Annotated in this window: 93 protein-coding genes and 3 pseudogenes (2 of these 96 running past the window's edge); 43 read left to right on the top strand and 53 right to left on the bottom strand. The window is 65.8% G+C overall.

What is annotated here, in order from left to right:
* Positions 1-512 carry the 5' portion of a proline--tRNA ligase gene (locus VZ068_RS17580; RefSeq protein ID WP_349656008.1) on the bottom strand. It extends 1,183 nt beyond the left edge of the window, so 512 of the gene's 1,695 nt are visible here — the first part of the coding sequence; the start codon lies at positions 510-512; its stop codon lies beyond the left edge, outside the window.
* A 273-nt stretch (positions 513-785) separates the two neighbouring features.
* Complete coding sequence (locus tag VZ068_RS17575; RefSeq protein ID WP_259156490.1) at positions 786-1,184, bottom strand: DUF4124 domain-containing protein; 399 nt, start codon at positions 1,182-1,184, stop codon at positions 786-788.
* 123 nt (positions 1,185-1,307) lie between these two features.
* Here VZ068_RS17575 and pssA point away from each other — a divergent pair, with 123 nt between their 5' ends.
* From pssA to VZ068_RS17550, 5 genes are all read left to right on the top strand, one after another.
* Positions 1,308-2,081 (top strand): CDP-diacylglycerol--serine O-phosphatidyltransferase, encoded by a 774-nt coding sequence (pssA, locus tag VZ068_RS17570; protein WP_259156489.1) that lies wholly within the window; start codon positions 1,308-1,310, stop codon positions 2,079-2,081.
* A 10-nt stretch (positions 2,082-2,091) separates the two neighbouring features.
* On the top strand, positions 2,092-2,556 hold the full coding sequence (locus tag VZ068_RS17565; RefSeq protein WP_349656007.1) for an alanine acetyltransferase: 465 nt from the start codon (positions 2,092-2,094) through the stop codon (positions 2,554-2,556).
* Positions 2,553-3,035 carry a ribosomal protein S18-alanine N-acetyltransferase gene (gene rimI, locus VZ068_RS17560; protein ID WP_349656006.1) on the top strand — a complete coding sequence of 161 codons (483 nt, stop codon included), beginning with the start codon at positions 2,553-2,555 and terminating at the stop codon, positions 3,033-3,035. Before VZ068_RS17565 ends, rimI begins: the two co-directional genes overlap by 4 nt.
* A gap of 822 nt (positions 3,036-3,857) precedes the next feature.
* On the top strand, positions 3,858-4,991 hold the full coding sequence (locus VZ068_RS17555) for a pectate lyase (protein ID WP_259156483.1): 1,134 nt from the start codon (positions 3,858-3,860) through the stop codon (positions 4,989-4,991).
* Between the two features lie 286 nt (positions 4,992-5,277).
* Positions 5,278-6,375, top strand: coding sequence for a pectate lyase (locus VZ068_RS17550; RefSeq protein ID WP_349657748.1), 1,098 nt, complete (start codon positions 5,278-5,280; stop codon positions 6,373-6,375).
* Between the two features lie 280 nt (positions 6,376-6,655).
* On the opposite strand, the gene VZ068_RS17545 is transcribed toward VZ068_RS17550, so the two are convergent.
* Positions 6,656-8,629: a transglycosylase SLT domain-containing protein gene (locus VZ068_RS17545; protein ID WP_349656005.1), complete on the bottom strand. Its 1,974-nt coding sequence runs from the start codon at positions 8,627-8,629 to the stop codon at positions 6,656-6,658.
* A gap of 272 nt (positions 8,630-8,901) precedes the next feature.
* On the opposite strand from VZ068_RS17545, the gene VZ068_RS17540 reads away from it, so the two are divergent.
* Positions 8,902-11,778: a TonB-dependent receptor gene (locus VZ068_RS17540; RefSeq protein WP_349656004.1), complete on the top strand. Its 2,877-nt coding sequence runs from the start codon at positions 8,902-8,904 to the stop codon at positions 11,776-11,778.
* A gap of 201 nt (positions 11,779-11,979) precedes the next feature.
* On the opposite strand, the gene VZ068_RS17535 is transcribed toward VZ068_RS17540, so the two are convergent.
* The 9 genes from VZ068_RS17535 to VZ068_RS17495 all read right to left on the bottom strand — a co-directional run bounded on the left by VZ068_RS17535 (position 11,980) and on the right by VZ068_RS17495 (position 22,566).
* The gene (locus VZ068_RS17535; RefSeq protein WP_349656003.1) at positions 11,980-13,182 is read right to left on the bottom strand and encodes an FAD-dependent monooxygenase; all 1,203 of its coding nucleotides are present in this window, start codon (positions 13,180-13,182) and stop codon (positions 11,980-11,982) included.
* Between the two features lie 58 nt (positions 13,183-13,240).
* The gene (locus VZ068_RS17530; RefSeq protein ID WP_259156479.1) at positions 13,241-13,693 is read right to left on the bottom strand and encodes a MarR family winged helix-turn-helix transcriptional regulator; all 453 of its coding nucleotides are present in this window, start codon (positions 13,691-13,693) and stop codon (positions 13,241-13,243) included.
* A gap of 192 nt (positions 13,694-13,885) precedes the next feature.
* Positions 13,886-15,556 (bottom strand): choline dehydrogenase, encoded by a 1,671-nt coding sequence (gene betA / locus VZ068_RS17525; protein ID WP_349656002.1) that lies wholly within the window; start codon positions 15,554-15,556, stop codon positions 13,886-13,888.
* A gap of 148 nt (positions 15,557-15,704) precedes the next feature.
* Complete coding sequence (betB, locus tag VZ068_RS17520; RefSeq protein ID WP_349656001.1) at positions 15,705-17,177, bottom strand: betaine-aldehyde dehydrogenase; 1,473 nt, start codon at positions 17,175-17,177, stop codon at positions 15,705-15,707.
* Between the two features lie 38 nt (positions 17,178-17,215).
* A complete protein-coding gene (gene betT, locus VZ068_RS17515; RefSeq protein WP_349656000.1) occupies positions 17,216-19,195 on the bottom strand; it encodes a choline BCCT transporter BetT in 1,980 nt (659 codons plus the stop codon).
* Positions 19,196-19,329: 134 nt separating this feature from the next.
* The gene (locus tag VZ068_RS17510; protein ID WP_046963281.1) at positions 19,330-20,067 is read right to left on the bottom strand and encodes an endonuclease/exonuclease/phosphatase family protein; all 738 of its coding nucleotides are present in this window, start codon (positions 20,065-20,067) and stop codon (positions 19,330-19,332) included.
* Between the two features lie 49 nt (positions 20,068-20,116).
* Positions 20,117-20,932, bottom strand: coding sequence for a thiol:disulfide interchange protein DsbA/DsbL (locus VZ068_RS17505; protein WP_259156473.1), 816 nt, complete (start codon positions 20,930-20,932; stop codon positions 20,117-20,119).
* A 90-nt stretch (positions 20,933-21,022) separates the two neighbouring features.
* A complete protein-coding gene (locus VZ068_RS17500) occupies positions 21,023-21,673 on the bottom strand; it encodes a thiol:disulfide interchange protein DsbA/DsbL (RefSeq protein ID WP_349655999.1) in 651 nt (216 codons plus the stop codon).
* Between the two features lie 95 nt (positions 21,674-21,768).
* Entirely contained in the window at positions 21,769-22,566 is a 798-nt protein-coding gene (locus VZ068_RS17495) for a c-type cytochrome (RefSeq protein WP_259156471.1), read from the bottom strand.
* 143 nt (positions 22,567-22,709) lie between these two features.
* Here VZ068_RS17495 and yihA point away from each other — a divergent pair, with 143 nt between their 5' ends.
* Positions 22,710-23,333 (top strand): ribosome biogenesis GTP-binding protein YihA/YsxC, encoded by a 624-nt coding sequence (gene yihA, locus VZ068_RS17490; protein ID WP_259156470.1) that lies wholly within the window; start codon positions 22,710-22,712, stop codon positions 23,331-23,333.
* A gap of 152 nt (positions 23,334-23,485) precedes the next feature.
* Here the strand turns inward: yihA and VZ068_RS17485 are convergent, their stop codons facing one another.
* Positions 23,486-24,181: a VIT family protein gene (locus VZ068_RS17485; protein WP_349655998.1), complete on the bottom strand. Its 696-nt coding sequence runs from the start codon at positions 24,179-24,181 to the stop codon at positions 23,486-23,488.
* Between the two features lie 215 nt (positions 24,182-24,396).
* Here VZ068_RS17485 and VZ068_RS17480 point away from each other — a divergent pair, with 215 nt between their 5' ends.
* Entirely contained in the window at positions 24,397-25,761 is a 1,365-nt protein-coding gene (locus VZ068_RS17480; protein ID WP_349655997.1) for a glutamate--cysteine ligase, read from the top strand.
* 284 nt (positions 25,762-26,045) lie between these two features.
* On the opposite strand, the gene VZ068_RS17475 is transcribed toward VZ068_RS17480, so the two are convergent.
* Entirely contained in the window at positions 26,046-27,530 is a 1,485-nt protein-coding gene (locus tag VZ068_RS17475) for an ATP-binding protein (RefSeq protein WP_349655996.1), read from the bottom strand.
* A complete protein-coding gene (locus tag VZ068_RS17470) occupies positions 27,527-28,246 on the bottom strand; it encodes a response regulator transcription factor (RefSeq protein ID WP_349657747.1) in 720 nt (239 codons plus the stop codon). The genes VZ068_RS17475 and VZ068_RS17470 overlap by 4 nt, the downstream gene beginning before the upstream one ends.
* Positions 28,247-28,383: 137 nt before the next feature.
* On the opposite strand from VZ068_RS17470, the gene VZ068_RS17465 reads away from it, so the two are divergent.
* Positions 28,384-29,484, top strand: a complete 1,101-nt coding sequence (locus VZ068_RS17465) for a glycosyltransferase (protein WP_349655995.1) — start codon at positions 28,384-28,386, stop codon at positions 29,482-29,484.
* Between the two features lie 302 nt (positions 29,485-29,786).
* Here the strand turns inward: VZ068_RS17465 and VZ068_RS17460 are convergent, their stop codons facing one another.
* Complete coding sequence (locus VZ068_RS17460; protein WP_349655994.1) at positions 29,787-30,959, bottom strand: TDT family transporter; 1,173 nt, start codon at positions 30,957-30,959, stop codon at positions 29,787-29,789.
* Positions 30,960-31,066: 107 nt separating this feature from the next.
* On the opposite strand from VZ068_RS17460, the gene VZ068_RS17455 reads away from it, so the two are divergent.
* The 9 genes from VZ068_RS17455 to VZ068_RS17415 all read left to right on the top strand — a co-directional run bounded on the left by VZ068_RS17455 (position 31,067) and on the right by VZ068_RS17415 (position 37,572).
* Positions 31,067-31,981, top strand: coding sequence for a LysR family transcriptional regulator (locus VZ068_RS17455; RefSeq protein ID WP_349655993.1), 915 nt, complete (start codon positions 31,067-31,069; stop codon positions 31,979-31,981).
* 219 nt (positions 31,982-32,200) lie between these two features.
* On the top strand, positions 32,201-32,476 hold the full coding sequence (locus VZ068_RS17450) for a metal/formaldehyde-sensitive transcriptional repressor (protein ID WP_046963271.1): 276 nt from the start codon (positions 32,201-32,203) through the stop codon (positions 32,474-32,476).
* A 64-nt stretch (positions 32,477-32,540) separates the two neighbouring features.
* Positions 32,541-33,650 (top strand): S-(hydroxymethyl)glutathione dehydrogenase/class III alcohol dehydrogenase, encoded by a 1,110-nt coding sequence (locus VZ068_RS17445; RefSeq protein ID WP_259156462.1) that lies wholly within the window; start codon positions 32,541-32,543, stop codon positions 33,648-33,650.
* Positions 33,651-33,717: 67 nt separating this feature from the next.
* Positions 33,718-34,293, top strand: a complete 576-nt coding sequence (gene gfa / locus VZ068_RS17440; RefSeq protein WP_259163034.1) for an S-(hydroxymethyl)glutathione synthase — start codon at positions 33,718-33,720, stop codon at positions 34,291-34,293.
* Positions 34,294-34,352: 59 nt separating this feature from the next.
* Entirely contained in the window at positions 34,353-35,183 is an 831-nt protein-coding gene (gene fghA / locus VZ068_RS17435; RefSeq protein WP_349655992.1) for an S-formylglutathione hydrolase, read from the top strand.
* A 597-nt stretch (positions 35,184-35,780) separates the two neighbouring features.
* Positions 35,781-36,140 (top strand): helix-turn-helix domain-containing protein, encoded by a 360-nt coding sequence (locus VZ068_RS17430; RefSeq protein ID WP_259163016.1) that lies wholly within the window; start codon positions 35,781-35,783, stop codon positions 36,138-36,140.
* A 9-nt stretch (positions 36,141-36,149) separates the two neighbouring features.
* Positions 36,150-36,365, top strand: a complete 216-nt coding sequence (locus VZ068_RS17425; protein WP_046963268.1) for a hypothetical protein — start codon at positions 36,150-36,152, stop codon at positions 36,363-36,365.
* Positions 36,362-36,811 (top strand): hypothetical protein, encoded by a 450-nt coding sequence (locus VZ068_RS17420; protein ID WP_259163014.1) that lies wholly within the window; start codon positions 36,362-36,364, stop codon positions 36,809-36,811. The genes VZ068_RS17425 and VZ068_RS17420 overlap by 4 nt, the downstream gene beginning before the upstream one ends.
* Before the next feature lie 44 nt (positions 36,812-36,855).
* Positions 36,856-37,572 (top strand): DUF4386 domain-containing protein, encoded by a 717-nt coding sequence (locus VZ068_RS17415; RefSeq protein ID WP_349655991.1) that lies wholly within the window; start codon positions 36,856-36,858, stop codon positions 37,570-37,572.
* Positions 37,573-37,851: 279 nt separating this feature from the next.
* Here VZ068_RS17415 and VZ068_RS17410 read toward each other — a convergent pair whose 3' ends face one another.
* The gene (locus tag VZ068_RS17410) at positions 37,852-39,261 is read right to left on the bottom strand and encodes a PLP-dependent aminotransferase family protein (protein ID WP_349655990.1); all 1,410 of its coding nucleotides are present in this window, start codon (positions 39,259-39,261) and stop codon (positions 37,852-37,854) included.
* 284 nt (positions 39,262-39,545) lie between these two features.
* Here VZ068_RS17410 and VZ068_RS17405 point away from each other — a divergent pair, with 284 nt between their 5' ends.
* Positions 39,546-40,466 (top strand): DMT family transporter, encoded by a 921-nt coding sequence (locus VZ068_RS17405; RefSeq protein ID WP_349655989.1) that lies wholly within the window; start codon positions 39,546-39,548, stop codon positions 40,464-40,466.
* Between the two features lie 39 nt (positions 40,467-40,505).
* Here the strand turns inward: VZ068_RS17405 and VZ068_RS17400 are convergent, their stop codons facing one another.
* Positions 40,506-40,844 (bottom strand): hypothetical protein, encoded by a 339-nt coding sequence (locus VZ068_RS17400; RefSeq protein WP_259156458.1) that lies wholly within the window; start codon positions 40,842-40,844, stop codon positions 40,506-40,508.
* Between the two features lie 86 nt (positions 40,845-40,930).
* Positions 40,931-41,875, bottom strand: a complete 945-nt coding sequence (locus tag VZ068_RS17395) for a DegV family protein (RefSeq protein WP_259163006.1) — start codon at positions 41,873-41,875, stop codon at positions 40,931-40,933.
* 472 nt (positions 41,876-42,347) lie between these two features.
* On the opposite strand from VZ068_RS17395, the gene VZ068_RS17390 reads away from it, so the two are divergent.
* Entirely contained in the window at positions 42,348-43,163 is an 816-nt protein-coding gene (locus tag VZ068_RS17390; protein WP_349655988.1) for a cellulase, read from the top strand.
* 406 nt (positions 43,164-43,569) lie between these two features.
* The gene (locus tag VZ068_RS17385) at positions 43,570-44,316 is read left to right on the top strand and encodes a cellulase (RefSeq protein WP_349657746.1); all 747 of its coding nucleotides are present in this window, start codon (positions 43,570-43,572) and stop codon (positions 44,314-44,316) included.
* A gap of 186 nt (positions 44,317-44,502) precedes the next feature.
* On the opposite strand, the gene VZ068_RS17380 is transcribed toward VZ068_RS17385, so the two are convergent.
* From VZ068_RS17380 to VZ068_RS17350, 7 genes are all read right to left on the bottom strand, one after another.
* A complete protein-coding gene (locus tag VZ068_RS17380; protein ID WP_349655987.1) occupies positions 44,503-46,104 on the bottom strand; it encodes a rhamnogalacturonan lyase B N-terminal domain-containing protein in 1,602 nt (533 codons plus the stop codon).
* Between the two features lie 211 nt (positions 46,105-46,315).
* Positions 46,316-46,657: a hypothetical protein gene (locus VZ068_RS17375; RefSeq protein ID WP_259164068.1), complete on the bottom strand. Its 342-nt coding sequence runs from the start codon at positions 46,655-46,657 to the stop codon at positions 46,316-46,318.
* 22 nt (positions 46,658-46,679) lie between these two features.
* Positions 46,680-47,435: a hypothetical protein gene (locus VZ068_RS17370; protein WP_259156454.1), complete on the bottom strand. Its 756-nt coding sequence runs from the start codon at positions 47,433-47,435 to the stop codon at positions 46,680-46,682.
* 21 nt (positions 47,436-47,456) lie between these two features.
* A complete protein-coding gene (locus tag VZ068_RS17365; RefSeq protein WP_349655986.1) occupies positions 47,457-47,876 on the bottom strand; it encodes a DUF2809 domain-containing protein in 420 nt (139 codons plus the stop codon).
* Positions 47,873-48,454 (bottom strand): hypothetical protein, encoded by a 582-nt coding sequence (locus VZ068_RS17360; RefSeq protein WP_259156452.1) that lies wholly within the window; start codon positions 48,452-48,454, stop codon positions 47,873-47,875. The genes VZ068_RS17365 and VZ068_RS17360 overlap by 4 nt, the downstream gene beginning before the upstream one ends.
* A 260-nt stretch (positions 48,455-48,714) precedes the next feature.
* Positions 48,715-49,995 carry an amidohydrolase family protein gene (locus tag VZ068_RS17355; protein WP_349655985.1) on the bottom strand — a complete coding sequence of 427 codons (1,281 nt, stop codon included), beginning with the start codon at positions 49,993-49,995 and terminating at the stop codon, positions 48,715-48,717.
* Positions 49,992-51,392 (bottom strand): amidohydrolase, encoded by a 1,401-nt coding sequence (locus VZ068_RS17350; RefSeq protein WP_259156450.1) that lies wholly within the window; start codon positions 51,390-51,392, stop codon positions 49,992-49,994. The genes VZ068_RS17355 and VZ068_RS17350 overlap by 4 nt, the downstream gene beginning before the upstream one ends.
* 140 nt (positions 51,393-51,532) lie before the next feature.
* Here VZ068_RS17350 and VZ068_RS17345 point away from each other — a divergent pair, with 140 nt between their 5' ends.
* On the top strand, positions 51,533-52,093 hold the full coding sequence (locus tag VZ068_RS17345; RefSeq protein WP_349655984.1) for a DUF924 family protein: 561 nt from the start codon (positions 51,533-51,535) through the stop codon (positions 52,091-52,093).
* 94 nt (positions 52,094-52,187) lie between these two features.
* Here VZ068_RS17345 and VZ068_RS17340 read toward each other — a convergent pair whose 3' ends face one another.
* Together VZ068_RS17340 and grxD are read right to left on the bottom strand one after the other, a co-directional pair.
* Positions 52,188-53,057: a hypothetical protein gene (locus VZ068_RS17340; protein WP_349655983.1), complete on the bottom strand. Its 870-nt coding sequence runs from the start codon at positions 53,055-53,057 to the stop codon at positions 52,188-52,190.
* 97 nt (positions 53,058-53,154) lie between these two features.
* On the bottom strand, positions 53,155-54,081 hold the full coding sequence (gene grxD, locus VZ068_RS17335; protein WP_259156447.1) for a Grx4 family monothiol glutaredoxin: 927 nt from the start codon (positions 54,079-54,081) through the stop codon (positions 53,155-53,157).
* Positions 54,082-54,126: 45 nt separating this feature from the next.
* Here grxD and VZ068_RS17330 point away from each other — a divergent pair, with 45 nt between their 5' ends.
* The 3 genes from VZ068_RS17330 to VZ068_RS17320 all read left to right on the top strand — a co-directional run bounded on the left by VZ068_RS17330 (position 54,127) and on the right by VZ068_RS17320 (position 57,734).
* Positions 54,127-54,924 (top strand): polysaccharide deacetylase family protein, encoded by a 798-nt coding sequence (locus VZ068_RS17330; RefSeq protein ID WP_349655982.1) that lies wholly within the window; start codon positions 54,127-54,129, stop codon positions 54,922-54,924.
* A gap of 483 nt (positions 54,925-55,407) precedes the next feature.
* A complete protein-coding gene (locus VZ068_RS17325; protein WP_349655981.1) occupies positions 55,408-57,525 on the top strand; it encodes a TonB-dependent siderophore receptor in 2,118 nt (705 codons plus the stop codon).
* 2 nt (positions 57,526-57,527) lie between these two features.
* Positions 57,528-57,734 (top strand): hypothetical protein, encoded by a 207-nt coding sequence (locus VZ068_RS17320; protein WP_349655980.1) that lies wholly within the window; start codon positions 57,528-57,530, stop codon positions 57,732-57,734.
* Positions 57,735-58,245: 511 nt separating this feature from the next.
* On the opposite strand, the gene VZ068_RS17315 is transcribed toward VZ068_RS17320, so the two are convergent.
* From VZ068_RS17315 to VZ068_RS17305, 3 genes are read right to left on the bottom strand one after another with little or no spacing between them, the layout of a single operon-like run.
* Positions 58,246-58,917, bottom strand: coding sequence for a class I SAM-dependent methyltransferase (locus VZ068_RS17315; protein WP_259156974.1), 672 nt, complete (start codon positions 58,915-58,917; stop codon positions 58,246-58,248).
* A 57-nt stretch (positions 58,918-58,974) separates the two neighbouring features.
* Positions 58,975-59,598, bottom strand: coding sequence for an SGNH/GDSL hydrolase family protein (locus tag VZ068_RS17310; protein WP_259162982.1), 624 nt, complete (start codon positions 59,596-59,598; stop codon positions 58,975-58,977).
* Positions 59,598-60,869 (bottom strand): pyridoxal phosphate-dependent aminotransferase, encoded by a 1,272-nt coding sequence (locus VZ068_RS17305; RefSeq protein ID WP_349655979.1) that lies wholly within the window; start codon positions 60,867-60,869, stop codon positions 59,598-59,600. The genes VZ068_RS17310 and VZ068_RS17305 overlap by 1 nt, the downstream gene beginning before the upstream one ends.
* Positions 60,870-61,022: 153 nt before the next feature.
* On the opposite strand from VZ068_RS17305, the gene rsgA reads away from it, so the two are divergent.
* From rsgA to VZ068_RS17290, 3 genes are all read left to right on the top strand, one after another.
* Positions 61,023-62,114, top strand: coding sequence for a ribosome small subunit-dependent GTPase A (rsgA, locus tag VZ068_RS17300; protein ID WP_259162978.1), 1,092 nt, complete (start codon positions 61,023-61,025; stop codon positions 62,112-62,114).
* A complete protein-coding gene (locus tag VZ068_RS17295) occupies positions 62,114-63,376 on the top strand; it encodes a flavohemoglobin expression-modulating QEGLA motif protein (RefSeq protein ID WP_349655978.1) in 1,263 nt (420 codons plus the stop codon). The genes rsgA and VZ068_RS17295 overlap by 1 nt, the downstream gene beginning before the upstream one ends.
* Positions 63,377-63,535: 159 nt before the next feature.
* Positions 63,536-64,216, top strand: coding sequence for a type 1 glutamine amidotransferase domain-containing protein (locus VZ068_RS17290; protein ID WP_259156436.1), 681 nt, complete (start codon positions 63,536-63,538; stop codon positions 64,214-64,216).
* A gap of 581 nt (positions 64,217-64,797) precedes the next feature.
* Here the strand turns inward: VZ068_RS17290 and VZ068_RS17285 are convergent.
* Both VZ068_RS17285 and VZ068_RS17280 read right to left on the bottom strand, forming a co-directional pair.
* A complete protein-coding gene (locus VZ068_RS17285) occupies positions 64,798-66,717 on the bottom strand; it encodes an alpha-amylase family protein (protein WP_349655977.1) in 1,920 nt (639 codons plus the stop codon).
* A 35-nt stretch (positions 66,718-66,752) separates the two neighbouring features.
* Positions 66,753-69,206 (bottom strand): TonB-dependent receptor, encoded by a 2,454-nt coding sequence (locus VZ068_RS17280; RefSeq protein WP_349655976.1) that lies wholly within the window; start codon positions 69,204-69,206, stop codon positions 66,753-66,755.
* Positions 69,207-69,473: 267 nt separating this feature from the next.
* On the opposite strand from VZ068_RS17280, the gene VZ068_RS17275 reads away from it, so the two are divergent.
* Complete coding sequence (locus VZ068_RS17275; protein WP_349655975.1) at positions 69,474-70,799, top strand: MFS transporter; 1,326 nt, start codon at positions 69,474-69,476, stop codon at positions 70,797-70,799.
* A gap of 209 nt (positions 70,800-71,008) precedes the next feature.
* On the opposite strand, the gene VZ068_RS17270 is transcribed toward VZ068_RS17275, so the two are convergent.
* The 4 genes from VZ068_RS17270 to VZ068_RS17255 form a co-directional block, all read right to left on the bottom strand.
* The gene (locus VZ068_RS17270; protein ID WP_259162951.1) at positions 71,009-72,040 is read right to left on the bottom strand and encodes a LacI family DNA-binding transcriptional regulator; all 1,032 of its coding nucleotides are present in this window, start codon (positions 72,038-72,040) and stop codon (positions 71,009-71,011) included.
* A gap of 378 nt (positions 72,041-72,418) precedes the next feature.
* Entirely contained in the window at positions 72,419-73,159 is a 741-nt protein-coding gene (gene phbB, locus VZ068_RS17265; RefSeq protein ID WP_046963242.1) for an acetoacetyl-CoA reductase, read from the bottom strand.
* Positions 73,160-73,327: 168 nt separating this feature from the next.
* Positions 73,328-74,656 carry a CitMHS family transporter gene (locus VZ068_RS17260; protein WP_349655974.1) on the bottom strand — a complete coding sequence of 443 codons (1,329 nt, stop codon included), beginning with the start codon at positions 74,654-74,656 and terminating at the stop codon, positions 73,328-73,330.
* A 216-nt stretch (positions 74,657-74,872) separates the two neighbouring features.
* Entirely contained in the window at positions 74,873-76,066 is a 1,194-nt protein-coding gene (locus tag VZ068_RS17255; RefSeq protein ID WP_259156428.1) for an OprO/OprP family phosphate-selective porin, read from the bottom strand.
* Positions 76,067-76,319: 253 nt separating this feature from the next.
* Between VZ068_RS17255 and VZ068_RS17250 the strand changes: the two genes are divergently transcribed.
* From VZ068_RS17250 to VZ068_RS17235, 4 genes are read left to right on the top strand one after another with little or no spacing between them, the layout of a single operon-like run.
* The gene (locus VZ068_RS17250; protein WP_349655973.1) at positions 76,320-77,021 is read left to right on the top strand and encodes a response regulator transcription factor; all 702 of its coding nucleotides are present in this window, start codon (positions 76,320-76,322) and stop codon (positions 77,019-77,021) included.
* On the top strand, positions 77,014-78,399 hold the full coding sequence (locus tag VZ068_RS17245; protein ID WP_349655972.1) for a sensor histidine kinase N-terminal domain-containing protein: 1,386 nt from the start codon (positions 77,014-77,016) through the stop codon (positions 78,397-78,399). The genes VZ068_RS17250 and VZ068_RS17245 overlap by 8 nt, the downstream gene beginning before the upstream one ends.
* A complete protein-coding gene (locus tag VZ068_RS17240) occupies positions 78,399-79,448 on the top strand; it encodes an ABC transporter substrate-binding protein (protein WP_349655971.1) in 1,050 nt (349 codons plus the stop codon). The genes VZ068_RS17245 and VZ068_RS17240 overlap by 1 nt, the downstream gene beginning before the upstream one ends.
* A 40-nt stretch (positions 79,449-79,488) precedes the next feature.
* Positions 79,489-80,127 carry a response regulator transcription factor gene (locus tag VZ068_RS17235; protein WP_259156419.1) on the top strand — a complete coding sequence of 213 codons (639 nt, stop codon included), beginning with the start codon at positions 79,489-79,491 and terminating at the stop codon, positions 80,125-80,127.
* 177 nt (positions 80,128-80,304) lie between these two features.
* Here the strand turns inward: VZ068_RS17235 and VZ068_RS17230 are convergent, their stop codons facing one another.
* The 9 genes and pseudogenes from VZ068_RS17230 to VZ068_RS17190 form a co-directional block, all read right to left on the bottom strand.
* Complete coding sequence (locus VZ068_RS17230) at positions 80,305-80,784, bottom strand: hypothetical protein (protein WP_349655970.1); 480 nt, start codon at positions 80,782-80,784, stop codon at positions 80,305-80,307.
* A gap of 64 nt (positions 80,785-80,848) precedes the next feature.
* Positions 80,849-81,154 (bottom strand): annotated as a pseudogene (locus VZ068_RS17225) (SDR family NAD(P)-dependent oxidoreductase); the annotation flags it as partial.
* Positions 81,155-81,359: 205 nt separating this feature from the next.
* A complete protein-coding gene (locus VZ068_RS17220; protein ID WP_349657745.1) occupies positions 81,360-81,731 on the bottom strand; it encodes an Atu4866 domain-containing protein in 372 nt (123 codons plus the stop codon).
* Positions 81,732-81,742: 11 nt separating this feature from the next.
* Positions 81,743-82,283 (bottom strand): annotated as a pseudogene (locus VZ068_RS17215) (nuclear transport factor 2 family protein).
* A 16-nt stretch (positions 82,284-82,299) separates the two neighbouring features.
* On the bottom strand, positions 82,300-83,370 hold the full coding sequence (locus VZ068_RS17210; protein WP_349655969.1) for an aldo/keto reductase: 1,071 nt from the start codon (positions 83,368-83,370) through the stop codon (positions 82,300-82,302).
* 780 nt (positions 83,371-84,150) lie between these two features.
* Positions 84,151-86,271, bottom strand: a complete 2,121-nt coding sequence (locus VZ068_RS17205) for a TonB-dependent receptor (protein ID WP_349655968.1) — start codon at positions 86,269-86,271, stop codon at positions 84,151-84,153.
* 343 nt (positions 86,272-86,614) lie between these two features.
* Positions 86,615-87,451: a DUF1460 domain-containing protein gene (locus VZ068_RS17200; protein ID WP_349655967.1), complete on the bottom strand. Its 837-nt coding sequence runs from the start codon at positions 87,449-87,451 to the stop codon at positions 86,615-86,617.
* A 291-nt stretch (positions 87,452-87,742) separates the two neighbouring features.
* Positions 87,743-90,388 carry a PAS-domain containing protein gene (locus VZ068_RS17195; protein ID WP_349657744.1) on the bottom strand — a complete coding sequence of 882 codons (2,646 nt, stop codon included), beginning with the start codon at positions 90,386-90,388 and terminating at the stop codon, positions 87,743-87,745.
* 320 nt (positions 90,389-90,708) lie between these two features.
* Positions 90,709-91,881 carry an OprO/OprP family phosphate-selective porin gene (locus VZ068_RS17190; protein WP_259156410.1) on the bottom strand — a complete coding sequence of 391 codons (1,173 nt, stop codon included), beginning with the start codon at positions 91,879-91,881 and terminating at the stop codon, positions 90,709-90,711.
* A 284-nt stretch (positions 91,882-92,165) separates the two neighbouring features.
* On the opposite strand from VZ068_RS17190, the gene VZ068_RS17185 reads away from it, so the two are divergent.
* Together VZ068_RS17185 and VZ068_RS17180 are read left to right on the top strand one after the other, a co-directional pair.
* Positions 92,166-93,512, top strand: coding sequence for a dicarboxylate/amino acid:cation symporter (locus VZ068_RS17185; RefSeq protein WP_259156409.1), 1,347 nt, complete (start codon positions 92,166-92,168; stop codon positions 93,510-93,512).
* Between the two features lie 199 nt (positions 93,513-93,711).
* Positions 93,712-96,021 (top strand): NADP-dependent malic enzyme, encoded by a 2,310-nt coding sequence (locus VZ068_RS17180; protein WP_259162926.1) that lies wholly within the window; start codon positions 93,712-93,714, stop codon positions 96,019-96,021.
* A 331-nt stretch (positions 96,022-96,352) separates the two neighbouring features.
* On the opposite strand, the pseudogene VZ068_RS17175 reads toward VZ068_RS17180, so the two are convergent.
* Positions 96,353-99,613 (bottom strand): annotated as a pseudogene (locus VZ068_RS17175) (GH92 family glycosyl hydrolase); the annotation flags it as partial.
* A gap of 451 nt (positions 99,614-100,064) precedes the next feature.
* Between VZ068_RS17175 and VZ068_RS17170 the strand changes: the two are divergent.
* The 4 genes from VZ068_RS17170 to VZ068_RS17155 all read left to right on the top strand — a co-directional run bounded on the left by VZ068_RS17170 (position 100,065) and on the right by VZ068_RS17155 (position 103,059).
* Complete coding sequence (locus VZ068_RS17170; protein WP_259162910.1) at positions 100,065-100,319, top strand: hypothetical protein; 255 nt, start codon at positions 100,065-100,067, stop codon at positions 100,317-100,319.
* Positions 100,320-100,423: 104 nt separating this feature from the next.
* Positions 100,424-100,621, top strand: a complete 198-nt coding sequence (locus VZ068_RS17165) for a zinc-finger domain-containing protein (RefSeq protein ID WP_259162906.1) — start codon at positions 100,424-100,426, stop codon at positions 100,619-100,621.
* A 10-nt stretch (positions 100,622-100,631) separates the two neighbouring features.
* On the top strand, positions 100,632-101,744 hold the full coding sequence (locus VZ068_RS17160) for a glycosyltransferase (RefSeq protein WP_349655966.1): 1,113 nt from the start codon (positions 100,632-100,634) through the stop codon (positions 101,742-101,744).
* The gene (locus VZ068_RS17155) at positions 101,725-103,059 is read left to right on the top strand and encodes an O-antigen ligase (RefSeq protein WP_349655965.1); all 1,335 of its coding nucleotides are present in this window, start codon (positions 101,725-101,727) and stop codon (positions 103,057-103,059) included. The genes VZ068_RS17160 and VZ068_RS17155 overlap by 20 nt, the downstream gene beginning before the upstream one ends.
* A gap of 73 nt (positions 103,060-103,132) precedes the next feature.
* Here the strand turns inward: VZ068_RS17155 and VZ068_RS17150 are convergent, their stop codons facing one another.
* A complete protein-coding gene (locus VZ068_RS17150) occupies positions 103,133-104,053 on the bottom strand; it encodes an LpxL/LpxP family Kdo(2)-lipid IV(A) lauroyl/palmitoleoyl acyltransferase (protein WP_259156401.1) in 921 nt (306 codons plus the stop codon).
* 76 nt (positions 104,054-104,129) lie between these two features.
* On the opposite strand from VZ068_RS17150, the gene waaA reads away from it, so the two are divergent.
* Positions 104,130-105,446: a lipid IV(A) 3-deoxy-D-manno-octulosonic acid transferase gene (gene waaA / locus VZ068_RS17145; protein ID WP_259162900.1), complete on the top strand. Its 1,317-nt coding sequence runs from the start codon at positions 104,130-104,132 to the stop codon at positions 105,444-105,446.
* Between the two features lie 285 nt (positions 105,447-105,731).
* Here the strand turns inward: waaA and VZ068_RS17140 are convergent, their stop codons facing one another.
* The 4 genes from VZ068_RS17140 to VZ068_RS17125 all read right to left on the bottom strand — a co-directional run bounded on the left by VZ068_RS17140 (position 105,732) and on the right by VZ068_RS17125 (position 109,200).
* Positions 105,732-106,094 (bottom strand): hypothetical protein, encoded by a 363-nt coding sequence (locus VZ068_RS17140; RefSeq protein WP_259162894.1) that lies wholly within the window; start codon positions 106,092-106,094, stop codon positions 105,732-105,734.
* Positions 106,095-106,358: 264 nt separating this feature from the next.
* A complete protein-coding gene (locus tag VZ068_RS17135; RefSeq protein WP_349655964.1) occupies positions 106,359-107,741 on the bottom strand; it encodes a TolC family outer membrane protein in 1,383 nt (460 codons plus the stop codon).
* 20 nt (positions 107,742-107,761) lie between these two features.
* Positions 107,762-108,418, bottom strand: a complete 657-nt coding sequence (locus tag VZ068_RS17130) for a protein-L-isoaspartate O-methyltransferase (RefSeq protein WP_259156395.1) — start codon at positions 108,416-108,418, stop codon at positions 107,762-107,764.
* 128 nt (positions 108,419-108,546) lie between these two features.
* Positions 108,547-109,200, bottom strand: a complete 654-nt coding sequence (locus tag VZ068_RS17125) for a TetR/AcrR family transcriptional regulator (RefSeq protein ID WP_259156393.1) — start codon at positions 109,198-109,200, stop codon at positions 108,547-108,549.
* Between the two features lie 330 nt (positions 109,201-109,530).
* Here VZ068_RS17125 and VZ068_RS17120 point away from each other — a divergent pair, with 330 nt between their 5' ends.
* Complete coding sequence (locus tag VZ068_RS17120; protein ID WP_349655963.1) at positions 109,531-112,533, top strand: two-component regulator propeller domain-containing protein; 3,003 nt, start codon at positions 109,531-109,533, stop codon at positions 112,531-112,533.
* A 101-nt stretch (positions 112,534-112,634) separates the two neighbouring features.
* The gene (locus VZ068_RS17115; protein WP_259162874.1) at positions 112,635-112,916 is read left to right on the top strand and encodes a hypothetical protein; all 282 of its coding nucleotides are present in this window, start codon (positions 112,635-112,637) and stop codon (positions 112,914-112,916) included.
* Between the two features lie 193 nt (positions 112,917-113,109).
* Here VZ068_RS17115 and VZ068_RS17110 read toward each other — a convergent pair whose 3' ends face one another.
* On the bottom strand, positions 113,110-113,988 hold the full coding sequence (locus tag VZ068_RS17110) for a LysR family transcriptional regulator (protein ID WP_259156387.1): 879 nt from the start codon (positions 113,986-113,988) through the stop codon (positions 113,110-113,112).
* Between the two features lie 118 nt (positions 113,989-114,106).
* On the opposite strand from VZ068_RS17110, the gene leuC reads away from it, so the two are divergent.
* On the top strand, positions 114,107-115,343 hold the 5' portion of the coding sequence (leuC, locus tag VZ068_RS17105; protein WP_349655962.1) for a 3-isopropylmalate dehydratase large subunit. Its footprint extends 203 nt past the window's final position; only the first 1,237 of its 1,440 coding nucleotides appear in the window; it begins with the start codon at positions 114,107-114,109; the stop codon falls past the right edge of the window.

The raw sequence follows: 115,343 nt of genomic DNA, 5'->3' as shown, positions 1-115,343 counted from the left end.
GCCATGTCCGCATCGGTGAGATGGAAGGAGTAGGCGTCCTTCATCAGGAACTCGCGCGCGCGCATCACCCCGAAGCGCGGGCGGATCTCATCGCGGAACTTGGTCTGGATCTGGTAGAAGTTCAGCGGCAGCTGCTTGTAGCTGTTGATCTCCTGGCGCGCGAAGTCGGCCGCGGCCTCTTCGGCGGTGGGGCTGTAGCAGAACTCCTGCTGCTTGCGGTCGCTGATCTTGAGCAGCTGCCCGCCGAACTTTTCCCAACGCCCGGTGGCATCCCAGAGCTCGCGCGGCTGGATGGTGGGGAACAGCACTTCCACCGCCCCGGCGCGGTTCATCTCCTCGCGCACGATCGCCTCGACCTTGCGCAGCACGCGCAAGCCCAGCGGCGACCAGGTGTACAGCCCGGAGGCCAGCTTGCGGATCATGCCCGCGCGCAGCATCAGACGGTGGCTGACCAGCTCGGCGTCGGCCGGGGTTTCCTTGGTGGTGTGCAGGTGAAACTGGGAAAGACGCATCGGGCTTCGCTTGGGCGGAAAGCCCATAGTTTGCCAGTGTCGCGCCCTGCCGGTCATCGGCCAGTGGCTGCGTGGCGCTGCGCAGCGGCAGTGGCAGGCTTCCGGCTGGCCTGGTCAGGCGGCGGTGACGCCGGAGCGTCGGCCTGCCGTGTGAGCCCGGCCGCAGTGCCGGGGCTGTGGATGCGTCGCCTTCGATATGCCACGCGCCGATGGTGCGGTGCGTTGTCTCACTCTCGAATATCCCGACAGCCGCGCACGCTGCGCTAGCTGGATTCAGTTCGCCGGGCCGCCGGTCGTTGCCGGCTTGCAATAGGCCTTGGCGGCGGCTTCGGCCAGGTTGCGCTGCGCGGCGCGGGCATCCGGGTCCAGCGGGGTGCCGGGCTTGCCGTCGCCGGCGCCCATGGTCACCTCGCCCTTGCCGCTGAGCAGTTCCAGGTTGCGACGTGCGGTGAGGCAGTCCGCCGATTCCGGGGTGGCAGCCTCTGGCGCGGCGATGGCCGCAGTGCCGCTGCGGGCGTCGATCCGACGCGATTCGTAGCGCTGGCCGGTCGGCGGCGGGGTTTCGGTGTAATGGGTCACGCCCTTGGCGTCCTTCCATTTATACAGATCGGTGGCGCCTGCAGTGGCGCTGAGCAGCAGCAACAGGGCGCAAAGCCCGGACGACAGGTGCATGTGGCTTCCCCTGGATGATTCCCCCCGCGATTGCAGCATCCGCGGCCCGCGCTGGCAAGTGATCGCGCGGCGGCGGGGCGGGCGCGCTACCGCCGGACGGACCTCAGGCCCTACACTTGCCGGATGGATGAAATGAGACCGCCCCCGCGCTCGCGCACGATTTACCTGCTGCCGAACCTGTTCACCACCGCCGGGCTGTTTTCCGGTTTCTACGCCATCATCGCCGCCGCCAATGGTCAGTTCGTCCAGGCGGCGATGGCGGTGTTCGTGGCGGCGGTGATGGACGGGCTGGACGGCCGGGTCGCGCGCCTGACCAACACCAGCAGCGAATTCGGCGTGCAGTACGACTCGCTGGCCGATCTGGTCAGCTTCGGCATGGCCCCGGCGCTGGTGATGTACCACTGGTCGCTGTCGGCGCTGAAATACGACAGCAACGTGATGGGCCGGGTCGGCTGGTCGGCCGCCTTCTTGTATGCCGCTTGCGCGGCGCTGCGGCTGGCGCGCTTCAACACCCAGGTCGGCGTGGTCGACAAGCGCTGGTTCATCGGTCTGGCCAGTCCGGCCGCGGCCGGCTTGATGATGTCCTTCGTGTGGGCGTTCGCCGACGACAGCCTGGGCTTCGACGGCGAGCAGCTGCGCTACGTGGCGCTGGCGGTCACGGTGGTATCGGCGCTGTTGATGGTCAGCCGGATCCGCTTCTGGAGCTTCAAGGGCGGCGCGCGTGGCCCGCGTGCCGACCGTGTACCGTTCCTGGCATTGGCGGTCGCCACGGTGGTGATCGCGTTGCTGGTGATCGACCTGGCGCGGTCGCTGCTGGTGATCGGGGTGCTGTACGCGTTGTCCGGCCCGGCGATGTGGCTGTGGCGGCGCTGGCGGCGCGTGCCCGAGCTGCCATGAGCCTGCACCCATGAGCGAGTCTGCGCACGAGCCGGTGTGGTCGGACCTGCAGGTGTCGTGCCTGCAGGCGATGGGGCACACCGTGTATCTGGATCGCGACACCGCCGATGCGCCGCCTGCGCCGGTTGACCTCGCAGAGCACGCGCCGGCGCCTGCACCCGTGCGTGAGCCACGTCTCGCGCCGGCGGCTCCGGCAGCTGCACCGCCGGCACGTCGTACTGCGCCCGCCGCGCCGGCGCAGTCGCATGCGCCCGGCACAGGTTCGGCGGCTGCACCGCAACGACGCAGCCGCGTTGGTCTGCCCGACCGCTTGCAGATGGCGTTGCTGCGCGCGTCCGGTTGCGACCCGGGCGACCCGTCGACGCAAGCCTTGATGGCCTCCTGGCCACTGGCCGAGTTGCGTGGCAACCCGGCCGCCAAGCGCGCGCTGTGGCCGCAGCTGCGCGCGCTGCGTCGCCGGCAGGACCCGGCGTGAGCGCAATGAACGCCCCGCTGCCCACGGCGCTGCGTGCCATGCGCGAAAGCGATCTGGACGTGGTGATGGAGATCGAGCAACGTGCCTATCCGTTTCCGTGGACGCGCAGCATCTTTCGCGATTGCCTGCAGGCGGGCTACCCGGGTTGGGTGATGGAGCAGGGCGGCCAGGTCATCGGCTACGGCATCATCAGCGTTGCCGCCGACGAGGCGCATGTCCTCAACGTCTGCATCGCGCCGGAAGCGCAGTCGCAAGGACATGGCCGCGTGTTGTTGCGTGCGCTGATCAAGGGCGCCTGCGACCGCGGCGCGCGGCGCGCATTTCTGGAGGTGCGTCCGTCCAATCCTTCGGCGATTGCGCTGTATCACTCCGAAGGCTTCAACGAGATCGGCCGTCGCCCGCGCTACTACCCTTCCCACACCGGACGCGAAGATGCGCTGGTGATGGCGATCGAGTTGTTCTTCGAAGGGTTTTCCTGAGCGACGCAGCAGCCCCGCCTACGCGGGTTGCCCATCATCGAATCGATTGCAGGCGCCGACCGCACGCATGACGTGTGCGCATACCGACGGCCGTGCGCATGAAACGTGCGCGCCGGCCTGAGGGCGCTTTGGCTTGGGCCGCTGCAGTCAGTCGCTTACGGGTCCGGGGCGCGCATTGGGTGTTGCATGCGAAAGCGACGCCGGCTGGCATGTTCTGCCGAGTGCATGCAACGCGGCAGCGATGTTGGTCGGCGCGATGTGGTCGATCCCATTGTCTTGACGGCAGCTTGTAGCAGGCAGCGCGCGTGTGCCATGCGCTTCATCCGGTCAGCAGCATCACAGCGGTTTTGCGTGTGCCGGTTACTCGCATGGCGCGTCGCGGTTGCCATACTTGCCTCGACCAGATGCAGTGCGTTCGCGTCGAACGCCTCAAGCGTGCGCGCAATGCGCACGCGCGTGTCATCGGCACGTTGCAATCGATGCTTTTGCCTGGAAAAAGCGCGCAGACGTGATCGCGGCAACACGCTGGCTCGGATGCATGTCCAGCTGCAATGCGACACGCATCATGCTGCGCTGCAGTGTCCCTGGCGCTGTCTCCGCATGTCTTGATTACAACGTTTTGTCTTCTCTGTGGTGTCTCGCAACCGTTTGCGTGACTGCGCGTGCACATCGATGCATTGCCTAGATACAAGCGATTGCGATGCTCCTAGTATCCGTTTCGCGGAACTGAACATTACAGAGATGAAAAGTACGTTCCGCAGTCGCTAGACGAGGGATGCGCCGCCGCGCGGCGTATCGAACCCATTCGAGGGAGACATCAAGATGAAGCCGAAATTTTCGACGGCGGCCGCCGCGTCGCTGTTTGTCGGGTCGTTGCTGCTCACCGGCATTGCAAGCGCCGATCCAGCGCTGGAAGTGGCAACCACTGGGTGGGCGACACAGAACGGCGGCACCAAGGGCGGCTCCAAGGCCGCCGCTGCCAACATCTATACCGTCAAGAATGCCGCCGAGCTGAAGGCCGCGCTGAAGGCCAGCGTGGGCAGCAACGGGCGCATCATCAAGATCAGCGGCATCATTGATGTCAGCGAAGGCAAGCCGTACACCAAGACCTCGGACATGAAGACGCGTGCGCGTCTGGATATCCCGACCAAGACCACCTTGATCGGCATCACCAGCAACGCCGAGATCCGCGAAGGCTACATGTACGTCAAGGCCAACGACGTCATCATCCGCAACCTCACCATCGAAAATCCGTGGGATCCGGAGCCGGTCTGGGATCCGGATGACGGCAGCGCCGGCAACTGGAATTCCGAGTACGACGGCCTGACCGTGGAAGGCGCCACCAACGTCTGGGTGGACCACGTGACCTTTACCGATGGTCGCCGCACCGACGATCAGAACGGCACCGCCAACGGCCGACCGAAGCAGCACCACGATGGCGCGATGGACGTCAAGAAGGGCGCCAATTTCGTCACCATTTCCTACTCCGCGTTCAAGTCGCACGAGAAGAACGACCTGATCGGTTCCAGCGACAGCGCCTCCAGCACCGATAGCGGCAAGCTCAAGGTGACCATCCACAACACCTTGTTCGAGAACATCTCCGCACGTGCACCGCGGGTGCGTTTCGGCCAGGTGCATCTGTACAACAACTACCACGTGGGCAGTACCAGCAATAAGGTCTACCCGTTCTCGCACGCGCATGGCGTGGGCAAGGAATCAAAGATCTTTTCCGAGCGCAACGTGTTCGACATCAGCGGCGTGAGCAGCTGCGACAAGATCGCCGCCGACTACGGTGGCAGCGTGTATCGCGACCAGGGCTCGCTGCTCAATGGCAAGGCCTTGAGCTGCTCCTGGAACAGCAACATCGGCTGGACGCCGCCTTACACCTACAGCCTGCTGTCGGCCGACAAGGTGGCTGCGGACGTCAAGGCAAAAGCAGGCGCCGGCAAGCTGTAAGCGATCCCACTTGCTGAAAACGTTGCCACGCGCAGTGCACGACAACGTGCGCTGCGCGTGGCGCGTAGCCATTCCAGAAACGCAGGTGCAACATGTTGAAAATGTACTTTTAAATAATGTACAGAAGCATTAGCATCGGCCGGGTTCGCTAGGGGACTGGCCTGTTGGCCTGGGCGAACGCACGGGGAGCACGCCGCGCAGCGGCGTGTCACGCATCACTCAATCAAGAGACTTCATCACCATGTCGAACGCATCGACTGTTGTGGGACGTACCGTTGTGGGCGTTATGTTGAGCGCCGCGTTGTTGTCGACCACCGCCTATGCAGCAGACCCTGCGCTGGAAGTTGCCACCACCGGCTGGGCCACCCAGAACGGCGGCACAAAGGGCGGTTCCAAAGCCTCTGCAGCGGACATCTATACCGTCACCAATGCAGCGCAATTGAAGGCTGCGCTGAAGGCCGGCGCGGGCAGTAACGGGCGCATCATCAAGGTCAAGGGTGTCATCGACATCAGCGAAGGCAAGGCCTACACCAAGACCTCGGACATGAAGACGCGCGCGCGTCTGGATATCCCGACCAAGACCACGCTGATCGGCGTCGGCACCAATGCAGAAATCCGCGAAGGCTATTTCTACGTCAAGGCCAACGACGTCATCGTGCGCAACCTCACCATCGAAAATCCGTGGGATCCGGAACCGAAGTGGGATGCCGACGATGGCGACAAAGGCAACTGGAATTCCGAGTACGACGGCCTGACCGTGGAAGGTGCCACCAATGTCTGGGTGGACCACGTGACCTTTACCGATGGTCGTCGCACCGACGATCAGAACGGCACCGCCAATGGCCGACCCAAGCAGCATCACGATGGCGCGATGGACGTCAAGAAGGGCGCCAACTTCGTGACCATCTCGTACTCGGCATTCAAGTCGCACGAGAAGAACAGCCTGATCGGTTCCAGCGACAGCGCGTCCAGCACCGACAGCGGCAAGCTCAAGGTGACCATCCACAACACCTTGTTCGAAAACATTTCCGCACGTGCACCGCGGGTGCGTTTCGGTCAGGTGCATCTGTACAACAACTACCACGTGGGCAGCACCAGCAATAAGGTCTACCCGTTCTCGCACGCGCATGGCGTAGGCAAGGAATCGAAGATCTTCTCCGAGAATAATGCCTTTGATATCAGCGGCGTGAGCAGCTGCGACAAGATCGCTGCCGATTACAAGGGCAGCGTGTACCGCGACCAGGGCTCGCTGCTCAATGGCAAGGCCTTGAGCTGCTCCTGGAACAGCAACATCGGCTGGAAACCGCCTTACACCTACAACCTGCTGTCTGCCAACAAGGTGGCTGCAGACGTCAAGGCCAAGGCCGGCGCCGGCAAGCTGTAACGCGCGATGCAGCGCTGCGATGGTTGCAGCGCTGCAGGCCATCACACAACGCCCGCAGCGATGCGGGCGTTGTGCGTTTGCCCGGTTACCGTGGATGCCCGCTTGAGAACAGTCGACGAGGCCAGCACGCAACGCCAGTGCGCTTCAAACGATGCAATCGCCACGTGTCCTGCAAGCGGCGCGGTATCGCACGTCGATGAAGCAAAGTTCGCGTCGAACAACGCACTGGCACAAACGCGACCGTTGGGCCGCGCGGCCATGCCCGTCGGCGCAAGTGCGCTCAGTCCTGCGCTGCGTTGCTCGCGCTCTGGCCAGGCGTGCACACCGGTTTCTGGCGCTTGTCCACCAGCTTGCCCATCAGCCGGTCGCTCAGCGGCAGCATGTCGCCGTTGAGGCGCCAGTCGTAGATCACGCTGAAAGCCAGCACACGCGCAACGTACTCGCGGGTTTCCTTGTAGCTGATGGTCTCGATCCAGAAGTCCGGATCGAAGCCCGGCCGTTGCGATTGCCAGCGGCCGGTCGGGCCGGGGCCGGCGTTGTAGGCGGCGATGGTGAGATAGGGCAGGCCGTAGGTGTTGAGCAGCTGGCGCAGGTACGCGGTGCCGATGGCGATGTTGGTGTCCGGCTCGTACAGGCTGGCGGCACCTGCGTAGCCGGGCAGGGCGATGCCCTTGGCGACCGCCGCGCCGGTGCCGGGCAATACCTGCATCAAGCCCATGGCGTTGGCAGGCGACCGTGCACGCGGATTGAAGATGCTTTCGGCACGAATCTCTGCGGCAACCCATGCCGGGTCGATGGCGTTCTTGGCGGCTTCGCGGCGAATGCTGTCATCGTGATGCAACGGAAAACGCAACGAATACAGTCGTTGTTCGTCCGGCTGTTTGCCGAGCGCAAACACCGCGCGGTCGAACCAGCCGTTGTCGCTGGCCACTTCCACTGCCAGGCGGCGCTGGGTGTCGTCGAAGCGGCTGGCGGCATCGTTCCATTCGGCCACGGCCCAACCGGGGCGATCGATCTGGAACAACGCAATCGCACGGGTCAATGCCGGGTCGCGCGCCACTGCGGCCTTTGCCTGCGGGCTGTCCTTGGGCTCCCACGGGCATAGCCGATACGGCTGCTGCAGGCGGTCGGCGGCCAGGAAGCCGTGGAAGGTCGGCGACTGCGCAGCGGCGCGATACAGCGGTTGTGCGGCGGCCGCCGAACCGGTCTTTTCGGTGAGGCGCGCTTCGAAATACTGCCAGCGCGAATCGGCGCGCTGGCTGGCAGGCATCCTGCGGATGGCGGCCAATGCCGCAGGCCAATCGCCGCGCGACATCGCCTCGCGCGCGCGCCATTCGTGCAGGCGCTCGTCGTAGGCTGCCTCGGGCACCGCGTTGAGCCGGCGGGCCGAATCCGGCAGGTAGGACGCCACCGTCCACAACGCGATCTGATACAGCACCTGCCCGCGTTGCGCCTCGCTCAAGCCCAGCGCGCTGGCGAACTGCGGCAGCTGTTGCTCGGCGGCGTCCGGATCGGTCTTGGCCAGCTTGGCCAGGCCATCGACGGCGATGCGGCGGCTGCGCTCGGTCTTGGGCCAACCCAATGCACGCGGGTGGACCTTGTCGAGAAAGGAGGCGTAATCGGTGGCCAGTGCCAGATCGGCCGCCGGCAAGCCGCGTGCCGCCGTACGCATCACCGCAGGCAGCTGCGCATCGGCAGCGGCTTCCACCCGCTCCCAGCGTAGTGCCGGGGTCAGTTCGCCGCGCGACTCCAGCCCCGCCACCACCGGTTCGCAGGCATCGGGCAGGGCCTTGCCGTTACGCCACAACGTCAACGCATCGCGGCTCCACTGTGCGTCCAGCCTGCCGGTCGCCTGGCGCGCGGTCAGCTGTGCGCAGCGCAGGCCCAGGTTGTCGGTGGCCTTCCAGTTGGCCAGCAAGGTACTCCAGTCCTGGCGGCGCGCGACCGCCGGCAACCAGGCGCTGCGGAAGCTTTCGGCCACCGGCTGGCCGGCGTAACGCTGCAAAAATCCCTGCGCCTGCGCGTTGGAGACATTGTCGATGTTGCGCTTGAGCGTGGCGAATTCCAGCCAGCCATACAGCGGATGGCGGCTCAATGCAGAGAGCTGGGCGGGATCGGACTGGCCGCGTTCTGCGGCAGCGATCGCATCGCGCATGGCAGTCAATTGCGGATCCAGGCTTTGCGCATGCAGCGCAGTGCTGCCAAGGCACAACAGGCCGACGAAAACAGTGGCAAGACGGGGAAAATAAGTCATCGCGCGACTATACCGAAGCACGCCTGAGCGCTTGAGTGAACACGCATCGCACCCGGCAGCGTGCGGCACATCGACGCCACCCGGCGACGACCGTCTGGACGATGCGCTTATGCTCCGGGTGTCGGCATCAGCGCAGACACCACGCACTGCGACGCACATCGCAGTGCTGCATCGCCAGATTGCGACGCGTTAAGGTTTCGTTTACAACTCGGGATGGACCGCAGGGCACGGGGGCGTGCGGACACTCAAAGATCCTTCTGGAGAGAGAAAGGATGAAGCGTCTGATTGCCCCGTCTCGGTCATGCCTGGCCGTGCAGCTGTCGTTGTGTCTGATCCCCACACTGGCCTGGGCGCAACAGCCCGACGCCCCCGGCACGCGTACGCTCGATAGCGTGCAAGTCACCGGCACCCGCATCAAGACCGCGGAGCTGCAAGGTCAGGTGCCGATCCAGACGCTCAACCGCGCAGATATCGAACGTACCGGCCTGACCTCGATCGGCGAAGTGCTGCAGGAGCTCACCGCGTCCGGTTCGGCGCTCAATGCCAAGTTCAATTCGTCCGGCAATTTCGGCTTTCCGCCCGACGGCAGCGGCGTGGGGGCGGGTTCGGCGCAGGTGGATCTGCGCCACCTGGGCTCCAAGCGCGTGCTGGTGCTGGTCGATGGCATCCGCTGGGTCAACGAGTCGTCCGCCTCGGGCGTGGGCTCGTCGACCGACCTCAACACCATCCCGCTGGCGATCGTCGAACGCATCGAAGTGCTCGAAGACGGCGCTTCGTCGTTATACGGCTCCGATGCGATTGCCGGCGTGGTCAACATCATCACCCGGCGCAGCTTCGACGGCGCGCAGGTCACGCTCAACTATGGCCAATACGGCAAGGGCGATGGCGCCAACCAGGGCGTGGACCTGGCCTGGGGCACCAGCGGCGAGGATTTCAGCCTGTTTCTGGGCGCCAGCTACGTCAAGCAGGACCCGATCTATGCGCGCGACCGTGCGCAGGCGCGCTTTCCGATCCCGGGCACCGGGCTGACCTTCGGCAGCTCGGCCACGCCGGATGGGCGCTTTCAGTTCGTCGACCCGAACACCGGCGCGCGCCAGAACCTCACGCCCAATGCAGGCGTGGGCACGCCGCAATACGACGGCAGCGCTGGGTGCACACGCGGCGACGACTATCACTGCTTCGGCACCGCAGACCGCTACAACTTCGCCGAGCAGAACCTGTTGCTGACACCGTCCGAGCGCAAGGGCGTGTTTGCGCAGTTCCGCTATTACTTCAACGACGACGTGCAGTGGTACGTCAAGGCATTGGGCAATCGCCGCGAGTCGACCAACCAGGCCGCGCCGGAGCCGATCTTTCTCGGCCCCGATGCCGGTACCGGCAATCCGCTCGCCGACAACATCGTGATTTCCGGCTTGAATCCGTTCAATCCGTTCGGCTTCGATCTGAACTCGGCCACCAACCTGATCCAGATCGGCCGGCGTCCGGTGGAAGGCGGGCCGCGTCGCTACGAACAGCAGGTGGATACGCAGTACGTCGGCACCGGGCTGGTAGGGACGTTCGAAGCGGCCGCGCGCACCTGGTATTGGGATGTCAACGGCATGTACAGCAAAAACAAGGCCGAGCAGACCAACTACGGCAGCTACAACCTGTTCAACATCAATCTGGCCTTGGGCGACCCGGCCGCGTGCGCGGCGGTGGCCGGTTGCGTGCCGCTGGATATCTTCAGCGGTGCCGGCAGCATCACTCCGGAGATGTTGCGCTGGATCCAGCCGGTGGTGCGCGATCGCAGCCAGAACGAGTTGAGCCTGTTCACCGCCAACCTCAGCAGCGAATTGTTCCAGCTGCCGGGCGGCGCGGTATCGTTTGCCGGCGGCTACGAATACCGCAAGTACGAAGGCTCGTATCAGCCCGATCCGCTCACCGTGGCCGGCCGCTACAACGGCGTGCCGTCGTTGCCGACCTCCGGTAGCTACGACGTCAACGAGGCGTATCTCGAGCTGAACATCCCGATCTTCGCCAACTCGTCGTTGGGCGACAAGCTCGATCTGAACATCGCCGGCCGCTACTCGGATTACTCCACCTTCGGCGGTGAATTCACGCCCAAGTACGGCCTGCGCTGGCAGGTCACCGATGAGCTGGTGTTGCGGACCAGCTACGCCGAAGGTTTCCGTGCGCCGACCATCGGCGAACTGTTCGGTTCGGCTGCGCGCGCCGACCTGCAATTGTCCGATCCCTGCTCGATCGGCCTGGGCGGTACCGCGCCGCGCGGCAGTGCGGCCAACTGCGCGGCACTGGGCGTGCCGGGCGGTTACCAGCAGGCCAACCAGCAGATTTCGGTCACCACCGGTGGCAACGAGCAACTGGATCCGGAGCGCTCGCGCAGCTTTAGCGCCGGCTTTGTGTTCAGTCCGGGCTTTGCCAGCAACGCCAGCTGGTCCGACCGGCTGGACATGGAGGTGACGTTCTATCGCCATCACGTCGATGGCGCGATCCAGGCCATCAACGCGCAGACGCAGCTGGATCTGTGCGTCGATACACTGGATGCGCTGTATTGCGACGGCATCGGGCGCGCGTCCACCGGCGGCATCAACGCCTTCAACAACCGGCTGACCAACCTGGGCTCGATCAAGACCGATGGTTGGGACGTGGACCTGTTCTGGACGCTGCCGGAAAGCGCATTCGGCCGCTTCAAGCTGTCATGGCAGAACACGTTCGTGGGCCGTTACGAAGCACTGGGCGCAGCCGGGCAGCGGCAGCCACAGGGGCCGGGGATCGAAGTGGTCGACAGTGCGATTCCCGAGTGGACCAGCAATGCCGTCCTTGATTGGTCGCTGGGCAACTGGACCGCATCGTGGACGGCGCGCTACATCTCCAAGCTCACCGAGCAGTGCGGCGATGCGGTGGAGTTTGCGGTGTGCTCGGATCCGTCGGTCGGCACAAATCGGCTGGATGCGATCACCTATCACGATGCGCAGGTGGGATACCGCTTCGACTGGCTCAAGGGACTGCAACTCAACGCCGGCTTGAACAATGTCTTCGACAAGGATCCCCCGATCTGCCTGTCGTGCTCACTCAATGGCTACGACGCCTCCACTTACGACGTCCCCGGCGGGCGTTTCTGGTATGTGCGTGCGGATCTGAAGTTCTAGAGGCGCCGGGCGCTGCGTGGTTCTTCAGCAAGAACCACGCAGGCCGATCGGGTAACTGCGGCGCTGCGGAGGTGTCGTTGTCGCATCAGGCAGGGTCGTGGCAAGGGATGCGCCGCCGGTTGTCTGCGTATCGCAGCGGTGCGCTTTAGCGCGGGCGCATTGTCGTGCCGTCGTTGTCGTCGATCGGCGACAACGACCGTTTCAGCGCGGCTGCACCGGCCGATAGTCTGGCAAGGCGATGCTGTTGGAATCGCGCGCGAAGCTGTTGTTGATCACGCGTCGGACAAACGGGGTGCCTGCCAGGCGCATCGCGCCGCGCAGCAGCCTCAGCCCGACAGCGGAGTGCGGCCAGAGCAGGCGCGGGACGATCTTGGGGACGTTCTGCCCCTCTTTGACGAACGGGCGCATGATCCGTTCGTAGTGCGTAAACGCCTGCGTCGGCGCGCTGGCCTGCGCAAGTTCGCCCGCCAGTACATAGCTGCCGACCATCGCCAGCGTCGTGCCGATACCCGACAGCGATGTGGGGCACCATGCGGCATCGCCGGTCAACACCACCCGGCCGGCGGACCATCGCGGCATGCGCACCTGCCGTAGCACGTCGAAGTAGAAATCGTCGACATCCTTCATTACGTCGAGAATGCGCGGAAATTCCCAGCCGTCGTTGGCAAATTGCGCTTGCATGTAGCGCCGTTGCCGCTCCGGGCTCCACGCGTTCTCGCCCTCGGGCCGCTTCTGCAGGCCGAGATAGGCGCCCAGCTTGCCGTCCAGCGCGGGTTTCAACGTCGCGCCGCGTCCGCCCACCGTGTTGTATTGCCTGGCATACGCACTGTCGTGCGGGAGTTGGGGGATGCTGAAGTACGCGATGGTCATGTCCATCCAGTACGGCACGTTCTCTCCGGGAAACACCAGCTCACGCGTCTGCGCGCCAACGCCTTCGGCGACCACGACAGCGTCATAGCGTGCGGATCGGCCGCTGTGGAAGGTGACGTCCACGCCGTCCTGGTCCTGGGCAACCTCGCGAATGCTGTCGCCGAAGCGATAGGGAACGCGCTCGCGGGTGGCGTCGTACAGGATGCGCGCAAGGTCGCCGCGACGGATTTCCAGGTCGGCGGTAGGCCCGCTGTCGGTGTCGGACTCGTCTGCCTTGAAGCGCGCAATGACGCGATTGTTTTCGCTCACCCAATCGGTGCCGAGCTCCTTGGTGCTGCGTTCGAATGCGCGTGCTTCCAGTCCCATGCGGCGCAGCACCTCGCGGGCACTGCCGCGCACGTCGACGTTCTGGCCGCCGTCACGAAACGCCGGAGCGCGTTCGACGACCTCGGCTTCGACTCCGTAGGCGTCAAGCCACCATGCTGCAGTGGTCCCGGCGACGCTTGCGCCACTGATGAGAATCCGGGGGGACATGATGCCGCTCCTGCAGTGAATGTATATCACGCATGATACTTAAATATCATGCGTGATGCTATTCGCCTGCGGCGGATTCCAGGTTGGCGATCAGCCGGCCAAGCAGGACCGTCAGCAGCCCGGCTTCTTCGCTGGAAAATCCCGAGACGCCGACTGCATTGAAGTGGAGCAGCGCAGTGCGCCCGGCGGCGGCTGCGTCTTTGCCGGCATCAGTCAACCGCACGGTGGCGGCGCGTTTGTCGTTGGACGTCGCCTCGCGCGCAATCAGCGCCATCGCTTCGAGCTTGTCCAGCAGCGCGGCCATGGCAGGCTGTTTCACTGCGGAGTGGCGCACCAGATCCCGCTGCAGCATCGGGCCTTTCCACGACAGCAGCAGCAACGGCGCAATCAGCGCAAGGGTCAGCCCGTGTTCGCGCAGGCGGGCGTCGACACTGCGATTGAAGACGCGCGCGGCATGGTTGGCCAGATAGCCGGGCGCGATGGCGGCTTCCGGGTGGATGTCCGAGTTCATGCGCAAAGCATATCCCACGCGTGCGGGCGACGGTGCCGCGCGGCAGGGGCTGTCGTGCGGCGGGGCAGTGCGGCTGGCACGTAACGGCAAGGCGCATCTTTCGACGAAGGCGCAGCGCCTTGCGATGGGCTGCGACGGATGCGCGACGGGTTAGTGCGTCGCGCATCCACGGGCCTCACTCGTTGCCGATCGTTACCGGCGCACGGGTGCATGGCCGGCGATGTAGTAATCGGCAGTGCTGCGCGGCAACGGTGTCCGTCCCCGCATACGGTCGGCGATCTTCTCGGCAATCATGATGGTGGTGGCATTGAGGTTGCCGGTGATGATGCGCGGCATGATCGAGGCGTCGATGACGCGCAGGCCTTCCATGCCGTGCACGCGGCCCTGGCCATCCACCACGGCCATGTCGTCGGTGCCCATCGCACACGAGCACGACGGGTGATACGCCGTCTCCGCCCGCGCACGCACGAAGGCGTCCAGCTCGGCGTCGGTCTTGCAGTCTGCGCTCGGGCTGATCTCGCGTCCGCGATACGCATCGAGTGCGGGCTGGGCGATGATCTCGCGGGTGATGCGGATCGCATCGCGGAATTCCTGCCAGTCCTGATCGGTGGACTGGTAGTTGAAGAGGATGGACGGATGCTGGTGCGGGTCGCGCGAGGTGGCATGCACGCGCCCGCGGCTGGGCGTGCGCATCGAGCCCACATGCGCCTGAAACCCGTGTTCCTTCACCGCATTGCTACCGTTGTAATTAATTGCCACCGGCAGGAAGTGGTACTGGATGTTGGGCCAGTCGAACTCGTCGCGCGTGCGGATGAAACCGCCGGCTTCGAACTGGTTGCTGGCACCGGTGCCGGTGCCGGCGAACAGCCACTCGGCGCCAATCGCAGGCTGGTTCCACCACTGCAGCGCGGGGTACAACGAGACCGGCTTGGTGCACGCGTACTGGATGTAGACCTCCAGATGATCCTGCAGGTTCTGGCCGACGCCGGGCAGGTCGTGGACCAGTTGGACATCGAGTGCACGCAGCAGATCGGGCGCGCCGACACCGGAGCGCTGCAACAGCTGCGGTGAGGCGATGGCGCCCGCACATACCAGCACTTCGCGGCGCGCGTGCGCATCGATGCCTTCGCTGCTGTTGCCGACCAGGTAATGCACGCCGATCGCGCGCTTGCCGGCAAACAGGATGCGGTCCGTGGTTGCATGGGTGACGATATGCAGGCCATCGCGCGGCTTGGCCATGTCGAGATAGCCGCGCGCGGTACTGGCGCGGCGTCCGCGTGGGGTCACGGTGCGGTCCATCGGCCCGAAACCTTCCTGCTGGTAGCCGTTGAGATCGTCGGTGCGCGGGTAGCCAGCCTGCACGCCGGCATCGACCATGGCATGGAACAGCACGTTGTTGTCGTTCTTCGGCGTGGCAACGCTGACCGGGCCTTCGCCGCCGTGGTAATCGTTGGCGCCGATGTCGCGCGTTTCGGCCTTGCGAAAGTACGGCAGCACATCGCGGTAGCTCCAGTCCTCCAACCCCGGGCGTTTGGCCCAGTGATCGAAATCGAGCGCGTTGCCGCGGATGTAGCACATGCCGTTGATCAGCGACGAACCACCCAGGCCCTTGCCGCGCCCGCACTCCATGCGCCGGTTGTCCATATGCGGCTCCGGTTCGGTTTCATAGGCCCAGTTGTAGCGGCGGCCCTGCAGCGGAAACGCCAGCGCGGCCGGCATCTGGGTGCGGAAGTCCAGCCGGTAGTCCGGCCCGCCCGCTTCGAGCAGGAGCACCGTCACGCCCGGGTCTTCGGTCAGACGTGCGGCCAGCACGTTGCCTGCCGAACCGGCGCCGATGATGATGTAGTCGTATTCGCGTTGCATGGTGGTCTCCTGATGCGTGTGCGGTGCAGCGGCAGTCAAGGCACTGGGTCGTCGCTGTTCTGGGCGCGGCAATGTGGTGGTGCGCGCAGCGCGTGTGTTGTGCGCAACGCACGCATCCAGCGATGGCGTGCGTTGCAGCGTCGGCCGCTCAAAACACCGATGCGTAGCGTTCCAGCTCGACCTGGACCGACTTGGTGCGCGTATACGCCTGCAGGGTGGCCAGGCCATTCTCGCGACCCACGCCGGACTGCTTGTAACCACCCACCGGCATCGGTGCGGGCGATTCGCCCCAGGTGTTGATCCAGCAGATGCCCGCTTCCAGGCGATGGATCAGCCGGTGCGCACGCGCCAGATCGGGCGTGACCACACCGGCCGCCAACCCGTAGGTGGTGGCATTGGCGCGCGTCACCGCTTCGTCTTCGTCGTCGTAGGGGAGCAGGCTCAGCACCGGCCCGAAGATCTCCTCGCGCACGATCGTCATCACGTCGCTGCAATCGCTGAAGATCGTCGGCGCCACGTAGCAACCTTGCGCCAAGGCGCCGTCGCGCAGGCGCTCGCCGCCGCACAGCAGGCGCGCGCCCTCGGCCTTGCCTTGTTCGATGTAGTCCAGCACGCGCTGCATGTGCGCGGCGCTGACCATCGGGCCGAAGGTGGTGCGTTCGTCGAGCGGGTCGCCGATGTGGATGCGTTGCACGCGTGCCAGCAGCCGCGCTTCGAAGGCGGTGCGCAACGCACGCGGCACGAACACCCGGGTGCCATTGGTGCACACCTGGCCGGAGCTGTAGAAGTTGGCCATCATCGCGATGTCGGCAGCCAGATCCAGATCGGCATCGGCGCAGACGATCAGCGGGGATTTGCCGCCCAGCTCCATGGTCACGTCTTTCAACGACGAACTCGATGCGCTGGCCATCACCTTGCGCCCGGTCGCGGTGCCGCCGGTAAAGCTGATCTTTTCGATCTGCGGGTGCTCGGTCAGCGCGGTGCCCACGCTGGCGCCATCGCCTGGCAGTACGTTGAATACGCCATCGGGCAGGCCGGCTTCGGTGAACAGCTCCGCCAGCTTGAGTGCAGTGAGCGGAGTGACTTCGCTGGGCTTGAAGATCATCGCGTTGCCGGCGGCCAGTGCCGGTGCGGCCTTCCACAATGCGATCTGGATCGGGTAATTCCACGCGCCGATGGCGCCGACCACGCCCAGCGGCTCGTGCCGCGTGTAGAAAAAGCTTCCCTCGCGCAATGGCACCTGTACGCCTTGCAATGCCTGCGACACGCCGGCGTAGTACTCCAGCACGTCGGCACCGGTGACGATGTCCACACTGCGGGTTTCGCTCAGCGGCTTGCCGGTGTTGAGCGTCTCCAGCTCGGCCAGCGCATCGTTGCGCTCGCGCAGCAGCGCCACCGCGCGCAGCAGGATACGCGAGCGCTCCACCGTCGTGAGCGCGGCCCATACGCGTTGGCCGGCCTTGGCGCTATCGACCGCAGCGTCCAGATCGTCGGCACCAGCGTTGTGCACGTTGGCCAGCACCTCGCCGGTCGCGGGATTGACGACTTCGAATGTGTGGCCGCCGCGGGCGGGAACATAACGGCCGCCGATGTACAGCAGCTGGTCGGGGAAACGTGGCATGACAAACCTCCTTGGGACGGTCGCCGCAGCGACGCAGCTCAGCGCGTGAGGTGCAGAAACTGCAGGTGACGCTCGTATTGATCGATGATGTCGTTGATGATCTGTTCGCGGCTGTAGCCAACCAGGTCGTAGTCCTGGCTGCCCTCGTACAGATAGACTTCGGCGCGGTAGTAACGTTGGTTGCGGAAGCGTTGTGCCACGAACGACGGGGTGAGGTACCCGCGCATCACCACCTGGTAGCGGAAGCCTTGCTGTTCGCCGTGGTCGACGCTGATTTCCATGTCGCCGTCGTCGATCCGGCTGCTGACCTTCCAGCCTTCTTCCTGCAGCTGCGCGGTCACCGCTTCGATCGCCGGACGCACCTGGTCGTACATGAAGCGGTAGACCTCGTCGCGCGCCGGGAAGTGCATCGCCTGGCCCAGCCGCTGGCGCCAGCCGCCATGATGACGCGACTGCCCGATCAACGGACTGGGGCTATGGAGCTGTGCGCGCTTGCGCTGCGATTCCTCGCTCAGCGCGCGCGACAGGCCCCATGCCATCAGCAGCAACACCGCGGAGAACGGCAGCGATGCCAGCACCACCGCCGATTTCAGCGCGTCCATGCTACCGGCCAGCAATAGACCTGCAGTGACCACGGCAGTGAGTACGCCCCAGAACACGCGCAGCCAGCGCGGACCGTCGTCGTGCGGCTCGCCGCCGTGCGAGGACAGCGTGGACAGCACCACGGTGCCGGAATCGGCCGAGGTGACAAAGAACACGAAGCTGATCGCCACCGTCACCGTGATCACCGTGCGGCTCCACGGATAGCTTTGCAGCAGCGAGTACAGCACCGTCTGTGGCGCATCGATGGCCTGTTGCGCCAGTGCGCCCTGGCCATGATGCAGCAACTGATCCAGCGCGCTGTTGCCGAAGATCGACAGCCACGCCAGGGTGAATCCCAGTGGGATCAACAACACGCCCAGCACGAATTCGCGAATGGTGCGCCCGCGCGAGATGCGCGCAATGAACAGGCCGACGAACGGCGCCCAGCCGATCCACCAGGCCCAGTAGAACACCGTCCAGTTGCCCAGCCAGTCCGCGCGTCCGCCATAGGCGTAGACGTCGAAACTCTTGCCGACCACGCTGCCCAGGTAGTCGCCCAGGTTCTGCATCAAGGCATTGAGCAGGTATTGCGTCGGGCCGGCAAACAGCATGAACAGCAGCAGCGCGATCGCCAGCAGCATGTTGATGTCCGACATCCAGCGCACGCCTTTTTCCACGCCCGATACCGCCACCACGATGGCTGCGCCCATCATCGCCACGATCAACGCGACCTGCACCCAGTGCGTATGCGGCACATCGAACAAGGTGCTCAGCCCGGCATTGAGATGCAGCACGCCAAAGCCCATGTCCGCACCGATGCCGAACACCGTCGCCACGATGCCCAGCGCATCCACGGTGTAACCGATCGGCCCGTTGATGCGCTTGCCGATCAGTGGATACAGCGCCGAGCGCAATGCCAGCGGCAGGTTATGACGGAAGGCGAAATACGCCAGCGCCATCGCCGCCAACGCGAACACGCCCCAGCCATGCAGGCCCCAGTGCAGAAACAGCAACTGCATGGCCTGCCGTGCCGATGCTTCGCCGCTGCCGGTGCCGCCTTGTGGCGGCTGCAGATAATGGGTGAGCGGTTCGGAGACGCAGAAGAAGAACAGCGTGATGCTGATGCCGGCGGCGAACAGCATGCCGGCCCAGGAGAGATAGCTGAATTCCGGTTCGTCGTGATCGGCGCCGAGCTTGATGTTGCCATAGCTGGACAACGCCACGCCGAGTACGAACACCAGATACACCGTCATTGCCAGCAGGTAGTACCAACCGACGTTGCGCGAGGCCCAGGTCTGCGCATCCAGCAACACGCTGCCGGCGTCCAGCGGAAACAGCGCAACCAGCAAGGCGAATGTGCACACCACCGTCGCGGCCAGCACGAACACCGGCCGCAAGGTGCGCACCGGCAACGGCTGCGGCTCGACTGCACTCATACCGACGCGCTCATACGATGCGTATCACGTGACGTGCTCCCAACGAAAAACCGCCTGCGTTATCGCACAGGCGGTGTTTAGGGGGTGTCGTCGGTCGAGTTCGCCAGTGCGAACCCGTGGGCACTTTGCGTGCGCTAGCGCAGCAACTGCAGCGGAACGCGGATATCCATGCCCACTGCCAGGTGATCGGAGAACGCGGCAGGAATCGCTTCGGTGTGCTCGATCGCCAGGCTGTCGCTGACCAGGATATGGTCGATCGCCCGGTCCGGGCGCCAGCTCGGGAAGGTATGCACCACGCAGCTCGGCGGCTGCAATCGCGTATGCCGATACAAGGCCTGCATTTCCGGTCGGTCGGCCACGCAGTTGAAGTCGCCCATCAGCATCGCATTGGGATGCTCGGAGAGCAGCTCGGCGATGAAGGCCAGCTGGGACATGCGCGAATTGGCGCCCAGCGACAGATGCGCCACCGCCACCGCCAGCCCATCGCGACCCTGCCCGAACTTGGCAAGCAGGATGCCGCGTCCGCCGATGCGGCCGGGCAGGGCGTGGTCCTGGACTTCCAGCGGTTCCAGCTTGCTCAGCAAGCCGTTGGCGCTGGAGGCCACCCCGCCCATGCGGCGGTTGGGTTGGTGGCTCCAGTAGTGGAAACCGGCACGTTCGGCCAGATAGTGGGTCTGGTTGGTGAAGCCCGAGCGCAGGCTGCCCGGGTCGGCTTCCTGCAGGCCGACGATGTCGCGGTCGCCGGCCAGCTTGGCGATGCTGTCCAGGCTGGTGCGCTTTGCGCCTAGCGGCAACGCATGCGACCAGCTGCGGGTCACGTAATCGCTGTAACGGCGGGTGCTGGAGCCGGCCTGGATATTGGCGGTCAGCACCCGCAGGGTGCGCGAGTCCGAAGCGTTCACGATGCGGCGGTCGCCCGGCTCACTTGGCCAGGGTGGCGCGTTCGCGCGCGATCAGGTGATCGGCGATGCGCAGCATGTCCGGGAAGCTCTTGCCCTTGACCAGGTACTTGCCGTTGACGATCAGCGACGGCGTGCCGGTGATTTGGCTACGGGTGGCGAACTGCTTGGCGCGGTTGGTCTTGGCCGACACACCGAAGCTGCTCATGGTGTCGATGAAGGTCTTGGAGTCAACGCCGTACTTGGCGTAGAACGCGGCGATGTCCTGCACCGAGTCCTTGCCGCGCTCGCCCTTGAGGGTCTGGTCGACGTGGATGGCCTTGTACAGCGCCTCGTGGGTCTTTTCCTGCACGCCCAGGGTCTCGGCGGCATAGAAGGCACGCGCATAGTCATCCCAGGGGCCACCGAACATCGCCGGCACGTAGACGAAATGCACGTCCGACGGCAGGCCGGCCTTCCATGGACCGACCAGCGGCTGGAACGCGTTGCAGGCGGGGCAGACATAGCCAAAGATCTCGGCCACTTCGATCTTGCCGGCGGCCTGCTGGTACGGCTGGCCTGCCGGGATGTCCACATAGTCGGTACCGGCGATCGGCTCGGGGCCGTTCGGTGCGCGCGGAGCGGCGCTGGGGGCGGCAGCGGGCGGGGTGCTGGCGCTCTCGCCAACCGCAGGCGGTGCGGCGGGGTCGGCGGCCGGAGTGGTAGCAGCCGGCGCAGGCGCCGCTTCGGCAGCCGGCGTGGTGGCGGCAGGTGCGGTGTCGGACGAACCGTCCTGGGCCTTGCAGGCGACCAGGATCGGCAGCAGCGCCATCAGCGTCAGGGCGAAGCGGGTCTTCATCGGATTGGATCTCCAGCGTGGGGCGAGGAAAGGGCCGGACGGCCGCGGGGCGCATGATGCCACGGCGGCCGTCGGTGGCGGTTACGCGGTTCAGCGCTTGGCAGGGCCGGCGTGTTCGCGGGCGATGAGGTAGTCGGCCACGCGCAGCATGTCCGGGTAATTGCGCGCGCCGATCAGGTAGCGCCCGTTGACGATGATGGCCGGGGTGCCGGGCAGCTTGCTGCGCTGTGCGAACTCGCGCGCGGCCTTGAGTTTGGCGTCCACCGCCGCGCTCTTGAAGGTGTCGACGAAGCGCTGCTGCGGCACGCCGTAGTCGGCATAGAACGCAGCCAGTTCTTCCGGCGCCACGTTCTGGGTCGGCACGCTCTGCTTTTCGTGGATGGCATCGAACATGGCGCGGTGGCTGCGCTTGGCCACGCCGAGGATGTCGGCGGCGAAGTAGGCGCGCGCAAACGCATCCCAGAACCCGCCGAAGGCTGCCGGCACCGGGGTGAAACGCACGTAGGACGGCTGCTTGGCCGCCCAGGCTTCCAGCGTCGGCTCGAAGTGCGCGCAATGCGGGCAGGTGTAGCCGAACACTTCCACCACTTCGACCTTGCCGGCCAGCGGCGCGTACGGCTGGCCCCCGTCGATCAGGGTGTAGTCCTCGCCTTCGACCGGCGGCGCCGTCTTGTCGGCGGCGCAGGCCGAAAGTGGCACCAGGATCAACAACAGCAGGGACAGGCGGGAAAGCAGATTCATGCAGGCTCCGTGGGGGATGAGAGAGGAGGCGGGAAACGACGACGCCGGTCGCGGGACCGGCGTCGTGACGCGGTGTGGCAGGTGGGCACCTCAGCTCATGAGCGCGCCGGTGTCCCGACAGGCGTCTGTGCAGCGGCGGCATCGTCGGCACGGTCGTGCAGACCTTGCAGATAGCTGGACAGCGCCTGGATCTCCTGCTCGCTCAGCGGGCGTGCCACCTGCGCCATGATATTGAACAGCGCCGGATTGCGCTCCTGGGTGGTGCCGGCCTGGTATTCCTTCAGGCGCCGCGCTACGTAGTCGGCATGCTGGCCGCCCAGGCGCGGATATGCCGGTCCGGGATTGCCGCCACCGGACGGGCCGTGGCACGCCATGCAGGCCGGCACGCCACGTGCGATGTCGCCCCCGCGGTAGAGCTTTTCGCCGACCTCGTAGAACTTCATGCCTTGATATGGGCCTTCGGCGATCACGGCATCGTCGGCGACCCCGGCGGACGCCTTCTGGGTAGCGAAGTAGGCGCCCAGATCGCGCATGTCCTGCGCAGTGAGGTCCTTGACGAAAGGCACCATCACCGCCGACATCCCGGTATTGCGCTCGCCGCTGGCGATCAAGGCCACCTGATGCGCAACGTAGCGCTCGGTTTGCCCGGCGATGCGCGGGTACATGGCCACCGCCGGATTGCCGTCCGGGCCGTGGCAGGCCGCGCAGGCGGCCGCCTTGGCCTGCCCGGCCTTGGCATCGCCCCAGGTGGTCTTGGCCAGATCCACCTCCAGCGGCGCAACCCGCACGGGCGGTGGATCGGGGATCGGCGTGACCGCCGACTGCGCAAACGCCACGGCGGCAACGACCGGCACGGCGAGGGCGGCGAGGACTAGCACACGAGCATGGCGCATCAGCTAAAGCTCCGTATGGACCCGGCCCGCGCGCGTTGGGTGCTGGCAGTGGCAGGCGTGCTTCGATTATCGACACGCCTTTGCGCCAGGGTCAACGAACAGTGCAGCAAAACCCTCGGCCCCGAACGTGCGATCCTAGCGGGATGTCGCTCCTTATCGAACAAGCCCGCTACCACCTGTCCGCCCATAACGCCCGGCAATTGCCCGACGATGGCGGCTACGAGGTGGCCTTCGCCGGCCGCTCCAACGCCGGAAAATCCAGCGCGCTCAATGCGCTGACCCGCCAGAATTCGCTTGCCCGCGTGTCCAAGACCCCTGGCCGCACCCAGCAGCTGGTGTTCTTCCAGATCCAGCCCGAGCGCTATCTGGTGGATCTGCCCGGTTACGGCTACGCCAAGGTGCCGCAGGACCTGCAGGCGCACTGGCAGGCCTTCATCGACCGCTATTTCCGCACCCGCGAGGCCTTGCGCGGCCTGGTGGTGGTGATGGACATCCGCCATCCGCTCAAGGATTACGACCTGCAGATGCTTGGCTATGCCGCCGAACGCGGCCTGCCTGCGCATGGCTTGCTGACCAAGGCCGACAAGCTCGGCCGTGGCCAGCAGATGCAGACCCTGCAGAAGGTCAAGAAGGAAGTGACCTCGCGCTTCGGCGACAGCGTGACCGTGCAGACCTACTCCGGCGAATCGCGCCAGGGCGTGGACGAACTGCGCGGCATCGTCGGCGGCTGGCTGGGTCTGGAGACGGAGCCGTCCGCGCAGGCGTGATCGAGGCCGGTCTGCATCGGGCGGTCGCGGTCAGCGCTGCCCGGCGCAGGCTGGGGGTTCGGGGCAGATCCTGGTGCGGCGCGACGATCGGTCCACTTGCCGGGCGCCGTCGAGGTGCCGGCCGCCGCGGACTCACCCCACGGCCCATCACGCTAGACCTGCACGCCGAACAAGCTGCCGACCAGACCGGTGGCAAGCATGGCGGCCGCACCCCAGAACACCACCCGTAGCGCGCCGCGCCACAGTCTGGCGCCACCGGCGCGCGCCGCCAGTGCGCCGGTGACTGTCAGTCCGGCCAGCGTCGCTGCGCCCGTCGCCCAGATCTGCCCGCCGGCCGGTGCAAGCAGGGCGGCAACCACCGGCAGGACCGCGCCGGCAATGAATGCTGCCGCCGACGTTGCTGCGGCCTGCAGCGGGCGGGCGCGCGCTGTTTCAGTGATGCCCAGCTCGTCGCGTGCGTGGGCTTGCAGGGCGTCGTGAGCGGTGAGCTGTTCTGCGACACGGCGTGCCAGCGTGGGGTCGAGGCCGCGCCGGCAATAAATGGCAGCCAGCTCGTCCAGTTCGCTTTCGGGAAAGTCCTTCAGTTCGCGGCGCTCGGTCTCCAGGTCCGCATGTTCTGTGTCGACCTGCGACTGCACCGAGACATACTCGCCCGCCGCCATCGACATCGCGCCGGCCACGGTTCCGGCAACGCCGGTCGCGAGGACCACCGAGGCGGAAGCGCCTGCGCTGGCCACCCCGACCACCAGCCCGGCGACCGAGACGATGCCGTCGTTGGCACCGAGCACGGCTGCACGCAGCCAACCGCTGCGGTCGCTGCGATGGGTTTCGGTGGGTTGCGCAGGCATGTCTGGCTCCATTGGCTACCAGGAGCGTATGCCAAGCCATCGCCAGCGGTGTGACCGTCTTGCATCGCATCGGGCCGCGTAGTGCCCATGGATGGAAATCTCAGACCTGGCCGATGACCGCGATTCTTCCATGACCTACGGTTATAGTGCGGGCCTTGCGGTGGCTGGGGAGTATCCCCACATCGTCCCACCCCTTCACGTTTGCGAGCCTGCCCTTGTCGAGTCCCAGCCACGTTGCCGAAACGCCGATCACCGAACGCGCGGAACTGGTGCAGGTCCTCGCCTCCGGCGAGAAGCCCAGCGCAGACTGGCGGATCGGGACCGAGCACGAAAAGTTCGGTTTCCAGCTCGACGACCTGCGCGCGCCCACCTTCGAAGGTGAGCGCGGCATCCAGGCGTTGCTGACCGGCTTGACCCGCTTCGGCTGGGAGCCGGTGCAGGAAAACGGCCACACCATCGCGCTGCTGCGCGACGGCGCCTCGGTGACGCTGGAGCCGGCCGGCCAGCTGGAACTGTCCGGCGCTGCGGTGGAAACCCTGCATCACACCTGTGTGGAAACCGGCACCCATCTGGACGAAGTGGCCCAGGTGGCCGGCGAGTTGCAGCTGGGATTCCTGGGCATGGGCTTCCAGCCGAAGTGGCGCCGCGACCAGATGCCGTGGATGCCCAAGGGCCGCTACCAGATCATGAAGAACTACATGCCCAAGGTCGGCTCGCTCGGCCTGGACATGATGACGCGCACCTGCACGGTGCAGGTCAATCTTGATTACGCCACCGAATCGGACATGGTGCAGAAGTTCCGCGTGTCGCTGGCACTGCAGCCGATCGCCACCGCCCTGTTTGCCGATTCGCCGTTCACCGAGGGCAAGCCCAACGGCTACCTGAGCTACCGCTCGCACATCTGGACCGACACCGACGCCGACCGCACCGGCATGCTGGATTTCGTGTTCGAAGATGGCTTCGGCTACGAGCGCTACGTCGATTACCTGCTCGATGTGCCGATGTATTTCTCGTATCGCAACGGCGTCTATGTCGATGCCAGCGGGCAGAGCTTCCGCGATTTCATGCAAGGCAGGCTGCCGGCGTTGCCGGGTGCGCTGCCTACCTTGCGCGACTGGTCGGACCACATGACCACCGCATTCCCGGAAGTGCGTTTGAAGAAATATCTGGAAATGCGCGGCGCCGATGCCGGCCCGTGGAATCGCCTGTGCGCGTTGTCGGCATTCTGGGTCGGGCTGCTGTACGACCAGACCGCGCTCGATGCGGCCTGGGACCTGGTCAAGGATTTCAGCCCGACCGAACGCCACGCCTTGCGCGACGGCGTGCCCAAGCATGCGCTGGGCTTGCCGTTCCGCAACGGCACCGTGCGCGACCTGGCGGTGGAAGCGGTCAACATCGCCCGCGAAGGCCTGCGCCGGCGCGCACGGCTGAATGGCGATGGTCAGGACGAAACCGGCTTTGTCGATGTGATCGCCGAGATCGCCGAGAGCGGCGTCACCGCCGCCGAGCGCAAGCTCGCGCTGTATCACGGCGCATGGAACGGCGATATCGACCGCGTGTTCCGCGAGTTTGCGTACTGAGCAATGCTGTCTGGCTGAGCGCGCCGCGATGCGGCGCGCTCAGCCGTGCCTGCCTGTGTGGGCGATGCGCCGTCGGTGTAGGGCCTTGTGTGTGCGCGGCTTCCACCCTGGCGCTTAATGTGCGCGGTCGCCGGCATGCTCGGCGATATTGGCCGGTGAGCGCGTTGCCGGCGCTGGATCAGCGCGATGGCTAGGTGCCGCGATGGTGTGCCGTGACACCTGCGACGATGCTGCCGTGGGCCCTGCGCCCCGGATCCGGTGTCGCGGCCGGCTGCGGTCTGCCGTCAGCGCCGCTCCGGCATGCAGGGCAGGCGCACGGTCACGCGCAGCCCGCCATGGGCGCGATTGTCCAGGCGCAGGTCGCCGCCGTGCGCCAGCACGATGCTGTGCGCCACCGACAAGCCCAGGCCGATGCCGCCGGTGCCACGGTTGCGCGAGGACTCGCCACGCACGAACGGCAGCAGCAGTTGTTCGCGCTGGGTAGGGTCGATGCCGGGGCCGTCGTCGTCGATCCACAGCACGCCATCCTCGCCATCGCGGGTGAGCTGCAGGCGCGCGCACTTGCCGTATTTCAAGGCGTTTTCGAGCAGGTTCATCACGGCGCGGCGCAATGCCAGCGGGTCGCCATCCAGGGTGATGGTCGGGCCGGGCAGCAGCGCGGCGTCGGCGCCGATATCGGTGGCGTTGTCGACCACGCTCTCCACCAGCAGGCGCAGGTCCAGCGGCGCGCGTTCGCCGCGATGGCGATCGTTCTGGATGAAATCCAGCGCCGCGGAAATCATCGCCTTCATCTCGTCGATATCGGCCAGCGCCTTGTCGCGTAGCGGCGGTTGCAGGTCGTCCAGTCGAAACGACAGCCGCGCCAGCGGTGTGCGCAGGTCGTGTGCGATCGCCGCCACCATGTGGGTGCGCTCATTGATCAGCCGGTTCAGGCGCGCCTGCATCGCATTGAACGAATCGGCGGCGCGGACGATTTCCGGCGGACCGCTGCGTTGCAGCGCGGCGGCGTGAGGATTGCGGCCCAGCCGGTCGGCGGCTTCGGCAAAACGCTTGATCGGTGCCGACAAGGCCCGTGAGAACCACCAGGCCAGCGGCACGTTGGCGAGCAGGCCGGCCAGGAACAGCAGCACGATATGGGTCTTGAATTCGGCCGACAGCCGCCGCCGCGGCGATTCCACCGTGCGCCAGCGGCCGTCGGGTTGCTGCAGTGCGGCGGTGAAGCCATCCAGCAACGGTACCCCGGGGGTCAGGCGTTCGCTTTCCCAGTCTTCGGGCGCCTGGTCCGGGCGTAGCCCGTTGCCGAACGGCGGGTCGCCGGCTCTGCGGCCGGACGCCCATTCGGGTGACGGACGTTGCCGGCTGTCGCTGCCTGCAGCATCGGTGGCATGCAGCTGGCCGGGCAGATGCCGCGGCCGGTCGCCGGCCAGTTGCGGGCTTTCGCGGTCGTCGGCACTGCGATAGAAGCGCACGCGCTGCGTGTCCACGTCCAGCCAGTGCGCCAGCAGCATCTCGGCGAAGGCGTCGCGGACCTGGCCGGGCGGTGCGGACGGCGGCTGCGCGCCGTCGTGCACCTTCAGGGTCTGGGTGCCGGCGGGCATGCGCGTGGACAGCAGCGCCACCACCTCCGGCGGGTGCACGGGCGGCTCGTAGACAGGGGTGCGCATCACCAGCAGGGCGATGCCGATGACCTGGGCGGTGAGCAGGGCCACCGCCAGCAGGACGAACGTGCGGGCAAAGATCGACAGCCCGCGACGTGCCGGTTTGCTCACAGACGCGAAACGCCCGGCAGCAGCATGTAGCCCTCGTTGCGTACGGTGCGAATCAACTCGGTATGGACGCGTTCATTGATCTTGCGGCGCAGGCGGCTGATCTGGCTGTCGATGGCACGGTCGTAGACGTCGGTATCGCGGCCGCGCGCATAGTCCAGCAGCTGGTCGCGGCTGAGCACCCGCTGCGGATGCTCGACGAAGGTGCGCAGCAATGCAAATTCGCCGTCGGAGAGGTTGATGAAGATGCCGGTCGGGTCGCGCAGGTCGCGGCGCACCACGTCCAGTCGCCAGCCAGCGAATTCGTAGACGTTTCCGCGCTGATCGGCCTGTTCGTGACTGGCCTGGCTGCGGCGCAGCAGGGCGCGCACCCGCGCCAGCAGTTCGCGCGGGTTGCAGGGCTTGGCCAGGTAGTCGTCGGCCCCCACTTCCAGGCCGATGATGCGGTCGGTATCGTTGCCCAGCGCACTGAGCATGATGACCGCCGGCGAACCGCGTTCGCTGGCCAGGGCACGCGCGGCGCTCAGCCCATCTTCTCCCGGCATCATCACGTCGAGTACGATGAGGTCCGGGCGTCGCTGCGCCATGCGCGTGCGCATGGCGGCCACGTTTTCGGCAACGTCAACCTGGTAACCGTGGGCGCTCAGAAATTCGCCGATGAGCTTGCGCAGGTCCGGGTCGTCGTCGACCACAAGAACGCAGGGTTGTTGCATATCCATGGAGGTCATCGTCGGTGGCGCGGTGTTCGGGCCGCGCAGGGTGGTGGCTACCGGATACATGGTGCTCGCAGGTGCAAGGCTGGAACACCCATCATAATGATCAAATTTGTCAATTATTGGCACATGTGCAAGGCGACATGACGGGACGGGACATCACGCAGGACACCATCGCTTCGACACTGCGCCATCCCGATGGCGAGTGCGCGCATGGCAAGGCGTTTCCGATGATGCGGGTGATCAGCCGCGACAACGGCGTGGGCCTGACCCGCGACATGGTACTGATGGCGCAGACCCTGCGCGCTGGCGGCGTGCCGGTGCAGGAACTGGGGTTCACCAGCCAGCGGTTGCAGGATACCGGGCGCGAGGTGCGCCTGTGGGCCAGTCGCGCGCTGTTCGGGCGGGTGCCGCTGCAGATCTTTTCCGAACGCGTGTATGCGCGCTGCCTGCCACTGGGGCAGGTCAACCTGTTGGTGCCCAATCCGGAATGGCTGCTGCCCAAATGGCTGCCCTTGCTGCCGAAATTCGACGCAGTGCTGTGCAAGACCCGCCACGCCGAACGGATTTTCCAGAGCCTGGGTTGCACCACGCGTTTCATCGGCTTTACCAGCCCGGATCGCTTTGATGCGCAGGTGCCGCGCCAGCGTGCCTTTTTCCATCTGGCCGGGCGCAGTACCGCCAAGGGCACGCGCGTGCTGCTGGAGACCTGGAAGCAGCATCCGGAGTGGCCGCTGCTGACGGTGGTGCAGAACCCGCGGACGGCCGGCAAGCCGGTGATGGCGCCGAATATCGATCACCGCGTGCGCTATCTCGACGATGCGGAATTACGCCGGCTGCAGAACGCGCACCTTTTCCACCTCTGTCCCTCCGAGGCCGAAGGCTTCGGGCACTACCTGATGGAAGCGCTGAGCGTGGGTGCGGTTACCTTGGCCACCGATGGCGAGCCGATGAACGAACTGGTTACGCCGGCACATGGCGTGCTGATTCCGGCGGGCGAGGTGCGCCAGCGGCGCCTGGCGTCCTACTACTACGTCGACGCAGCAGGAATCGCGCAGGCAGTGGACACCGCGCTCGCCATGCCGCAGGCCGCGCTGGACGCGCTGTCGGCCAATGCGCGTGCGTTCTATCAGGCCAGCGATGCCGCATTTGCAGCGCGCTTCCGCAGCGCAGTGTTGGCATCGCTGCCGGAGCATGCGCCGCAAAACGCTGTCGGCATTGCGCCGGTCGTAGTCGATCGTTGAGGAAGTGACGCGTCAGGCAGTGCTTGCGGTCGTGCATGACTGTGCGCAGCTGCCGGATGTCGTTCGCCAGGCCCGGCACATCGTGCGCGGCTGCAGGTCGGCATTGCCACAGAGTGCAACGTCGCTGACGTGGATGCAGTTCAGCCTGTTACCTGATTGCGCCGGTGTGGGCCGAGCCTGCTAGGGATGCCGTCATGGCGCCGAACCGGTGCGATGCACGATCGTGCAGTTGCCGGCCGGGTCGGGTGTTGCAATGACCCAATCAATGGCAACGGATCGATCCAGCACTCCCGCTGCACCGTTCACCGCGCAGTCGTTTCGCTTTGCAGGTCTGCGATGCAGGGCGACACGAACAGGTTGCCGCGATATGCGCCGGCCAGGGTCCTGATCGCCACGAGTGCCCAGACCACACCGAGCACGACGACCAGGACGACGCCAAAACCAGTGAAGAACATCAGCTGCAGCCGTGCGCCGAGCTTCAAGGTGGCCAGCGCGTAGACACCGAGCGGGAAGGTAAAGCCCCACCAGCCCAGATTGAATGGCACCTCTGCACGGAAATAGCGTGCGGTGATCAGCACAGACAGCAGCAGCCACCAAGCGCCCAGGCCCCAGAACAGCAGGCCGCCGATCGTGCCGATGCCTGCGGCGATCTGCCCGAGCCCAGCCAGCCCGTGTGCCGCGAAGATCGCCGGGGCGTCGTCACCCATCACCAGCATGCCTAGCGCACCGGTGCCGATCGGGCCGAGCGACAACCAGCTCGATGCTGCCATGCTGGCCGGCGGCAACTGATGCAGGGCCATGCGCAGCAGCAGGATGACCAGGATGCTCATCGCCACCGGTACCGAATACGCCCACAACGCGTAGCTGGCGATCAGCACCGCGAACCGCGTGCCCGCATCGGCAAGGTGCGGAGCCAGCAACCCGCCGCTGGCCGCCGCCACTTCGGCCGCCACTACCGGCAGCAGCCACACGGCGGTCATCTGCTCGATGCGGTGCTGCTGCCGGGTGAACATCAGATACGGCACGCCCGCCCCGCAGGCCAAGGCCATCGCCACGTCCACCCACCACAAGGTCTCGGCCAGCGGCAGCACGGCGCTGCCCCAACGCGGCACGCCGTACAGCAGCAGACCGTTGATGATGGTCGCCAGGCCCATCGGGATGGTGCCCAGGAACATCGAGGCGCCAGCGTGCCCCAGGATCCGCCTGGCTTCATCGAAGAACCGCACCCAGCGCGTGGCATACAACAGCGCGAAGACCGCAAACAGCGCAGCGTTGCACATCCACAGGCACTCGCCGACCGCAGCCAAGCCTGGAGCCCGCCACGGCAGTTGCCCGAGCGCCAGCGCGAAAATTCCGGTGCCCATGGTGGCAGCGAACCAGTTCGGGGTGAATTGGCGGATGACTTCGCGCGGGCCGGACAGCGCCTTGAACGGGCGCAGCCTCTGGGTGACGGGCAGTGCAGTCGCAGTGGACATGGCAGCGGGTGGCACGTCGCAGAATGTGATGGCAACAGTGTCCAGTGGCAGGACGTAGCTGTAAAACGGGTAATATCGCTATCAAATACTTGTAAAGCAGGTAGGTTGTGCGGCTGACGTTGCGGCAACTTCAGATCTTTTGCGCCATCGCCCAACAGGGCAGCACCACCAGCGCCGGGCTGGCGGTGGCGTTGTCGCAGTCGGCCACCAGTGCCGCGCTCAATGAGCTGGAACATGCGTTGGGAACGCAGTTGTTCGATCGCGTCGGCAAACGCCTGGTGCTCAACGATGTGGGCACGGCGCTGTTGCCGCAGGCGCGCAGGCTGCTCGATGGCGCGCAGCAGATCGAGGCGGGATTCGAGCCTGGCGCTGCGGCTTCTACAGGCCGTTTGAAGATCGGGTGCAGCACGACGATCGGCAATCATGTGTTGCCGCTGGTGCTGCATGCGCTACGCAAGCAGACGCCGGCGCTGCGCGTGGATATGGAAAGCGCCAATAGCAGCGCCATCGCGCGCAAGGTGGCCAACTTCGAGCTTGACATGGGGTTGATCGAAGGACCCTGCCATCTGCCGGAGCTGCGTGCCGAACCATGGTTGGTGGACGAGTTGCTGGTCGTGGTCGGGCGCCGGCATGCATTGGCCAAGCGGGCCAAGGTCACGTTGACCGACCTGCGCGATGCCGACTGGCTATTGCGCGAGCCTGGCTCGGGGACGCGCGAAGAAGTCGAGCAGTTGCTGTTGCGGCATCTGCATGCATTGTCCGATACCCGGCAAATCGGCAGCTCGGAAGCGATCAAGAACATGGTGGTGCAGGGCCTGGGGGTGAGTTGCCTGTCGCGCTGGGTGGTGGACGAGTTGATCGCAGCGAAGAAGTTGAAGCCGTTGACCGGTGGGCTGCCGCGATTGACCCGGCGTTTCTTTCTGGTGGCCCATCGCGACAAGTTTTTTTCGCCCGCTCTCGGGCGCTTCCACGCCACCTGCCTGCAGTTCAAGCACGAACACGAGCAGCGCTCGCAACCTTAGCTGCGACGTTACGATGCTGCGCAAATCGCCTGCGGCGATGCAGCAGGGCGACTGTCGCGGTCGTTTCCCGCCATCGCATGCAACTGCGACGCCGCTGATGTGAGGGCGGTTACTTTCTGTCGAGCGCGGCGTTGGTATCGACTGCCGGAACCCCATCGGCATCGCTTTTTTCATCCAGATGCTTATACTGCCCCCCAGTATTTCGGGTCGAGGGTCGGCATGCCGCATTCGCCGCTGGAAAAGAAGCGCGCGCTGGCGCGGGTACGGCGGTTGCGCGGGCAGTGCGACGCACTTGAGCGCGCGCTGCAGTCGGGCGCAGACTGCGCACCGGTGCTACAGCAGATCGCCGCGATCCGGGGGGCCGTCAATGGGCTGATGTCGCAGGTGCTTGAAGCGCATATCCGTGAAGACTTCGGACATGCCGCTGCGTCCGATGCGCAACGCGCCGAGCGGGTCCAGGACCTGCTCGGGCTGGTCCGGTCCTACCTCAAATGAACTCCCACCGGGCCGGCGCATGCCGCGTCCGTCCTCGAACATCCTCGTCAGGAGCGCTATTCCAATGAAATCCCGTGCAGCAGTCGCATTCGGACCCGGCAAGCCGCTGGAAATCGTCGAGATCGACGTCGCACCGCCGAAGGCCGGCGAAGTGCTGGTCCGCATCACCCACACCGGCGTGTGCCACACCGATGCCTTCACGCTGTCCGGCGATGACCCGGAAGGCATCTTCCCGTCGGTGCTGGGCCACGAAGGTGGCGGCATCGTCGAGCAGATCGGCGAGGGCGTGACCAGCGTCAAGGTGGGCGACCACGTCATCCCGCTGTACACGGCCGAATGCCGCAAGTGCAAATTCTGTCTGTCGGGCAAGACCAACCTGTGCCAGGCCGTGCGCGCCACCCAGGGCAAGGGCCTGATGCCCGACGGCACCACGCGCTTCTCCTATAACGGCGAGCCGATCTACCACTATATGGGCTGCAGCACCTTCAGCGAATACACCGTGGTGCCGGAAATCTCGCTGGCCGTGGTCAACCCGGACGCGCCGCTGGAGAAGGTGTGCCTGCTCGGGTGCGGCGTCACCACCGGCATCGGTGCGGTGCACAACACCGCCAAGGTCAAGCCGGGCGAGAGCGTGGCGGTGTTCGGCCTGGGCGGCATCGGTCTGGCGGTGATCCAGGGCGCGGTGCAGGCCAAGGCCGGGCGCATCCTGGCCATCGACACCAACCCGGGCAAGTTCGACCTGGCGCGCAGCATGGGCGCCACCGATTGCATCAACCCCAAGGATTACGACAAGCCGATCCAGGAAGTGATCGTCGAGTTGACCGATGGCGGCGTGGATTTCAGCTTCGAGTGCATCGGCAACGTCAACGTGATGCGCTCGGCGCTGGAGTGCTGCCACAAGGGGTGGGGCGAGAGCGTCATCATCGGCGTGGCCGGTGCCGGCCAGGAAATCAGCACCCGTCCGTTCCAGCTGGTCACCGGCCGCGTGTGGCGCGGTAGCGCCTTCGGTGGCGTCAAGGGGCGCACGCAATTGCCGGGCATGGTGGAGCAGTCGATGAAGGGCGAGATCGATCTCGATCCGTTCATCACCCACACCATGCCGCTGGAAGAGATCAATGAAGCCTTCGACCTGATGCATGAAGGCAAGTCGATCCGCACCGTGATTCATTTCTGACCACACGGCCAGGAGCGGCGCGCGGCCGCTTCCGCGCACGTGGGACCGAGACTCCGGGAGGGGCATGATGGCTAACGTGTCGATTCATCCTTCGGTAGATGGTGGCGTTGCGCGAGGCGGTGCAGAAAACTTTCAAGGGGGAACCCTCGAATGCCACTGCGCCAGCGACAAGGTGGTGGTGGAAGTGGGTGCGCAGACCGCACACAACCACGCATGCGGTTGCAGTAAGTGCTGGAAACCCGAGGGCGCCACGTTTTCGGTGATTGCGGTAGCGCCGCGCGACAAGGTCAAGGTGCTTGCGCACGAGGAAAAGCTGAAGATCGTCGATGAAAGCGCGACGATCCAGCGACACGCCTGCACGGCATGCGGCGTGCATCTGTTCGGCCGGATCGAGAACAAGGAGCACGCGTTCTACGGGCTGGATTTCGTGCACACCGAGCTGTCCAAGCAGCAGGGGTGGTCGGCGCCGGGCTTTGCCGCGTTCGTCTCGTCCATCATCGAAACCGGCACCCCGCCGGAGCAGATGGACGGCGTGCGCACGCGTCTGACCGAGCTGGGGTTGACGCCCTATGACTGCCTGTCGCCGGGATTGATGGATGCGCTGTCTGCGCAGGTAGCGCGCAAGAAGGGCTTGTTGCATTGATGGTCCAACCCTGCGGCCGGTGATCCGGCTGCAGGGTTTTCTCTTCGCAAGGAATTTTCATGGAACGTATCGAACACCGCGCCTGTTTTGGCGGTTGGCAGGATGTGTATCGGCATCAATCGCAGAGCCTGGGTTGCAGCATGCAGGTGGGCATGTATCTTCCTCCCCAGGCCGCCGACGGCCCGCTGCCGGTGCTGTACTGGCTCAGCGGCCTGACCTGTACCGAGCAGAACTTCATCAGCAAGGCCGGTGCGCAGCGCTATGCCGCCGAGCATGGGGTGATTGTGGTGGCCCCGGATACCAGCCCCCGTGGCGACGATGTGGCCGATGCAGAGGGCTACGACATCGGCAAGGGCGCCGGCTTCTACGTCGATGCCACGCAGCAGCCCTGGGCTGCGCACTACCGCATGTACGACTATGTGGTGAACGAATTGCCGGCGCTGATCGAAGCGCACTTTGCCACCACCGGGGCGCGTGCGATCAGCGGCCACTCGATGGGCGGGCATGGCGCATTGACCATCGCCCTGAAGAACCCGGGGCGCTATCGCAGCGTATCGGCGTTCTCGCCGATCGTGGCACCCAGCCAGGTGCCGTGGGGCGAGAAGGCATTCGGACACTATCTTGGCGACGATCGCGACAGCTGGAAGGCGTATGACGCCACCGCCCTGATCGCGCAGGCCCAGGAGCGTTTGCCGCTGTTGATCGATCAAGGCGACGCGGACGAATTTCTGGAAAACCAGCTGAAAACCCGGCTATTCGAAGACGCTGCCAAGGCGGCGGCATACCCGGTGACCGTGCGGATGCAGCCCGGCTACGACCATAGTTATTACTTCATCTCCAGTTTCATTGGCGAGCACATCGCGCATCATGCTGCGGCGCTGCGTGGTTGATCCTGGTTGGGCGAGTCGTGGCTGGTCGAGGGAGTTGTAGAGCGCGTGACACGAGCTGGCGAAAGGTGGCGCGCTCGGCGTTGCTGTATTGCCTGCGCTTGCGCGATGAGTAAAGCGGCGAGCCGATGTCCCTTCTCCCCCGGGAGAAGGTGCCCCACAGGGGCCAGTGAGGGTGCGGGCGAAGCGCTGGCGAAGTCTGGGTGCAGATTGGCTTCGCCCCATATCCTCGCCCCCCTTCGTGCCCCTGCCCGCGCTTGCGGCGCGGGCAGGGGCACGCGTGCCAATGGCGCGCAAGCCTTGGCTCTACGCCGGGAGGAGAGAGGGGCAACAATCTCGCGTGCGAAAGTTCGCACTGAACGCGGCCATGCGCGATAGCACTTGCCTGCACCGCAGTTCCTGCGTGCCGCACGCATGCTGCGTGTCCATGGTGCTCCCCGGCTCGCGCCCGCGGCAGCGTGATCCTGTGCGTTGCGCGGTGTGTGCATCAGTCGAGCAGCCATTGCGTCCAGGCCATGTCGGTCGCCCGCCCGATACCGCCGGTCACGGCCCCGCACTCCAGCGTTGCGCTCCTGCAAGAATCCTCCCGCAACGCTTGACATGGCTGCACCTGTCAGATATTTCTTACGCATGAAAAGTGGTGGGGCAACGACAGGGGATCGACTGCTGGAGATTCTTTCGGCGCTCGATAATCCGCACCGACTGAGGATTATTGCGGCGCTGCAAACCGGTGGCCGCAACTACATCAGCAGCCTGGCGCGAGAAGTGGGGATCAGCCGTCCGCTCTTGCATCTGCATTTGAACAAGCTCGAGGCCGCAGGTCTGGTGACCAGCCAGCCCGAGGTGTCGCATGACGGAAAAGCGCTCAACTACTTCGAGGTCAGCGCCTTTCGATTGGAACTTTCACCTTCGGTCATTGCGGACGCAGCGACATCGCTGACCGACAAGACGGAAAAATAGGAGACGGCCTTGTCGGAGCATCTGTATCTTTTGACCATCTGCCTGCCGCTGGGCACGATTCTGCTGGTTTTCGGCATGCGCTATCTTGCCGCGATCAGGCAGGCCAAGGCGCAGCTGGATCACAACCAGGCCTACCGTGAGCTGGCCGAGAAAACGCAGGTTGCCTTGAACGACATGCGTATCCGCCTCGACGGTATCGAAAGAATTCTCAAGGACGTCGAATGATCGCGAGCGAGACTGACGCCAGCGGTGCTGCATCGAGGCGGACTGCGAGCGACGTGCCGCTCTGGCGGTTGTATGGCTTGCGCGCCGGCTATCTGCTGCTCGTGGTCGGCCTGGGCGTACAGGTCTGGCCGGGTATCGTGCTGCGGCACGACAGCTGGGAACTGATGGAGGGCGTGGTGCAGTGCATGCTGGGAGCGATGGGGCTGCTGGCATTGCTTGGCCTTCGCTATCCGCTGAAAATGCTGCCGCTGCTGCTGTTTGAAATTGCATGGAAGTCGATCTGGCTCGGCGTCGTCGCCGCGCCCCGGCTGCTGCACGACCGGATGGATGTCGGTACCTGGTCCACGCTGTCGGCCTGCCTGCTGGTCGTGGTCTTTCCGATCTTGATTCCGTGGGGTCACATCGTCTCGACGTTCATTCGCATGCCCGGCGACCGCTGGCGTTGACTGCTTTCTCGCTTCGCACACCCCCCGCAACCACTGGACACTCCATGGCGTACGACATTCAAGCTCGCCCGCAGTTCTATGCGCGCGTCGCTGGCGCGCTCTATCTCGCCGTCATCGTCCTGGGTGGTCTGGCAGAGGGCTATGTAGCGAACGCTTTGGTAGTGCCTGGCGATACGCAGGCCATGCTCCACGCCATCGTGCAGCATGCGCAGCTCTGGACGCTGGGGCTGGCTGCGAATCTGGTGGTGCCGCTGATCGCAGTGGTGCAGCTATGGATCGAATACATGTTGCTGCGGCCTGCGGGAAGAGGCTTGGCGCTGTTGTTCGTGTTGTTGAATAGCGCATCGCTCGCGGTGGAAGCCGTCAGCAAGTTGTTTCAGTTGATGGTGCTGCCATTGGCTTCCGGCAGCACGTCGGCGGCCGATCCTGCGCATGGCTTCTCGCTGGCCGCGCTGGCGTTGTTGGGACATGAGATTGGCTTCAACATTGCGCTCCTGTTTTTTGGCGCTGCCTGCCTGGTCAGTGGCGCGCTGATATGGCGATCGCGCTATCTGCCCAAGTTCGTTGGCGGATTGATGACGTTGGCTGGGCTCAGTTATCTGGTGGCCTCGCTTGCCGAACTGCTGGCGCCTGCATTTGCCAAGCTGATCAATCCCGGCATTTTGTTGCCGGTTCTGGTCGGCGAGACGACGTTTTGCCTGTGGCTGTTGATTCGCGGAGTTGACCGGCGGCAGTGGGATGCAAGGGCTGCGCTGATGTAGACGCGATAGCCCTTCTCCCCTCGCGAGAAGGTGCCCTGCTGGGCTGGATGAGGGCACGGGGGAAGCCTCGTGCAGTTGGAACATGCGAGTGCTTCGCGCCGTACCCTCACCCCAACCCCTCTCCCGGCGGGAGAGGGGCTTGCCACCGCGTATCTGAAAGTTCGCGTCACGTAGGTACGGCGATATCGTTTTTCTCCAAGTTCGAGTCCACGGCAAACGACAACGAAAACGACAGCGGCAGCGGCAGCGAAAAATCGAAAGTTGACGCCAACAACCAAGCTAGCGCACCACCTGTGTCGCAAGCTTCGCCAACCGACGCATCGCGCGTTCCAGCGGTTCGCTCCACGGCTGGCCGCAGGTCAGGCGGAGATGATCTGCGTAGTCGCCACGGCTGGAGTACAGATGACCCGGCGAGGTGCCGATGCCGTCGGCCAATGCGGCGTCGAACAAGGCCTGGCCACTCCCACCATCGGGCAACTGCAGCCACAGCGATAAGCCGCCTGCCGGGTCGCCGACGCGTGTGCCCTGTGGCCAATGCCGCACGATCGCATCGCGCAGGCGCTGGCCGTTGTCGGCCAGGGTGCGGCGTAGCTTGCGCAGGTGCCGTTCCAGATCGTGGTGCGCGAGATAATCGGCCAATGCCAGTTGCGGCAGGCTGGCGCTGCCAACGGTGGAAAAATACTTGGCGCGTACCAGCGCATCGGTCCAGTCGCCGCCGAGCAGCCAGCCCACGCGCAGCCCCGGCGCCAATACCTTGGAAAACGAGCCGCAGGTGATCACGTTGTTGTGCGTGTCGAAATGCCGTAACGGACGAGGATGCTGACCCGACCAATCCAGTTCGCGGTAGATATCGTCCTCGATCACCACCGTGCCATGTCGGGCGCAGCTGTCGAGCAGTGCGCGCTTGGCGTTGTCGGGGGTGAGGCTGCCATTGGGATTGTTGAAGTTGGGCACCAGCACCGCTGCGCGCGCCGGCGTGCGTTGCAGCAGTGCATCCAGACGGGCGACATCGATTCCCGCGCCGGTAAGGTTGGGCACTTCCAGCACCTTGAGTCGCAAGGCGGCAACGGCTTGCAGGATGCCGTGGTAGGTAGGTGTCTCCACCAGCACTACATCGCCCGGCGTGGTCACCGTGCGCAGTGCCAGGCTGATGGCTTCCATCGCGCCGGCGGTGATCACCACTTCTTCCGCAACCACGCTGGCGGCGCAATGTGCGTAACGCTGGGTTATCTGCCGGCGTAAAGCGGCGTCGCCCTGGGGCGGGGCGTAGTCGAGCGCGGCAGTGCGGTGTCGACGCAACTGCCGCGCCAAGGCCGCGGCCAGCTGCGTGCCGGGCAGTAATGCATGGGCCGGCGTGGCCGTATGCAGTGGCACCAGGTCGGTACGGGCGACGGTATCGAGCACGCGCTGCAGCGCCGGGTTGTCGACCATGCCGGGTTTGCGTTGCCGCGCTGCCCTGGCCGCGACCGGTGCGGCTGCGGCGATGGTGCGGACGAAATAGCCCGAGCGCGGACGCGCCTGCACCCGTCCTTCGCGCTCAAGCTGCAGGCAGGCCTGCACGGCGGTGGCCACACTGACGCCATGGGTCGCGGCCAGCTGCCGGATCGACGGCAATCGCTCGCCCGCGCGCAGGGTGCCGGCCTCGATCCGCTGCCGCAACTGCGTCGCCAATGCCTCGTACAGCAACATGCTTCCGGCTCCATCTGTACTGGTCAACTTGCAGCGTATCTGAATCTGTCATGGTTGCGCATGGCCCTGCAGACTGAACGTGCCCGATGAATGCGTCGGGCCCCTGTCCTGCCTGTGAGGTCGATCGTGCCTAGTGTCGATATCGTCGCTGTTGCTCTGGTTGGTACGCATCGTCACTGCGTCTGCGCTGCGCGATCGCGCGTGCAGCGCAGCGACGCCGCCACATCGGGCAATCGCAGGCATTGGCGCTGCGACAGGCAGGCCGCGTGCGACCGGAGCGTTGCATGAGCGCGGCGCTTGCCGCTGGGCGCGCATCGGCAGGCGCGTCGCGCCGTGCGCTCTGGCAGTTGCTGGTTGCCGAAGTGATGATCGGCTCGGTTGGCGTATTCGTGCACGAGAGCGGGCAGGACCCGGTAACGGCGGTGTTCTATCGCTGCCTGTTCGGTGCATTGTTTCTCTCCGTCTGCGGCTTGATCGGCGGGCAGTTGCGCGGGCTGTGGCACGAGCGTGCGTTGGTGCGCGATGCGGCGATCAGTGGTGTGCTGCTGGTGTTGAACTGGGTGGCATTGTTCGCCGGCATGGCGCGCTCGTCGATCGGCGTGGCGACGATGGTGTATCACGTGTTTCCGTTCGTGATGCTGATCCTGGCGGCGTTACTGCAGGGCGAGCGCACGCGGCGCGCCGATCTTGGCTGGACGCTGCTGGCGTTTGTGGGCGTGGCGTGTTCGGCCGATCCGGCGCGGCTGTGGCAGGCGGCCGACCGCGGCTATCTGCTCGGGATTGCGCTGACCCTGCTGGCGGCCCTGCTATGCGGCGCATCCTTGCTGATGTCGCGACGCATCAGTCGCGAGCGGCCGTTGGCGGTGGTCACGGTGCAGTGCTGGGTCGGGACGGTGCTGCTGGCCTGCTTTTCGAGCAGTGCCGCGTTGCATCCGGGCATGCATTGGGTGTGGCTGGTGGGCCTGGGCGTGATCCACAGCGGGATCGTGTATGTGTTGTTTTATTCGGCGTACCGGCATCTGCCGGTGGCCACGATCGCGGTACTGGCCTTCGTGTACCCGCTGGTCACGCTGCTGCTGGATTATCTGCTGTATGGCCACGCGCTGGTGCCGGTGCAATGGCTGGGCCTGACCCTGATCGTGCTCGGCACGCTGGCGGTGAATCTCAAATGGCGCTGGCCACGCCGCGCATTGGCGCGGGCATGAGCGTGCGCCGCCACGCATGCAGCATGGCGACGCACACCGTCAACGCACGTCGCGCATTTCCCAGTGATGGCCGGCCAGGGCCTGCATGCGCTGTTTGAACAGGTCGCCGGGGATGCTGGTGGTGGCGACCAGGTCGATGCGCAGATCGTCCTGCTTGCCGGTGACGGTGGCCGACGGATCGGTGATGCCCAGTGCCGGGTCCACCTCGTCCGGGTCGGCCTGGAGCTGGCGCCAGCGATCGAACCAGGCCGGATCGCGCAGTGCGGCCTGCAACTGTTCGGCGAACGCCTCGGCGCCGTTGGCGGTGAAGCTCACCGATGGCGCGCTGCCGCGGGCGAGCTTGGGGTCGGGCAGGCTGATCGAGTAGCTGACAGGCATGGACACACTCCGTTGAATGACGGCGGCACACTAGCCGAGGCGGGGTGAGAACGCCGTCGAAGACCGCGTGCCGTCACGCGCTTGCTTCAGGCAGAAAAACCATGCGGTTCGGCGGCGAAGGCCACCGCCAGCGCGCCCTTGCCCACGTTGACCATGCCGGTCAGGCTCATCACGCTTTCGAACAGTTCCACGCCCTGGCTCTGGCAGGCGGCCTGCAACGCGGCATAGCCGGGCAGGGCGTGCAGCTCGGCCAGCTCGCCGCCATAGCCCACGCACACGGTGGGTGTCATCAGGCCCTCGCGGAGCTTGCGCACGGTGAAGCCGAACAGTTTTTCGGCCGACGGCTCGAAGCCCTTGAGCTTGGCCACCGGTTCGGTGACGCCGCGATACGCGCGCAGCACCGGCTTGATATCCAGTGCGCTGCCCAGCGCGGCGCCGATCAGACCCACGCTGCGATCGCCCTTGGTGCGTGCGCGCGCACGCAGGTAATACAGATCGCGCGGAATCATGTAGCCGTAGGTGTGCTCGGCCAGTTGCTCCAGCCGCGCGCGGATCGCCGCCACGCCCTGGCCCTGCGCGCGCAGGCGCACCGCTTCCACTGCGGTGATGCCCTGGCCGGCGAACAGGTTCAAGGTATCGATCACGCGCAACGCGAACGGCGAGCTGTGGCCTGCGGCCTGACGGATCGGCTTGTAGTCGTTGAGGATCGCGAAGCTGGCCTGCATGGCGTTGTCGTAGATCTGGCTGCGCAGCTTGGAGATGGTCAGGCAGAACACGTGGTCGTAATCGATGACCAGGCGCTGCAGGAACAGGTCGCGGATCTGGTTGACCGAAAACGGCGTGGTTTCCGCCTCGTGTCCGCGTTCGGCCACATGCGCCTGCAGAAAGCTCAGCGTGGCCTCTTCATCGCGGTGATCGGCCAGCACGGCTTCGCCGATGCGGACGCTGATCGGCAGCACGATCACGTTGTTGCGTTGGATGAAGTCCTGCGGCAGATCGCACGCACTGTCCACCACGATTCCGATGCGCATCGTCGCCCCCTCCGGCTATTGCGTCGTCTCTATAAGTGCAAACGCTATCGCAAAACCGGCCTGGCGCGTAGACCCATCGGCTGACTGCCTGCGCCGGACCCAGCCCTGGCCCTGGCCAGGCATCCGTCTACGGCCTGCCTGCTGGCGAGATGCGGCCACGTCACCGTCCACCGGGCGGCCACCAGGCCGGCGCTGGCCGGGGAGGCATGTGGCTCTGCACCATTTGCGTGCCAGGCCGGGCCGGAACACTGAGCGGTACATGGCGCCTGGCGGGGCCAATGGTGGCGAACTGAGGATCAGGACACGTTCGGGCTGCAAGGTAGCGCCCGTTATCGTGCTTGGCGGGGCTGTCCTGCCGGAATCGCTATAGCTCCTGTCGCGGCGCCGCTGCTAGGGTCGGCCGCAACCGCTGCAGGGCGGTCCTGGGAGCGCCGCACTGGCGCCGCCGCGCTGAACACCATGGAGAGTCCAAATGCACACCACCCCATCCGACACCCTCACGCAGACCGCTGCGCAGGCGCCCACCACACGGCGGCGCGCATCGCGCTGGTGGAAGGCCGCGCTGGCAATCGGCCTGGTAGCGCTGGCACCGGCGGCGCTGGCCGGGCCGTACAAGATCTTTGGCAACCACTATGCATGGGTCAACAATTTCAACGATCCCAACAACATCATCCAGGGCACCTTCGGCACCGGTAGCACGCCGGAGCTCACCGTCACCTTCAACTTCGCCGACTACAACCTGTACGGGTATCCGGCGATCGTGCGCGGCTGGCATTACGACTGGAATCCGACCACCGACACGTTGTTCCCCAAACAGATTTCCTCGATTTCCTCGCTGCCGTTCAAGTTCACCTACAGCGCCGGCGGCACCAACCTGGCGGGCGACTTTGCCTACGACATCTTCTTCCGCTGGGACACCGCCAAGGGCAACCCGCAGCTGGAAGTGATGATCTGGGGCGACCATAACTCCTGGCCGATCGGCACCGTCACCGCCACCAAGGTGATCACGGCGGGCGGGCGCACCTTCGATCTGTGGGAAGGCTTCAACTCCGGGGCCGGCTATTACGTCTACACCTTCATCCCGACCGGTACCGCCGGCCAGCCGACGCTCAAGACCAGCGGCAATCTCAACATCGATGCCAAGCCGTTCCTGACCTGGCTGCAGAACAACCGGTCCAAGGACGGCCGTTACAACAACAGCATGTATCTGCATGCGGCCGAAGCGGGGTTTGAAGTGGTGCGCGGCAATGGCTGGGCCAAGGTCAGCGCCACGATGGATGCCAAGTAAGCCCCATGCGTCGCGCATGGGCCGTCAGCGCAGCGGTCGGTCCATGCAGGCGCGTGCGGGCAATGGTCTGCACTGTGGTCTGCGCACTGCGACCCGATGGCGGCTGCCGCTGAAAGATGCCGTATCGAACAACGATGTGGTCGTTTGGGCGGCGCATGCAAACGCATGCGTCGCGCATCGGACGAGGCCACGGTGATCGGTCTGCAGGGATGGCCATGTTCGCGCCCCGTCAGTGCGCGGGCATTCGGCGTGGCGCGAAGGCGTCATTGCGCCGGATGTGTCCACGGTCACCGCCCACCCGCTTGCGTGTTGCCAGATGGCGAGCGTGGCCATCCATCCATCCATCATCGGAGTTCACCTCATGCACGTACACGCTCGTTTCCGTCTGTCCTTGCGTTGCGGCGTTTTGCCGCGCGCCGCTGCACTGGCCCTGGTACTGGTCGCCTCCAGCGCCAGCGCCGCGACCGGCGAGACCAAGGTCTATGGCACGCAATACGCTTACAACAATAATTTCAACGACAACACCAACAACATCAAGGCGACGTTCGGCTCCGGCAGCACACCCAGCCTGACCGTCACCTATAACTTGCCTAGCGGGCAGTTGTACGGATATCCGGCGATCTGTCGCGGTTGGCATTACACGATGAACCCGGCCACCGACAGCTATTTCCCGCATCAGGTCTCGAAGGTAGGCAGCCTGAGCGGCACGCTGGCCTTTACCACCAAGGGCAGCGGACAGACCGGCGACTTTGCCTACGATCTGTTTTTCCGCAAGGACACCAGCAAGGGCAATCCGCAGCTGGAAGTGATGATCTGGGGTGCCAACAATTCCTACCCGCTGGGCACGTTGACTGCGTCCAATGCATTCAGCTCCGGCGGTGTGACCTACGATCTGTGGGAAGGCAATAATTCGGCCGCAGGCTACTACGTCTATACCTTCATTCCGCATGGCAGCGCCGGTAACAGCAATGCGCTTCCGGCCAAGGGCAACCTCAATGTCGACGTCAAGGCATTTTTGACAAGATTGCAGGCGCTACGCGGTGGCGATGGTCGCTACAGCAGCGATCTGTATCTGCAGGTGGTGGAAGGCGGTTTCGAGGTCACCGGCGGGATGGGGTCGGTATCGCTGGCCGGTTCGATCGCGGCGAAATAAGCGCGGCAACTCGCCTGTGCTGCGGTGACGCGATTGCTGCATGCAGCGTTGTAAGGCATGGCGCCTGCGCGCAATGCGTGATGCACCAGCATCACACGATGGCCGCGTCAACTCGAACCATGGCCACCACTGCAGCTGCGTTCGTGCAGCGGTGGCCATGCAGGCGTTGCCGGCACGCGCGACGATCTACAGCGCCACCAACTGGATGCTGTCGAACACGACCGCCGGGCTGAGGTAGCCGTTGTCCGGCGATCCGGATGCAAGCCCGATCTCGATGCGGTTGCTGCCGGCCTGCAGCGCCGCGGCGGGGATGTCCACCTCATACAGCGTGTTGTTGCCGCGCGTGGTGCCACGGGTGATGCCACGCGTCTTGGGCTGGTTGGGGGCGGCAGGAAGCGGTCCATTCCAGCGTGCGTTGACGGCAACCTGCGGGCGCGCGCCAACCTGCGCCAGCGGCACGAAGATCCGCAGGCGATAGCTACGGACGTCATTGGATGCCAGGGTGAAGTCGATGCGGGTCGGGGTGTTGATGCTGCGCCACTGCACGGCGGGAAAACTCCCCACGCTGCTCGATCCTACACTGTAGGTGACCGGCGCCCAGCGCATGCGCGTGTCGGACGGATGCGCACGCGGCAGCAGGTCGGCATGGCGAAATCCGGCCGGCGTGCCGTCGGGCACACCGATCTGCCATTTCACCGTGCCCGGCAAGGCCACGGCCTGCAAGGCCACCTGCGCGGTGGCATTGGCGAAGACTTCCACCTCGCGTTGCGCCACTTCCAGCTCGTTCTGGTACAGGGTCATGCGGTAGCGGCCCGGGCGCACGCCGGCAACCTGGTAATCGCCGCTGCCGTTGGCGGTGGCCCAGTACTGTGCCTGGTCGTTGCGCAAGCCGATCACGGCCGGTTGCCCGGACAGCACGCCGCCGACCCGACCGCTCACCGCACCGCGCCCGCTGCCGGCCAGATAGCCGCTCACCCCCAGCGTGGCATCGACGAAGTCGGTGCTCAGCTGCGCAGTGTTCGGTGCGCCGCCATCGGTAAACAACAGACCGTAGACGCCATGCAGGCCGCCGCGAAACGCTTCGGTCTGGGTGTGGTCGGAATACATGTAGTTGTAGAGCTCATGCGTCACGCGGGTCTTTTGCGTGGCGATATCCTTGAAGAACGGCCCGCCGGAACTGCGCTCGCGGTTGCCCATCAGCATGAACACCGCAACCCCCGAACCGCTGACCCCATGCACCTGGTCGTCGATCATGCGGCGCGCCGAATAGAACTTGGAGCTGGTGCGCCCGTCCGGCAGCAGGAAGACGTCTTCGCCTTCGATCACGCTGCCGACATTGGAGTCGGGTTCCTGTTGCGCGCTAGGCAACTTGGCGACGTTCAGGCGCGCGATGAAGCGCAGCTCGCCCACCGGTAGCAGGGTCGGTGCATAGGTGGCCATATAGATCGCATTACGGCCCTTGCGTGCGATGTAGTACTGGGTCAGATCGCCGGCCTTGGCCGACACCACGATCGCCCCGCCGACCACGCGCGCGTCCACGCTGGCGCTGCCCAGGCCCGAGGCGATATGCGAGCCCTTCGATTCGGTGGTCTGCAGCTCGTTGTCGCGGTAGCGCATCGACACGATGTCGCCGTTGTTGGCATTGACCGAAAACACCAGCTCGGCGCCGGTGTCCACCACCACGCGGTCGCCACTGCGGGTGAATCCGAAGGTGGCCAGGGCCGGTGCGCTGACGCCGCCGTACAGACACAGCGCGCATGCCAGCATGCGCAAGCTGGAGTGGAGCATGTTCAGTTCCTCAGTCGAAGCAAGGATGTGGCCACGATGCCGCTGCGCGATGCTAGGCGGGCGCGAGCTGTGCTGCGAGTGCTCAGGATGCAGAGCGTGCACCCGGTTCAAACTTCAGCAATGAACCTAAGTGCGGGTCACGCTTGCACTGCGACCTGGGGTGGAACGCGTTGATGCGTGACTGCGATGGCTGCGATTGGTCGCAGGTGTTCTAAGGCTGCTCGACCTGGCTCAGTGCGTCACGGGCGCCGGCAATGGCGGCAATCCATTGGTGGCGTTTGCCGATCACAAAGCGGTGCTCATCGCCGTTGTCCAACCGCACGGCGAGCGATGTCGGCGCTACCGGCAGCAGCCCGAACAACCGTGTCCAGCGCGGTTGCAGCGCCACGATTGCGCTCAGCGGCACGGCGAGCGAACGCGTTTGCACATTGAACGCGTGCGGCTGGAACAGCAGCGCGTCGGCAGTGAGGATCAGGCGCCCGCCCACGGCCTCGATTCCGCGCTGCAGGTTGGCCGGCGCCTGGCGCAGCACCGCGCGTTGGATCGAGCGCAATCCGCCGCCTGCAAACATCATGTCATCGGTCTGCATCGCTGGCATCGCACGTGCGGCGCGGCTGCCAGTTCCAGGCGCCTTGCGCGTTGGCCAGACGGACTTGCCAGTGCTGGGTGTCGTCGCTCAGGCAGGTGGCGGTCGCCTGCAGCTGCGTACCGAACCACTGCGGTGCGCTCAGTTCGGCGATGCCGGTCGTGCCATCCCGGCTGAGCAGCATGCTGGTGGTGGAGATCAGCACGCGCTTGTTGAAATCCACAACGCGCCACTGCTCGCCGTCCATGCCGTCGCGTTGCGCAACGGCCAGATAGCGGCTGCGATCCGGCGCGATCACCACCTGGGTACCGCCGGGGAGCTGCGTACCGCTGCGGGTGTCGATCAGCACGCCGGAAAACGTGTCGCCATCGCGGTGATGCAGCAACACGTACGCATCGCGGCGATCGCAATAGCGGTACTCGGCGCCGTCCAGCGGCGCATCGTAGGGCGGGCTGTCGTCGAATACCTGCGTGCCTGCATCGGTTGCCACTTCCAGCCGATGCGCGCCCACGCGCCGCACGCGATCGCCCGCGCCTGCGGCAAGGGCGGCGGCCTCGCGCGTGGCATCGTCCAGATCCGGGCAGTGCAAGGTCACTGCGGTGCGGGCAGGCGTGGTTGCAGCGGCAGCGATCGCTCCCGCACTCGATGACGGGGTGGATGCGGTGTCGCGCTCACAGGCGCCCAGTGCAAGCACGGTGGCAATGGCGGCGCAGCGGACGATGGCGGAAGACGGAAGGGTGGGCATGGCGTTCCAGGAAAAACAGGATCAATCGACCAGCGGGGCTGCAGGTGCCGCATGCGGTGGCGGTCGCAACAGCGCATCGCAGCCGACCGCCATAGCGCCGCCGATGGCATACATCAGCACATCGTGCAGCGTTGCGGTGTTGCCGAGCGCGATATAGGCCGCACTGCCGGGGCGCAGACCAAGCCGGTCGGCCAGATGGATGGCCTGCAAGCCTTCGATCGCGCAGCCGATGCCGATTGCCAGGGTGCAGGCCCATCCCGGCGGGCAGCCAAACACGCCGCGCAGGCCGCAATAGACCAGCGCCACGGCGAGCACATCGCCCAGGCTGCCGCGCACCCACGCACCGCCGATCCAACCGGCAGCGATCGCCACTTCGATCAGCAACAGCGCCACCGCCACCAACAGGTAGACCGCCCGCGCGCGCAACGACAGCGTGCTCATGGCGTCTTTGCGGGCTGCCGCTGGCGGCCCATGGTGAAGGTGCTGGCAAGTGGAATGCGGATGCCGCGCTGCCGGTCGTTGACGGTGACCTGCACCTGCCAGCGGCCGGGCGGGTCGCTCGCCTCCGCACGCACGGCCAGGCTGACCTGCGCCAGATACACATGGCGCGGGTCGCCTTCGATGCCCGTCTGCAGGCACGGCGCATCGACAGTGTTCTGCTCGGCATGCCCGGTGGGGTCGATGACGCGGATGCTGCACACCACATCGGCGCGGCGTTGCGCATCCAGCCCCGGATTGGACAGAAAGATCAGCACGAACATCGTATCGCCGGTCGCGACATGGTCGACCTCGTTGAAGTGCGGGGCGGTGTCGCTGGGCGTGTTCCACTTCTGTTGCCAGTCCGCATCCGGTGTCAGCAACAGGCCGGCGCCCATGTCCTGCACGGTCTTGCGGCTGGGCGATTCTGCAACCGACTCGCCCTGGGCATTGATCCACCCCGATTGCGCCATGCCCGACAGCGGCAGCAACCCGAGGGAGGCAGCGATGATGGATGATCCCAGGCGGGGTAGCAGGCGCATCGGCAGTCCTTGCGAGTGATGCCGGCAGGCTGCCGGCGATGGTGGAGACGCAGGCCGATGCACGCGCGTGCCTGCGTCGGCAAAACCATTGCGATACACGTGCATCGACGCAGGCAGCACTTGCAGCAGCTGAATGGAACAAGCGGTCCACAGCGCAGCGGCCGGCGTGAACCAGGCGCAGTGTACGAGGCGTACATGTCGATTCAGAGCGCCGGCTGCGCCTGTCTGGCGCAGCCCAGACGTGGTGTCGTTGGCGAGGCCTATTTCAGATACGCACGCGGTAGCGGCCCAGCCTGCTGCAGGTAGCGGTCGCGCAGTTCGGTCTGGCGCGAACGCATCGGCATCTCGCGCCCGCCCAACCAGAGCTGTTCGGCGTAGTGCGCAACATCCAGCGGGTCGCCTTCCCACAGCACCAGGTCGGCCTGCTTGCCCACCGCGATGCTGCCGATACGATCGGCCACGCCGAAGATCTCTGCAGGCACGCGGGTCAGACCGGCCAGACCGGATTCCCACGGCAGGCCGTTGGCCACCGCATTGCCGGCCAGCTGGCGCAGCTTGCGTGCGTTGTGCGAGGCATCGCCGCTCTGGCTGAAGCTGACCTCCACGCCGGCCGCGCGCAGGCGCGCGGCATTTTCCAGCGTGGCGCCGATCTGATCGAAGGTGGCCGGCAGATCGGCCAATGCATTGACCAGCACCGGCACCCTGGCCTGCGCCAGTTGCGGCGCCAGCTTCCAGGCTTCGGCGCCACCGGCGATGGCGATGCGCACCTTCTCGCGCTGTGCCCAGCGCAACAACTGGCGGATGTCGGCCGCGCGTTCCACCTGCACCACGATGCGACCTTGCCCGGCCAGATAGCTGGCCAGCACGCGGCGGCCCATCGGGGTCAGCAAGGAATGCGGCGAATCGGCCGGGACGCGGCCGCGCGCTTCGGCCACCAGCTGATCGAGCAGCATCCATTGCGCCGCTCGCGAGCTTCCGGTGAGATCGGACGCCGCCGCGCCGATGCGGATGAACAAGGCATGCGGGCCGACCGGGTCCGGGCTGCCGTCCAGCCGCACGATGCCGCCCTGGCCGGCGATGAAGGCGCCGCTGGTGGTGGCGCCGAGCGCGGTGAAGCCGATGCCTTCCACACGCGCCACCGGCACCAGCACCGAGTCGGGGTTGTAGGCCAGGGTGACGTCGAACTCGGGGCGCATCGGCTGCTCGGCCAGCTTGATGCCGCTGTCCACGGTGCTGTCTTCGCCGGAGACCTCTTCGATACCGATCTCGGTGATGCCGCCGAACAAGGCCGGCGTCAGCGGGCGTCCCTTGGCATCGACCACGCGAGCATCGGCTGGCGCGGCGAGGTTGCTGCCGATCGCGCGGATCACGCCGTTTTGCACCAGCACGTCGGTGTGCTGCAGCGTGCCCTGCGCGGTGGCGGTGTGCACGGTGGCATCGCGGATCAGCACCTGCTGTGCGACTGCAGGCACGGCCAGTGCGGCCATCACCAGCGCGGCCAGCGCGCGCAGGCGCGAGCGTGCGAACGCGGCGCGGCTCATCGTGCCACCTCCTGGCCCAGCATGAAGTCCGACACCGGCTGCAGTGCGCGGTCATGCCGGTCGTAGACCTGCGCACCGTCGATGTAGACCTGTTCGGCCAGCGCGTAGGAGCTGAAAGGATTGCCGTTCCACACCACCACATCCCCCATCTTGCCCGGCTCCAGCGCACCGGTCTGTTTCTCGATACCCAGCGCCTTGGCGGCGTTGCTGGTGAGCCAGCGGATCGCGCGTTCGGGCGCGATCTCGGTGCCGCTGCGGCGTGCGTTGGCGATCACCTTTGCGGCCTCCTGGTTCAAGCGCTGAATGCCTTCTTCCGAATCCGAATGCACGATGGCGCAACTGTTGGCCGGCCGGTCGACCATGGCGATGTTTTCCTGGATGCCGTCGAAGGCTTCCATCTTGAAGCCCCACCAATCGGCCCACAGCGCGCCGCAGACGTTTTCCTGCGCCAGTCGGTCGGCCAGCTTGTAGGCCTCCACGCCGTGATGGAAGGCGGCAATGTGGAAACCGAATTCCTTGGACAGGTCGAGCATGGTCGCCATCTCGTCGGCGCGGTAGCAATGGATGTGCACGCGGATATCGCCATTGATGGCGCCGGCCAGCGTGTCGAGTTTGAGATCGCGCTTGCCGCCGGCATCCCCGCTGCTGTCGTTGTCGCCGCCGCGGCTCCACCAATGCCGCTTCTTCTCGGTCTTCTTCTTCGGTGCGTTCTTCTGCAGATATTCGGCCGCATCGATGAAGGCGGCGCGGTAGCCGGCCACGTTGCCCATGCGGGTGGCGGGGCCGCCCTTTTCGCCGTACACGCGCTTGGGGTTTTCGCCGCAGGCCATCTTCAGGCCCCACGGCGCGCCGGGAAACTTCATGCCCTGGTAAGTGGTCGAGGCCACGTTCTTGAGCGTGACGCCGCGCCCGCCGATCAGGTTGGCCGAGCCCGGCAGGATCTGCAGCGAGGTGATGCCGCCGGCCAGCGCGGTGCCGAAGCCCGGGTCCTGCGGCCAGATCGAATGCTCGGCCCAGACGTTGGGTGTGACCGGTGCGGTCATCTCGTTGCCGTCGCTGTGTGCGCTGACGCCGGGGCTGGGGTAGACGCCCAGATGCGAATGCACGTCGATGATGCCGGGGGTGACCCACTTGCCGGTGCCATCGATGCGGCGCGCGTCGGCGGGCGCCTGCAATGCGCGGCCCACCGCGGCCACCTTGCCGTCGCGCAGCAGCACATCGGCATCGTCCAGCCGCTCGCCGGTGCCGGTCAGCACCGTGGCGTGCTGGATCAGCACCGGACCGGACGCAAGCGCGCGGTAGGTGCTGGGATAGGGGTCTTGCACAAACCGCGATGCTGCAGACGCAGGCCCGCACAGCAGCGCCGCGCCAAGGGCGGCGAACAGGATGGAACGCATGGATTTCCCCGGTGAAACGAAAACGTAGGCCGCAAACCTAGCCGCCAGCGCCGTGCTTGCCAAGTGCTGAAGGTGCGGTTGCGGCTGCTTCATCACATGCAAGCGTGCATGCTGTGCCGTATTCCTCAGGGGGAGCGTCGATGATTGCCAAAACAGAGCGCAACAAACAGGCCGATGTGGTGCTGGCCTTCTGGGAGCTGGCCGGCTCGGCACGCTGGTTCACGCATAACGATGCGTTCGATGCCAATTTTCGCCAGCACTTCAGCGAGCAGCATTTTGCTGCCGCGCGGGGCGACTATGCGCATTGGATGGCGCGTGCCGAAGATGCGCTGGCGCTGCTGATCCTGCTGGATCAGTTTCCGCGCAACGCGTTCCGGGGCAGTGCGCATGCCTATGCGACCGACGGGCTGGCGTTGCGTTATGCCAAGCAGGCGCTCGACCATGGGTTCGACCAACAGGTGTCTGCGCAACTGCGGCTGTTTTTCTATCTGCCGTTCGAGCACGCAGAAGATCTACAGGAGCAGGCGCGCGCCATGCAGCTGATCGCGGCCCTGGACGATGCCCAGACGACGCGTTGGGCGCAGGAGCATCAGCAGATCATCCAGCGCTTCGGGCGCTTTCCGCATCGCAATGCAGTGCTGGGACGCGAGACCACCGCGGAGGAACAGCAGTTTCTCGACGAGGGTGGATTTGCCGGTTGAGCGCCGGCGTGGCGTGCGTGCGCCACGCGGCTTGATGGGATCGGCGCCGGTGCGCAATGGCGCAACCGGCATCGTGCGCGCGCAACAAGGGCGATCAGCAGCCGCCCTGCAATCCTTCCGAGCGCCAGCCGGCGCCTTCGCCGAGCAGCAGATAGAACCCGTAGCTTTCGTAGCCGCTTTCCGACAGCACGAAGTCCAGCGTGCCATTGCCGTCGATATCGCCGAACTGCAGCAGGTGCGTCCGCAGCGGCAGGTCTTCGCAATCATCGCAGCCGCTGGCCGCGCTGCCCCGGCGGAACTGCCAACGGCTGCCGTCGTGCTCGAAGATCGCTAGCACCACGAGTACGCCGGTCGGGTTGTCCGGATTGCCGGTCTTGGTCGGGTGGTTTGCGGTGAGCACCGCCACGCGCCGCTGCGGCTGCTGTGTATCGGTCACGATCTGCAGCGACGCTGCGTCCTGCGCGCGGTCCGCCTCGAAAGCCGCCAGCGCTTGGGCCAGCGCCGCCGGCTTGACGGTCTTGCGCAGCTGCGTGGTGTCGCCCACCTGACGCAGCAACTGTGCCTGTTCGGCAGCGGTGGCGGCGCGGCCGACGAAACGCTTGCCCGGATTCAGATCCACCGTCGACAACAGCGGCGAGTGCGTCAGGGTGGGATTGCCCTTCAAGCGCAATTTCGAAGTGCCGCCGCACATGCTGTTGTCGTCCACGCTCAGCGCGGCAAGCCGCACGTTGGCGGTGGAAACGCCGTTATCGAAGGCCTGCAGCGGTTGGTTCACCAACGACTTGGGCAGGGTGGAGTCTTTCGCCACGCCCTTGCCCAACCACACCGGGATGTATTCCAACGGGTCGTCGGACGGCTGGCTGTCGTAGGTCGGCACCAGCAGCACGGCGCGGGTGGGGTCGGCGGCATGTGCGGCCAGTGGCAACAGGGCGGCCAGGGCGAGCGCGATCAGACGGGTGTGCATGTGGCGAAGTCCTTGCGGGTGTCGATCCATGAAAAAACGGGCGCTCCATGGAGCGCCCGTTTCGGTATGCAGCGGTGCGTGGCGTCGGTCGCCGCGCTCAGTATTTCGCCACGCCGTTGTCCACCTCGTCCGACCAGGCGTCGATACCGCCGGTGACGTTGTAGACGTTGCTGAAGCCCAGCCCGCGGAAATGTTCGGCCGCCTGCAGGCTACGGCCGCCGCGGTGGCACAGGAACGCCAGCGGGGTGTCCTTGGGCAGCTGTTCGATGGCGGTGCGCTCGTGCGCATCCAGGGTGCGGAACGGTGCGTTGACCGTGGCCAGCGCACGTTCGTCTGCCGGGCGCACGTCCACCAGGGTCAGCGTGCCCGCCTTGAGGCGGTCGTCGGCGTCGCGCACCGACAGCTCCTGCACCGGCTTGGGCGCGTTGGGGTTGTCGATGGCCAGGCCGCGGCCGCGGATGTCGTCCACCCAGTCGATGGTGATGCCGTCGGCGCGGCGCGCGCTGGCCAGGTCGAACTGCACGCGCAGGCCGTTGGATTCGGCGGCGATGGCGTTGGGGTTGGTCGGCGCCAGCTGGAAGTTCGGCTGGAAGTTCGCATCGATGGCCAGCGTCAGCGACGCATCCGGCGCATCGGCCAGCGCGCCCTTGAGCATCTCCACCGCGGCCGGGGTGATGGTGATCTTGGGCGGGCTGCGATCCGGCGCCTGCAGGCCGAGCATGCTGCTCAGCTCGCCGCTGTCGGCCATCTGCAGGATGATGTCGCTGCCGCCGATCAGCTCGCCATCCACATACAGCTGCGGAATGGTCGGCCAGTCGCCGTAGGCCTTGATGCCCTCGCGGATCTCCTGGTCGGCCAGCACGTTGACGTGGGCATAGTCGATGCCCAGCCCGTCCAGCACGCCGACCGCCTTGGCCGAAAAGCCGCACTGCGGCATGCCGGGCTGGCCTTTCATGAAGAGCACCACGCGGCTGGATTGCAGCAGCGTATCGATACGGGAACGCAGGGCGGGATCGAGGGACATGGCAGCACTTCGGTGAGAGCGTGGAGACCGGGCATTCTACGCCGCATGGCATCATGCGGCATGACCACGCCGGAAACGCTGTATCGCATCCCTTCCCACCCCTACCGCTGGGTGGGCTTGTTCGTCCTCTCGCAGGTCGCGGTGGCGGTGCTGTGGTGGCATCTGGGCTGGGCCTGGGGCCTGCCGGCGCTGCTGGTGTCGCATGCGGTGTTCGTGGTGCCGGTGTTCCTGCCGCGCGCACGTTTGTACGGGCCGGTGCTGGCGCAGCTGCCCGGCGCCGCGCCGCAGGTCTGGCTGACCATCGACGACGGCCCGTCCGACGACACCCCGGCCATTCTCGAACTGCTCGATGCCTACGACGCCAAGGCCACCTTCTTCGTGGTTGGCGCGCGGGCCGAGCAGCGGCCTGAACTGGTGCGCGAGATCGTGCGCCGCGGGCACGGCATCGGCAACCACAGCCATACCCATCCGCAGGCATGGTTCTGGGCATTGGGGCCGCGCCGCATGGCGCAGGAAATCGGCCTGGCGCAGCGCACCCTGGCCAGCATCACCGGGCAGGCCCCGCGGCTGTATCGCTCGGTGGTGGGCATGACCAACCCCTTCGTCGCCTCGCCACTGCGCGCGCACGGGCTGACCCGCGTGGCCTGGAGCGCACGCGGCTTCGACGGCGTGCACTGCGAGCCGGACGCCACCATCGCGCGCATCGTGCGCGACCTGCGCCCCGGCGCCATCGTGCTGCTGCACGAAGGTGCTGCGCATGGCCACAACCTGGCCATCCTGCGTGGCGTGCTGGAGGCGATGCGGGTGCGCGGGCTGGTGGGGATCGTGCCCGGAGCGAAGTAACACGCGCGGATGTCGCGTTGCCGTAGGCCTGCAATCGGGATGCGGGCGGTGCAATGGCCCGCGGCATCGACGCACGTGCGCCTTGCTGCAGCCAAACGCGGTCGGCCATACATGGCGTCCACCAATTCCCATACGCGCCGATGGGCTGTCCGGGGCCGTCATTGACGGCGTGACGCGCGGATTCCGTGCCGCAAGCCGACGTGCGTGTTGCCGGGCGCCCGCCCGGTACGTCGTGTACCGGAGCAGCCTCCTTGCCGTGGATTGCAGCGCATCCAACGTGCGCCTCTATTGACAGCGCTCCGGCCCGGATCGACCATGCGCGCCCCAGCCAGCTCTTGGGTCGCATCGTGCACGGTGTGGCCGTGCCAGCCTCAGTCGCCGTCATCGACGGCAGTTTCCGATCATGAGGCTGACAGCATGTTCTATCGCCCCGCTTCCGTGCGCGCCGCCGTGCGTGTAGATCTGAGTGTCCCGCGTGCCGGGATGACGCGGTCCTTGCTTGCGCTGGCCTGCGCGTGCCCCGCGCTGGCCGCCGCGCAGGCAAACGCCCGCGATCCGGTCGATCTGGATCGCCTGCAGATCACTGCGCATCGCGGCGCCGCCACCGAAGGCAACGATTCCTACACCGCCGATGTCGCGCGCAGTTCGACCAAGCTGGAGTTGTCGCTGCGCGACACGCCGCAGTCGGTGGTGGTGGTGACGCGCCAGCAGATCGTCGACCGCAACCTGCAATCGCTGCAGGACGTCACCGATACCGTGGCCGGCTTCAATTCGCCCACCTGGGACACCGAGCGCACCTACATCACCGCGCGCGGCTTCGAGGTGGACTACTACCGCATCGATGGCATTCCCACCGACTACAGTGGCGATGTACAGCAGAACATGGCCATCTACGACCGGGTGGAGATCGTCCGCGGCGCCAATGGCCTGACCTCCGGCGCGGGCAGCCCGGCCGCATCCATCGATCTGTTGCGCAAGCATGCCGACAGCGAGGTGCCCACCGGTCGCATCGATCTATCGGCCGGCCGATGGGACCGCTATCGCGGCACGGTCGATGCGCAATCGCCGTTGAACGCCGCCGGCACCGTGCGCGGCCGCGTGGTGACCAGCTACGAGGACAAACGCTCGTTTCGCGATTACTACAGCAAGCGGTCGTCACTGTTCTACGGCATCGTCGATGCGGATCTCAGCGATGCCACCAGTGGCTATATCGGCGTCAACAAACAGCGCAACGATGGTCGCGGCACCACCTGGGGTGGGGTGCCGGCTTACTTCAGCGACGGCAGCCGCACCGACTTTGCGCGCTCGGATTCGTTCACTCCACGCTGGGCGCGCGGCGTGGCCGATACCACCAACGCATTCGCCGGCCTGACCCATCGTTTCGACAGCGGTGCGCAGCTGCATGTGGAGTATTCGCATCAACGGTTCGAAACCGACTGGAAGTCGGTACTGTTCGGCTATCTCGATTACCCGGACAGGGACACCGGCCTGGGCCTTGCCAGCACCTTTGGAGGGCGCTATCCCACGCTCAGCGCACAGAACAGTCTGGATGCCTATCTCAGCCTGCCGCTGACGCTGTGGGGCCGCGAGCACGAGATCGTGGCCGGCGCCACCTGGATGGATCGCAACCTGCGCAGCTGGTCCAATGCACCGCTGCAACCCTTGACTGCGGAGAGCGTCTACACCTGGACCGGCACGATGACGCAGCCGCAATGGACCGCGCTCACCAAGGGCGAAGACCGCGATGTGCGCCAGGTGGCCGCCTATGCGGCCGGGCGTTTCCAGCTGAGCGAGACCTTGAAGGCCATCGTCGGCGCACGCGTCACCGACTGGAAAAATACCGACCAGCTTGTACCTGCAAATTCGTACGAGCGCCGCGGCCGCACGACGCCGTACGCGGGTCTGATCTTCGATGTGGACGACCGCCATTCGCTGTACGCCAGCTACACCGGCATCTTCAAACCACAGAACAACCGCGACCGCGATGGGCGCTATCTCGCCCCACTTGAAGGCAATAGCTACGAGGTCGGTGCCAAGGGCGAGTATCTAGGCGGCCAGCTCAATGCCGCGTTGGCGCTATTCCGCATTGAGCAGGACAACCTGGCGGTCAACGAGCCGGGGCAACTGGTGCCCGGTACCACCACCCAGGCTTATCTCGCCGCCAAGGGCACGGTCAGTCAGGGCGTGGAGTTCCAGCTCGATGGGCAGCTGTCCGAGCAATGGCGGGTCGCGTTCGGCTTTGCCCAGTTCGATGCCAACGATGCCAGCGGTGTCGATGTGAATCCAACCAGTCCGCGTCGTGAGGCCACCCTGTTCACCAGCTGGCAGACCGGCCCATGGCGCGTGGGCGGTGGGCTGAGCTGGCAGTCGGCCATCCACGAGCTGATGGCGGGGCCGCAAGGCACGACGCAGCGGCTGACCCAGGGCAGCGTGGTGCTGGCCAATGCGATGGCGCGCTACGACATCAACCAGGCCTGGTCGGCGCAGCTCAACGTGCGCAACCTGTTCGACCGCACCTACTACGCCAACATCGTGTATCAAAGCCAGTTGATCTACGGCGACCCGCGCGATGTGGAGCTGACGCTGTCCTGGAAGTTCTGACCTTGCTCAAGACGACAGGCTTTGGCGGCATCGACGCCGCCAAAGGTCCCGCGACGGTTGGCGGGCAGGGACCAGGCGAGATGGTCGTTGTGCATGGCCTTCAACAAAACAGCCTGCAAACTCTCTGGCGCGGTGCGCTTACCGCTTGCGGCATGGATGCCGCATCGAGCTTCCACGCACGGATTCACGGCGTGTCCCGTGAGCGGTGAGGGTACCGCGCACTTGGCTAACCAAGCCTTTGCCTGCATCTAAACGACGTAGCGACTCGATGACTTGGTTGTCCCGAAGTGCCTGGTCGGCGCGGGTAGATTCGTTGTAGAACGGCTGCTCTGCGGCTTGGCTGCATGGTCCTTGCCCGCCCACCATCGCGGGACACGCCGTGAATCCGTCCATGGAGGCTCTTACGCGGCATCCATGCCGCGTAAGGTCCCGCGACGGTGGGCGGGCAAGGACCTCTCGGGATGGTCGGGGTGCATGGTTTTTCAACAAGGCAACCAGCGGATTCTCTGGTGCGGTGAGGATACTGCTCTCGAACAACGTAGCTCGGGATCATCCGCATCACGTCAACAGCGGCTGTCAAAACGACTGCGCGGCCCGTGCTCGGTGCGGCACGTGCTACGCGTCCAACCCGGTCTCTGCGTGCTATCCACATCCATCCGGCGACCGCGCGTTAGGTCTTGTCAGCCGTTCTGAATCGAGCCAGGCACGTTGTGCACGGCCTCAGCGCGGCTCGGCCACGATCAACCAATTATTGAATGGCGTGTTGCCATACAGCGGCGCAAATGTTGCACGCAGACCGGCAGCATCCAGCTGTGCCTGCAGGCTGTCGCGGGTGGGATAGCTGCGCGGCATACGCTGCATCCAGCCGCTCAGATGCGCCAGCACGTCGGTCACCCGGCTGGTGCGGCCACGGCTGCTGGCATCGCCCAATGCGCTGCGGATCACCAGCTTCGCGCCCGGCGTCAGCATCTGCGCCACGCTGCGCAGCAGGCTGGCCTGCATGTCTTCCTGCAGATATTGCAGCACGTCCAGAATGGTCACGCTGCCGCGGTGTTGCGGCCATGCCACGCTCAGATCGACCACGGCGAACTGCGTATTGCCCAATGCCGAGCGCTGCGCGATGTGTTGCGCGCGGCGGATCTTGGACGCGTCCACATCCACCCCGTGATACGCCAATGCCTGGCCATCGGCACGCAACGCATGCGCGAGCAGGCCCAGCCCGCAGCCCAGATCCAGCACGGGCGCAGTGGTGCTGCGCAATTCGGCCAGCACGCCCGGATACAGGGGATCAGTGCGCAGCTTGGCCTGGGTGTAATAATAGTCGTAGCGATTGCCCAGCGGATGCGGCGGCAGAAACGCGCGCGCGATCGCCAGCGCCTGCGCGCGGCTCATGGGTTGGGTGGCGGTGCTGTGCAATGTCGTTCCTTGGCAATGAGGCGTGTTGCGCGGCTAGCTTAGAGCATCGCGCGCCGCTGGCAGTGCCAATGCGGTCCAGCGTGCATACATGGCGCCGGAGGGGTGCAGGCCATCGTCGACCAGCATGTCGGCAGCATCGCCGCCATCGCGGCTGGTGGCGGTGATGTCGACAAAGCGCACCGCGCGTGCGGCGCAGCGTTCGGCGGCCACGCTGTTGAAGGCATCGATCTGTGCACCGATCAATGCCGCATCTCCGCCTTGCGCATGCGCAAACGGGGTCAACCCCCAATCGGGAATCGACAGCACGAACACGCGTGCCGCAAGCCCGCCGGCGAACCCGATTGCACGCTGCAACAACGCATCGAACTGGCTGCGGTACTCGTCCAGCGAGCGCCCGCGGTACTGGTTGTTGACGCCGATCAGCAGGCTGACCAGCTCGAACGGCCCTTGCGGCGCGGCCGCATCGAGACCGGCCTGCAGTTCGTCGGTGGTCCAGCCGGTGGTGGCGATGATCTGCGGAGGCGCCACATTCCACCCGTGGGCACGCAGGCCATCGACCAATTGCACCGGCCAGCGCTGCGCAGGGGCGACGCCTTCGCCAATGGTGTACGAGTCGCCCAGCGCCAGATAGCGCAGTGGCGTGCCGGGCGCCGCCATCAAGCGACGCTGCGCGACTTGAGTGGCACCACCTTGGTCACCGCCTCCGCACGGCGGGCCAGTGCGCGGTCGATGCGCGCGAATACATCGCGCATGACGCTGGCTTCCGGCATCAGGGTCACGCGGAAGTGATGGCGGTACGGCACGTTGAAGCTGGAGCCGGGCACCACCAGCACGCCTTCCTCGTTCATCAGGTCCAGCGCAAACTCATGATCGTCGAAATTGCGCGCGGCCGCACCGACCACCGCCGGGAATGCGTACAGCGCCCCGGCCGGCGCCACCAGCGACAGATGCTCACTGGCCGCACAGGCCTCGATCACCGCACGGCGGGTTTCGTACAAACGCCCACCCGGCGCGCACAGCGCCGAGATGGTGTCCGGGCCGTTCACTGCCGCATCGATGGCGTACTGGCCCGGCACGTTGGCGCACAGGCGCAGCGCGCCGAGCAGATCCATAGCATTGCGCAGGTCGTTGATGCGCGACTGCTCGCCCGACAGCAGCGCCCAGCCCACCCGCCAGCCACAGGCGCGATGCACCTTGCTCAGCCCGCTGAAGGTGATGCACGGATGCGCACCGGCCAGCGGCGCCACCGGCACGAAGGCCGCGCCTTCGTACAGCACCTGGTCGTAGATCTCATCGACCATCAGCAACAGGTTGTGCTTGGTCGCAATCGCCACGATGCGCTCCAGCAACTCGCGCGAGTAACTGGCGCCGCTGGGGTTGTTGGGATTGATCAGCACGATGGCGCGGGTGCGCGAGGACACCAGCGTCTCGATCTCCACCGGATCCGGCTGGAAGCCGTTTTCCGGCGCGCAGCGGTAATACACCGGGCGGCCATCGTTGAGGATGGTGGCCGCCGACCATAGCGGGTAGTCGGGCGAGGGCACCAGTACTTCGTCGCCGGGGTTGAGCAGGGCGCGCAGCGACAGGTCGATCAGCTCGCTGACGCCGTTACCGACGAAGATACGCTCCGGGTGCGCATTGGGGTGCTGGCGCCGCGCATACGCGGTGGCGATCGCCTCGCGCGCTTCCGGCAGGCCCTGCTGATGGGTGTAGGGATCGGTACGGCCCATGTCGTCGGCAATTGCGCGCTGCAGATGCTCCGGCGCACGGAACCCGAAGGCGCCCGGGTTGCCGATATTGAGCTTGATCAGCTTGCGGCCCTGCGCCTCCAGCTCCCGCGCTCGTCGCGCCAGCTCGCCCCGGATCTCGTAGCGGACTTCGGACAGACGCTCGCGGATGGCGAGCGGCTTTTGCGGGGCAGTGGACATGCGACGGGCCGGTTGTAGGCGTGAGGCTTGGCATGGTAGCGGAAATAGGACAGGCGGGCATGCTTGCATCGGCAACGATGTCAAGGGGCGCTTCAGCCCGCGCGCAAGGCCCGATTGCACAAGCCACTGCGTCCAGCCAGCTAGAATCGCCCGATGAGCGACACATCCCCCAGCTACCCCACCCTCCAATCCATCGGCTGGCCCTGGCCCGGGCCGCCGGAAGAAGCGGCCTGGCAGGCGGTGTTTGCCGCGCATCCGCAGGCGTTGCCGGCGCGGGTGGTGGAGCAGCATCGCACCGGCTATGTGGTGGCCGATACGCCGGAGGCCAGCCTCAAGGCCGAATCGTTGCCGGAGTGGCAGCGGCCGCGGTTCCCGAGCCATGAGCGGGCGGCGGTGGGCGATTGGGTGCTGATGGAGGGCAAGCGCATCGTGGCGTTGCTGCCGCGGCGCACCTCGATCAAGCGCGGGGCGGCCGGCGAGCATTACCACCAGCAAGTGATCGCGGCCAATATCGATACGGTGTTCATCGTGTGCGGGCTGGATGCGGACTTCAATCCGCGCCGCATCGAGCGCTATCTGCTGCTGGTCGGCGGCGGCGGTGCCGAGCCGGTGGTGGTGCTGACCAAGGCCGACCAGACCGAATACGCCGAGGATGCGTTGGCGGTGCTGGAGGAGCTGGAGGCGCAGAACATCCCGCTGCTTGCGGTCAATGCCAAGGATCCGGAAAGCGTGGCGGCGCTGCGGCCGTGGCTGGGCGATGGCCGCACCGCAGTGCTGGTGGGCTCGTCCGGTGCGGGCAAGTCGACGCTGACCAACACCTTGCTCGGCACGCAGAAGATGAAGACCAATGCGGTGCGCGAAAACGATTCGCGCGGCCGCCATACCACCACCCATCGCGCCTTGATTCCGTTGCCGTCCGGTGCCTGCCTGATCGATACGCCCGGCATGCGCGAGCTCAAGCCGACCGGCGAGGAAGATCTTGCCGAAGGCGGCTTCTCGGATGTGGAGGCGTTGGCGGCGCAGTGCCGCTTCAACGATTGCGCGCATATTGCCGAGCCCGGTTGTGCGGTGCGTGCGGCGATCGAGGCCGATACGCTGGATCCGGAGCGCGTTGCCAACTACATGAAGCTGCGTGTGGAAGTGGCCAGCGCGGCCGAAAAACTCGCCACCCGGGTTGCGCAGAACAATCGCGGCAAGGGCTCGGGCAAGCGGCCGGCCAGCGTCGATCGTCCCGGACGGCGCTGATGCCGGCGCGCAAGGGGCCGCCGGACATCGTCCATCACGCGGCGCTGGATGCGCGCCTGGTCAAGGCGGTGCGCGGTGTGCGCCTGCTCGCCCTGGCGAGCTGGCCGCGTGCGTTGCAGGAGCCGTTCCTGCAGAGCGTGGCGCGCGGGCAGCCGGAGCTGCCGCAGGTGGAGTACCCGGCGCTGGATTTCGGCGATACCCGGCGCGAGCTGGCGGCGATCGCCAAGCAGGCCGATCCGCATCACCCGTTGGGCGCCTACCTGATCGACTCGACGCACAGCTGGGGCCTGGCTGCCGGCCTGCTGGAATCGCTGGGCACCCCGGCAGTGAGCGATTACTCGGCGCAGCTGTTCGGTGTGCCGGACGATCCGATGCCGGGCAATGGCCCGAGCACGCGCGAGGCGGCGCGGCATTTCATTCAGATCGCGCAGGAGCTGGACCGCGAACTGCTGGCGCCGGAAGAGCAGGTGCCGGTGTCGGCAACCGCATTACGCATGCAATTGCAGAACGATCTGGATGCGTTTTTCGAAGGCCGCGTCATCACCGTCACGCTCGATCCGGATCTGCTCGCCAAGGCTGCGGCAGGCGCGCACCGGATCCGTTTGCGCAGCGGTGCCACCTTCAGCGATTACGACCGCGCGCAGCTGTACCATCACGAAGCCCTGGTGCATTCGCTCACCGCGCTCAACGGGCGCGCGCAGGTGCATCTACCCAGCCTGGGCATTTCCTCGCCGCGCACCACCGCCACCCAGGAAGGCCTGGCGACGTTTGCCGAGCAGATCACCGGCAGCATCGATATCGAACGCATGAAGCGCATCAGCCTGCGCATCGAAGCGATTGCGATGGCGCGCGCGGGCGCCGACTTCATCGAGGTGTTCCGTTATTTCACCGTCAGCGGGCAGAGCGCAACCGAGAGTTTTTCGTCGGCGCAACGCGTGTTTCGCGGCGTGCCCACTGCAGGCGGCGGTGCGTTTACCAAGGACACCGTATACCTGCGCGGCCTGGTCGCCGTGCACACCTTTTTCCGGCATGCCTTGCAGCGCGACCAGCTGCAGCTGTGTCGCTATCTGTTCGCCGGCAAGATGGCGCTTGGCGACGTGGCGCGCTTTGCGCCCTTGTTCGATAGCGGCGTGCTGGTGGCACCGCGCTGGCTGCCGCCGTGGGTGAGCCGGGTCAGCGGGCTGGCCGGCATGCTGGCGTTTTCGTTGTTCGCCAATCGCATCCGCATGGATCAGTTGCAGCCGCCGGCAATGAATGTCTGAGATGACACACTGCGTTCGATGCGTGCATGTGCGCGATCACATGGTGATCGCGTCGGTGAACCTGCGCATGCAAACCCGTGCTGCCTACACGAGGTTGCAACGAGCCGGACTGCACACTGCACGCCTCGCCCGATCCGGGCTACAACACGAGGCAATGCGATGAAAATCTTGATGGTGCTCACGTCTCACGACCAGCTGGGCGATACCGGCAAGAAGACCGGCTTCTGGCTGGAAGAATTCGCCGCGCCGTACTACGTTTTCAAGGACGCCGGTGCCGACATCACCGTGGTCTCGCCCAAGGGCGGCCAGCCGCCGCTGGACCCGAAGAGCGACGAGCCCGATGCGCAGACCGAAGCCACCAAGCGCTTCAAGCAGGATGCCGATGCGCAGAAGGTGCTGGCCACCACGCACCGTCTTGCCGATGTCAAGGCCGAGGATTTCGATGCGCTGTTCTACCCGGGCGGTCATGGCCCGTTGTGGGATCTGGCCGAAGACAAGCAGTCGATCGCGCTGATCGAAGCCTTTGCCGCAGCCGACAAGCCACACGGCCTGGTCTGCCACGCGCCAGGCGCACTGCGTCACGTCAAGGGCAGCGATGGCAAGCCGCTGGTCAACGGCCGGCGCGTGACCGGCTTCACCAATGGCGAAGAAGAGGCGGTCGGTCTGACCAAGATCGTGCCGTTCCTGGTCGAAGACGTGCTCACCGAACTCGGTGGAAAGTACGAGAAGAAAGCCGATTGGGCGGTGCATGTGATTACCGATGGCACCTTGGTGACCGGCCAGAATCCGGCCTCATCGGAAAAGACCGCGCAGACCTTGCTCACGCTGTTGAAGGGCTGAGCGAGAGCGGCCAGGAAAGATGGCGGGCAGTTGTCAGGCGTGGACGTCGTGCAGGAGCTTGCACATACGAGTGGTACATGTCGATTCCGAGCACTGCCCGCGTGAACTTGGCCGCTGCGCAATAGGCTTGTTGGCCGCTCTTGGCGATTGAAACGTTGTTGAAGCACTGAGATTAGTGGTTGGCGTACTTGCAGCAGTGCATCGCGGATGCGTGTGGCTGCTGCAGCTTCGAGCTTGATCGCGTCAGTATGGCTGCCAAGTGATCGGTTCAGTAAGGCCGCCCAGTGATCGATACGGAATCGGCAGGTTACCCATCATGGGCGCGCATCGTGGGCGGCCCAGCCAGTCCCGCGCAAGCCACTCTCGCGCCGTAGAGCGAGCACGCTTGGCGCCACTGCAGTAACGCGAACGCGTTACCGCCACCTCCTCTCCCGTCGGGAGAAGGGTTGGGGTTAAGGGGCAGTCGACGCACCGACCAAGATCCCGCACCCGCTTCGCTCAGGCAAAACGCTCCAATCAGCTCCTGCATTGCAGGCAGCGCGGGATGCAGGTCATCGACCGACACCCTGCACCTACCTCTCTCAGTCGATACGCTCCAGCCAGCGCACCGCATACCCCGGCAACGCCAGGCGCAGGTCATCGCCCAGCGGCTGTGTCACCGCATCTGGCAGGTCTGCCAATACCTGCCACCGCCCACTCAGCCTGCCTGCAAGTACTACATCGAGCGCTTGTGCGCTGAAGTTGTGGACGGCAATAAAGCGACTGCCGCGCGTCAGCGCAAACAATTGCGGGGTGTCCAACGCCACACTGCCCAACGATTGATCCGACGCAAGCGCCGGTAATGCGGCGCGTTGCTGGATCAATGCGTGCAAACGTTGGTAGACCTGTCCGCTCACGCTGCTGCTGTCGTGGCGCTGCGCTGCGCATTGCCAGTCCATCGCCGGGCGATGCAACCAGCGGCCTTCGTGCTGGCGCTCCATATCCAGCCGGTAGCTGAGGTCGTTGGGTAATGCGAGTTCGTCGCCCATGTAGATCAGCGGCACGCCCGGCATCGCCAGGGCGATGGCATAGAGCAGCACCAATCGATCCACTGCGCTGCGCAACGCCGCTGCATCGCCGGTCTCCTGCGCCGCCTGGATGCCGGCGAGTGCGGCGGCCATGCCGTTGGTGCCGTGCACGCCGTCGCCGCTGCTCTGGAAACTCTCGCCGCGTGCGTAACTGCCGGGCGATTCGTTGGCGTAGAAGCGCGCCACGTCGCGCAACGAGAAGGGCGGCTGCACGGCGTTGCCTGCCGCTTCGTGCTGCAACACATTCCAGCCGATGTCGTCGTGGCAGCGCACATAGCTCAGCCACGCGCAGTTGGCCGGCAGTGGCGGGCTATGCGCGATGACGTTGTGCAGGATGTCGCCGCGTTGCAGCGCCAGGGCCGACCATCCGGCCGCCATCAGCGTGCTGTGATACGCCAGATGGCATTCGTGGCCCTGGTCTGCGCCGCTGCCGAAGTAGGGAGGCAGGTCGGCCATCGGCACGATGGCCTCGGCCTTCATCGCTACCGACGGCGCAACGATGTCGGCAACCGCACGCAGCGCGACCAGCAAGGTATGCGCTTCGGGCTGGTTCATGCAGTCGGTGCCGGTGCGCTTCCATAGATAGGCGGTGGAATCCAGACGGAACGCTTCCACCCCCAGGTTGGCCAGCTGCAGCATCGCCAACGCCATCTCGCCGAACACCGCCGGGTTGCTCCAGTTCAAATCCCATTGGTAGGGATAGAACGTGGTCCACATCCATTGCGCGGCTTCTTCCACCCAGGTGAAATTGCCCGGTGCGGTATGCGGAAACACCTGCCCCAGCGTTGTTTCGTACTGATCGGGCAGGCTGCGGTCGGCGAAGTGGTGGTAGTAATCCAGATAGCGTGCATCGCCTGCGCGTGCAGCCCTTGCCCAGGCGTGATCGTCTGCGGTGTGGTTGAGCACGAAGTCCGCACACAGACTGATGCCGGATGCGCGCAGTCGCGTGGTCAGGGCGACCAGGTCGTCGTTGCTGCCCAGGCTGGGCTCGACCTGGCCATAGTCGCTGACCGCGAAGCCGCCGTCGTTGTCGCCGGCGCGTGCGCGCAGGAACGGCAGCAGGTGCAGGTAGCGCACGCCCAGCTCCTGCAGATACGGCACGCGTTCGGCCACGCCCTGCAAGGTGCCGGCAAAGCGGTCCACGTAGGCGCTGTAGCCCAGCATGTGCTGTGCGCCGAACCAGCCGGGCTTGCGGGTGGCATCGAGCTGTTGCAATGCGTGCGGACGTTGTTGCGCGCTGCTGCCGAGGGCGGCCAGCCACTGCGTCAGCCACGCCGCGTAATCGGGACGTTGCCCATACAGCGACTGCAGCGCATGCAGCAGGCGCGGTGCGTGTCGGTCGAAACGCGTCAGCAACGCGGTGGCGCGCTGTGCATCCAGCGACGCGGCAAAGGCCGCGCGCAGAGCGGTGGAATCGGTGAGGGAGGTGCTCATTGGAGGCCGCCGGGCCCGGGCCCGGCGCGGGGTCCTTAGAAGTCGTAACGCAAGCTGAGGCTGGTGGTGCGGCCGGCAATCGAGCGCGCGCGGATGATGCCGTTGGCCGGAATCGTGGCTTCTTCGGCTTCGGTCAGACCAAACGTGTTGAACAGGTTGTTGACGTTGAGCGCAACGGTAAGCGAATCGGTCACGCGGTAGTCGCCGAACAGGTTGACCTGCGTGTAGCCGGGCATCTTCAGCTGGTTGGAATCCTGCGTATAGGCGTCGGTGGTGCCGATCAGATTCACGCCGAACTGGTAGCCGTCGCCGCGATAGCTCGGGGTGAGCTGCCAGACGACATCGGCCTGGCGACGCGGCACATTGCCGGTGTTTTCCGGGGTGATCTGGTCGCGGGAAATCTCCGCATCGGTCCAGGTCAGGCCACCGTTGACGGTAAAGCCCTGGTAGCGGTAGCTGGCTTCCAGCTCCACGCCATGGGCTTCGTAGCTGCGGTTGAAGAAGCGCTGGCTGGTGACTTCGAAGTTCTGCTCCTGGGTGCGTGCGGAGAACGCGGTGGCGAACAGGCTCAGCCCGTCGCGACGCCACTTCAGGCCGGCTTCGGCCTGGCGGACCACGTTGACGCCTTCGTCGGAAGAGACCGAGCCGTCGTCGCGCACCACGCCGAACAGCAGGCGGTCGGCATTGGCGCGTGCGCCGCGGCTGATGCGTGCGAAGGCGCCCAGGTCATCGTTGATCAGATAATTGGTCCCCAACGAATACGACAGGTAGTTCCAGTCGTAGTTCACCGGGCGTGCGTTGGCGGTGTCGACCGTGGCCACGCGTTGTTCCACCGGCTGGATCACGCCGTCGCCGTTGACGTCCAGGTTCTGCGCGATCGCGGTGCCGCTATAGCTGCCACGCGCATCGCCCATGTCGTAACGCAGGCTGCCGTCGATGCTGAACTTGCCGCTGTCGAAGGTGAGGGCGAGGTACGGCGCGTTGACGTCGTAGCGCACGTCGTAGCTGCGGGTGATGCAGCAATCGCCCCAGAATGGCGTGCCATACGCATACAAACCGTTCTGCGAGCGCGACACGCCGGCCGCGTCGACCACGTTGAGCAGGCGCAAGTCGCGGCCCAGGCTCTGCACGTAGGAGTTCCAGGTCCAGTCCATGTCGATGGTCTGGCGCGAGCTGTAATAGCCCATGCGCAGATTCAGCGTGCGGCCGTCGCCATCGAACTCGCGCGAGAGGCTGAGGTCGTTGGTGACGTTGCCCAGATCGTTGATGGCGACATTGAACAGATGCGTGCGGATGGCGGTACCGGTGTAGGCCTGGCCGGCATTGGGGCCACCGGCTTCCACCAGTTGCGCGCCGGCACCGCCGATGGACGACGCCAGCGAGGCGGCATCGGTGACTTCGGCCGGGAACGGGCTGACGAAGCGGCCGCTGTTGTCGGCGACGCGGAATTTCTCGCTCAGGTTCCAGCCACTGCCCAGGTCGAACCAGGCTTCGGCGCCGATGGTGCGCGAGATCGGATGCATGCCGTCGCCCAGGTCGGTGCGGCGCGGCCGGTTGTTGCCATCCAGGCCGGCATCGGTGCGGAAATTGCGGCTGTACAACGTGTCGTTGCCCGGATCGAAACCGGGGAAGCCGCCCAGGTCCGGCGAGCCGTCGCGGCCACGCACCGAGGTGGGAACCGGCAGATAGCCGGCGGCGCGGTCGTTGAGGTATTTGCCGTACACACGCACGTAGCCGTTCTCGAACAGGCGGGTGAGGTTGGCCTTGAGCTGGCCGCCCTTGTCGGTGGTGTAGCCGGCATCGCGCACGCCGTCGCCCTGGCGGAAGAAGCCGCCGATATTGAACTGCCAGTGCTCGGCGAATGGCGCGCCGTAATTGAAGTCGATGCGGGTGTTGTCGTAGTCCAGGCCGCGACTGACGCCGACGCTGCCACCTGCGGTGTCGCCGGTCTTGCTGATGAAGTTGATGATGCCGCCGGGCGCATTGCTGGTGAACGTCGAGGCCGAGCCGCCGCGGATGGCTTCGATGCGATCCATTGTGAAATCCGAGCGCAGGAAGATATCGGCGTTACCGAAGGCGATATCGCCGAACTCCATCACCGGCAGGCCGTCTTCCTGCAGCTGCAGGAACTTGGCGCCACCGGAGGCCACCGGCAGACCGCGCACGGCGATGTTGGCGTTGCCTTCGCCGCCGCTGGATTCGGAGCGGATGCCGGGGATGTTGCGGAAGATCTCGGCAGTGCTGCGCGGCGCCGACTGCTCGATCGCCTCGGCGCCCACGGTGCTGACCGACACGCTGGACTTCAACTTGGTGGTGGCGGTGGAGGTGCCGGTGACGAACACCGAATCCAGATTGACCGCGGCGCTGTCGGCGGCCGGCGGAGCGGCAGGTGCGGCGGCGGTGTCCTGAGCCAGCGCGGCAGGCGCGCACAGGCAGGAAACGACCGCACAGGCCAGGGCATGCAGGCGCAGGGTGTGCAAGGTGGACATCGCGATTCTCTCTCTCACAGGTGGTGGTATGCCGACGCCTGCATCGTCCCCTCCCAGGGGCCGGCCATCTGGCCTGCAGTGCGAGCGCAGTAATACGCCGCACTACAATCGATTGCAATCCTGCACCGCAGCATTTCAAGCGAAGCAATAAAGTCACGATCCTAGTGCAAGCAGTTTGTTGCGGCGCAGCGTTACAATCGATTGCATAACCGGCAGGGTACAGTGCGCTGCGGCCACTGGGAGCCGCACCGATGCCCTGGGCCCCGCATGCCGTCGACCGCTCCTCCGCTCTCTTTCGCGCGCATCCTGGCGCTCAATGCCGGTTTCTTCGGTGTGCAATACAGCTTCGGGTTGCAGCAGAGCAACATGAGCCCGATCTACAACTACCTGGGCGCCGATCACGCCAGCCTGCCGTATCTGTGGTTGGCCGGGCCGATCACCGGGCTGGTGCTGCAGCCATTCGTCGGTGCGTGGAGCGACCGCTCGGTGACCCGCTGGGGCCGCCGCATGCCGTACATGGTGCTGGGTGCGCTGGTCTGCAGCCTGTGCCTGCTGGCGATGCCGTTCAGTACGGCGTTGTGGATGGCGGTGTGCCTGCTGTGGGTCCTGGATGCGGCCAACAACGTGGCGATGGAGCCCTATCGTGCGCTGGTCAGCGATGTGCTCTCGCCACCGCAGCGGCCACGCGGGTATCTCACCCAAAGCGCGTTCACCGGCCTGGCGCAGACGCTGGCGTACCTGACCCCGCCGCTGCTGGTGTGGTTCGGCATGAATCAGGACGCCGCCAACGCGCACCATATTCCCTACGTCACCATTGCCGCGTTCGTGATCGGCGCGGGGTTTTCGGCCGCCTCCATCCTGCTGACCGCGCGCAGCGTGCGCGAGCCGGTCATCCCGCCGGCCGAGATCGCGCGCATGCGTCAGCGCGGTGCCGGCCTGGGCGCAACCGTGCGCGAAATCGTCGGCGCGTTGCGCGCGATGCCGCCCACCATGCGTCAGCTGGCGCCGGTGATGTTGTTCCAGTGGTATGGGATTTTCTGCTACTGGCAATACATCGTGCTGTCGTTGTCGACCACCTTGTTCGGCACCACCGACGCCACCTCGCACGGCTTCCGTCAGGCCGGTCTGGTCAATGGGCAGATCGGCGGGTTCTACAATTTCATCGCGTTTCTGGCGGCATTTGCGATGGTGCCGGTGGTGCGCCGCTTCGGCCCCAAATACACGCATGCAGCCTGTCTGCTGGCCGCCGGCGTCGGTATGTGGGTGTTGCCGGGCATCGAGAACCGCTGGTTGTTGCTGCTGCCGATGATCGGGATTGGCCTGGCCTGGGCCAGCATGATGGGCAATCCGTATCTGATGCTCGCCGACAGCATCCCGCCCGAACGCACCGGCGTGTACATGGGATTGTTCAACCTGTTCATCGTGCTGCCGATGCTGATCCAGATCGTCACCCTGCCGCTGTATTACGAGCGGTTGCTGCACGGCGACCCGCGCAACGTGATCCGCCTGGCCGGCGCGCTGATGCTGGCCGCCGCAGTGGCGATGGTGTGCGTGCGCGTCCACAAGTCGAAAGTGATCCTGGCAGATTCGTAGGACTAGCTGGCTGACATCGCCGGCTGCCGAAGATGCGAGACGTGCATGCCTGCCTGGTTGCCTGGGTTGCCGATTACGGTGGACCGACTGGCCGCCCGCCCCCCTCATCCGCCATTCGGGCACCTTCTCCCGCAGGCGGGAGAAGGAAGCGGGCTGCCGGCCGGTATCTCCTGATCCTTAATCGCAATCCCGAATCCCCGCCTCACGCCTCACGCCGACTCACGCACCACCAGCTTCACCGGCATCTCCACCGACTCGACGGCTTCGCCTGCGATCAGCGCCAGCAGCCGGTCCACCAGCAAGCGCGCGGCCAGGCCCAGATCCTGCCGCACCGTGGTCAGCGGTGGCTGGCTGTAGGCGGCCAGTGGAATATCGTCGAAGCCCACCAGCGAGATGTCCTGCGGCACGCGGTGGCCGGCTTCGACCAGGGCGCGGATGGCGCCCACGGCGATCACGTCGGAGGCCGCAAACAGGCCATCCGGTGGGTCGGTCTTCTTGAGCATGGCGCGGGTGAGGCGGTAGGCATCTTCGCTGACGAAATGACTGCGCGCATGCAGGCGGGTGTCGAATTCCAGTCCATGCCGCTCCAGGGCGTGACGGTAGCCGGCAAACCGCGGCGCCACTTCCGGCAACTGGTCGTCGCCCAGAAACGCAATGCGCTGGCGGCCGCTGGCGATCAGGTGTTCGGTGGCGAGCGCGCCGCCCTGGAAGTTGTCGCTGCCCACGCTGATGTAGGCCTGGCCATCGATACGGCTACCCCACACGGCCATCGGCAGGCCGTCGCGAGCGGCTTCGTCCAGTGCGGCATGTTCGGAACTTTGCCCGAGCACGATCACGCCATCGGAGCGGCTGCCGCGTGCGAGCTGCTCCACCCAGCCGTCCTGGTGCCGGTCCAGCTTGGACAGCAGCATGCTGTAGCCGCGCCCGGTGAGCTCTTCGGCCAGCAGCGCCAGCATGGTCATCAGGAACGGATCGGACAGCGGTTGATCCAGCGCGTGCATCATCGGCACCGCAACGCTCACGGTGTTGGAGCGCCTGGCGCGCAGGCTGCGTGCCACCGGGTCCACCTGATACCCGGCATCGGCGGCGATCTGCTTGATGTAGGCGCGGGTGCGCTCTGCCACCACCGGGCTGCCAGCCAAGGCGCGCGACACGGTGGACTCGGACACGCCCGCCATGCGGGCAATGTCGGCCATCTGCGGGCGTGCATTGGGCGTGGTGCGTTCTGGAGGTTTGGCCATGGCAGCGCACTGCGGAAAAGCCAGAGTGTAATCAGTTCGCACTAGAGGCGGGTTGTTTGCATAGTGGCGGTCGCTTGTGTGCAAAGGCGTTGCGCCATTGCGCACACGTGTCCTAGCGCTGCGATTGCGATTGCGTCCTGTGTGCCAGTCGGACGCGGCTGCCGGCTGGTGGCTCGCCGGGCAGCGGGACATCAGCAGCCAGGAGCGGCGAACACGAGTTCGCGAGCGGTTGGCAGATCGGGACGCAGCGTGCAGGACCACAGCGTGGTACCTGTCGATCGCGCACACGGCGCGGCAGTCGTTGGATCAATCGTTCCGCGCGATCCCGGCTGGCTTGCCGATGCATGCACGACAGTCGCTTGCAGCCAACGGCCGCTGTCAGCCCATGTACAGACCGCCGTTGACCGCGTAGTCGGCGCCCGTCACATAGGCCGCATCATCGGAGGCCAGCCATGCGCACAGGCCGGCGACTTCGACCGGCTTGCCCAGGCGGCGCACCGGCACCGAGGTGGCCAGGCGGTCCAGCACATCCGGCGGAAAACTGCTGATCGAGGCGCTGGCAATATAGCCGGGCGAAATGGTGTTGACGGTGACCCCGCGCGAGGCGACTTCCTGCGCCAGCGCACGGCTGAAGCCATGCATCGCAGCCTTGGCGGTGGCGAAGTTGATCTGCCCGATCTGGCCCTTGTGCGCGCTGACCGAGCCGATATTGACGATGCGTCCCCACCCGCGCGACGTCATGCCATCCACCACCTGCTTGGTGATGTTGAACAGCGAATGCAGGTTGCTGGCGATCACCGCATTCCAGTCGTCGCGCGTCATCTGCCGGAACAAGGTGTCGCGGCTGCCGCCGGCGTTGTTGACCAGGACATCGATCTCGCCGACTTCGGCCTTGACCTTGGCGAAGGCCGCCACCGTGGAATCCCAGTCGGCGGCATTGCCTTCGGAGGCGACGAAGTCGAAACCCTGCTCGCGTTGTTCGCGCAACCACGACGCCTTGCGCGGCGAATTGGGTCCGCAACCGGCAACCACGGTGTGCCCGCTGCGCGCGAGCTTCTGGCAGATCGCAGTACCGACGCTGCCCATGCCGCTGGTGACGTATGCGATGCGGAGAGTCATTGCTTGAACTCCTTCGGAGTTTGGGAATGGGGAATAGGGAGTGGGGAATCGGTAGGGCAGGAGCCGCCTTTGCGGTCTCCGGTCTCCCATGTGGAGTCAGTAATCGACACGACAGCACAGCGCCGCCCTTGCGATTCCCCACTCCCGATTCACCATTCCCGGCCGACGTCAGCGCGCCAACGGAAACAAGCCAAACAACAATCCGCCCGCCAGCATCAGCATCGAGATCAGCACCGCCCACTTCAGCGTGAAGCGTTGATGGTCGGCAAAGTCGACCTTGGCCAGGCCGACCAGCAGATAGGTCGAGGGCACCAAGGGGCTGAGCAGATGCACCGGCTGGCCGGCCAGCGAGGCGCGCGCCATTTCCACCGGGGTGATGCCGTAGTGGCCGGCGGCCTCGGACAGGATCGGCAACACGCCGAAGTAGAACGCGTCGTTGGACATGAAGAAGGTGAACGGCATGCTGACGATTGCCGTGATCACCGCCAGATACGGACCCCAGCTGTCCGGGATCACCGCGAGGAAGCTGCGTGACATCGCTTCGACCATGCCGGTATTGGACAGGATGCCGGTGAAGATACCGGCCGCGAAGATCAGCGACACCACCGACAGCACGTTGCCGGCGTGATTGACCAGCCGGCGACGCTGTTCGGCCAGGTTGGGATAGTTGATCATCAGCGCCAGCGCGAAGCCGATCATGAACAGCACCGGCATCGGCAGCACACCGATCACCAGTGCGGCCATCAGCGCCAGGGTCAGGATCAGATTGACCCACAGGAGTTTGGGCCGCTTCATGTCCTCGGTGTCTTCCACGCGCGGCAGCGCGTCGTTGTCCTCGGGAATGCTGGTGTCCAGCCAGTTGCCGTCGGCCGGCAGGCGCACCACGCCCAGGCGGCGGCGCTCGCGCATGCCCAGATACCATGCCAGCGCGATGATGCCGGCAATCGCCAGCAGCATCGCCGGCACCAGCGGTACGAACACGTCGGCCGGGTCCACATGCAACGCCGTCGCCGCACGTGCCGTGGGGCCGCCCCACGGGGTCAGATTCATCACGCCGCTGGCGAGGATGGTCACGCAGGTCAGGTTGAGCGCGTTCATGCCCAAGCGCTGGTACAGCGGCAGCATCGCCGAGACGGTGATCATGTAGGTGGTGGAGCCATCGCCGTCGAGCGAGATCAGCATCGCCAGGATCGCTGTGCCCATCACGATCTTCAGCGGATCGCCCTTGACCAGCCGCAGGATGCGGCCGACCAGCGGGTCGAACAGCCCGGCATCGATCATCACCCCGAAGTAGAGGATGGCGAACATCAACATCACCCCGGTGGGCGCGATCTTCTTGATGCCCTCGAGCATCATCTCGTTGATGCCGGAGCCGAAGCCGCCCAGCAGCGCGAACACGATCGGTACCGTGATCAGAGCCACCAGCGGCGACAGCCGCTTGCTCATGATCAGGTACATGAAGGTGATCACCATTCCGAAACCGAGCGCGGTCAGCATGCGGGCAAATCCTTTGGGACATACAGCAGGGAGAGGGTGGAGCGCACCGCTGCGCAGCACACGCTGCGGTGGTGTTGCGCAACTGCAAGAACGCCGTTCATTGCGTCACGACCGCAACGGCAAAGGCGGCGGCCTTCGTGCGTGCATGGTGACGGCGCTGCATCGCGGCGACGCATGCCGACATGGGTTCAAACCGTGGCGCGATGCAGCAGTGCATCAGAAGTCGTACTGAAACCGGCCGGTCACCGCCAGCGTGTGATCGACCACCGCATTCATCGTGCGGTCGCGGTTGCGGCTGTCGATGACATTGAGCATCACGCGCAGATTGGGCTTGAAATACCAGTTGCCGCCCAGCGTCCACGACTGCGTGCTGGCATCGATGAAGTTGGGCTGTCCATCCAGGTGTTGGTCGCCACGCATGTAGTCGTAGCGCAGCGCCAGTTCGAACGCGCCGCTGGGCCGATTGGGCGTGGCGATACGGCTGAAACGCCCGGTCTTGCGGTCGTAGCCGCGCGACTCGCCGGTGACGAACCAGCTGACCAGGCCGTAGCTTGCCAGGACCTTGGCATGCTGGCTGCCATCGTCGAGCAGGCCGCCGCTGAATTCGCTCTGCCACGACCACGGGCCAAGTACCTCGGCATATTCCAGCGACCACTTGTCGAAGTCGGTATCGCGTCCGTCGGCAAAGCGCGCCAGGGTGATGCGGCTGTTATTGGCTAGGTCGTTTTCCGGGCGCGGGCGGATCAACAGCGATGCCGCACCGTCGCTGCCTGGATGCGAGTAGCGCTCATGCGCCAATGAAATGCCGAGGTGACGCAGCCGCGCTTGACCCATCTCCGGCGCAAAGGTCAGGCGTGTCCCCAGCGCGCCGCCCTTGGTGGAGGAGTTGTCGATGCTTTCCAGGCTGTAGAGCGCCGTGGACCAGGTGGCATCGGGGCGATTGGCCTGCCAGGAAATGGCCTTGCGATAGATCGGCGCCAGCGTGGTGGAGGCATAGCCACGTTCCAGAAACGGGCCATAGTTGGAACCGGTGCGATCGTCCAGCGAGAAGTACTGCTTGAACTGGCCCACGGTCAGCGTGCCGGCAGAAAACTTCCTGGCGATGTACACATCGCGCGCCAGGATGCCGCGGCTACCGGATTCGTATTGCAGGCCGGCAAATTCCGCCTCGGCCTTGTAGTTGAAGCCATAGAACTTGCCTGCCACATCCAGCCACACGCGACGGAACTGGGTGTCGTTGCGCTCGGGCGTGCCGCGTTCATCGTTGTCGAACACGGTGAAATCCCAGTGCACGCGCCCGCCCACCTCGGCAGTGACCGGGCCGGCGTCGTCGGCCGCGTGCGCCGCCGGTGCCAGGCAGATCGCAGCGCAGGCGGTGATGGCGCGCAGACGCAAGGTGTCGTTGCTCACAGACCCTCCCAGGTACATGTGTGAATCACGTTCAGCGATGCACCACGAGGACCGCCGTGGCGCGTTGGCTGCAGCCTAGTCCCACGAAGCTGTCATGGACCTGTCGTTGGGGCGGGAATGGGGAATCGGGAATGGGGAATCGCAAGAGCGGGATTGCGGCGGCGGGATTGCCGAGGCGGAAGAGCTTTTGGCCGCTAGGCCTGTTACCTTCCGGCCGCGACCCATCGCCGTTCCGATTCCCCATTCCCCATTCATGCGCCTGCTGCTAGTCGAAGACAATGCCGACCTCGCCGATGCCATCGTGCGGCGCATGCGCCGTAGCGGGCATGCGGTGGACTGGCAGGCCGACGGGTTGGCGGCGGCCAGCGTGCTGCGCTATCAGAGCTTCGATCTGGTGGTGCTGGATATCGGCCTGCCCAAGCTGGACGGATTGCGCGTGCTGGCCGGGATGCGCGAGCGTGGCGATACCACGCCGGTCTTGATGCTCACCGCGCGCGATGGCATCGAAGACCGCGTGCAGGCGCTGGATGTGGGCGCGGACGATTACCTGGGCAAGCCGTTCGATTTCCGCGAATTCGAGGCGCGTTGCCGTGTCTTGCTGCGGCGCAATCGCGGGCAGGCCAGCGAGGTGGTGCAGGTCGGCGGGTTCGTATTCGACAACGCTGCGCATACGGTGGTGCTCGATGGCGCGCCGATCGAACTGCCCAACCGCGAATACCGCCTGCTGGAAATCCTGATCGGGCGGTTGGGCCATGTGGTGGGCAAGGACGAGATCGGCAACGGGCTGTTCGGCTTCGACGACGATGCCGGGCCCAATGCGATCGAGCTGTACGTCGGCCGTCTGCGTCGCAAGCTGGCGGGCGCGCCGCTGCTCATCGTCACCGTGCGCGGCGCCGGCTACAAACTCGAAGAAGCCGACCCGCATGCGCCGGTGGAGCCGGGCAGCGATGGCTGAGCCGCTGACGGTGGCGCCTTCGATCCGGCGCACCTTGCTGCTGTATCTGGGCAGCCTGTCGCTGCTGGGCGCGGTGGTACTGTTCTTTGCCGCGCGCGATTACGGCGAGCGTGCGGCCAACCGCTCCTACGATCACCTGCTGGTGTCCTCGGCGCTGTCCATCATCGATAGCGTGGCGCTGGTCGGCGGCGATTGGCAGGTGGATCTGCCGTATGCCTCGCTGGATCTGCTGGGCATGGCGCCGGAAGATCGCGTGTTTTATCGCGTGTTCGATGCGCAAGGCCGCACCATCACCGGCGAAGACAGGTTGCCGCTGCCGGCGCGCGCGCCCGGCGACGAGCGCCCGGTCCTGTTCGATGCGCAGTACAGCGGCGAGCCGGTGCGCTTTGCGGTGGTGATGCATCGCGTTGCCTCGGCCTCCGAGCAGGGCGAAGTGCGCGTGCAGGTGGGCCAGACCCGGCGCGCGCGCGATGCGGTGGCACGCGACGTGGTGCTCAATGCCCTGGTCGCGATCGGCGTGTTGTCGCTGCTGTCGTTGGGGCTTGTGTGGTTGGGCGTGTACCGTGCCTTGCGTCCGTTGCAGCGCATCGAGCGCGACCTGTCGCGTCGCGAGCCATCGGATCTCAAGCCGCTCAACGTGCCGGCGCCGCAGGAAATGCAGTTGATGGTGACCGCGCTCAATCGTTTCATGGCGCGGCTGTCGTCCAGCAACGAGACCTTGCGCGCGTTCATGGCCGAAGCTGCGCACCAGATGCGCACGCCCCTGGCCGCGTTGCGCGCGCAGGCGCAGCTGGCCATGGACGACGACGATCCGCGCGACATGCAGCGCAGCCTGGCCGCGATCGAGCGCAACGCCAGCCACATGAGCCGCCTGCTCAATCAATTGCTCAGCGATGCCAGCGTGATCCATCGCTCGAATCTGCAGCGCTTTGCCACGGTGGATCTGGCCGAGGTGCTGCACCAGGCCTTGCACGAAGCGTTGCCGCGCGGCGAGGGCGCGCCGCGTGTGCGGCTGGCCATCGATCCGCAACCGGCGCTGCTGCGCGGGGATGCGTTGCTGCTGCGCGAAGCGCTCAAGAACCTGATCGATAACGCCTGCAAATACGGTGGCGGCGCGCCGTTGCAGGTAGCCTTGACCGGCGACGGCAACCACCACGTGCTGACCATCGCCGACCACGGGCCAGGCATTCCGGCTGCTGAAGCCGAGCGTGTATTCGAGCGTTTCGTGCGTGGGCCGGATGTCCCCGCCGGCGGCGCAGGCCTGGGGCTTGCCATCGTCAAGCGGGTGGTCGAGGCACATGGCGGGCGCATCGATCTGGCCAATCGCATCGGTGGCGGGTTGATCGCCTCGTTGCATTTCCCGGGAGGAACCGCGTGATGCGCAGGCTGTGGGCGATGGTGTTGCTGCTGGTGCACGGTCTGGCCTGGGCGGCGCCGGGCGATGTGCGGCGCTTTCCCGCACAGGGGCCGATGCAGGCGCAGCTGCGGGTGCAGGGGTCCACCGATCTGGAAGTGTTCGGCGCGGTCATTCAGGACTACCAACGCCTGCATCCGGGCACCGAGGTGATCTACGAGGATGTGATCGCCTGGGACATCTACGCGCGCTATCTGCATCCGGCCGCCAGTGCGCCCACTGCCGATATGTTGATCAGCGCCAGCATGGATCTGCAGACCAAGCTGGTGAACGATGGGCACGCGCTGGCCCACCGTTCCGCGCAGACCGAAGCGCTGCCGGCCTGGGCGCAATGGCGGCACGAGGTGTTCGGCATCAGCTATGAGCCGGTGGCCATCGTCTACAACACGCGCAAGCTCGATGCCTCCCGCGTCCCGCGCACGCGACGCCAGCTGCTGGCGTTGCTGCGTGCGCCGGATGCGCCGTTACGCGGCAAGGTGGGCACCTACGATGTGGAGCGCAGCGGGGTGGGCTACCTGTTCGCCACTCAGGACGGGCAGGTGGGCAGCATTGCCGGCGCGCTGCTGGCCGCGCTGGGCGCAAACCAGGTCAGGCTGGAAGAACGTACCGGCACCTTGCTCGACCGCGTCAGTCGCGGCGAGTTGCTGCTGGCCTACAACGTGCTCGGGTCCTACGCGCAGGCGCGTATCGATGCCGGCGCGCCGCTGGGTATCGTGCAGCCGCAGGACTACACGCTGGTGGCGCTGCGTACCGCGGTGATCCCCAAGACCGCACCGCATGCGCCGGAAGCACGCAGGTTTCTCGACTATCTGCTGTCGCCACGCGGGCAGCAGGTGCTCTCGCGCGAAGCGCGGCTGATGCCGATCCTGCCGGCCGCCGGTGGCCGGGGCGGCTCGGCACAACCGCCGTTCCGGCCGATTCCGCTCGGCCCCGGCCTGCTGGTGTATCTGGACAAGCTCAAGCGCCGCCAGTTTCTGGAAGCGTGGCGTGCGAGTACGCAGCCGCCGCGATAGGGCAGCGGCATCGTTGGCGCCCATGTGCCAGACTTGGCAGATGGCCGATCTCACCATTCTCGTCGCCGACGATCACCCGCTGTTCCGTGCCGCCGTGATCCACGTGCTGCAGCAGACCCTGCCGCAGGCGCAGGTGGTGGAAGCCTCCAGCGCCACCACGCTGAGTGCGATGCTGCGCGCGCACCCGCAGGCCGAGCTGGTGCTGCTGGACCTGGCCATGCCCGGTGCGCGCGGCTTCTCGGCGTTGCTGCATGTGCGCGGCGAGCATCCGGATATCCCGGTGGTGGTGATCTCCTCCAACGATCACCCGCGGGTGATCCGGCGCGCGCAGCAGTTCGGCGCGGCCGGTTTCATTCCCAAGTCCACGCCGGCCGAGACCATCGGCACCGCCGTGGCCAGCGTCCTGGACGGCGGCACCTGGTTTCCGCCGATGACCGCCGAGCGTTCGGAGGCCGACGCGCAACTGGCCGCCAAGCTGGCCCAGCTCACCCCGCAACAGTTCCGCGTGCTGCTGAGCCTGGCCGATGGCCTGCTCAACAAGCAGATTGCGCACGAACTCGGTCTGGCCGAGAACACCGTCAAGGTGCATGTCACCGCCATCCTGAAGAAGCTGGACTGCTACAGCCGCACGCAGGCAGCGGTGCTGGTCAAGGCGCTGGAGCCGGAAGGCGAGGGTTAACGCCTGCAAGACAGGTTGCGTGCGGGAAACCGCCGGTGGCGCGTGCAGACCAGGCGTGTGCGGGGCGCCTGGGCCAGGGCTTCAATCGCGTCGCGGCGCGGGCCGTGCGCCCCGAGCTGCTGTCGCCTGCCGGCGCGACAGCGCTGCGATTGTCTGGGGTGCCGCAAGGCGGGTTCATCACCGCGTGAGAGCGCGTAACCGCTGCATGCCCATGATGCGGAACACCCGCTCGGTCTGTGCGTCCACCACGGCGTTGACGGCGTCGGCGCCGTAGTCCGCGAAGTCGACAGTGGTACGCAGGGGCTTGGCGCCCCTGGGCAGCGCAAGCACGCGCGCGATCTCGTCGGCCACCGCCTGCACCGGGGCCTGCTGCCCGTCGCGAAACAGGCGGCGCAGGCCCGGTTCGTAGTTGTCCACTTCCGGCTGCACCGCCGCGTAGGCCTGTTCCATCGACTCGGCCGGGCGCACCGCGGTCTGGAAATGCGAGGTGCCATCCATGAAGGTACCGGGCATGACGATGGTCGTTTCGATCCCCAGCGGCTGCACTTCGTAGGCGGTGGTTTCGGCCACTGCGTCCAGCGCATATTTGCCGGCCACGTACGGCATCATGAAGGGCGCGACGATACGGGTGATGGTGCTGCCGACGTACAGCAACACGCCATCGCCTTTGCCTGCGCAGTTGCGGCAGTGCAGCGCGATTGAGCCGGTGCGCACCCACCGCATTGGTATTGAAGCTGTCGGCCAGCTGCTCCGGGGTGAAACCCTCGGCCATGCCGATGAACAGATGCGCGGCATTGTGGATCACCGCATCCAGTCGCCGGTGCGCGGCGATCATGCCATCGACCGCATCCTGGCACGACTGCGCATGGTGGATGTCCAGATCGACCACCTGCACGTAGCCACCGTGGTCGCTGGCGTAAGCCTCCAGCGCTTGCCTGCGCGCAGTGCTGCGGCTACGCGGGTCACGCACGCCTGCATGCATCGCGTAGCCGGCACGGATCAGCGTCTGCGCGGTCAGCAGGCCCATACCCGAGCCGGCGCCTGAAATCAGCACAGTCTTCATGGTGTCTCCTTGCTGAGGTGGATAGTTGCAAGCGGCGATCGCGAGGATGCCGCTGCGTCGACGCAGCTGGGCTCATTGCAGCCCGCATCGCCGCGCAGCGCGTGCGCCAGCGGCGGCGCAGCACTGGGTTGGCCGACCGTGTAGCCGATTGCGAGGATGCGCTGGAGGCTCAGTCCTGCCGTTGGCGATGCAAGATCATACCGCCGTGATGCAGTTCGTCCTGGGTGACGAACTGGCCATCGGCGGTGAATCCGCTGTCATCCCAATAGCGGATCGTGGAACCGGTAATGTCGTAACGGCCCTGGTAGGCGCTTTGGCGTGCATCGCGTGCTTCGTCGTAGCGACCGTTGGCCAACAGGGCCTGGCGGATCCTGCCATCACCGGTGACCCACATGCCGACGTAGGGGTGTGTCTGCATGGGGGTTGGCTCCGGCAAGGACGTGCGTGTCGGTGTTGCGGGCGGTGCAGTGGCGGCCATGGCAGCGGCATTGCAGGCGCCGGCTGTGCCGGCGCCAAGCGCCATGGCGACTGCGATGCTCATGCGCGTATCGGTCATCGGCGTGTCCTGCGTCTGAGTTGGGCGGAGGGGCGCTGCAGCACGGCGTCGTACGCGGGAAGATCCAGGAATGCATCCACTTCCACCGCCTTGCCGCCCTGCATGCGCAGGATCCACACGTAGCGGTTGCGGTAGCTTCCGCCGTCCGCCAGGTCGGCGGCGCCGTGCCATTGCACGATGACGTGGTCGCCGTCGGCCCACAGCCGCCGTTGCAACAGGACGCAGCGGCGAGGACAGGCGCTCGGTCAGCGGGCGCACGGCCCGTTCGATCAGCGCAGCGCGACCGTGGAGGGTGCCGGCGCTCGGGCCGGAGCCGTGGATGGTCCAGGCCACCTCCGGCGCCAGCAGCTCCTCGAAGAGGTTGCTGCCGCCGGCTTCCCAGCGTGCAAACGCTGCATCGACGATGCGCTTGTTGCACGGCTGCAGCGCCTGGTCGACACAGCGCTCGGTTGCGGCCGCCGGGGCGATCGGCCCGGCACCGGCGATGCACGCGGCCGCGATCAACAATGCCGCAGCGAAGGTGGAAGGTCTGCTCATGAGGTCACCCCCGGTCTCAGTGGCGCAGCTGCAGCGCGTGCGTGCCGTAGATCAGCTGCTGCGCCATCGGCCGCCCGATGAAGCGCTCCGGGAAGATCGGCGACAGGCCGCTGACCCGATCCAGGCGCGCCAGCTGGTCGTCGCTGAACTCGACCTCCAGCGCACCGAAGTTGTCCTCGGCCTGTTGCAGCGTGCGTGCACCCATCAGCGGCGAGACCACCGCCGGATCGCGCAAGGTCCAGGCAAGCGCCACTTGCGAACGCGAGGCGCCCAGCTCGTCGGCCACCGCACCGACCACATCGGCGATCTCCAGCGAGCGCGCGTTGAGATGCCCGGTCGAGGCGATCACGCCCTTGCGGCTGGTGGATACGTCCGCCGCGTTGTCGTCGGACAGATCCGCGCGGCTGTACTTGCCGGTCAGGATGCCGCCGCCCAGCGGCGACCACGGCAACACGCCCAGGCCCAGCTCGCGCGCCATCGGGAGCAACTCGTGTTCGACGGTGCGTTCGACCAGGCTGTATTCGATCTGCAGCGCCACCAAGGGCGACCAGCCACGCAGATCGGCAAGCGTCTGCAGCTGCGCCACGCGCCAGGCCGGCGTGTTGCAGATGCCGATGTACAGCACCTTGCCCGATTGCACCAGATGCTCCAGCCCGCGCATCACTTCGTCCGGCGAGGTCGTGAAGTCCCAGGCATGCAGATACAGCAGATCGATGCGATCGGTGTCCAGTTGTCGCAGGCTGGTCTCCACCGAGCGGATCAGGTTCAGACGATGATTGCCACCGGAGTTGATGTTGTGCGCATCGCGCGCCATGGTGAATTTGGTCGCCACCACAAAGCGCTCGCGATGCGGCTTGATCAGGCTGCCGACGATACGCTCGGCGCCACCGTTGGTGTAATTGACCGCAGTGTCGATGAAGTTGCCGCCGCGGTCTGCATACGCGTCGAAGATACGCTTGGCTTCGCCCGCATCCGCGCCCCAGCCCCATTCCTCACCGAAGGTCATGGTGCCCAGCGACAGCGGCGAGACGCGCAGCCCGGAGCGGCCGAGCAGGCGGTAGTGGTCCAGCGAAAGTGTCTGACTCATGCTTGGGATCTCCCGGTAGTGGCGTCGTGCGTCTTGCGATGCACTGTGCCGCGTGCAGTGGAGTCAGCGTGAGCCTGGTTATCCGGCATCCTTGCCTGATCGTCCGAATCGTCCACGCAGCATCGTCACGCAGCCGCAGCAGTGGCGTGCATGCATTGCAGCATTCGGTTCGAGGTGCGTGGGCGTGCCACGTCGATTGCAAGGCGCCAAGGAACACGTACGCGGTGGTCGCACGGCCCGCGCAGTGGGCGCGAGTATCAGAGACAACGGTGCGCCCTTCTGGGTCGGCGAGTAAGCGACCAGAGCGCCAGGATCTGCGACGTCGCTGCAGTGCCCTTGCCCGGCCAACCTCACGGGACACGCTGCAAGTACGTCCCTGTCAGCTCTGACGCGGCATCCATGCCGCGTAAGGTCGCGCGACGGTGGGCGGACAAGGATCAGTCGAGATGGTCGGTGTGCACGATTGCAGGCAGGACATGACGTGCGTTGGTTGAATAACGGCGTCTCCGCGCAGCTTCTCAAGCCAAGGCAAACGGCAGGCGGGCAGGCTTTCAATGAAGCAGCTGGCGAACTTTCTGGTGCGGTGTCCTCGCCGATTGCGGAACCGTAGGGCGGCATGGATGCCGCCACCGAGCCTACATGGACGTACTTGCGGCGTGTCCCGCGAGCGGCGAGGGCACCGCGCGCTCGACTCACCAAGCTTTTGATCGCCTCTACAGGCGCAGCAGCGCGCTTACGCAGGCTTCGCGTGCGCACGCTGCCGACAATCACGCTACGCCATCAAAAATCCAGCGAGTAACCCAGCGTAAACGTGCGGCCACGCCCGGCGAAATAGCGCAGCGGCTCGACCAGGGCCGATTGCGAGTAGTAGGTGATGTACTGCTTGTCGAACAGGTTGGACACGCCCATGCGCACTGCGCCACGCGGCAATGCGTAGTTGAAGGTCGCATCCACCAGCGTGTAGCCACTGAAGCGCTTGTCGGCCTCGTCGAAGGATTGGCTGAAGGCATGCTGGGCCTGCACGAACGAGGAGAGCTTGGGCGTCCACTGCGCCGACCACGAGGCGATCACCCGGTTGGGCGCCACGTTGAGCCCGTCCAGGCGCGCGTCCAGCTGCCCGTCGTTGTCGCTGTCGTAGCGGCCGCGGGTGTAGGCGTACGACAGGCGCAGCCGATGCGCCGCATCCAGGCGATACCCCAGGCTGGCGTCCACGCCCTGCACGCGGGTCTTTTCCCGGCTCATCATGAAGGCGCCGTTGATCGGCACCACGCGCGTGCCCAGGTCCGAGTTGGACTGGAAGTAGCTCAGGTCCGCATCGAAGGCGCCACGCGTGAGGCGGGTGCCCGCTTCCATGCTCTTGGTCAGGATGGGCTCCAGCGTGCTCAGGCTGGCCACGCGCGTGCCCGGGGTATTGATCGCGCGCAGCACGCGGCCCACGTCCGGCATGCCGAAGCCTTCGGAATAGCTGGTGAAAAAGCTCACACCTTCGAGCGGCGTGTAGACCAGGCCAGCGTTGTAGAGGGTCTGGTTGAAGTCGAGCGTGCCGCCTTCCACAGCGACCCGGTTGTAGCGCCACAGCGTCTGGTAGCTGTCGATCTTCAACTCGGCTTCTTCGCGGCGCACGCCGGCGTGCAGGGTCAGCGTGGGCAGCAGCTTGTATTCGCCCTGTACGAACAGCGACAGGTTGCGGTAGTCCGATTCGGGCACATAGGTACGCCCGGTGCCGTACAGATCCTGCTTGCCGGTGTCGGCCAGCAGGTCGACGCCGCCGGTGAGCTTGAGCCGGTTGTCGAGCAGGTCGTCCCTGGTCAGGCTGATCTTGCTGCCCCACTTGGAAGCGACCGAACGCGATTGGTCGTACAAGCTGCCGACCGGTGCAATGCGCGGATCCTGGAACGTGGACGAGTTGTCGGCGCCGAACAGCCCTTCGAATTCCTGGTTGAACACCATCGCGCTCAGCTGCATGCCGGCCAGATCGTCGTGGGTGTAGGACAGGCTGGAGGTCAGCACGTCGTTCCACGGCGCGGTGCCCTGCGGGGTGCCGCGCACCGAGGTGGTGGGCAGGCCTTGCGCACGGTTGCCGGGGATGCCGATGTAGTCGTTGTCGTTCTTGATGCGGTAGCGGTTGACGCTGACGCTCAGGCGCTGGGTGTTGGTGAGCGCGTAGCCGAGCTTGGCCAGCACGTCGTAGCTCTTGGATGTCATCAGGTCGCCCTGGGTGTTGTCGGCGCCGATCGGCCGGCCTTCTCCATCGACATACAGGCCCTGGTCGCTGTAGCTGGCCGAGAACAGGTAATCGAGTTTGTCCGAGCGGCCGTCCACGCGGTAGCGGGTCTCGGCGCTGGTGGTTTCCGCGCGCGTCTCGGACGTGGGCGCGGTGGCCTGCATGTCGATGTGCTGGTTGAGCGAGCCGTCCTGCGGGCGCCGGGTGATGATGTTGATGGTGCCGCCGGTGGCGCCCAGCCCGTTGATCGCGTTGGCACCCTGGATCACCTCGATGCGCTCGACCATCGCATAGTCGATGGTGTGCGCTTCGCGCCCGGTGGGGCGGATCGGGTTGGACTGCGGCACGCCGTCGATCAGGATCAATGGCGTGCGCCCGCGCAGGGTTTCGCCGCTGCCGTTCATCTTGCCGCGGCTGGGCGTGTACGAGGGAATCAGGTTGGCGAGCACGTCGGAGGAATTGCTGGAGATCGTCAGCTGCTGCTGGATCTGCGCCTTGTCGATGATCAGCACCGTCTGCGGCGACTCGGCCACGGTCATGTTGGAGCGCGAGGCGGCCACCACCACGGTGTCCAGGGTGTCGGTGACGTCCGATTGGGCGGATGCGGTTGCGGAGGCGAACAGGCAAAGGGTGGCAACGAACGGCATGCCGGCCGATCCATGGGCGGAAAGCTTCATCGAGTAAGAACTCCAAGGCGCCGATGGAGCACGCGACATGCTCCGCGACGCAAAGTGAAAGTCAAATGGGAATCGTTCTCGATATTCTAGCAGGTGCCGTCGTCCGGCGACCGCATACTGCGGCTGGATGTGCGCGCGGGCATCGCGCCGACTTCCATGCAATCGCTGAGCGCGATTTGCAGATCTGCGCGCTGCGTTGGCAGCGCGCGCTGGAGTGGGCGATGGCGCTGCTGCTTGTCCACTCCCACTGACGCAAGGCGGTTCCGACCATGCGCTTACCGTGCGGATCAGATTGAAACGACGATCGCCGCCAGAACGGCTGTTGTGCGCACCACAACCGATGTCAGGGCCTGGGCCGGTAGACCACGATGCCCTGCGTGCGGGCGACGTACTCCATGAACGGCGAGTCCACGACCTTTTCGTTTTCCGGGCGCGATGAGGCATTGCGCAACACCGGGCCCCGGTCGGTCATGACGAAGATGCCGACATGGCTGACATCCAGCCCGGGCGCCGGCGAGTACCTGCCCACATAGTCGCCGGTGCGCAGTTGCCGGACGATAGTGCTGTCCACATCGGTGGCCGGGATGTAGGTGATGGACCGCTGCACCAGCGGCAATCTGGGCAGATAGTTGCTGCCGTCGGCTTTGAGGTTGAGTGTCTTGTCCACGCGCACGGCCCTGGGGCCGAGCGTTGCGGTGATGTCGTCGGCAAGCGGGTAGGGACGTGCGACCCAGTCCGAAAAGAAGTGCTTGCGCGAGGTGAAGCCGATGACGCCATCGACGTAGCGGGTGAGGATCACGCGATCGACGAAGTCCTGCTGCGAATGGGCGTGGCGCGCCGCTTCGACATAGTCCAGATAGGTGAAGCAATCCAGGCCCCTGAAGTCGATGATCAGCCGCTCCGGCATGGTAGCCGAGCCCTGCAGCATGTTGGCCTGATACGGCGTGCCGAGAAATTCCGCCGAGATCAGCTTGATCAGATGCCCCTGACTCACGCCGCGATGCGTGGATGCCTGGTGCAGCACGCGGTCCAGGGTCCGCAGCGTGGACGGGTCCATGTCCGCGCGCACCGGGCCGGAGGGCGGCACGGTCGCCGATGGCGTGGACGCGTGCACGGGCAGATCCGCCGCGCAGCCTGCGGCAAGCAACGCGGTCAACATCATGGCGGCAGGCCTGAACATGGGGGCTCCAATGTCCTGGGGGGAGAACAACCGGCAGCTGAGGGATGCACGATGGAGATGCGAGCAGCAACCCACGCGCAAGCACTGTAGCGCCATCGCGAAGGCAGGCCTGGAACGGCGCGCACTTCGGTACGCTGAAACGATCCGGCGACGCTCGGCCCACAACGTGCAGCGCCAGGATTCGCTGCACAACACGCGTGCAGTGGCGCGGCAGGTGCGGCCTTTCAGCGGTGATCAGCTACGCCCGACGCACAGGCTTGACCTGTTTGTCGAGACGGCTGACTGCGCAGCTCACCCACGTCGCAACAACATCTGCGTCATCAACGCACGCAGGGCCGGTGGCCGCACCGGCTTGGCCAGGAACCCCCAGCCCAGGTCGAGCGCATGTTCGCGCAGGGCCGGGTCGGGTTCGGCGGTGACCAGGATGACGCGCGGTTCGCGCTGCCAGCGTTCCACCAGCTGCGGCAGCAACATGGGGCCGTAGTGCGCGCCCATGCGCACATCCAGCAGCAGCAGTTCCGGCGCGTCGTCGGCGCCTGCGCCGGCAAGCGCTTCGTCCGGGCCGCCGGAAAAATCCACGCGGCATTCCCAGCGTTCCAGCAGGGCACGGGTGGCCTCGCAGACACGCGGGTCGTCGTCCACGCACCACACCCGGCAACCGTGCAGGATGGGGTCGTTGCCGTGTTCGGTGGTGGCGGTGGGAGGCGGCAACCGCGTGGCGATGGCGGCGCGTTCGCCCAGCGGCACGCTGACCGAAAACACGCTGCCGCTGCCCAACGTTGAACGCAGGCCGATGCGGTGCCCCAGCAGGCGGCCGATGCGTTCGACGATCGCCAGCCCCAGCCCGGCGCCGCGGTCGTTGGCCACACCATCGTCCAGGCGGCGGAATTCTTCGAAGATTTCGTGCTGCAAGGCGTCTGGAATGCCGGGACCCTGGTCGTGCACTTCGATGCGCAACCAGCCGCCGCGCCGACGGCAACCGATCAGCACACGCCCGCGCGGGGTGTAACGGATCGCGTTGGACAGGAAATTCTGCAGGATGCGGCGCAGCAGGGTTTCGTCGCTCAGCACCACCGCCGATGTCGGCACCCACTCCAGCACCAGGCCGCGGTCTTCGGCCAGGATGCCGAACTCGCGCGCCAGCGTTTCCACCAGGGGAGCCAGTGCGAAGTCGCGCACCTGCGTCTTCAGGCTGCCGGCTTCCAGGCGCGAGATGTCCAGCAGGCTGTTGAGGATGGCGTCCTGCGCGGCGAGGGCGCCGTCGATGTTGTCGACCACGCGTGCACTGCCGGTCTCGCGCACCTGCCCGCGCAATACCGACACGAACATGCGCGCGGCATTGAGCGGCTGCAGCAGGTCGTGGACTGCCGAGGCGACAAAGCGGGTCTTGTAGCGGTTGGCGCTTTCGGCCTCGCGCTTGGCGGCGGCCAGATCGCGGGTGCGCTCGGCCACGCGATGCTCCAGCGCATCGGCCAGCGAGCGCAGTTCGCGCGCGGCGTTCTTGTAGCTGGTGATGTCGGCGTAGCTGGTGACGAACCCGCCATCGGGCAGCGGGTTGCCACGGATCTCCAGCACCGTGCCGTCTTCCTTTTCGCTTTCGCGCATATGCGGCTTGCCGCTGCGCAGGTGGTTGAGCCGTCGCTCGATGGCCGCCTCGATCGGTCCCGGCCCCAGCAGCCCGCGGCGGGCATTGAAGCGGAACAGGTCTTCGATCGGGCGGCCGATCTTGAGCAACTCCGGCGGGAAGCGGAACAGCTCCACGTAGCGCGAATTCCACGCCACCAGATTGAGCGCCTCGTCGATCACCACCACGCCCTGCGGCAGATGTTCCAGGCTGCGGCTCAGGCCGGCGTTGGACTGCTGCGCGGCCGTGACGACACCGTCCTGGGCGGTGCGCAGTTCTTCGGCGTGTTGCTGCAGCAGGGTTTCCAGCTCATGCCGGCTGCGCTGACGCAGCGCCGACAGCCGCCGACGCTGCTGCACGAACAACCACAGCAGCGCCAACGCCAGCCAGGCACCGGCAGCGGCAATGGCCGCAGCGCGCCCGGCAGCGGCGCTGGCGCGGGTGTCGTGCAGCAGATGCAGGCGCCAGCCGCTTTCGGGGACTTCCAGCGTCTGCCACAGCACTGGCGCGGCCAGTGGCGGGTCGCGCACCTCGGCCAGTACACCGCCGTTGCCGGTCTGCTCGATCAACCGCCGACGCAGCGGCAGCAGTCCTTGATTGGCGTACTGGCGGGTGCTCTGCAACTCGCTGCGATCGCGCGGGGTGAGTGGCGCCAGCATGCGGTAGCGCCAGCTGGCGCGGCTGGCCAGAAACACCACGCCATGCGCATCGGAGGCCAGCACGATATCCGGGGTCTGCAGCCATTCGCGCTCCAGTGCGGCCAGCGCGATCTTGATCACCACCACGCCCTGCACCTGGCCGTCAGCGTCGACGATGGCCTGTGACAGGAAGTAGCCCGGTTCGCTGGTGGTCATGCCGATGCCGTAAAAACTGCCGCTACCGGTGGCCAGCGCCTGCTGGTAATACGGGCGGAAGGCGTAATCCACCCCGACATTGCTGCGCACCGCGCGCCAGTTGCTGGCCGCCAGCGCAATGCCGCTGCGGTCGATCAGCGTCAGCGTGGACGATTGGGTGACGTTGTTGGCAAGTTCGAGCTTGCGATTGAGTTGCTGCACGTGCGCGGGCGACAGCGGGCCGGCGACCGCCGCGCGCAGTTCCGGGTCCAGCGCCAGGATCTGCGGCAGGGTGCGATAGCGGTCGATGCGTTGTTGCAGCGCCTGCGCGTACAGACGCAGCTGCCGGCGCACAGTGGCGCTTTCCTCGCGCAAGGCGTTCTGTTCGACGAAGTGTCCGGCTGCCAGCATGGCCACGACCATCCCGCCCAGCACGATGACCAGGGTGAGCAGCAGGCGGCGGCGTTGCGAGGCATACATGCCGGCAAGTATGGCGGTCTGCTCCCGCACGCGCAGCCATCGCCTGACCGTGTGCCTGCCGCCCAAGCGCGGTAGCGAGCAGTCGTGAGGTGAATGTGGATAGCGTGGAGGGACCGGAGTGCATGCGTGGTCCATGCCGCAGCGCGCACCCGCCGCGCCCGGCTGGCGGTGAGCGCCGTCGTTTTGCTGGCTGCCCTGAACGACAACGGCCGCACCCGTGACAGGATGCGGCCGTCTCGGAACGGCTGCTGCCATTGGCAACGACAGCAGCCCAGTGCGCGGCACCGCATTGCCCGCGCGCTGGAATGCCGCAGCGCTGCTTAGAACTGCACCTGCGCGCGCAGCTCCATCACGTGCGGGGTTTCATGCACGCCATTGCGCGAGGAATCCACCCAGCTGTAGTTGGCCTGGAACTTGAAATGGCTGGTGAGGTACCAGTTGGCGCCGATGGTGGTGTCGTGCTGACGGCCGCCGTGGACGTTGTTGTCTTCCAGATTCAGGCGGCTGTAGCGGGCGGTCAGTTCGACTGCGCCGTAGTCGTGTGCGGGCTTGATGTTGCCCGGCACGCCGCCGGCATAGCTGCGCGACTCGCCGGTCAGCGACCAGGTGCCGTACACGTACTGGCCCTGCGCGATGAAGTGCGGCAGGTTGTCGTTACGCGCCACTTCGGCACGCAGCGCTTCGCTCTGCAACGAGAACGGGCCATTGATCCAGACCGCTTCCACGCCGGTGCGGATCACGTGGTCCACATCGAGGATGGTGCCGGTGTCGATCAGACGCACGTCGGTCAGGCCGGCTTCCGGGCGCGCGCGCAGGCGCACGCGCGGGCTGAACGAGACGCCGCGGCCGTCGCTGAAACCACGCGGGTTTTCCACCGAGCCGGCGATGCCCAGATGCAGCACGTTGCCTTCGGCCTTGAACGGGGTCCACGCCGCATGCACGGCCTGGGTGGTGCCGGGGTTGTCGCCCTGTAGATCCTTGCCGCCGTAGGCGCCGGCCTGCAACAGGTACTGCTGACGCTCCAGGGTCCACTCCACGCCGGTACGCCGGCCCTGGAACACCGCCTGCACCGGCAGGCCCAGCTCCATGAAGCTGCCCGCACGCGAGCTCTGCACCGCTTCCAGACCCACCGGCACCTTCATGTAGCCCAGCCGCACGCGGCCGTAGTCCTGGCCCAGCAGCGCCTTGGTCTCGAAGCGGTAGAACACGTCCAGCCACAGCTTGGCTTCGAAGTCGAAGTACACCATGGCGTCGTAGACGCCCTTCTTCTTGATGGTGGCGCCGAATTCCTTGCGGCGGAAATCGGTGCGGTCCTCCAGGCGGTCGTCGCCGGAAAAGTTGTTGTCGTCGTAGGCGTAGTTGCCGGTCAGGCCCAGCTCGGTGCCATCACCGAAGGTGTACTTGGTGGGCCAGTTTTCGATCGAGGTGGCTGCATTGGCAGCGGCGGGGACGATGGCAATGGCCAACGCCAGGACAAGCGGATTGAGGCGCATAGGAGTGGTCTTCGGCAATGAAAGGGGCCGGGCGTCCTGCCATGGCGGTCGCACTGAACAGCTTCAGCAAGCGCGCAGGTTCCGGACGGCCAACAACACAGGAATCGGTGTCTGCGTTAAACGGAATTAACGGCCGGTGGCGGCGCGGCTGAAGTGTAAGGCGACGTTCAGCCCGCCGACAGTGCGTAGTACCAATGGGCTATCGGCCCGGGCTGCGACGTACGGCCAGAATGCCCGCACCGGGTGCCTGCTCAGGCACCCTCCAGTTCCCTCGGAGTGGTGTCATGCACATCAGCAAGCCTGCCGGCCCCTTGCCGGCGCCCGTTCCCTTTTACCGTCAGCTGTATTTCCAGGTAGTGGTGGCGATCGTCCTGGGTGCCCTGCTGGGCCATTTCGAGCCGGCCTTCGCCGAAAGCCTCAAGCCGCTGGGCGATGCCTTCATCAAGCTGGTGAAGATGATCATCGCCCCGGTGATCTTCCTGACCATCGTCACCGGCATCGCCGGCATGACCCACCTCAAGACGGTGGGCCGGGTCTTCGCCAAGGCGATGACCTACTTCCTGTTCTTCTCCACGCTGGCGTTGATCGTGGGCATGATCGTGGCGCACGTGGTGCAGCCCGGCGCCGGCATGAACATCAACCCGGCCGAGCTGGACCAGAGCGCGGTCAATACCTACGTGCAGAAGTCGCACGAGCTGAGCCTGGTCGGCTTTTTGATGGACATCATCCCGGCCACGCTGATCAGCGCGTTCGTCGATGGCAACATCCTGCAGGTGCTGTTTGTGGCGGTGCTGTTCGGCATCGCGCTGGCCCTGGTCGGCGAGCGTGGCCGCCCGGTGCTGAGCTTCCTGGAAGCGCTGACCGCGCCGGTGTTCCGCCTGGTGCACATCCTGATGAAGGCCGCGCCGATCGGTGCATTCGGTGCGATCGCCTTCACCATCGGCAAGTACGGGGTGGAATCGCTGGTCAATCTGGCCTGGCTGGTGGGCTCGTTTTACCTGACCTCGCTGTTCTTCGTGCTGGTGATCCTGGGCATCGTCTGCCGGTTGTGCGGCTTTTCGGTGCTCAAGCTGATCCGCTACCTCAAGGCCGAACTGCTGCTGGTGCTGGGCACCTCCTCGTCGGAGTCGGCGCTGCCGTCGCTGATGGAGAAGATGGAAAAGGCCGGCTGCCAGAAGTCGGTGGTGGGCCTGGTGGTGCCGACCGGCTACTCGTTCAATCTGGATGGCACCAACATCTACATGACCCTGGCCGCCTTGTTCATCGCCCAGGCCACCAACGTGGACCTGACCCTGGGCCAGCAGATCACCCTGCTGGCGGTGGCGATGCTCAGCTCCAAGGGCGCGGCCGGCGTGACCGGCGCCGGCTTCATCACCCTGGCCGCCACGCTGTCGGTGGTGCCGGACGTGCCGGTGGCCGGCATGGCGCTGATCCTGGGCGTGGACCGCTTCATGAGCGAGTGCCGCTCGCTGACCAACTTCATCGGCAACGCGGTCGCCACGGTGGTGGTGTCGCGCTGGGAAAATGCGCTGGACCGCGACCAGCTCAAGCTGGTGCTGGATGGCGGCTCGCCGCCGCTGCAGGCACCGGTGGCCTCGACCGACGTCGTCGCCCCGATCAGCGCGCGCTGATGCTTCCTACGGCCCTGTTTTCTGTCGGCGCTGCCGGCAGGATGCAGGGCCGTTTTTGCTTTGAGCCAGACCCTGGCCGCAGTGCACGACGCGCTGCAACATGCGATTTCCCTGCCGCGGCGACAGCTGCGCGACAGGCCCTTGTTCAGGCAGGAGGGTAGAATTCAGCCCTCCTGCGCCTTCGAGACCCACAACGCCGATGTCCAACGACGACTTCAAACAGGCCGCCCTCGACTACCACCGCCAGCAGCCGGCCGGCAAGATCAAGGTCACCGCGACCAAGCCGATGCTGACCCAGCGCGATCTGTCGCTGGCGTATTCGCCGGGCGTGGCCTTCGCCTGCGAGGCGATCGTCGAGGAACCCACCCAGGCCAGCGAGCTCACCGCGCGCGGCAATCTGGTGGCGGTGATCACCAACGGCACCGCCGTGCTGGGCCTGGGCAACATCGGCCCGCTGGCCTCCAAGCCGGTGATGGAAGGCAAGGGCGTGCTGTTCCAGAAGTTCGCCGGCATCGACGTGTTCGACATCGAGATCAACGAGAACGACCCGGACAAGCTGGTCGACATCATCGCCAGCCTGGAGCCGACCTTCGGCGGTATCAACCTGGAGGACATCAAGGCGCCGGAGTGCTTCATCGTCGAGCGCAAGCTGCGCGAGCGCATGAACATCCCGGTGTTCCATGACGACCAGCACGGCACCGCGATCATCGTCGGCGCCGCCGTGCTCAACGCGCTGGTGGTCACCGGCAAGAAGATCGAAGAGGTCAAGCTGGCCACCACCGGCATGGGCGCAGCCGGCATCTCCTGCGTCAACATGCTGGTCTCGCTGGGCCTGAAGCCGGAGAACATCCTGGCGCTGGACCGCGACGGCGTGATCCACACCGGCCGCACCGACCTGGACCCGGACAAGCAGCGCTACGCGCGCGACACCGACAAGCGCACCCTGGCCGAGATCGTCGAGGGCGCGGACATCTTCCTGGGCCTGTCGGCGGCCGGCATCCTCAAGCCGGAGATGGTCGCCAGCATGGCGCGCCAGCCGGTGATCTTCGCGCTGGCCAATCCCAATCCGGAAATCACCCCGGAAGCGGCCAAGGCGGTGCGTCCGGATTGCATCATCGGCACCGGCCGCTCGGACTACCCGAACCAGATCAACAACGTGCTGTGCTTCCCGTATCTGTTCCGCGGCGCGCTGGACGTGGGCGCCACCGGCATCAACGAGGAAATGAAGATTGCCTGCGTCAAGGCGATTGCGGCGATGGCGCGGCGCGAGGCCTCCGACCTGGGCGCGGCCTACGGCGGCGAGACCCCGAGTTTCGGCCCGGAATACCTGATTCCGCGTCCGCTGGACCCGCGCCTGCTGGTGGAGCTGTCGTCCGCCGTTGCGCAGGCGGCGATGGACTCGGGCGTGGCCACGCGCCCGATCACCGACATGGAGGCCTACCGCGACAAGCTCGGCCAGTTCGTCTACCGCACCAGCCTGATGATGAAGCCGGTCTACGACCGCGCGCGCGCCGACAAGCAGCGCGTGGTGTATGCCGAGGGCGAAGAGGAAGTGGTGCTGCGCGCGGTGCAGAACGTGGTCGACGAAGGCCTGGCGTTCCCGATCCTGATCGGCCGCCCGGACGTGATCGAAGCGCGTATCGAACGCATGGGGTTGCGCCTGACCGCCGGGGTGGATTTCGAGATCACCAACATCCTCGACGACCCCCGCTTCAACGATTACTGGCAGTACTACCACGCGCTTACCGAGCGTCGTGGCGTGACCGTCACCGCCGCCAAGGAACTGATGCGCTCGCGTCCGACCCTGATCGCCGCGGTGATGGTGGCGCGCGGCGAAGCCGATGCGATGCTGTCGGGTGTGGTCGGCCGCTTCCACAAGAAGCTGGGCTACGCCCGCAGCGTGATTCCGCTGGAACCGCGGGTGAGCTCCACCTCGGCGATGACCGGCGTGATCAACCAGCTGGGCGTGTTCTTCTTCCTGGATACGCATGTGCAGGAAGACCCGACCGTGGAGCAGGTGGTCGAAGCCACGCTGCAGGCTGCATACCGCCTGAAGCTGTTCGGCATCGAGCCCAACATCGCGCTGCTGTCGCACTCCAACTTCGGCAGCCACGACTCGCGCGATGCGCTGAAGATGCGCCAGGTACGCGAGGCCCTGCTCAAGCGCAAGCCCGAGCTCAACATCGACGGCGAAATGCAGGGCGACACCGCCTGGGACGAAGCGCTGCGCAAGCAGATCATGCCCAACAGCACGCTCAAGGGCCGCGCCAACCTGTTCGTGCTGCCGAACCTGGAAGCGGCCAACATCGCCTACAACCTGGTGCGCGTGTTCACCGACGGCGTGGCGATCGGCCCGATCCTGATGGGCATCTCCAAGCCGGTGCACATCCTCACCACCAGCGCCACCTCGCGCCGGGTGATGAACATGACCGCGATCGCGGCGGTAGACGCGCAGATCCGCAGGCAGCGCGATGCCGAGAAGATCGCTAGCGAAAAGAGCGGTAGCTGAGATCCGCCCACCAGGAAAACACCGAATACCTGCCCGCTAGCGGCACTACACGCACCGCTCCAAAGCCCCTCTCCCCCCGGGGCGACAAGGCACTGCTTGCGCGCCACTGGCACGCGTGCCTTGAAGCGCCCGCGCCGCAAGCGCGGGCCGGGGCGCGGAGCGGGGGTTGGGGTGAGGGTACGGTTCACCTGAGCTGCCGACCTTGCAGCGGGACCTAGCTCCGGCGGCAGTCACGCGAATCTAGGTCGCACGCGTGCACGGTAGCCACGTGCCCTCAAAAAGCCGTGCGCCGTCGATTCGATAAACCTCTGCCTCTCGATAGACCTCCGCCTCAACGCACCGCAGGCTCCGCCCCCAACAACTCGATCTCCGCCAGCTGCACCTTCGCAGGCGCGTTGAATCGCAGCCGATACTCGGCATAGACGCCAGGGGTGGCAATACGAAACGGCCGCGTCTGCAACGGCCATTCGAATGTCTCCTCACGGCGCTGATCGACCACCTTCCACGCACCATCAGCCATGCGTGCCTCCAGCGTCCATCCACTGGACGCAATGGCCGCATTGCCGTTGGTCAGCGTGTAGAGCGTCGGCGTGCCGCGCGCCATGCCACTGAGCGTCAGCGTCGATGTCGATGCAACTGCAGCGACCGTTCCCGCATAGTCGTCATGCAGGGCAGCGACCTCGCCACCATCGGCTAGCGTGATGCGCGCCGTTTCTCCGAGCACATCGCGCAGTGGGGCAGGGCGCTTGCCCGCAGGGGTCAGCGACGGTGGCGAATCGTCCGGCCCGGTGCCCCAGCGCGAGGGCGTCGGCCCCATCACGAAGTCCAGCGTCGCGCCCTTGGCGATGTCTGCATGCGGCAACCAGGTCTTGCGCCAAGGCTTGCCGTTGACCTTGAGCGATTGCACGTACACGTTTTGCGGCGAATTCTGCGGCGCATTGACCACCAGCGTGCCGCCATTGGGCAGACGCACGCTGGCATGCTTGAACAGCGGTGAGCCGATCACGTATTCCGGCGCGCCCATGCGCAACGGATACAGGCCCAGTGCCGCGAACAGATACCACGCCGACATCTCGCCGTTGTCTTCGTCGCCGGCATAGCCCTGGCCGATCTCGCTCCCCAAATACAGGCGTGACAGGATCTCGCGCGTCAGTTGCTGGGTTTTCCACGGTTGCCCGGCGAACAGATACATCCACGGGATATGGTGTGCGGTCTGGTTGCTGTGCGCATACATGCCCATGCGCACGTCGCGCGCCTCGGTCATTTCGTGGATGGTGTCGCCGTAAGAGCCGGCGAACCTGGCCTCGGCGGTTTCGGGGGTGGCGAAGAACGTATCCAGCTTCGCTGCCAAACCGGCGCGTCCTCCATACAACGCGGCCAGGCCTTGCCCATCGTGCGGTGCGGTGAACGCAAACGTCCAGCCGCTGGATTCGGTGTAGTCGTTGCCCCAGACGCGCGGATCGTAGTGCGCCGCATCCACGCGCCAGCTTCCATCGACGTTGCGTCCCTGGAAAAAGCCGATCGCCGGGTCGAACAATGCCGCGTATCCCGCTGCCCGCTGCCGGAAATACAGCGCCTCGGTTGCATACCGCTCGCGCACCTTGGCCGTGGTCGCCTGCCTGGCCAACGCGTCGGCCATGTTGGCGATGCCGAAGTCGTTGAGCGCGCCTTCCATCGACCACGACATACCTTCGTGGGTGTCGGTATCGACGTAGCCGCGGAAGGTCGAGCGCGCCATGCCCTTGCGGCCCACGTGGCGATCCGGCGCCACCACGGTCGCGTTCTTGAGCGCAGCCGCGTATGCCTCGGCCGGATCGAAGCCTTGCACGCCCTTCAGCCAGGCATCGGCAAACGCCACATCGGAACTGGTGCCGACCATCAGGTCGGCATAGCCGGGCGAAGACCAGCGCGCAATCCATCCTCCTGCACGCGCTTGTTCGACAAAGCCCTGCACGAGGCGTCCGGCATCGTCGGGCGTAAACAGCGCATACGCCGGCCATGCGGTGCGAAAGGTGTCCCACAGCCCGTTGTTGACGTAAACCTGGCCATCGCGGATCGGTGCAAAACTGCGCGCCGCGCTGCCCTCGATGTTGTCGTCCGACCAGCTGTTCTGGCTTGCGTAACGCCAATCCGGCGCGTCGTTGCTTGCTGCGTTTTCATGCGCGGAGTTCGGGTACAGATGCAGCCGATAGAGATTGGAATACAGCGTGGTCTTCTGGTCGGCAGTCGCATCGGGCACGTCGAGCCGCCCCAGCAACGCATCCCAGGCGTCCTGCGCTTGCGCGGCGATCTGCTCGAAGGACGCCTGCGGTGCGATCTCCAACGCCAGATTGTGTCTGGCCTGCTCGAGCGAGATCAGCGAGGTGGCGATGCGCATCTGCACCTGGCGCGTCGTGCCCGCATCGAACTTGATCCAGCCGGTGGGCCGCCCGGTATCGATGCGGCCACTGGCCGTCCACGGCCGATCGAAGCGTGCATACACGTACATGCGCGTTGCACCGGTCGACAGCCCGCTGCGCACATCGGTGTAGCCGGACAATGTCTGCGTCGCGGCATCCAGGTGTAGCCCGCCGCGCGCATCCACATTGTCGAACAACAGATTGGCATCGCCGTGATCCGGGAAGCGAAAGCGCAACAGCGCCGCGTGATCGGTCGGAGCGATGTCGGCGTGCAGGCCATTGTCGAACTGCACCGCGTAGCGATAGGGGCGTGCTACTTCATTGACATGCGAAAACGCCAGCGCACGCTTGCTGCGATCGGCTTCCGGCACGCCCGCGCCAAGCGAGGGCATGACCTGAAAGGTCTGCCGGTCGCCCATCCACGGACTGGGTTGGTGACTCAGCGACAGCGCCTGCAGGCGTGGCCGGTTGTCGGCGTCGTTGTGCTCGTTCCAGCGGTACAACCAGGTCAGCGTCCCCGCATCGGTTACCGGCGTCCAGAAGTTGAACCCATGCGGCACCGCCGTCGCAGGAAAATTATTGCCGCGCGAGAACGTGCCATTGGACTGCGTGCCGCGCGTGGTCAACACCCAATCCGATGGGCGCGCCGGCGTCGGTAGCGGCGCATCGCCCAGCGCGATGTCGTCGATCCAGCCGGCAGCCGATGCGCCCGGCGGTTGTGCGATGTCGAGCTCGATCGCACGCACGCGGCGCCCGCGCAGCCCGGCCACCTCGCCCAGGCGTACTTGCTTGCGCGCCCACTGCTGCGGATACAAGGTCTTCGATTGCCCCTGCGCCCGCGCGCCCATCGCAACGCCATGCTGGTCCAGCGCCGACGTGGCGGACAACCGCGTGCCATCGTCGAAGACCAGATCCAGCGACACGTAGGTCGAGGCAACATGATCGGCGCCGACGCTTTCCGGAAGCACCATCCACGACAGCGTTGTGTCCGCACCGACCGCGATGTCGGTGCTGAACAGGCGGATGCGGTGGTGTGCGCCGCCAAGGCTGTAGCGCAAGGCGTGGGCGCCGCTGTAGCCCGCCTCCGGCTTGGCGGCGAAGGGGGTGTTGGGGCCGGTGCCGACAGCCACAGCGAGGTGCTGCGCCGCGTCCGTGATGGGCGCGGGCTCTCCTGGCTCGAACGAGGTGGAGAACGCCGGTGGCGTGCCTGCCCGGGCCATCTGCGGCGTCGAAACGAGGAGCGACGCAAGCAGGCTGGCGTGTGCAATGACGGATCGAATCACGTTAGGCGGGTCCTTAACTAAGGTGCTGCGACGGGCGGGTGCGGCGGGAGCGGGATGGATGCATGGTCAACTGCGGCGCTCGCGCCATCACCGACGACAAGGCGCCCCGATGCTGGTCAAAGATGCCCGGACAGGCAAGCGAGCGCGGCCAGATCGCTGCGCGCGCGGCTGCGATCGGCATCGCTGTCTTCGGGTGCGCTTGAGCAAGGTCGCGTCCTGCAGCAATTCCGTCCGCACGCAGCGCTGTCGGACATGGTCCCGGTGCGATGCATCGGGAGTGGTCACCGGGCGGGTTTTGTATGACTATCCAGAGGTCGACGATCAAGGCAAATGACATGGAGCAGGCACAATGAAGTGGTCGATGGGTCTCAGGAGCGCCGTGGTGGCCGCCAGCATGCTGCTGTCGGGCTGTGCAAGTGACGATTGGGCGACGGTGGACGCGTCGTCTCCGCCTGCCGATTGCCTGGTGGGCAACGACGATGGCCCGGTGGCGCCGGCTGGCGCCACCGGTGCGCGCAGCCAGCACGATTCGCGCTGCGATCCCGCCAGGCGAGCGGAGTCCACCGGCATGCGTGCCGACCCGATCAAGCCGAACTTCGGCAAGCGGAACCAGTGAGGCGCCAAGCGGCGTGCTGCGGCACCGATCGGTGCCGCGGCCGCTCTTGCAACGGCCAGCGCTGCTAGAATGCTGGCCGTTCCCCACCGCTTGCGATGTACGCCATGAGCCAGACCGCCACCGCGCCCGCCAATGCCGAAAAGCGTTACACCGTGCAGCGGGCAGACCTGCCGCTGAGCTGCCCGACGCCGCAGATGGCGCTGTGGAACTCGCATCCGCGTGTGTACCTGCCGATCGAGGACGAACCCAACAGCGAGGCCAAGTGCCCGTACTGCGGCGCGTTGTTCGTGCTCGCCGACTGATCCTGGCCGGATGCACCGCCTGACCGTGGTGCAACTGCTGCCGGCGCTGCAGTCCGGCGGCGTGGAACGCTCCACCCTGGAAGTGACCGCTGCGCTGGTGCGCGCCGGCCATCGCGCCGTGGTCGTGTCGGCGGGGGGGCGCCTGGTTCCGCAATTGCTGGACGCCGGCGGTGAGCACCTCACCCTGGATATCGGCCGCAAGTCGCTGCTGACACTGCGCCATGTGGTCGGTTTGCGCCGTCTGTTCGCCGAACTCGGTGCCGACATCGTGCACGCGCGTTCGCGGCTGCCGGCCTGGCTGGGCTGGTACGCGCTGCGCGGCCTGCCTGCCGCCACGCGTCCGCGCCTGGTCACCACCGTGCACGGACTCAACTCGCCCAGCCGCTACAGTGCGGTGATGACCTATGGCGAACGCGTCATCTGCGTCTCGCAGACCGTGCGCGACTATGTCTGCACGCATTACCCGCAAACCGATCCAAACCGTTTGCGCACGATTCCGCGCGGCGTCGACATCGCACAGTTTCCGCGTCGCCTGCGACCGGATCGGCGCGCACGCAGCTGGGCCCAGACCCTGCTGCCCGGTCTGCCTCCCGACGCGCCGCTGCTGCTGTTGCCGGGGCGCGGTACGCGCTTGAAGGGGCATGCCGATGGCCTGCAACTGCTGTCCGATGTGCGCGCTGCCGGCGTGCCGGCCTGGTTGTGGCTGCCGGGTGCACGCGAGCCGGGGCGCGAGGCGTATGTGCGCGAGCTGGAAGCCGAAGCAGCGCGATTGGGTGTGGCCGAGGCGGTCGCCTTCACCGCGCCCACCGCGCGCATCGCCGATGCCTATGCCGCCAGCGATCTGGTGCTGCAGCTGTCGCGCAAACCCGAAGCCTTCGGCCGTACCGTGGTCGAGGCCTTGTCGGTGGGCCGGCCGGTGCTGGGCTGGGCGCATGGCGGCGTTGGCGAACTACTCGCCGAGCTGCAGCCTGGCGGCGCGGTGCCGGCCTTCGATACCGAAGCGTTGCGCGCCCAGGCGCTTGGGCTTCTGCAGCATCCGCCGACACCGCCGGCGGTGCTCCCCTATACGTTGCAGGCCATGCAATCGGCCACCTTGAAGGTCTATGACGAACTCCGCCGTTGACGCACCCGTAAGCGCGCCCGCACTCACGCCCGATGCCGGGCGTTGGGCGCCGCTGTGGGTGCTCCTGTTTGTCGCGCTGTGGCCTACACCGGGCCTGGCCGAAACCGTGCTGTCGCTGGGCGCACTGTTTGCAGCCTACCGTTTGCTGCACGCACGTTTTCGCGGCGGCACGCGGCTGCTCAGCGGTGCGGCCTGGGCGCTGACCAGCGTGCTGTTCTTTGCGTACTGGCTGCCGCAGATGCTGTCCGCGTTCGATGCGGTGGATGTGGGTCGCGCGCTGCGCAAGTCGGCCACCGACCTGCGCTATCTGCCTTTCATGTGGCTGTGCGCGATTGCGGTCGCGAACGCGCAGCGGCGCCGCCGCACCTTTATCGGCCTGGCGGCGATCGGCGGGGTGTGGACGCTGGATGCGCTGTTGCAGGCCGCCATCGGCAGCAGCCCATTGTTCTTCGCGCTGGATCAACTCAAGCAACTGATCAGCGGCCATGGGCTGTGCACGCCGCAGGAGCTGGCACTGGTCGACCGCCTCAGTGGCGTGCTGGGGCCGTGCAATCTCAAGTTCGGGCAGACCCTGGCCAGCCTGTCGCCCTTCCTGCTGTTGGCGCTGGGACGACGCAACGTCTGGGCCTGGGCAGGCGCTGCGGCGGCGGTCGGCGTGGTGCTGGTGTTGGCTGGGTCGCGCGCCTCGTGGATCACCTACGGCGTGATCGTGCTGCTGTCCGGCTGGCAACTGCTGGGCGGCCGGCGCCTGCTGGCAGTTGCGGTGGCCGGGGTGCTGCTTGCCGGTGGCGTGGTGGCGTTGGCACCGCAGGCGCGAGAGCGCATCCAGCGCACGACGCTGGCGTTCGGCAATGGCGAACAGGGCGTGGATCAGGCCTTGTCCGGGCGCGGCCAGATCTGGGGCGCGGCGTTGTGCATGATCCGCGCGCATCCGCTCAACGGCGTGGGCGCGCGCGGGTTTCGACAGGCGTACCCGGCCTGCAATCCGGCGCCCGCGCAGGCGCCGGCCTGGGGCGATGGCCCGGCTTTCCACGCGCATCAGATCGTGCTGGAAATCCTCGCCGAAACCGGTGTGATCGGCTTGCTGCTATGGCTGGCCGGTGCGGCGCAGGCGTGGCGTGCGTGGCGCTATTCGAGTGTGGCTGCACGCGATCAGGCGCGCCCGGCGATGATTGCGCTGGTGGCCACCGTCTTCCCGCTCAATACCCATCTGGCGTTCTACTCCAGCTTCTGGGGCGGGCTGAGCCTGATGCTGGCCGGCTTGTATGCCGGCGCATTGCTCAACGACGATGCGGATCAGACGCCGCCGGGCTGATTGGCCTGCATTGAAACCGCGCGTGTCGGTGCGCGACGTCGCCTGCGCGGTCTGTCATCCCCGCAGCGCCGGTTCATTGATAGAACGCGCTGCGCCCACCCGGCTGACGCTTGAAGCGGCGATGGATCCACAGGTATTGGTCCGGCGCCTCGCGCACCATGTCCTCGATCGCCGCATTGACCTGCGTGGTATCGGCGATCACATCCTCCGACGGAATGCCTGCCAGCGGCGGTGCGATCTTGAGGATGTAGCGGCCGCCTTCGCGGCGGTGGAAGTACGGCACTACCGCGCAACCGGTCAGCCGCGCCAGCTGGTGGGTGGCCGTGATGGTGGAGGCCGGATGCCCGAAGAACGGCACGAACACGGTGTCCTTGCCGCGCATGTCCTGGTCCGGCGCGTACCACAGGAAACCGCCCCGTTTGAGGTGCTTGATGGTGGCGCGCAGATCCTCGTTGGCGAACATGTGCGTGGCATAGCGCAGCCGCCCGCGCTTGACCGCCCATTCAAACACCGGGTTGCGATGCTTGCGGTACATGCCGGCCAGCGGCACATGGTCGCAGAGCAGGCGCCCACACATTTCCAGTGTCATGAAGTGTCCTGACACCAGCAGCACGCCGCGTTTTTGCTCCTGCAACTGCTGCAGATGTTCCAGCCCTTCGACCTGCACGCCCGGGCGAATGACCTCGATGCTGCCCCACCAGGCGCGCGCGAACTCGAACAGGCCCACGCCCAGCGCATCGAAACTATCGCGCAGCAGTCGCGCCCGCCAGGCATCGTCCTGCTCGGGAAAGCACAGCTTGAGGTTGACCTCGGCCGCGCGCCGACGCGTGCCCGCCACGCGCATCGCGATCCAGCCAACGCCACGCCCTATTGCGCGCTGCAGTGTCCAGGGCAGGCGCCCGGCCAGCACCATCACCGCAAGGCCCAGATACATGGGCCAGTGCCTGGGGTTGCGCAGGGAGGGGCGGACGGCGACGTTTGCGGGCTCGGACATGGTGCAATTCTAAGGGATCGTGCGCATCGGACAGCGTGCACATGCGCACGTGCGGGCGCTCCCGTATCCTGCACGGATGCGGAAAGACCCGATCGAATGGCTGTTGCGCGGGCTGTACTCGGCGCTGCTCTACCTGTTGTTGCCGGTCACGGTGTACCACTTGGTGTGGCGCGGTTTCCGTGTGCGCGAATACTTCAACCGCTGGAACGAGCGCTACGCCTCGTACACGCATGCCTGCGGACGTCCGCGGGTGTGGGTGCATGCGGTGTCGGTGGGCGAGGTCAATGCGGCCGCGCCGCTGGTCAACGCCCTGCGAGCGCAGCGCCCGGATATCCGCTGGGTGATCACCACCATCACGCCTACCGGTTCCGAGCGCGTGCGCGCGGTATGGGGCGATGCGGTGGACCATGTGTATCTGCCCTACGACGTACCCGGCAGCGTGGGGCGGTTTCTCGAGCATTTCCGCCCGCGCCTGGCGTTGATCCTGGAAACCGAGCTATGGCCGAACATGCTGTTCGGTTGCCGCGACCGCAAGATCCCGCTGTACATCCTCAACGCACGCCTGTCGGCGCGCTCGCTGCGTGGCTACCGCGTGCTGGCGCCCTTGATCAGCCGCGCGCTGCGCACGGTGACCTGCGTGGCGGCGCAGTCGCACGACGATGCGGAGCGCTTCATCACCCTTGGCGCTCGCCCGGACCAGGTCGTGGCGCTGGGCAATCTCAAATTCGACATCGCCGCCCCCGACCAATTGCAGGCGCTGGTCGCGCAGTTCCGCAGCCATGTGCCGGCAACCCGGCCGGTGTGGATTGCCGCCAGCACGCATGAAGGCGAAGAGGCGGCGGTGGCCGATATCCATGCGCAGTTGCTGACGCAGTTCCCGGACCTGCTGCTGCTATGGGCGCCACGTCATCCCGAGCGCTTTCCGAAAGTGGAGGCACTGGCGCGCGAGCGCGGCTGGCGCGTGGCCACACGCAAGGCGCAGCAATGGCCGCAAGCGCGCGACACGGTCTTCGTGCTCGATACGCTGGGCGAGCTGATGAGCTTCTACGCGTGCGCGCAGGTCGCTTTCGTCGGCGGCAGCCTGCAGCCGATCGGCGGACACAACCTGCTCGAACCTGCGGCAGTCGGCACGCCGGCGGTCACCGGCCCGCATCTGCATAATTTTTCCGAAATCTCGCGGCGCATGCGCGACGCCGACGCAGTGGCTATCTGCGAGGATGCCGACTGTGTCTATCGCGATCTCGCACGTTTGCTCGGCGACCCGGCGCAGCGCGAAGCGATGGCTGCCGCCGGCCTTGCGCTGGTCGCCAATGGCAAAGGTGCGGTCGCCCGCACGCTGGTGCAGATCGCGCCGGACCTGCCGGCAGTGGTCGGGGAGGGCAGTGCGTCTTAAATGATGTTGACTGATCTCATCATCATGATGCCTATTGTCCAGCAAAATGAGCGCTTCGGATAAGCTGTTTCTAATTTAACGTTCGATCTGTTTTCGAATTTTTGTGGCTTGAATCTTGATTGTAAATTAATTTAAACGACTATAAATTTCTGAGATTTAATGTGTTGGTCGTTTTGTGGGTATCGTCTTCGTGGCCGGAGTGCAGCATCAATCCTATCTTGCAGGGGCTGATGCTGCACACTACTTTGGTCCGATAAGATGGTTGTTGAGAGTGGCTGCTCTGCGTCAGCCTGATGCGCAGATGGTGTATACGTTTATCACCACCGGGCCGTTGGTATATCCATAGGTGCGCCAGCCATTGCCTGAAGGATAGCTGCCAACGACGGAGAAACGGCCCAAATTCATGTTCTCCTGGAGATTGCTGTTTTCAGCGCGCCGCCCCCAAAATCTGACGACATTTGGATCTCCAGTATTCCATCCGCCAGAGATAGGAGTGAACCCGGCTGGGCACTGTGGGGTGGCGTCGACGGTCCCCCCAATGTCGCGTGCATATCCCTCTGTGATTGTCTGGTAGGTTGCGGCTTCGGCTGTGGATACTGCGGAAAACGACATTGCGATTAAAAGAATAGACGAAAATTCGATTTTCATTCCATCTCCTTCACTGAAATAAAGTGCTATTGCTGCGTGGTTGCGCGCCTTGGTTATGGGTAGCGCTGCACCAAGTTATGGCAGGACATTTTCTCGGTAAATCGTGGATTCGATAATTCAGGGGTGGGTGACTTCTCATTTGGTTGTAGGAAAATAAGAAGGGTTCATGCGTCTATGTTGTGGAGCTTGTCGACCTTGCAGATGGAAGAGGTGGCAAAAAAAAAGCGGGCATAGCCCGCTTTTTTTTGTGCTGAGGAATGGCAGCTATTGCAACGAGCCACTGCCCTGCAGCTTGGACTCGGCATCCTGCGACAGCAGGCGATTCACGTCCTGCAGGTCGGTGATGTCGAGTTTGCCGATGGCCTGGCCGAGCAGCAGACGATTCTGCAGGAAGGTGTAGCGCGACTGCGCGTAGTTCAACTGCGCCTGGAACAGGGTGCGCTGGTTCTGCACCACGTCCAGCACGGTCCGCGTGCCGACTTCCAGGCCGACCTGCGAGGCATCGTAGGCGGCCTGCGCAGAGACCACGGCAAGCCGGCGCGCTTCAACTTCGCTGATGCCGGCCACCACGGTCTGATAGGCATTGCGCGTATTGCGGTCCAGCGCGCGCTTCTGCTGTTCGTAGGTGTCCTGCTGGATATCGCGACGCGACAGCGCCTGGCGCACGGCCGACTGCGTTGCACCGCCGGCGAAGATCGGGATCGATAGCGTTATGCCGATCGAATCGGTATCGATGTTGCGATTGTTGGTCGTGAAGTTGCCGGCAGCTGTATCGACATCGGTGCCACCGCCCCAGCTATTGGTTCGTCCCATGCTGCCGGACAGGTTGAGCGTCGGGAGATGGCCGGCACGCGCGGCACTAACCTGTGCCTCGGCGGCACTTACCTGCAACTGCTGCGCCTTCAGTGCCGGGTTGTCGGCGATGGCACTGGCCACCAACTGGTCGACATTGCTGTAAGCCGCCGGTACTTCCGGCCGGAAATCTTCTGGCAGCGCACGCAGGCTAACCACCGGCTGGCCGGTGAGTTCGGTCAACGCCTGGTAGTAATCCTTCAGCGTATTGCGTGCGTTGATGGTGTCGGCACGCGCCTGGTCGTACTGGGCACGTGCTTCGTGCACGTCGGTGATCGGCGCCAGGCCCACTTCCAGACGCTTGTCGGCGTAGTCGAACTGCTTCTTGGCGGCTGCTTCATTGGTTTCTGCTGCGGCCAACGACTCGATACCGACCAACACCTGGAAGTACGCTGCAGAGGTGCGGGTGATCAGGTCGTTGTTGGCCGATTCCAACGTAAAGTCGGCTGCCTTGGCCACTTCGCGTTGCGCACGCAGGTTGGAGAACTGGGCCCAGTTGAAGATGGTCTGGCTACCTTGGATCCCGTATTGACGCTGCTTGGTGGTCGAGCGACCTGGGACGCCTTCCAGTTCGCGATGCGATTGGGTGAAGCCGGCCGAGCCGTCCAGCTGCGGCAACAATGCCGCACGCGCCTGTACCTGTCCCTCCCGATTCACCAGCCGCGTGGACTCGGCCACGGCCAGCTGCGGGTCGCCATTGCGGGCCATTTCGTACACCTGCAGCAGATCGGTGGCGTGCGCGGCCATCGGTGACAGGGCGGCGGCCAGGGCCAGGGCGAGGGATCGGCGGATCATCGGGGAAGCTTCCTTGGGAATCAGAATTGGAATCGGGGCGTCGGTGCGGCGCCCTGGAGATAGGCGAGGTCGGTTTCGAACAACGATTCGATGCGCGGGGCGTTGACGTCGCCACGGACCAGGACGGCTTCCATCACCGGTGCGTGACCGCGCACCACAAACAGCCGGCCGTTGGGGCGCAACCACTGCAGCCACTGGGCCGGCAGCGTATCGACCGCGCCGGTCACGCAGATGGCGTCGAAGCGCCGCTCGCTCTGCCAGCCGAACACATCGGCGGTTTCGATGCGGACATTGCTGCCCAGGCCGGTGGCGTCCAGGTTGGCGCGCGCGGCGGCGGCCAGTGCCGGGTCGATCTCCAGGCTGACCACTTCGCGCGCGAGTGCGCCCAGGCAGGCGGTGGAAAATCCGGTGCCGGTGCCGACTTCCAGCACGTCTTCGCCCGGCTGCAGATCCAGCGCCTGCAACATGCGGCCCTCGACCACCGGCTTCATCATCTTGTCGCCGGCCGACAGCGGAATTTCCACGTCGACATAGGCCAGGGTCTTGTAGGCGTCCGGCACAAAGGCCTCGCGCGGCAGGCGCGCCAGCACGTCGAGCACGCGCAGGTCCAGCACGTCCCACGGCCGGATCTGCTGTTCGACCATCTTTTCGCGGGCCTGGGTGAAATCGATCGTCATGGTGCGGTTATCCAACGCGGTGGGGCGAACATTTTACCGGTGCACGGGGCAACTGGCGCATCTAGCATCGCTGCGCGCCGGCCGCTGGCGCAGTGCCGGAAGTCATCGCCACCAAAGGCCGGGGGCGATCAACGCGGCGCATACGCCCTCAAAAAGAAGTCCACGCTGGACTGGATGTGCTCATCCACCTGCGCGCGGGTGGGCTGGCCGTGCAGGCCGCACATCATCAGGGCATACAGCTCGCCCTTGAGCAGGCAGAAGAATTGCGAGGCCGCGCGCGCCAGATCGGCGATGTCGAGCTGGCCGTCGGCCACGCGCGCCGACAGAAAATCCGCCAACGCCTGTTGGGTCCGCTTGGGGCCGGCTTCCCAGAACATCTCGCGGACATGCACATCGCCGGTGCCTGGCGCCATCATCATGCGGTGCGTGGAAATGGCCGATTCGGTGCTGACCATGGCGAAGAACGCATGGGCGATTTCGATCAACTGGTCGCGCAGTGCGCCCTTGGGCGCGTGGTCGAATAGGTCGTCCGGCATCATCTCCTGGCACTGCGCGCGGATCGCCTCGGAAAACAGGCTCTCCTTGTCGCCGAAGTGGCTGTAGACGGTGAGCTTGGAGACGCCGGCCTGGGCGGCGATGCCATCCATGCTGACCCCGGCATAGCCTTGCTCCATAAAGAGCGCGCGGGCAGCGCCGAGGATGGCGGCACGTTTCCCAAGATCCTTGGGACGCCCGGGGCCGTTGCTCTTGGCCTTGGACTTGAGGGAGGGCGAGCTGGACATACGGCCAATACTAGACCATCGGGTTCTATATTTATACTCGGTGGCCTGAACGTATCAGGGCATGGGACGCTTCGGCTGATCGGGCCTGGCGTGGCCGAGTCACCGGACCATGCCTCAGCCAGGCTGCAATGCCAGTGCTTCATGCCCCAAGCCATGCAGATCATGCTGGGCATTCATTGTTTCAATTGAATGCCTCCCGGTGTCATGGTCCGACCGGCAGCTGTGGGGAATCCACCTAGGGCGGTCCGAAAACCCCGGTGATAGATTGCCCCAGGCCTGCCGGTACATACCGTCACGCATGGCCAGCGGCACGGATGAGGGGCGGGGAACGTGGACAGGGTCGGGGCGCAGACGCATGCAAGCCGCGTTCGCAGCACGCGCGTGCTGCGGGCGGCCTTGGTATGGCTGTGGTTTGGGTTGTGCTGCGGGATGTGCGGCATGCCCGCGGCTGGCGCGCAGGCGCTCGATCACACCGCTTATCACACGGTCACGCGCTGGAACATGGACGACGGCCTGCCGCATAACCTGGTGCACGCCGTGGCCCAGGGCGAAGACGGACTGATCTGGCTGGGCACCTGGGAAGGCGTGGCGCGCTTCAACGGCCGCGATTTCACCGTGTACGACCGCCAGAACACACCGGGTGCCGAACTGGGAGGCGTGTTCGTGGTGGTGCGCGACAGCACCGGCGGCATGTTGTTCGGCACCGCATTCGACGGGGTCTATCACTATCAGGATGGCCACTGGCAACAGCTGGGCGACGCGACGGCGCGGCATCTGGCGGTCAGCGCGTTGTTGCGCCGGGCAGACGGAGCGTTGTGGGTGGGGACGCCGCAGACGCTATACCGGATCGAAGCCGATGGGCGCCTGGTCGATGTGGGGCGCCAGACGGACCTGCCGCGCGCGCGCATCACTGCGTTGTCGGCCGACGACCACGGCGATCTGTGGGTGGGCACCGAGGTCGGGTTGTATCGCCTGCCCGGCAATGGCAGCGCTGCCGAGCCCTGGGGCAGGACGCATGGCATGCAGGCAACGCCAGTGCGTCGGCTTGCCAGCGATCGCCAGGGCGGCCTGCTGGTCGCCGGCGATGACGGCGTGTGGTGGTGGAGTCGCGGCGGCGGGCTGCAGCGGTTTCGCCAGGGGCAGCGCGTGGATGCCCTGTTGCTGGATCGGAGCGGGCATCTGTGGATGAGCATGCCCAGCGGGACCTTGGTGGTGCATGGCGGGGCTGGTGTGCCGGACGAGCAGATTTCGATCACCGGCGTCGCCAGCCCCGCGTTGCTGGAAGATGCCGAAGGCCTGATCTGGGTCGGCAGCACGCACGGCCTGTTCCGGATTGCCGAAGGCGCCGCGCACGGCGTGACCCATGACGACGGCCTGGCCTCCGATTACGTGCGCACCGTGTTGCAGACCGGCAATGGCACCGTGTGGGTGGGCAGCGCGGTGGGCCTGGACCGCTGGCGCGACGATCAGATCGATCGCATCGCGCTGTCGCCGGCCCAAGGCGGTCGCGTGCTGGAGCAGTCGGTGTTGTCGCTGGCCGATGCCGGCGATGGCGGGGTCTGGGCCGGTACCTACAGTCAGGGCGTGCTGCGGCTGGATGCGCAGGGCAAGGTGCTGGTGCGCATCGGCGCGGGCGATGGACTGCCGTCGCTGTCGGTGCGCGCGGTGTTGCCCGATGGCGACGATCTGTGGATCGGCACCACCGGTGGGCTGGCGCACTGGCGGCAAGGCAAGGTCCGCCGCTACACCGCGGCCGATGGCGTGCCCGACGGCTCGGTGCAGGCGCTGTATCGCGACACGCAGGGCATCCTCTGGATCGGCACCGATCGCGGCATGACCGGGCTGTCGCCGGGCGGCAGCACGCGCGCCTGGCTGGGCGAACAGGACTTCCCTGGGCAGAACGCCTTCGACTTTTTGCGCGACGCCGGCGGCGATCTATGGATCGCCAGCGATCGCGGCCTGTTGCGCCTGCAGGGCGACCATTTTCGCGTCTACGACCACCGCGTTGGACTGCCGCGCGACAAGGTGTTCCGCGTGATCGACGACGGCCGCGGCTATTTGTGGTTGTCCAGCAACCACGGCGTCTTCCGCATCGCGCGCAACAACTTCGACCAGATCGATGCCGGTACCCGCGAACAATTGAGTGTGGAAGTGGTGGACCGCAGCGATGGCATGCCCAGCAATCAGGGCAATGGCAGCAGCGCGCCGGCCGGCTGGCTGACGCAGTCCGGGCAGTTGTTGTTTCCCACCTCGGCCGGGCTGGGCGTGATAGATCCGGCGCGTGTCGGCACCTTGCAAGGCCATCGCGTGCCGATCGTGTTCGAGCGCTTGCTGGTCGACGGCATGGTGCAGCCGTTGAGCGGCCCGCATCAGCTCGGCGCCGAGACCCGCCGTATCGCAATCACCTATGCCGGACTCAATTTTCGTGGGCCGGACAAGGTGCGTTACCGCTATCGCCTGGAAGGTTTCGACCCGGAGTGGGTGGATGCCGACAACGCGACCGAAGCGGTGTACACCAACCTGCCGCCGGGCCGTTTTCGCTTCCGCGTGCAGGCGATGTCGCTGCCGGTGGACTGGCGTCAGACCGCGCTGCTGGGAGAATCCAGTCTGGTCATCGCACTGGCGCCGCCCTGGTGGCGCCGTAGCGAAGTGATCGCATTGGGCATCCTTGCGCTGGCCAGCCTGATTTACGGGTTTTACCTGTGGCGCACGGCCAGCTACCGGCGCCGTCAGCGCCAACTCAATACCGTGATCGACCGGCGCACCCGCGAACTCAGCGACAAGAACCTCGCCCTGCAGCAGGCCAGCCAGGAGCGCGAAGCGTTGATGCGTCAGCTGGAATACCGCGCCAGCCACGATGTGCTGACCGCATTGCCCAACCGGCGCGAAGCCGAGCGCGTGCTGCAACAGTGGTTCGACGCGGCGCGTGGCGGTGGTCCCGCGCTGGCGCTGGCATTGATGGATATCGACCACTTCAAACACATCAACGACCAATACGGTCACGACGTCGGCGATGCGGTATTGAGCGCACTGGGCGAGGCATTGAGCGACCAGGATCGGGCGCAGTGTTTCGCTGCGCGCCATGGCGGCGAAGAGTTTCTGCTGGCCGCCACCGGACTGGATGCCGAACAGGCGCGCGCGCTGTTCGAATGCATGCGACAACGGCTGGCGACGATCGACGTCGATGCGCACGGCATTACGGTGCGGTGCACCGCCAGCATGGGCATGGCGATGAGCGATGAGGCGCCAACCCGGCGCGAACTGCTCGCATTGGCAGATCGCCGCCTGTATCAGGCCAAGCGGCATGGGCGCGATCGGCTGGTGGGGCCGTAAGGGGTGCAACGACGCGCTGGTGCCGTGCAGACGCGATAAGTGACCCAGGTGGCGTGTTTCAAGCACGTGGTGTTGTATCGAATCGTGGGGCGCAGGTGCTTATGTTGCTGATATGGGTGTTGCTTGCTTACCTTGCACTGCTTGGGCTAGACGCAGCGATCAACGAGATGGATTTTCGCCGTAGCCCGGACAAGGGCGAGCGTTACAGGTTGTTGCCACTGCCTTACAAGCTCTGTTGCTGGTTCGGCGTGATTCCGCTCTGCGTTGGCATGCTTTTCTGGCATGGCGCGCTAGGTGTTGTGGTATGCATTGCTCTTGCCGCCTTGCAAAGTGCTTGTGTGCGGTGGTACCAAAAGGCCGGGCTATTGCCGCGCAACGACTGAGCTGCAAAAAACGTACGTGAGGTTGTCTTGGACGCTCCAGGGAAGCTCTGAACAAGCCGTTCATAGCCTGCCGATCGACGTCCAAGACAGGCCGGGTCGCTCGCAAGTGTTCAATTTTTTCATCAATGACGATTGTCGCGATTAGGCCAGATGGCAGGTTCTCTCAGGGGGCCTTGAGTTGTTCGCAGGCTCCCTAGGGCTGTTCTTGTTGCGCATGCAACAACGCAACGAACGCTTGCGCGGCACGCGACAAGGTGCGCCCGCCATGCGTCACGCATCCCAACTCGCGCGATAGCGCTACATCGGCCAGCGGCAGCGCCACGATCTGATGGTCGATCATGCGCTCCGGCAGCACGCTCCAGGCCAGCCCCACCGACACCAGCATCTTGATCGTCTCCAGGTAGTTGGTGGTCATGCGCAGATGCGGCACCAGGCCACGCTCGGCGAACAGCCCGGCCACGATGCGGTGGGTGAAGGTGCCCGGATCCGGCAGCACCGCCGGATGCGCCACCACATCGTCCAGCGCCACCTCACGCAGGGCGGCCAATGGATGATCCGGCGCCACCACGAACTGCAGGCGGTCGTGCCAGATCGGCTGCGCGCGCAGCGGCGCACGCGTCTCCGGTGCCAGGGTGGTCACCGCCAGTTCCACCTCGCCACGCAGCACCGCCGCATAGGCCAGTTCCGAGTCCAGAAACTGGATATCCAGCGCGGCCTGCGGATGTTGCGCGGCAAAGCGGCGCAGCAACGCCGGCAGCCGATGCAGCCCAACGTGGTGGCTGGTGGCCAGGCTCAGGCGCCCGCCGACCGAAGCGCCCAGGTGTTCCAGCACGCGGCGCGTGTCTTCCAGCTCGGCAAGGATGCGTTGGGCGCGCGGCAACAAGGCCTGGCCGGCCTCGGTCAGCACCACCTGGCGGCCCAGGCGATCGAACAGCCGCGCGGATAGTTGCCCCTCCAGCAAGGCAATACGCTTGCTTACCGCCGGTTGGGTCAGATGCAGCGCCTCACCGGCCGCCGAAAAGCTGCCGCTGTCGGCGATCGCCACGAAGGCGCTGAGGCTCGCCAGATCCATGCCATTCCTGAAATTCATTTGTTGAATAAACAATATGAATTTGCGTTATCCAATTCAAGCTCCTAGCATCGAATGCAGCCAGGTGGGGCTCCTACCATCCGCCAACCGGATCGCCGCAATGACTGCCAAGACGCTGTACGACAAGCTGTGGGACCTGCACGAGGTCACGCGCCGCGACGATGGTTCGTCGCTGATCTACATCGACCGCCACATCCTGCATGAAGTGACCTCGCCGCAGGCGTTCGAAGGCCTGCGCCTGGCCGGGCGCAAGCCGTGGCGCATCGATGCCAACATCGCCACGCCCGACCACAACGTGCCGACCACGCGTGCCGAGCGGCAGGGCGGCCTGGAGTCGATCGCCGACGAAGTCTCGCGCCTGCAGGTGCAGACCCTGGACGAGAACTGCGACGACTTCGGCATCCTCGAGTTCAAGATGAACGACGCTCGCCAGGGCATCGTGCATGTGGTCGGCCCGGAGCAGGGCGCCACCCTGCCGGGCATGACCGTGGTCTGCGGCGATTCGCACACCTCCACGCATGGCGCATTCGGCGCGCTGGCGCACGGCATCGGCACCTCCGAGGTCGAGCACGTGCTGGCCACGCAATGCCTGATCGCCAAAAAGATGAAGAACATGCAGGTGCGTGTCGAAGGCACGTTGCCGTTTGGCGTGACTGCCAAGGACATCGTGCTGGCGGTAATCGGCAGGATCGGCACCGCTGGCGGCAACGGACATGCGCTGGAATTTGCCGGCAGCGCGATTGCCGCGCTGTCGATGGAAGGGCGCATGACCATCTGCAACATGTCCATCGAAGCCGGTGCGCGCGTGGGCATGGTGGCAGTGGACGACAAGACCATCGCGTACGTCCAAGGCCGCCCGTTCGCGCCCAAGGGGGCGGATTGGGACGCTGCCGTGGCGCTGTGGAAGACGCTGGTCTCCGACCCGGGCGCGCACTTCGACACCTTGGTGGAACTGCGTGCCGAGGACATCAAGCCACAAGTGAGCTGGGGCACCTCGCCGGAAATGGTGCTGGCGGTGGATCAGCAGGTGCCGGACCCGGCAACCGAACAGGATCCGACCAAGCGCGACTCGATCGAGCGCGCGCTGAAGTACATGGGGCTGAAGGCCAATCAGCCGATCACCGAGATCCGCCTGGACCGCGTGTTCATCGGCTCGTGCACCAACTCGCGCATCGAGGATCTGCGCGCGGCCGCTGCGGTTGCGAAGGGCCGCAAGGTCGCCTCCACCATCAAGCAGGCGCTGGTAGTGCCGGGCTCCGGTCTGGTGAAAGCGCAGGCCGAGGCCGAAGGCCTGGACAAGGTGTTTCTGGACGCCGGCTTCGAATGGCGCGAGCCGG

This window comes from Xanthomonas sp. 10-10, from assembly GCF_040182365.1.
Lineage (GTDB): Bacteria > Pseudomonadota > Gammaproteobacteria > Xanthomonadales > Xanthomonadaceae > Xanthomonas > Xanthomonas arboricola_F.
This window is presented reverse-complemented; position numbering and strand designations above follow the sequence as displayed.

Excerpts from the sequence above, each read along its gene's own strand:
- VZ068_RS17295 (WP_349655978.1), top strand. The coding sequence starts at position 62,114 with ATGCCGGCGCGCAAGGGGCCGCCGGACATCGTCCATCACGCGGCGCTG.
- VZ068_RS17395 (WP_259163006.1), bottom strand. The coding sequence starts at position 41,875 with ATGCGCATCGGAATCGTGGTGGACAGTGCGTGCGATCTGCCGCAGGAC.
- VZ068_RS17115 (WP_259162874.1), top strand. The coding sequence starts at position 112,635 with ATGTTGCTGATATGGGTGTTGCTTGCTTACCTTGCACTGCTTGGGCTA.
- VZ068_RS17360 (WP_259156452.1), bottom strand. The coding sequence starts at position 48,454 with ATGCGCCTGCTACCCCGCCTGGGATCATCCATCATCGCTGCCTCCCTC.
- VZ068_RS17140 (WP_259162894.1), bottom strand. The coding sequence starts at position 106,094 with ATGAAAATCGAATTTTCGTCTATTCTTTTAATCGCAATGTCGTTTTCC.
- phbB (WP_046963242.1), bottom strand. The coding sequence starts at position 73,159 with ATGACTCTCCGCATCGCATACGTCACCAGCGGCATGGGCAGCGTCGGT.
- waaA (WP_259162900.1), top strand. The coding sequence starts at position 104,130 with ATGCGGAAAGACCCGATCGAATGGCTGTTGCGCGGGCTGTACTCGGCG.
- VZ068_RS17190 (WP_259156410.1), bottom strand. The coding sequence starts at position 91,881 with ATGCGCCTCAATCCGCTTGTCCTGGCGTTGGCCATTGCCATCGTCCCC.
- VZ068_RS17275 (WP_349655975.1), top strand. The coding sequence starts at position 69,474 with ATGCCGTCGACCGCTCCTCCGCTCTCTTTCGCGCGCATCCTGGCGCTC.
- VZ068_RS17220 (WP_349657745.1), bottom strand. The coding sequence starts at position 81,731 with ATGAGCATCGCAGTCGCCATGGCGCTTGGCGCCGGCACAGCCGGCGCC.
- VZ068_RS17195 (WP_349657744.1), bottom strand. The coding sequence starts at position 90,388 with ATGTATGCCTCGCAACGCCGCCGCCTGCTGCTCACCCTGGTCATCGTG.
- rsgA (WP_259162978.1), top strand. The coding sequence starts at position 61,023 with ATGAGCGACACATCCCCCAGCTACCCCACCCTCCAATCCATCGGCTGG.
- VZ068_RS17535 (WP_349656003.1), bottom strand. The coding sequence starts at position 13,182 with ATGTCCCCCCGGATTCTCATCAGTGGCGCAAGCGTCGCCGGGACCACT.
- VZ068_RS17310 (WP_259162982.1), bottom strand. The coding sequence starts at position 59,598 with ATGGCGGCGCCCGGCACGCCACTGCGCTATCTGGCGCTGGGCGACTCG.
- VZ068_RS17270 (WP_259162951.1), bottom strand. The coding sequence starts at position 72,040 with ATGGCCAAACCTCCAGAACGCACCACGCCCAATGCACGCCCGCAGATG.
- VZ068_RS17290 (WP_259156436.1), top strand. The coding sequence starts at position 63,536 with ATGAAAATCTTGATGGTGCTCACGTCTCACGACCAGCTGGGCGATACC.
- VZ068_RS17285 (WP_349655977.1), bottom strand. The coding sequence starts at position 66,717 with ATGAGCACCTCCCTCACCGATTCCACCGCTCTGCGCGCGGCCTTTGCC.
- VZ068_RS17345 (WP_349655984.1), top strand. The coding sequence starts at position 51,533 with ATGATTGCCAAAACAGAGCGCAACAAACAGGCCGATGTGGTGCTGGCC.
- VZ068_RS17235 (WP_259156419.1), top strand. The coding sequence starts at position 79,489 with ATGGCCGATCTCACCATTCTCGTCGCCGACGATCACCCGCTGTTCCGT.
- VZ068_RS17280 (WP_349655976.1), bottom strand. The coding sequence starts at position 69,206 with ATGTCCACCTTGCACACCCTGCGCCTGCATGCCCTGGCCTGTGCGGTC.
- VZ068_RS17430 (WP_259163016.1), top strand. The coding sequence starts at position 35,781 with ATGGCTGCACCTGTCAGATATTTCTTACGCATGAAAAGTGGTGGGGCA.
- VZ068_RS17500 (WP_349655999.1), bottom strand. The coding sequence starts at position 21,673 with ATGAATCTGCTTTCCCGCCTGTCCCTGCTGTTGTTGATCCTGGTGCCA.
- VZ068_RS17495 (WP_259156471.1), bottom strand. The coding sequence starts at position 22,566 with ATGCGCCATGCTCGTGTGCTAGTCCTCGCCGCCCTCGCCGTGCCGGTC.
- VZ068_RS17410 (WP_349655990.1), bottom strand. The coding sequence starts at position 39,261 with ATGTTGCTGTACGAGGCATTGGCGACGCAGTTGCGGCAGCGGATCGAG.
- VZ068_RS17325 (WP_349655981.1), top strand. The coding sequence starts at position 55,408 with ATGACGCGGTCCTTGCTTGCGCTGGCCTGCGCGTGCCCCGCGCTGGCC.
- betB (WP_349656001.1), bottom strand. The coding sequence starts at position 17,177 with ATGCCACGTTTCCCCGACCAGCTGCTGTACATCGGCGGCCGTTATGTT.
- VZ068_RS17380 (WP_349655987.1), bottom strand. The coding sequence starts at position 46,104 with ATGCTCCACTCCAGCTTGCGCATGCTGGCATGCGCGCTGTGTCTGTAC.
- VZ068_RS17135 (WP_349655964.1), bottom strand. The coding sequence starts at position 107,741 with ATGATCCGCCGATCCCTCGCCCTGGCCCTGGCCGCCGCCCTGTCACCG.
- VZ068_RS17505 (WP_259156473.1), bottom strand. The coding sequence starts at position 20,932 with ATGAAGACCCGCTTCGCCCTGACGCTGATGGCGCTGCTGCCGATCCTG.
- VZ068_RS17340 (WP_349655983.1), bottom strand. The coding sequence starts at position 53,057 with ATGCACACCCGTCTGATCGCGCTCGCCCTGGCCGCCCTGTTGCCACTG.
- VZ068_RS17205 (WP_349655968.1), bottom strand. The coding sequence starts at position 86,271 with ATGAAGCTTTCCGCCCATGGATCGGCCGGCATGCCGTTCGTTGCCACC.
- VZ068_RS17390 (WP_349655988.1), top strand. The coding sequence starts at position 42,348 with ATGCACACCACCCCATCCGACACCCTCACGCAGACCGCTGCGCAGGCG.
- VZ068_RS17540 (WP_349656004.1), top strand. The coding sequence starts at position 8,902 with ATGAAGCGTCTGATTGCCCCGTCTCGGTCATGCCTGGCCGTGCAGCTG.
- VZ068_RS17465 (WP_349655995.1), top strand. The coding sequence starts at position 28,384 with ATGACGGGACGGGACATCACGCAGGACACCATCGCTTCGACACTGCGC.
- VZ068_RS17170 (WP_259162910.1), top strand. The coding sequence starts at position 100,065 with ATGGGTCTCAGGAGCGCCGTGGTGGCCGCCAGCATGCTGCTGTCGGGC.
- VZ068_RS17575 (WP_259156490.1), bottom strand. The coding sequence starts at position 1,184 with ATGCACCTGTCGTCCGGGCTTTGCGCCCTGTTGCTGCTGCTCAGCGCC.
- VZ068_RS17160 (WP_349655966.1), top strand. The coding sequence starts at position 100,632 with ATGCACCGCCTGACCGTGGTGCAACTGCTGCCGGCGCTGCAGTCCGGC.
- VZ068_RS17180 (WP_259162926.1), top strand. The coding sequence starts at position 93,712 with ATGTCCAACGACGACTTCAAACAGGCCGCCCTCGACTACCACCGCCAG.
- fghA (WP_349655992.1), top strand. The coding sequence starts at position 34,353 with ATGGAACGTATCGAACACCGCGCCTGTTTTGGCGGTTGGCAGGATGTG.
- VZ068_RS17155 (WP_349655965.1), top strand. The coding sequence starts at position 101,725 with ATGACGAACTCCGCCGTTGACGCACCCGTAAGCGCGCCCGCACTCACG.
- VZ068_RS17405 (WP_349655989.1), top strand. The coding sequence starts at position 39,546 with ATGAGCGCGGCGCTTGCCGCTGGGCGCGCATCGGCAGGCGCGTCGCGC.
- VZ068_RS17240 (WP_349655971.1), top strand. The coding sequence starts at position 78,399 with ATGCGCAGGCTGTGGGCGATGGTGTTGCTGCTGGTGCACGGTCTGGCC.
- VZ068_RS17545 (WP_349656005.1), bottom strand. The coding sequence starts at position 8,629 with ATGACTTATTTTCCCCGTCTTGCCACTGTTTTCGTCGGCCTGTTGTGC.
- VZ068_RS17185 (WP_259156409.1), top strand. The coding sequence starts at position 92,166 with ATGCACATCAGCAAGCCTGCCGGCCCCTTGCCGGCGCCCGTTCCCTTT.
- VZ068_RS17415 (WP_349655991.1), top strand. The coding sequence starts at position 36,856 with ATGGCGTACGACATTCAAGCTCGCCCGCAGTTCTATGCGCGCGTCGCT.
- VZ068_RS17370 (WP_259156454.1), bottom strand. The coding sequence starts at position 47,435 with ATGCCCACCCTTCCGTCTTCCGCCATCGTCCGCTGCGCCGCCATTGCC.
- VZ068_RS17305 (WP_349655979.1), bottom strand. The coding sequence starts at position 60,869 with ATGTCCACTGCCCCGCAAAAGCCGCTCGCCATCCGCGAGCGTCTGTCC.
- VZ068_RS17110 (WP_259156387.1), bottom strand. The coding sequence starts at position 113,988 with ATGGATCTGGCGAGCCTCAGCGCCTTCGTGGCGATCGCCGACAGCGGC.
- VZ068_RS17565 (WP_349656007.1), top strand. The coding sequence starts at position 2,092 with ATGAGCGAGTCTGCGCACGAGCCGGTGTGGTCGGACCTGCAGGTGTCG.
- VZ068_RS17530 (WP_259156479.1), bottom strand. The coding sequence starts at position 13,693 with ATGAACTCGGACATCCACCCGGAAGCCGCCATCGCGCCCGGCTATCTG.
- VZ068_RS17210 (WP_349655969.1), bottom strand. The coding sequence starts at position 83,370 with ATGAGTCAGACACTTTCGCTGGACCACTACCGCCTGCTCGGCCGCTCC.
- VZ068_RS17470 (WP_349657747.1), bottom strand. The coding sequence starts at position 28,246 with ATGGATATGCAACAACCCTGCGTTCTTGTGGTCGACGACGACCCGGAC.
- VZ068_RS17165 (WP_259162906.1), top strand. The coding sequence starts at position 100,424 with ATGAGCCAGACCGCCACCGCGCCCGCCAATGCCGAAAAGCGTTACACC.
- VZ068_RS17245 (WP_349655972.1), top strand. The coding sequence starts at position 77,014 with ATGGCTGAGCCGCTGACGGTGGCGCCTTCGATCCGGCGCACCTTGCTG.
- VZ068_RS17150 (WP_259156401.1), bottom strand. The coding sequence starts at position 104,053 with ATGTCCGAGCCCGCAAACGTCGCCGTCCGCCCCTCCCTGCGCAACCCC.
- VZ068_RS17250 (WP_349655973.1), top strand. The coding sequence starts at position 76,320 with ATGCGCCTGCTGCTAGTCGAAGACAATGCCGACCTCGCCGATGCCATC.
- betT (WP_349656000.1), bottom strand. The coding sequence starts at position 19,195 with ATGAGTGCAGTCGAGCCGCAGCCGTTGCCGGTGCGCACCTTGCGGCCG.
- VZ068_RS17315 (WP_259156974.1), bottom strand. The coding sequence starts at position 58,917 with ATGAGCCGCGCGCAGGCGCTGGCGATCGCGCGCGCGTTTCTGCCGCCG.
- VZ068_RS17460 (WP_349655994.1), bottom strand. The coding sequence starts at position 30,959 with ATGTCCACTGCGACTGCACTGCCCGTCACCCAGAGGCTGCGCCCGTTC.
- VZ068_RS17260 (WP_349655974.1), bottom strand. The coding sequence starts at position 74,656 with ATGCTGACCGCGCTCGGTTTCGGAATGGTGATCACCTTCATGTACCTG.
- grxD (WP_259156447.1), bottom strand. The coding sequence starts at position 54,081 with ATGTCCCTCGATCCCGCCCTGCGTTCCCGTATCGATACGCTGCTGCAA.
- VZ068_RS17350 (WP_259156450.1), bottom strand. The coding sequence starts at position 51,392 with ATGCGTTCCATCCTGTTCGCCGCCCTTGGCGCGGCGCTGCTGTGCGGG.
- VZ068_RS17550 (WP_349657748.1), top strand. The coding sequence starts at position 5,278 with ATGTTGAGCGCCGCGTTGTTGTCGACCACCGCCTATGCAGCAGACCCT.
- pssA (WP_259156489.1), top strand. The coding sequence starts at position 1,308 with ATGGATGAAATGAGACCGCCCCCGCGCTCGCGCACGATTTACCTGCTG.
- VZ068_RS17365 (WP_349655986.1), bottom strand. The coding sequence starts at position 47,876 with ATGAGCACGCTGTCGTTGCGCGCGCGGGCGGTCTACCTGTTGGTGGCG.
- VZ068_RS17330 (WP_349655982.1), top strand. The coding sequence starts at position 54,127 with ATGGCATCATGCGGCATGACCACGCCGGAAACGCTGTATCGCATCCCT.
- VZ068_RS17200 (WP_349655967.1), bottom strand. The coding sequence starts at position 87,451 with ATGTTCAGGCCTGCCGCCATGATGTTGACCGCGTTGCTTGCCGCAGGC.
- VZ068_RS17400 (WP_259156458.1), bottom strand. The coding sequence starts at position 40,844 with ATGCCTGTCAGCTACTCGATCAGCCTGCCCGACCCCAAGCTCGCCCGC.
- VZ068_RS17420 (WP_259163014.1), top strand. The coding sequence starts at position 36,362 with ATGATCGCGAGCGAGACTGACGCCAGCGGTGCTGCATCGAGGCGGACT.
- yihA (WP_259156470.1), top strand. The coding sequence starts at position 22,710 with ATGTCGCTCCTTATCGAACAAGCCCGCTACCACCTGTCCGCCCATAAC.
- VZ068_RS17130 (WP_259156395.1), bottom strand. The coding sequence starts at position 108,418 with ATGACGATCGATTTCACCCAGGCCCGCGAAAAGATGGTCGAACAGCAG.
- betA (WP_349656002.1), bottom strand. The coding sequence starts at position 15,556 with ATGCAACGCGAATACGACTACATCATCATCGGCGCCGGTTCGGCAGGC.
- VZ068_RS17445 (WP_259156462.1), top strand. The coding sequence starts at position 32,541 with ATGAAATCCCGTGCAGCAGTCGCATTCGGACCCGGCAAGCCGCTGGAA.
- VZ068_RS17555 (WP_259156483.1), top strand. The coding sequence starts at position 3,858 with ATGAAGCCGAAATTTTCGACGGCGGCCGCCGCGTCGCTGTTTGTCGGG.
- gfa (WP_259163034.1), top strand. The coding sequence starts at position 33,718 with ATGGCTAACGTGTCGATTCATCCTTCGGTAGATGGTGGCGTTGCGCGA.
- VZ068_RS17450 (WP_046963271.1), top strand. The coding sequence starts at position 32,201 with ATGCCGCATTCGCCGCTGGAAAAGAAGCGCGCGCTGGCGCGGGTACGG.
- VZ068_RS17125 (WP_259156393.1), bottom strand. The coding sequence starts at position 109,200 with ATGTCCAGCTCGCCCTCCCTCAAGTCCAAGGCCAAGAGCAACGGCCCC.
- VZ068_RS17485 (WP_349655998.1), bottom strand. The coding sequence starts at position 24,181 with ATGCCTGCGCAACCCACCGAAACCCATCGCAGCGACCGCAGCGGTTGG.
- VZ068_RS17355 (WP_349655985.1), bottom strand. The coding sequence starts at position 49,995 with ATGAGCCGCGCCGCGTTCGCACGCTCGCGCCTGCGCGCGCTGGCCGCG.